Source organism: Citrobacter sp. Cs237 (assembly GCF_030332325.1).
GTDB classification, from domain to species: domain Bacteria; phylum Pseudomonadota; class Gammaproteobacteria; order Enterobacterales; family Enterobacteriaceae; genus Citrobacter_A; species Citrobacter_A sedlakii.
Genome location: NZ_JAOWIB010000102.1, coordinates 115,343 through 203,141, shown reverse-complemented (window position 1 = coordinate 203,141; position 87,799 = coordinate 115,343). Strand labels below are relative to the sequence as shown.

Below are 87,799 nucleotides of genomic sequence, written 5' to 3'. Positions count from 1 at the left end.
TGGTGGGTGATGACGGGATCGAACCGCCGACCCCCTCCTTGTAAGGGAGGTGCTCTCCCAGCTGAGCTAATCACCCCCGCTGTGTGGAGTCGCATTATAGGGAGAGTTGAAAATGAGTCAACGCATTTTCTAAAGAAATTGTTCGTTCGTCGTAAATTTAAGCAAAACGATCGCAAATCGATCCATCAGGTATGATTTCTATACGAAAATCGCAAAGCCCACGGTTCGGGCCGTAACAACATTGAGGAATCAGGTGGGAGTGATAGAATACCGAACGTCAATTTTTCCCGGATTTGCCGGCTGTCGGCATCTTTATCAACGTAAGGCCATTTCATGAAAATCAAAACTCGCTTCGCGCCAAGCCCGACAGGCTATCTGCACGTCGGTGGTGCGCGTACTGCTCTCTATTCCTGGCTTTTTGCACGTCACCACGGCGGTGAGTTTGTGCTGCGTATTGAAGACACCGATCTCGAACGTTCTACCCCGGAAGCTATCGAAGCCATTATGGATGGCATGAACTGGCTGAGCCTGGAATGGGATGAAGGCCCGTATTTCCAGACTAAACGTTTTGATCGTTATAACGCCGTGATTGATGAGATGCTGGAAGCGGGCACCGCCTATAAATGCTATTGCTCGAAAGAGCGTCTGGACGCGCTGCGTGAAGAGCAGATGGCAAAAGGCGAGAAGCCGCGTTATGACGGTCGTTGCCGCCACGGTCACGAGCACCATGCTGACGATGAGCCGTGCGTCGTGCGTTTCGCAAACCCGCAGGACGGCTCTGTCATTTTCGACGATCAGATCCGTGGACCAATCGAGTTCAGCAACCTTGAACTGGACGATCTGATTATCCGTCGTACCGACGGGTCTCCGACTTATAACTTCTGTGTCGTTGTGGACGACTGGGATATGGAAATCACGCATGTTATTCGTGGTGAAGACCATATCAATAACACGCCGCGACAGATCAACATTTTGAAAGCGCTGAACGCGCCGGTGCCGGTGTATGCGCACGTTTCCATGATCAACGGCGACGACGGAAAAAAACTGTCCAAGCGTCATGGCGCGGTAAGCGTCATGCAGTATCGTGACGACGGCTACTTGCCGGAAGCATTGCTGAACTATCTGGTACGTCTCGGTTGGTCCAGTGGCGATCAGGAAATCTTCACCCGTGAAGAGATGATCAAACTGTTCTCCCTGGGGGCGGTCAGCAAATCCGCCAGCGCGTTTAATACTGAGAAATTGCAGTGGCTGAACCACCACTATATCAATACGCTGGCACCGGAATATGTGGCTACGCACCTTCAGTGGCATATCGAACAAGAAAATATCGATACCCGTAACGGCCCGCAGCTGGCTGAACTGGTAAAACTGCTGGGCGAACGCTGCAAAACGCTGAAAGAGATGGCTCAAAGCTGCCGTTATTTCTATGAGGATTTCGCTGAGTTCGACGCCGATGCCGCGAAGAAACACCTGCGTCCGGTTGCGCGTCAGCCGCTGGAAGTGGTGCGTGACAAACTGGCGGCAATCAGCGACTGGACGGCTGAGAACGTGCATCATGCGATTCAGGCTACTGCCGATGAGCTGGACGTCGGGATGGGCAAAGTGGGGATGCCGTTGCGCGTCGCCGTCACCGGCGCGGGTCAGTCTCCAGGCTTAGACGTTACGGTACACGCGATCGGTAAAACCCGTAGCATCGAGCGTATCAATAAAGCGCTGGCGTTTATTGCTGAGCGTGAAGCACAACAGTAATCCGTTATGGAACCAGGCCGGAGAGGGCGGTTATGCCTCCCGGCCTGTTATCTGCTGACGTTGCGCTTATTGCGCTTCCGATTCCTCAATGCCCAGACGGGCGAGAAAACAACGAATACCTTCGCGCGAAAGAAATAACGCCAGCTTTTCCTGTTCCGTTTCTGACATATTCTCTACGGCATCAACGATCTGCCGAAAGGCATGACTGCGTGCGCCGGGATGGTAATCGGCCAGCGGTTCTTCGGCCTGATAAAATGCGTAATGATTGCGAAACGCAGGGATGTTCAGAATGAATTCCCGCACGCGGCTGTCGATGTGTACCAGTCTTGCCCGACCGCCTTTCACGCCAGGAAATTTTTCCGTTTCCCATTTTTGCTCACGGATCCAACGATTGACGGTTTGTCTGGCGACCCCGAGGCAGTCCGCCAGCTCTTCGGTGGTCATCTTGCTGCGTAATCTTTTCATAATTATTTGCTGTCGCGGATCCCTAAGCGTTGTAACAAACCGGTAATCCCTTCCCGAAGTAGCAAGGAAGTGATTTTTTTCTGTTCCGCAGGCGTCATTTCTTTCGCCAGCTTGATCAGCAAAGCTTCAAGCGACGCATCGCCAGGGGACGACAATGCGTCCGATAACCCCTCCGCCGAACGCTCTGCGCTGCGGATATATTCACGAACCTGTTCGTTTACGTGCACCAGACGCGCTTTACCGCCCTGAACGCCCGGTTTCGGCGATGTCACCCATCCCTCTTTACGCACCCATTTATTGATGGTCTGTCGGCTGTAACCGGTCAGATTGGCGAGTTCTTCCGGCGTCATCCGCTCCTTGAACATAACAATTCCCTGAATAGTCGTGTGGTTAATTAGTGGTTCATTTTATAGCACCATTTTAGTAGAAACCGTGACGCGTTTAACTACTGAATGCGAGTTGATACGCAATGTTCTTCATTTGTTTGCTTTTTCAGCGATTAGCGTCAGGGGCTTTAATTTGCCGTTGACACGTGCGAAGGGAATTCATATGATGCCGCCCGTCAACTCGACAAGCTTTACGTGACGGGGCTATAGCTCAGCTGGGAGAGCGCTTGCATGGCATGCAAGAGGTCAGCGGTTCGATCCCGCTTAGCTCCACCAAAAATTGCACCCAACAATTTTGGTACGTAAAGAGATCGTGGGGCTATAGCTCAGCTGGGAGAGCGCTTGCATGGCATGCAAGAGGTCAGCGGTTCGATCCCGCTTAGCTCCACCACATTCCGAACCCTCGCTGCGAAGCGGGGGTTTTTTTATCTCAGCAATTCTTCCTGTTTTGTAATACAGTTTCTGATGAGACAGAGCCTGTTTGACACAAGGTTGCCTCGTTTTCTGGTCGCCATAGGTTTGCTTCGCGGTGTGAATAAACTTATCATTTATGTGATTAATCGTGCGTTTCGTGAGAGCAGTCAATCCATGCCAGTTAAGCATAACCTGATAAATAATATAAGAATATTCGCGCTTGCGATAACGCTCTCCATTGCTGCCATTCAGTTTTCACGCCTTATTTCTCCTCTTGCTATCGTTGACGCCAGCTATATCTATCTCTCCTGGTTACCGCTGTGTGTGATGCTGGCCATTCTGCTTATTTTTGGCAGACGCGGCGTGGCGCCGATTGTGCTCGGCATGTTAATCACCAACGAATGGAATTTGCACCTGCCGTTTACCCAAAGCCTGGTGCTGCTCTTTTGCCAGATGCTGTCTGTTCTGGGCGTGTGCGCGCTGGTGCGTTGGCGGCTGGGCTCGCGCTGGCGACATGGTTTACCAAACCGGAATATCTGGCGTCGGGTAATATGGCTAGGTTTTGTCGCCCCGATAGGGATGAAGCTGAGTATGTATCTGGCGGGTTATTACCTCGACTTTCCGGTCGCTGTTTCCACCTTTTTTGGCACCGCAGTGGCGATATTTACCATTGTCGACATCCTGAGCCTGATCTCTGCCGCGCTGATTTTTACGATGCTTTTCTATTATCCGATGCGGATGATAGTGAACCCCCGTTATGCGCGAATCTTCTGGCGCAGAGACATCGCCCCGGCCCTTGAGAAAAAACAGCGCGCGTTCACGCTATGCTGGCTGGCAGTCCTGGCTGCGCTGCTGGCGATCATGTGCGCTCCCTTCGATAATGATTACATCGCGGGGTATATGGTGCCGGTCTTTTTCATTGTCTTTACCATCGGCGTCGGCAAACTCAGCTACCCGCTGTTGAACCTCAGTTGGGCGGTGTCGACGCTGTGCCTGCTGACCTATAACCGAAATTTCCTGCAGGGCGTCGGCTCGGAGTATTCGCTGGCGTTTATTCTTTCCGCGCTGATCTCGTTCAGTATCTGTTTGCTGTATATGACGCGCATTTATCAGCGCAGCAGTTGGCTCAATCGCCGCTGGCACCAGCAGGCGCTGACCGACCCGCTAACCCGCCTGCCGAATTTGCGCGCGCTGGAGCAATTTCTGCAAAACGAGGCGGGGCAGAGCGTGTGCTGCCTGCGGCTGGATAACCTGGAATTTTTGAGCCGGCACTATGGCATGCTGATGCGCGTACACTGTAAACGGACGGTATACCGCACCCTCGAACCTCTGCTGCTGGATAACGAAAAGATCTTCCAGTTACCTGGCAGCGAATTATTACTGGTGCTGAACGGCCCCGAAATGGACGCGCGTTTGCAGCATATGCTCGACCTGCTCAACAGCCGCAAAATTATCTGGAACAATACCGGGCTGGATATGGGGTACGGCGCTTCCTGGGGCGGCTGGGACGGAAAGGCGGAGACCTTACAGCCTTTGCTTGGGCAACTAAGCTGGCTGGCTGAGCAGTCCTGTGCGCATCACCGGGTGATGGCGCTAACCAACAGCCTTGAAGTCGCTACTGGACAGACGACCGAACGCGTACTGTTGCTCAATAAAATTCGTAAAGCGCTGGATGACGGCGATCTGCTGCTTTACGCGCAGCCGATCCGCGACTGTGAAGGCAAAGGCTATGATGAAATTCTGGCGCGGCTGAAAAGCGATGACGGGGTTATGACGCCGGATCAGTTTATTCCGCTGATCGCTCAGTTTAACCTCAGCGCACGCTTTGATCTGCTGGTGGTAGAAGCCTTGCTGACGTGGCTTTCAGCGCATCCTTCCAGTGAACCAGGACCACGCTTCTCGGTTAATTTAATGCCGCTAACGCTGCTGCAAAAAGAGACCGCCCCGCGGATCATTCGCCTGTTTAATCGCTACGGCATCGCGCCGCAAACCGTGATTATCGAGATTACCGAAGAACAAGCGTTCTCTAACTCGGAAGTCAGTATGCAAAATATTGAACAACTGCATAAGTTTGGCTTCAGAATCGCTATCGATGATTTCGGTACCGGATACGCCAACTATGAGCGCCTGAAGCGCCTGCAGGCTGACATCATTAAAATTGATGGCGTGTTTGTGAAGGACATCCTGAACGATTCGCTGGATGCCATGATTGTGAAGTCGATAACCGATCTGGCGAAAGCAAAATCCTTGAGCGTGGTCGCCGAATACGTTGAAACGCCAGCGCAGCGGGATCTGCTGTTAAGTATGGGCGTGAACTATTTGCAAGGCTATTTGATTGGGCGGCCTCTGCCGCTTGACGCGTCGCAGACGTAAAAAAGCCGGAGAAAGCGTCTCCGGCTTTTACATTACGCTGTTGCCTTACAGAACCAGCGCGGCGATAGACGCAGAGAGCACGCTCACCAGCGTAGAACCGTAGACCAGTTTCAGACCAAAGCGGGAAACAACGTTACCTTGTTCCTCGTTCAGACCTTTGATGGCGCCGGCAATAATCCCGATGGATGAGAAGTTAGCGAAGGACACCAGGAACACCGACAGGATCCCTTCCGCGCGCGGAGAGAGCGTAGAGGCGATTTTCTGCAGATCCATCATTGCGACGAATTCGTTGGAAACCAGTTTGGTCGCCATAATACTGCCCACCTGCAGCGCTTCGTTGGACGGCACCCCCATCACCCACGCAACCGGGTAGAAGATATAGCCCAGGATGCCCTGGAAGGAGATGCTGTAGCCGAACCAGCCGGTCACGGTAGCGAACAGGGCGTTCAGCGCGGCGATCAGGGCGATAAAGCCGATCAGCATGGCCGCAACGATAATCGCGACTTTAAAGCCAGCCAGGATGTACTCACCCAGCATTTCGAAGAAGCTCTGGCCTTCGTGCAGGTTAGACATCTGGATATTCTCTTCGCTGGCATCAACGCGGTACGGGTTGATCAGCGACAGAACGATAAAGGTACTGAACATGTTGAGCACCAGCGCAGCCACCACATACTTCGGCTCCAGCATGGTCATGTACGCGCCAACGATAGACATGGAAACGGTCGACATCGCCGTCGCCGCCATGGTGTACATGCGGTTGCGGGACATTTTGCCGAGAATATCTTTATAGGCGATAAAGTTCTCAGACTGGCCGAGGATCAGCGAACTTACCGCGTTGAAGGATTCCAGTTTACCCATGCCGTTGACTTTGGATAACAGGAAGCCGATCGCGCGGATGATCACCGGCAGCACGCGGATGTGCTGAAGAATACCAATCAAAGCAGAGATAAAGACGATTGGGCAGAGCACCTTCAGGAAGAAGAAAGCCAGACCCTGATCGTTCATGCTGCCAAAGACGAAGTTGGTTCCTTCATTGGCGAATCCGAGCAGTTTTTCGAACATTTCGGAAAAGCCTTTCACGAAGCCCAGCCCGACGTTGGAGTTCAGGAAGAACCACGCCAGTAAAACTTCGATAACAAGCAACTGAATAACATAACGAATGCGAATTTTTTTACGGTCACTGCTTACCAGCAATGCGAGGATCGCAACAACGGCTAGCGCCAGGACAAAATGAAGGACGCGGTCCATATTTGCTCCAAATATGAGGCAGGTTTAATTTCCGTGCACATTCTATGTAACAGATACAAAGAAAACGAGATCTAACACACACTATAATCAGGACCTGTGACGAGATTCAAAAATAGTGATCACGCATACACTTCTGTTATGGCTAGTACCGAAGTGAATAGTTACGTCCTTGTGCTAATCTTATAACGATTGTTAAACATGCCGCGGGCATTTTCCGTATCCGCAGACCTTATCGTTCCAGCCTATCTGAGAAATCATTATCACCTGTCGCCGTTGCATTTGATAACCATTCTCATTAGGCGTAGCATTAAACATAGCAAAGGCTATATTTCCGGGGCACAAGATGACAGACGATCGCGTTGAGCGTAGCAGTGGAAGGGCAGCGCGCAAGTTAAGGCTCGCATTAATGGGACCTGCGTTCATCGCAGCTATCGGATATATCGATCCGGGCAACTTTGCCACTAACATTCAGGCGGGCGCCAGCTTTGGCTATACGTTGCTGTGGGTGGTGGTTTGGGCAAACCTGATGGCAATGCTGATTCAGGTGTTGTCAGCGAAGCTGGGCATCGCGACCGGCAAGAATCTGGCCGAACAGATTCGCGACCATTATCCCCGTCCGGTGGTGTGGTTTTATTGGGTGCAAGCGGAAATTATTGCGATGGCGACCGATCTCGCGGAGTTCATCGGCGCGGCGATTGGCTTCAAACTGATCCTTGGCGTCTCGCTTCTGCAAGGGGCGGTGCTAACCGGTATTGCCACGTTTCTGATCCTGATGCTGCAGCGTCGGGGGCAAAAGCCGCTGGAAAAAGTGATCGGCGGCCTGCTGCTGTTTGTGGCAGTGGCGTATATTGTCGAACTGATTTTTTCCCGGCCAGGCCTTACGCAATTAAGTAAAGGGATGATCATTCCCAGCTTGCCGAACGGCGAGGCGGTTTTTCTGGCCGCCGGGGTGTTGGGCGCAACGATAATGCCGCACGTCATTTATCTACACTCGTCTCTTACCCAGCATTTACACGGTGGAACGCGCCAGCAGCGCTATGCTGCAACGAAATGGGATGTCGCGATTGCGATGACGATTGCCGGATTCGTCAACCTGGCGATGATGGCGACCGCGGCTGCGGCGTTTCACTTCAGTGGTCATACCGGGGTAGCCGACCTCGATCAGGCCTATCTGACCCTTGAACCTTTGCTCAGTCATGCGGCGGCAACGGTTTTCGGACTGAGTCTGGTCGCTGCAGGGCTGTCATCAACGGTTGTGGGGACGCTGGCCGGACAGGTGGTCATGCAGGGTTTTGTGCGTTTCCATATTCCTTTATGGGTTCGCCGTGTCATCACCATGATGCCGTCATTTATTGTCATTTTACTGGGGTTGGATCCGACGCGGATACTGGTGATGAGCCAGGTGCTGTTGAGTTTTGGTATCGCGCTGGCGCTGGTGCCGTTGCTGATCTTTACCAGTGATGGCGCGCTGATGGGTGAACTGGTGAATACCCGCAGAGTGAAATTAATAGGCTGGATGATTGTCGTGCTGGTTGTGGTGCTGAATATCTGGCTGCTGGTGGGAACGGCGCTGGGACGGTAAAGAATAAGCCGGGTGAACCACCCGGCTTAGTGAGGTATTGAACGGCTTAATCGTGGTGTCTGTGACCGTGGCCGCGTCCACGTCCGCGATGGTCGTCACGGTCGCGCCAGCCTTCACGGTATCCGCGCTCGTAAGCTTTGCGTTTATCCCAGCCGCGGTGTTTGCCGTTATCATGTCGCCACCAGCGGTCGCCACGCCATTCATAGTGACGATGCCAGTAATCACGGTCGCGCCAGTAGCCACCGTCCCAGTATCTGCCATAGTCGTCGCGATCGCCAATGTGTAATTTTATCGATGGCAACAGGGTGATTTCTCCCGCGTTTGCGGCCAGCGGTGCAAAAGCCAGCAAGGCTGCCGCGAGAATCAGTGACCTGAACATACTTTTTTCTCCTTCACGATCGAAGCCGTAATCGGCCTGTTAACGCAATTTTACGAGGTAGTAAAGTTGCGTTTTATCGCCTTAACTCTTAAATGATGAAGGAGAGCACGAAATGCTAAAGGCGTCGTTAATCTTCGCCCTTCAGTATGCTGTCGATCGCGGCGCACTCCTGCGGGGTGAACGCCCGGTTCGCCAGCATTCCAACGGCATCTTCGATCTGCGCGGGCTTACTGGCGCCAATCAGCACCGAAGTGACGTTATCGTTACGCAGCACCCACGCGAGCGCCATTTGCGACAGCTTTTGTCCACGCTTTTCCGCCAGCGCGTTCAACTGACGCACTTTTTCCAGCTTTGCCTCTGTCAACTGTTCCGGTCTGAGGAAACGGCTTCCGCTCGCCGCGCGGGAGTCGGCTGGAATACCATTAAGGTAACGATCGGTGAGTTGTCCGCCTGCGAGCGGTGAAAAGGCGATACTACCCACCCCTTTTTCCTGCAATAGCGCGAGTAATCCGTCTTCAACCCAGCGCTCAAAGAGGGAGTATTTAGGCTGATGAATCAGACACGGTGTGCCTAAATCATTGAGGATATCGATGGCTTCACGGGCGCGGTCGGCAGGGTAGTTCGATAGCCCTACGTACAGCGCTTTGCCCTGACGCACCACATGGTCCAGCGCTTTCATGGTTTCCAGCAGCGGCGTGTCGGGATCCGGACGATGGTGGTAGAAAATGTCCACGTACTCCAGCCCCATGCGTTTCAGGCTTTGATCGAGGCTGGCAATCAGGTATTTGCGGGAACCCCAGTCGCCATACGGGCCGTCCCACATGGTGTAGCCCGCTTTGGTGGAGACGATCAGCTCATCGCGCCAGGGAAGAAAATCTTCCTGCAGAATGCGGCCAAAGTTACGCTCAGCCGACCCCGGCGGAGGACCGTAGTTATTGGCAAGGTCGAAATGCGTGATGCCGAGGTCAAACGCCCGTTGTAGCAGCGCCCGACTGTTCTCCACCTGGGTGGTATCACCGAAGTTATGCCACAGTCCGAGCGATATGGCAGGTAGCTTCAGGCCGCTCTGACCGCAGCGGTGGAACGTCATATTCTTATAGCGATTTTCATCAGGCTGGTAAACCATTGTGTTTCCTCGCGGTGAGTTCAGCTTTACAGTGTATACGTTTACACTGCCTCTTTTTCAATCACATTCTGCGCCGCGCCGCCTGTAAAGGCTGCTTTCCACTCCCATCGCGGGTACTTTCTGGACAGGCCACACGGTTATTCAATACTCAACATGTGATGACCTTCAAAAGGAAAGCTGTCATGCAAAATCCCTATAGCGTTGCGGATTACCTGCTTGATCGACTGGCAGGCTGTGGGATTGAACATCTGTTTGGCGTACCGGGCGATTACAATTTGCAATTCCTTGATCATGTCATTGACCACCCGGCTGTCCGCTGGGTGGGGTGTGCGAATGAACTGAATGCCGCTTACGCCGCCGACGGTTATGCCCGCGTGGCGGGGGCTGGGGCGCTGCTCACTACCTTTGGCGTTGGGGAACTGAGCGCGATTAACGGTCTGGCAGGCAGCTATGCTGAATACGTGCCCGTATTGCACATCGTCGGCGCTCCCTGTAGCGGGGCGCAGCGCCGGGGAGAACTGATGCACCACACGCTGGGGGATGGGGATTTTCAGCACTTTTACCGTATGAGCCAGGCTATCTCTGCCGCCAGCGCGGTGCTGGATGAACACAACGCCTGCTATGAAATTGATCGCGTAATGCAAATTATGCTGACCTCTCGTCGTCCTGGCTACCTGATGTTACCCGCAGACGTGGCGAAGCGCCCGGCGTTCCCGCCGACCAGAGCGCTCTCTTTGACGTTGCCAGAATCGCAGGAGAGCGTGGTCACCGCGTTCCGCTATCAGGCTCGCAAGATGCTGATGAACAGCAGTCGTGTGGCGTTGCTGGCTGACTTTCTTGCCTGGCGATTCGATTTACAGCCAATCCTGCAACGCTGGATGGCCGAGACGCCCATGCCTCACGCGACCTTGCTCATGGGCAAAGGGCTGTTTGACGAACAGCAGCCGGGTTTTGTTGGCACCTACAGCGCAGGGGCCAGCAGCGAATATGTTCGTGAGATCATCGAAGGCGCGGATACCACCATTTGCGTGGGGACGCGTTTTGTCGACACGCTTACTGCCGGATTTACCCAACAGTTTGCGGCGCAGCGCACGATAGACATTCAGCCGCAGGGCGCCCGGGTCGGCGAGACCTGGTTCAGCGGTTTATCGATGGAACAGGCCGTGACCACCCTGCGAGAGCTGTGCCTGGAGCTGTCGTTTGCGCCGCTACCCGTGAAGCCCGCGGGCGAATCAGCGAGGGACGAAAAAGGACCGCTGACCCAGGAAAACTTCTGGCATACCGTGCAGCAGGCCCTCCAGCCAGGGGATATCCTTGTGGCGGATCAAGGAACGGCAGCCTTTGGCGCAGCCAGTCTGTCACTGCCGACCGGCGCGGAACTGCTGGTGCAACCGCTGTGGGGATCGATTGGTTATGCGCTCCCGGCGACCTTTGGCGCGCAGTTGGCGGCGCCCGGGCGGCGGGTGATACTGATAACCGGCGATGGCGCGGCACAACTGACGATTCAGGAAATAGGATCGATGTTGCGGGAAGCATTGTCGCCAGTCATTTTGCTGCTTAATAACGACGGATATACCGTTGAACGGGCGATCCACGGTGAAACACTGCGTTATAACGACATTGCGCCGTGGAACTGGACCCAGATACCCCGCGCTTTCAGCCTGAAGGAAGGCGCGGCGTGCTGGCAGGTCAGTCAGGCTATCCAACTGAAAGAGGTGCTGGCGCGCCTGTCGCAGCCACAGCGGCTGTCGTTGGTTGAAGTAATACTGCCAAAAGCCGACGTACCGGCGCTGCTGCGCGCGGTGACCCGGGCGCTGGAGTCACGCAACAGCGGATGATTATTTTTCCCGTCGGTGAGCAAGCATCATCGGCTTGCCGGCCAGCAGCAGCCAGGCCGGCAGCATAACGATGCACAACAGCGGCAGCAGATTGGCGTCGGGCACCACCACGGCGGCCATAAATAAACTGAGCCAGGCGTCGCGGGTAACAACCAGCACCATGCCGAGAATCGCGCAGGAGACGGTAATCGCCGCCGGTACCGCGTCGACATGCGCGTGCAGCATCAATCCTAATGCGACGCCGACAAAGACAGCCGGGAAGATTCGCCCGCCGCGAAATCCGCAGGCGGCCGCCACTACCAGCGCCGCGAGTTTGATCACCGCCAGCAGGAAAAAGTCCGTAGCGCTAAGGGTCTGACTGAACGCCATCTGTTGCATTTCATCCAGGCCTTTAAACAGCGACAGGGGACCGCCAATCACCCCCAGTACGCCGAGCATGAATCCGCCGACGCCAAGAATAAGCACCGGGTTTTTCAGCCGGTGTAGCAAAAAATGCAGACGCGGCAGGCACCATACCGCCACCATCCCTGCGGCTATGGCGATCGCCGCGACCACCGCGCCGCTGAAAATATCCACCAGCCGCATTTGCGTGTAATGGGCAATGGGCAGCGAAAAATGAGGATGGAAGAACAGACTGGTGGTCAAGGACCCTGCCGCTGCGGCCATCAGCGGGGCGAAAAGACGATCCCAGAGCGGAACATCGTCAGAACTGTTCAGCGTTTGCGAAAAGATCAGCGCGGCAGCGACAGGGGTGCCAAACAACGCGCCAATCGTGCCTGCGGAAGCCAGTATCGTCCAGTCGAGTGCGTTTACCCGCGGCATTAAACGACTGCCCAACGCTACCGCCAGCGCAATATTCACGGCCATGATGGGATGTTCCGGCCCGAGGCTAACCCCGCCTGCCAGCCCCAGCACCAGCGCCACAATCAGGCCTGGCAGCGCGCCAGGCGCGACCGGGGCGCTGATCAACGGCTCGGTCGCCGGATCGGGTCCGGCGTGACCCGGGCTGTAACGGATCACCAGTCCCACCAGTACGCCGGTCAGCGTCAGGATGAGCATTATCCAGGCTGGGGAATCCGGGACAAGTCCGAAACTGCCCGGCAGGCGCTGCCACAGGACAAGCTGCAATACTGAAGCAAATTTCATTACTACAATAAGGACTAAACTTGACGCTATCCCAAGAATTAACGCGGGAAGCGACAATAACAGCATGGTTCTGGCTCGCGGATGGAGCATGGTTTTTTCCTTAATGCCGAATCTCGCGCTCAGTTTGCCGCAGTTGCCTTTCAGCGACGCGGCAAATGGTGCTGAAACGATAAAGTTATTGTGTGACCGGGATCGATATTTTCAGGGGACTCGCCTTTCTGGCGTTGTTGTTATGCCCCTGTGAATTTACAGTGTGGCAAAGACTTATTTTGACTTTAGCGGAGCAGTAGAAGAATGACAAAGTATGCTTTAGTGGGCGATGTGGGCGGCACCAACGCGCGCCTTGCTCTGTGTAACGTCGACAGCGGTGAAATCTCGCAGGCCAAAACGTATTCCGGCCTCGATTATCCCAGCCTCGAAGCCGTTGTCCGGGTTTACCTCGACGAACATCAGGCGAGCGTGGAAGATGGGTGTATCGCGATCGCCTGTCCGATCACCGGCGACTGGGTCGCTATGACCAACCATACCTGGGCATTTTCTATTGCGGAAATGAAAAAGAACCTCGGCTTCAGCCATCTCGAAATCATCAATGATTTCACCGCGGTGTCGATGGCGATCCCGATGCTGAAGAAAGAGGATTTAATCCAGTTTGGCGGGGCGGAGCCGGTTGAAGGTAAGCCTATTGCGGTGTATGGCGCCGGAACCGGGCTGGGCGTGTCGCATCTGGTACACGTCGACAAGCGCTGGATCAGCCTGCCGGGTGAGGGGGGGCATGTGGATTTCGCCCCTAACAGTGAAGAAGAGGGGATCATCCTGGAAGTGCTGCGCGCCGAAATCGGTCACGTTTCCGCCGAACGCGTACTTTCCGGACCGGGTCTGGTGAATCTGTACCGGGCGATTGTCAAAGCAGATGGCCGTCTGCCGGAAAATCTACAGCCAAAAGACATCACCGGGCGGGCGCTGGCGGACAGCTGTATCGACAGCCGTCGCGCGCTGTCGCTTTTCTGCGTGATCATGGGGCGCTTTGGCGGCAACCTGGCGTTGAACCTTGGTACCTTTGGCGGCGTGTACATCGCTGGCGGCATCGTGCCGCGTTTCCTTGAATTTTTCAAAGCCTCCGGCTTCCGCGGCGCTTTTGAAGATAAAGGACGTTTTAAGGCTTATGTGCAGGATATTCCGGTTTATTTGATTATTCATGATAATCCCGGTCTGCTTGGCGCAGGCGCGCATCTGCGCCAGACGTTAGGGCAAATTCTTTAGTTGGATGCCGGACGGCCGCTTGCGCTGTCCGGCGCCGGATACTCCTTTTCTTTGTCAACATGACCTGAATGTTGTCGATTGGCTATATGAAGCTGACATGGGAAAACACGCTTCCTGACACAGATAGCCAGGACATTTTTCTCAACAAACTCTCTCTGGATAGCCGCGAGACCCATACGCATTATGGTCAGCGTATATTTGAAAAATCATCGAACTTGCCCGTGGCCGCCAAAAAAATTATTGATGGCTGGAAGGGCCTGAGGACAATGACCGCGCTAATCGGTTTTACGTCCGACAGGGTATGTTGCGCATTAGAGACACCGTTTTCGAAGGCCTTGTCGTAACCATATCTTCTCCCCCCTGACGCGCCTTAATTTAGTGCTGTGACAGCCCCATCATTTCAATGCGAACAAATATGATTTACCATATGTGTCTGGAAAGGCTTATGGAGCGAGAAATGCGGCAACCTGTTCAACTTTTCAAAATTCTCTCGGACGAAACCCGACTCGCCATTGTCATGCTACTTCGGGAATCCGGGGAGATGTGCGTTTGCGAAATCTGCGCGGCTATCGCCGTCTCACAGCCTAAGATCTCGCGGCATATAGCGATTCTGCGCGAGGCCGGGCTTGTCCTTGACCGTCGTGAAGGTAAATGGATCCACTATCGTCTGTCACCACATATGCCGGCGTGGGCGGCCGAGACGATCGCGATCTCCTGGCAGTGTCTGCGCGACGACGTGCGTGACGGGTTGGCGAAGTCTGCCCGCACCTCCTGTTAAATCAAATATCATATACGTATAAACATATGTTGGAGCCTGAAATGCTGTTGGCAGGGAGTCTTTTTTTACTTACGCTGGTACTGGTTATCTGGCAACCCAGAGGGCTCAGTATCGGCTGGAGCGCGACGATCGGGGCAGTTCTGGCGCTGGGCACGGGCGTCATTCATTTCGATGATATCCCCGTAGTCTGGAATATCGTCTGGAACGCGACCGCCGCTTTTATCGCCGTGATCATTATCAGTTTGTTACTCGATGAGTCCGGTTTCTTTGAATGGGCCGCGCTACACGTCGCCCGATGGGGGAAGGGACGTGGGCGCTTGCTGTTCACCTGGATAGTTTTGCTCGGCGCCAGCGTTGCCGCGCTGTTTGCCAACGACGGCGCCGCGCTGATCCTGACGCCGATCGTTATTGCGATGCTGCTTGCGCTGGGCTTCAGCAAAGGCGCCACGCTGGCCTTTGTCATGGCGGCGGGATTCATCGCGGATACCGCCAGTCTGCCGCTGATTGTTTCTAACCTGGTGAATATCGTTTCGGCCGATTTCTTCAGTCTGGGCTTTACGCAGTACGCCTCGGTTATGATCCCCGTGGATCTGGCCGCGATTGCCTCGACGCTGGTGATGTTGCACCTTTTCTTTCGCCGGGATATTCCGGCAACGTATGCGATCTCCCGACTCAATGCTCCCGCCAGTGCGATTAAAGATCCGGCGACCTTCAGAGCAGGCTGGGTGGTTCTTCTGTCCCTGCTTGTCGGTTTCTTTGTTCTGGAACCGTTGGGGATCCCCGTCAGTGCGATAGCGGCAGTGGGCGCGGCAGTGCTGTTTGCGGTGGCGAAAAGAGGCCGTGTGATTAATACTGGCAACGTCCTGCGCGGCGCTCCCTGGCAGATCGTGATTTTCTCGCTGGGCATGTATTTGGTGGTTTACGGACTGCGCAATGCGGGACTGACGCTCTATCTGTCTGGCGTGTTGAATCTGCTGGCGGACAAAGGGATCCTCGCCGCAACCTTTGGGACCGGCTTCCTGACGGCGTTTCTTTCGTCGGTCATGAATAATATGCCGACCGTGCTGATTGGCGCGCTGTCGATTGACGGGAGCGCCGCGAATGGCATCGTTAAAGAAGCGATGATCTATGCCAATGCGATCGGCTGCGATTTAGGGCCGAAAATCACGCCTATTGGCAGCCTGGCGACTCTGCTGTGGCTGCACGTGCTGGCTCAAAAGAATATGACCATCACCTGGGGCTATTACTTCCGCACGGGGATCGTCATGACCCTGCCTGTGCTGTTTGTGACGCTCGCCGCGCTGGCCTGGCGACTCTCTGTCACTTTTTAATGAGATACTGAAATGAGCAACATTACCCTTTATCACAACCCGGCCTGCGGCACTTCCCGGAACACGCTGGAGATGATCCGTAACAGCGGTCACGAACCGACAATTATTTATTATCTTGATACCCCGCCCACCCGCAATGAACTGAGTAAGCTCATTGCTGATATGGGGATAACAGCGCGTGAGTTATTGCGTCAGAACGTTGAACCGTATGCCCTGTTGGGCCTTGAAGAAGACCGCTTTACCGACGAGCAGTTGATCGATTTTATGCTTCAGTATCCGATCCTGATTAATCGACCGATCGTGGTCACGCCCCTTGGCACCCGCTTGTGCCGGCCTTCGGAACGTGTGCTGGATATTCTTCCTGACGGTCAGAAAGGCGCATTTACCAAAGAAGATGGAGAAAAGGTGATTGACGAGACAGGGAAACGGCTGAAGTAATCTGCCGCCGCGTGACGTTATTCAGGGGAACAAACAACCCGTTTTAAGCGGCAATGTCAGCGGCGTTCCTCGTGCTGATTATCGTCATCCCGAAAAATCGGTCTGCGCTACGTCAGCTTGCAGGTATAATCACAAAAACTCCCTAACAGATTCAGACGGCAAGATGACAAAACTTACCTTACAGGAGCAAATGCTCAAAGCGGGACTGGTCAGCAGTAAAACGATGGCTAAGGTCCAGAGAACGGCGAAGAAATCACGTGTTCAGGCGCGGGAAGCCAGAGAAGCGGTGGAAGAAAATAAAAAAGCCCAGCTTGAGCGTGACAAGCAACTCAGCGAGCAGCAGAAACAGGCCGTTCTGGCGAAGGAACTGAAAGCGCAGGTGAAGCAGCTCATCGAAATGAACAGGATCACCGTGGCCAAAGGTGATATTGGTTTTAACTTCACCGACAATAATCTGATCAAGAAAATCGACGTTGATAAGCTCACTCAGACGCAGCTGATCAATGGTCGTCTGGCCATTGCCCGTTTGGTCAACGACAGCAATGGCGAAAATGAATACGCGATTATTCCGGCGAGCGTTGCCGATAAGATTGCCCAGCGTGATGCGAGCTGTATTGTCCTGAACAGCGCGTTGAGTGCGGAAGAAGCTGAAGAAGACGATCCGTATGCTGATTTCAAAGTGCCTGATGATTTGATGTGGTGATGAACGGCTATTCATCCCGGCCTTTAGGCTTTACACTGCGCGCGTTAAAATAATCCGGTATGAACAACAGGCGGTAATGGCGATGAACGGAACAATCACAACGTGGTTTAAAGATAAAGGCTTCGGATTTATCAAAGATGAAAATGGCGATAATCGCTACTTTCATGTGATTAAGGTCGCCAATCCGGAGCTGATTAAGAAAGATGCTCAGGTCACCTTCGAACCCACCACCAACAACAAAGGGCTGTCGGCGTATGCGGTGAAGGTCATTCCGGACAGCAAATATATTTACATTGCGGGCGAGCGGCTTAAGCTTACCTCGATCAAATCGTTTGTGGTCTTCAGCGAAGAAGTGCCTGTCGATGCCCCCATCGATAAAGAAAATGCGGTGTTGTCGGTCGGTGTTCTGATGAGCAATATCCGTCCAAAATCTGCCGTGAAGCCGGGCGAGATGCGGACCGTGAAAAAGCTGGCGATCACCACCTTTCAGGGAACGACGTTGATCTTTTCCGAAGATGAGATTGACGTGGACGCCACGGTGAAGTTGCTCAAAATCTAACATTGCGGCGTGCAAACGGGCGCGATGCGCCCGGTTACCCCTTCACAGATGCATAAGCTGTCTGAACTCTTTCACCTTACTCCGGCTCACCGGCACCTCAAATTCCAGATCTTTTAGCCGCAATATATAGGTATTGTTGAACCAGGGTTCGATCTCGCGAATTTTGTTCAGGTTAACGCAGAACGAACGATGGCAGCGGAAGAAATGGGCAGGCGGCAGCTTATTGCAGAACTCCGTGAGGTTGACAGGCATAACGTATGAATCACGCCGCGTATAGACAAACGTCATTTTTTCATGCGCTTCGGCGTAATAAATATCGTTGATCGGCGTGACGATGATCCGCTCGTCTTTAACCAGATTGATGGTGTCATTTTCCCGTATAACCGCGCCCGCCGTTGCCGCGCCGGACTGCTGCAGGTGCCAGGCTGCTTCCAGTTTTTGCAGCATTCCAACAATGCGGGACTCCTGATACGGCTTGAGAATATAGTCAAATGCTTCCAGTTCAAACGCTTCCACCGCATGCTCTTTCCACGCAGTGATGAACACAATAAAGGGCTTATGCGCAAACTGACTGATATTCTGCGCCAGCAGCACGCCGTCGAGGGACGGGATGTTGATATCCAGAAAAATGGCGTCGACGCGGTTATGCTGTAAAAACTTCAACACGTCCAGCCCGTCGTCAAACGTGCCGACAATATCCATCTGGCTATGCTCTTTAATCAGCCAGCTCAGTTCCTGCTGGGCAAGGAATTCATCTTCAACAATGATAACCTTCACTGTATTCCTCCGGATTAAAGCAATAACGTGGCCGGTGAGGCGGCAGTCCGCTGATTAGGAACATAAAAGGCAATCTCGGTGCCCGGTTCCAGACGCCGTATATGCAGACCCTCCCCGTATAACAGCTTAACGCGATGATGGACGTTAAGCAGGCCGATTTTATTGCCAGGCATTTCATTGGATTCGACGCGCGCGATCACTTTCGGGTCGATGCCGTGACCGGTATCGCGCACCGCGATGCGCACCCGATTGCCGCATTCCGCCACGCTGATGGTCACCACGCCTTTCCCTTTACAGGGCTGAATACCGTGGACAATAGCGTTTTCCACCAGCGGCTGAATCAGCAGGCTGGGAATCGCGCAGTTAACCTCTTCGTCGATGTCATATATCACCGTTAACTTATCGCCAAAGCGGGCCTGCTCAATGGCGATATAATCTTTTATCTGATACAGCTCTTTCTTTATGTCGATCTGTTCGTCGTCTTTCAATTCGATGTTATAGCGCAGGTATCGCGACAGGTTAAAAATCAGCTGACGGGCGGTGTCCGGATTCAGTCGGATCGACGACGATATCGCGTTCAGCGCATTAAACAGGAAATGAGGATTAATTTTACTTTGAAGCGCGCGAAGCTCTGCCTTATTTGCCATTTCCCGCAGTTGTTCAGTGCGCGACACTTCCAGTTGGGTCGAAATGATCTGCGACAGTCCCACCGCCATCTCCTGCAGGGATGAAGTGATCTGGTGCGCATGGCAGTAGTAAATCTTCAGCGTACCGGTCACCACACCTTTTTCCCAAAGCGGAATCACCAGCATCGAATGAATTTCCGGCGTACGGTGCGCTTCATCATTGTTTTTAATAATGATTTTTCCGTAATTGATCGCCTGCCGGGTGGTGGGGCTAATCATGTCGTCGCGATCGCGGTAGTTTGTTTCACCGACGCCTACATAGGCCAGTACATGCTGAGTGTTGGTGATCGCCACGGCGTCGGCATGAATATCATGGCGAATGATTTCGCAGATCTGACGTAGCGATTCGCTGTTCACGTGGCGAAACAGGGGCAGGGTTTTGTTAGCGATGTCCAGCGCCAGTTTGGCCTGGCGTGCCGCGCTGGCCTCTTTTTCCCCTTCAACGCTTCGCACCAGCAGCACAATAAAGCCAATGCAGACGCTGCCGAGGATCATGGGAATGCCGATCTTGGAAACGATATCCAGCCCCAGAGCGGTCGTCGGCGCCCAGACGATCACCAGAATCATGGTCAGCGTTTCGCACAGCATGCCGCCTAATATCCCCACGCGCCAGTGCTGCGCTTTAGGGACCCGCTGGTTGATCCAGCCTGCGATGCAGCCTGCCAGTATGCTGGTGATAAAGCAGGGGACGGCGGTGACGCCGCCGATATCGATCAGATAGCGGTGGGTACCGGCAATCACGCCGGTGATGATGCCTACCCAGGGACCAAACAGAATCCCGCCGGACATCACGGCGATGATCCGCACGTTCACCAGCGAACCTTCTACCGGAACGCCTGACCAGGTGCTGAACAGGGCGAACAGCGAAAAAATCGCGGTGACGGCGAGTAGCTCTTTGGGCGTATGGGCCGACTTATGCAGCAGTTCGCGAAACAGTCGGATGCGGATAAGAAAGAACAAGCAGAAAAGCATCAGCGCTGCCCGATCAAACACCGCCAGCAGCATAGTAAATATTTCGTGCACGGAGGACTCTGGCCAAAAGGGGAAAACACTATGATAGGTAACCGTGGCGCCGATCACCAGCGTACTCATCAACCTTTCTAATGAGGAAAAACCCTGTTTTCAAAAGGGGATAGTTAATAAAGCGGTTTAATGACAGGGCCCTTGCAAAAACAGTGGGCAGATTGGTTATTAGTTTAAGGACAAAATGTTATTAAAAAGTAACCTTCGAAACCAGTAAAACTACGAAGTTTCCCCGTTTAAAATAGTACTTCCCCTTTTTGTGGGTGAAAAAATATTTTCCTTTCCCTCTCGACAGCGAGAAATTATTCAGGCTATTTTCTAAGCGTGCCACCATCGTGGCAGCGTCGCTCGGACGGTCCGGGCGCTAACGTTAATCTGAGGAAATTATGGCTGACTCTCGCCCTGAACGTCGCTTTACGCGTATCGATCGTCTCCCTCCCTATGTGTTTAACATCACAGCTGAACTGAAGATGGCTGCGCGTCGGCGCGGCGAAGACATTATCGATTTCAGTATGGGAAACCCGGACGGCGCGACGCCGCCTCACATTGTCGAAAAATTGTGCACCGTAGCCCAGCGCCCGGATACGCACGGTTATTCCACCTCTCGCGGTATACCGCGCCTGCGCCGGGCGATCTCCCGCTGGTATCAGGAACGGTATGCAGTCGATATCGATCCGGAATCTGAGGCTATTGTTACCATCGGTTCGAAAGAGGGGCTGGCGCACCTGATGCTGGCTACGCTCGATCATGGCGATACCGTGCTGGTACCCAACCCCAGTTATCCCATCCATATTTACGGCGCAGTGATAGCCGGTGCCCAGGTGCGATCGGTGCCGTTGGTGGAAGGCGTCGATTTCTTCAACGAGCTTGAGCGTGCGATCCGCGAAAGTTATCCGAAGCCGAAGATGATGATTCTCGGTTTTCCATCGAACCCAACCGCCCAGTGCGTGGAACTGGAATTTTTTGAGAGGGTCGTGGCGCTGGCGAAGCGCTATGACGTGCTGGTGGTTCACGATCTGGCCTATGCCGACATCGTGTATGACGGCTGGAAAGCGCCGTCGATCATGCAGGTGCCCGGTGCGCGCGACGTGGCGGTGGAGTTTTTCACCTTGTCGAAAAGCTACAACATGGCGGGCTGGCGCATTGGTTTTATGGTCGGCAACAAGACGCTGGTCAGCGCGCTGGCGAGAATTAAAAGTTACCATGATTACGGCACTTTTACGCCGCTGCAGGTCGCGGCGATTGCGGCGCTGGAAGGAGACCAGCAGTGCGTGCGAGACATTGCTGAGCAGTACAAGCGCCGCCGTGACGTTCTGGTGAAAGGGCTGCATGAAGCCGGGTGGATGGTTGATATGCCCAGGGCGTCTATGTATGTATGGGCAAAAATCCCGGAACAGTATGCGGCAATGGGGTCGCTGGAGTTCGCCAAAAAACTGCTGAATGACGCAAAGGTCTGCGTGTCGCCGGGCATCGGTTTCGGTGACTATGGCGATACGCACGTGCGCTTTGCGCTCATTGAGAACCGCGATCGTATTCGTCAGGCTATCAGAGGTATCAAAGCAATGTTCCGTGCGGACGGGCTGTTGCCTGCTGCGGCAAAGTCCGTTTCTGAATCCGCCAGCTAAACCACCGTTTTAGCGGTGTACCGGGCGGGTGAACATTTTGCCAGAAGGCGCTGCGTTTATCAGGCCTTTAGCCGTAAACTCATAGAGCAATGACATAACGCCGACAAAAGCAAACAGGAGCCTGGCGGCTCCTGTTTTTTTGCTGCATTGCTGTCTTTAGATCATCAGGGCAAACGTACCGGCCCAAACGATGACCATAAAAGAAATGCCCATAAAGAAATATTTCACGTTTCATCTCTCCGCGTCGTGACTGATACGCCTGAATGAATTTTCATCTCATTTGATTATAGAGAGCCGGTACCCGCAACACGGAAACTCGGAATGTTCCCGAACTGACCTCTGGCACCGCCTCAGAATCCTGTGCATCTTTGCTCCAGACGGCGCTAATGTACGCCTAAAAATGGAGTGAGACAAGTGGCATTTTCTTATTTACTTTTAGTAACTTACAAGTGTCGTGATTCGGCGACAGTTTAATTTCTGCCGGTAATAAATTGCACTTCAGCGACGCCAATATCAGGGCAGAAGAGACGCAATAAAACCGGAATAAAATCAAGGTTATTCTGGTTGCAGCAATAAAAAAGGCCTTGCGGCCTTTTTAAACGTAGAGGGATGCTTCACCTAACGGACGGGTTTTGAAGCGGCGGTGGATCCAGAGATACTGCTCCGGCGCGCGCATGATCTCTTTTTCGATGATTTTGTTCATGTAGGCTGCCGCCTGGCTTTCATCCGTCGGATAGCCTTCCATTTGTGGGGTGATATACAGACGATAACCGTGGTTGTCGGCCTTTCTCACCATCGTGACGGTGAGCATTGCCGCCCCCGACAGTCGTGACAGCACATAGGTACCATTCGTGGTAGCGACACTCTTCACGGCGAAGAAAGGTGCGAAGGAACTGCCTTTCGGGCCGTAATCCTGATCCGGCGCAAACCACACGGCTTCGCCTTTTTTCAGCGCGCCGACAATACCGCGAAGGTTGTTTCTGCCAATCATCGCTTTGTTGGAACGCATACGGCCCCGGGTTTGCACCCACTCCATCAGCGGATTGTTATGCGGACGGTAGGTCGCCATCATCGGCTGGCAAAGACCCATGACGCGTCCTCCCAGCTCCAGCGACATAAAGTGCACGCCCACAACCATAACGCCGCGGTTCTGCATCTGGGCGCGTTTCAGGTTATCCAGGCCTTCAACGTCAAACCATTTACGCACGCGACGGTCGGGCCAGAACCAGGCCATGCCGGTTTCCAGCAGCGCCATACCGAGCGAGCGGAAATTTTCAACGATCATCGTTTCCCGCTGTTCGGCGGTATAAGACGGAAAGCAAAGCTCAAGATTTTTACGCGCAATGGATTCGCGGCGTTTCAGAAACGGACGGGCGAGCGTACCGGTACGGGTACCAAGCGCGCGCAGGACAGGGTAAGGCAATTGCACCAGTAACCAGAGAACACCCAGACCAAACCAGGTGAGCCAGTAGCGCGGATGCAAAAACGCGCGGGAAAATTTGCATGTTGGGAACATAGAGACCTTCTGCCGATAATAAATGTTGTATCGCAGAAGATGTGGAGTCCAACGCGGTACACTCAATTCTTAGTCCATCATGTACGACAATGGTTCCCGTAAAGAGTGTAAAACTGCTTCAGGATAAAACCACGAGGGGCATGAATGCTGGACACATAATGTACCATCACCCGATCAACGTCAGCTACAAATAATTAATCAAGAAGCGTAAATATTTTTATGGTGAGGATAAAATAATTACGCTGTTTATAATTGGTTGTTTTTAAGGATGTTAAAAAAGAACAATACGGAATATTCGCATAACGTACGGTTGTTAAATAAAAGTTGCAATATTTGCCGAGGCTATCGCTTTGGCATAAGATGGAAAGTGTAAGGAGAGTAAGGGCTTACGCTACGGCTACACGCAAAAGGAGGCACGGCGATGATCTTTTTCTGGGCGTTTCTGGCGGTAAGTATACTGGGCGTTAGCGGCTATGTCGGCCAGGTTTTAGGCTGGGGTTCCGCCGTCTGCGCCTTCATCGGGATGGTTGTGCTCGCCGCTATCATTTACTATCTGACGATGTGGTTGACCGTTGGTGACGAAATGGTCACGGGATTGTTTCTTTTCCTTTCTCCCGCCTGCGGCCTGATGATTCGTTTTATGGTGGGCTACGGAAAACGTTAATTAATCTGAAGGTAATGTACTTTCATTTGTATGCAGCATTGTTATTTTTATTTCACTGGCATTCGCATTCATGCGCATAATAATCTGAGAGTGCGAATGCCATTTTCAGATTGATCGCGAAAATGGAACATAGCCGTGGCTATCTTTTTCAGAATCTGCTTTTTTAATGACAATTATCCTACTAATAATCTTTAGGCTAGTCGCAGGTTGGCTTAAATTAACCTTAAGCAGTACTCAGAAAATTCTTCATTATCGTCATCCACACATACCGGCGCGCCGTTTTCCGTCTTTTTTAGTCTCCCTTGATCCTCATTCTCCATTGATAAACACCCTGCCCAGATAGTGTTTGCATCAGAACCGTTGTGTGTGTATTTTTATGCAATAAATGTGCATAAAAACAATGAAGGAGCGTCAGATGTTCAGTAAGTGGATGAAAGCAGGCTGTTTGATGATCGCCCTGACGGGCGCAGCGATGGCAGCGCAAGAGACATACGTCGTGGGTGCTGGCGGAACGTATCGCCCGTTTGAGTTTGAAAACAGCCAGAAACAACTGGAAGGCTTTGATATCGACATCATTAAAGCCATCGCCAAAGCGGAAAATTTTGAGGTCAAACTGGTCAACACGCCGTGGGAAGGCATTTTCGCCACGCTAAATTCCGGGGATCGCGACATTATCATTTCAGGCATCACCATTACCGATAAGCGCAAGCAGATGGTCGATTTTTCCCATCCTTACTTCCCGGCCGAGCAGTCGATCGTTGTTCCTGCTGATTCCACTGTGACCTCTCTGGCATCGCTAAAAGAGGAAAAGGTCGGGGTGGTGAACTCCAGCACCGGCGACATCGTGGTATCCGGTGTACTGGGTAAAAACAGCACGGCGATTAAACGCTTTGATAACACCCCGTTGATGCTACAGGAGCTGTTTGAAGATGGCGTAAGCGCGGCGGTGGGCGATGTTGGCGTGGTGAAGTATTACATCAAGCAGCACCCGGAAAAACAGTTCAAGCTGGTACCCGATGCAAAATTCGAACGTCAGTATTTTGGCATTGCGGTTGCCAAAGGTAATACCGAACTGCAACAAAAAATCAATGCCGGGCTGAAGAAGATTATCGCTGACGGCACCTACGATAAAATTTACAAAACCTGGTTCGACAGCGAAGTGCCGACGCTTCCCGCTGAGTAACATTTTCTTTTTCTTTCTTTTTAGGCTGACACGCAGTGAGTGTCAGCCTTTTTGCAGGGGAATACCATGACGGGATTTCGTTGGGAAATCATCCAGGAGTATGCGCCGCTCTTTATGGAAGGCGCGTGGATGACAATTAAATGCACAATCATTTGCGTCTTTCTCGGCACGCTCTGGGGTCTGACGCTGGGCCTTGGCCGAATGGCGAAGGCCGAACATGGCTTCTGGAAGTATGCATTGCGCTATCTGGTGCAGTTTCCGGTGCGCTTTTACGTCAGCGCGTTTCGCGGCACGCCCCTGTTTGTACAGATCATGGTGGTCCATTTTGCGCTGGTTCCCCTGTTCATTAACCCGCGTGACGGGATACTGGTGACCAGCGGAATCATGAGCGCGGACGTTGCCCGCGAACTGCGGTCGGGCTATGGCGCGTTTTTATCCTGTATCGTCGCCATTACGCTGAACGCAGGCGCTTACGTTTCTGAAATCTTTCGTGCGGGGATCCAGTCGATTGACCCTGGACAAATGGAAGCCTCACGCGCGCTCGGAATGCCATGGTGGAAAACCATGCGCAAAGTGATTCTTCCACAGGCCTTTCGCCGTATTCTTCCGCCACTGGGCAATAACGCTATCGCGATTGTCAAAGACTCCTCTCTGGCGTCGGCCATCGGGCTTGCCGATCTGGCGTATGCGGCGCGTACGGTCTCGGGCGCCTACGCCACTTACTGGGAACCCTATCTGACCATTTCGCTGGTGTATTGGGTGCTCACCTTCCTGCTCGCGCAACTGGTTAATCGTCTGGAAAAGAGGTTCGGTAAAAGTGATCCACATTAAAAATTTACATAAACACTTTGGCGACAACCCTGTGCTGCGCGGCATTGATTGTGACATTCAGCCGCAAGAGGTGGTGTGCATCATTGGGCCTTCAGGGTCAGGCAAAAGTACATTTCTGCGCTGCATGAACGCGCTGGAATCGGTGACGGAAGGCGAAGTGGTAGTGAACGGCTTTGCGGTACACGATCGTAAAACCGATCTCAACAAAATGCGTGAAAGCGTCGGAATGGTGTTCCAGCGTTTTAACCTGTTTCCGCATATGACGGTGCTGGAAAACCTGATCATGGCGCCAGAAATGCTTCAGGGGCTGTCGCGTAAAGAGGCGATCGGCCGGGCTGAAATGTTGCTCGAAAAAGTCGGACTGAGTGATAAACGCGATGCCTGGCCGTCCCGTTTATCCGGTGGACAGCAGCAGCGCGTCGCGATTGCCCGCGCGCTGGCGATGAACCCGTCAATTATGCTTTTTGATGAGCCGACCTCGGCGCTGGACCCGGAACTGGTCGGTGATGTGCTGGAGGTCATGAAAAAACTGGCCGATGAAGGGATGACGATGGTCATCGTGACCCATGAAATGGGCTTCGCCCGGGAGGTCGCGGATCGGGTGATTTTCATCGACCACGGCGTTATTCAGGAAGAAGGCTCGCCGGAGACGCTCTTTACTTCGCCGGCTAATCCCCGCACCGCCGAATTTCTGAGTAAAGTGCTGTAAGGCCGGAAATCTGCGGAACGGCATCAACGCCTTCTGCGTCGTCGCACCACTCAACGTGCGGGCTGAGTCAGGGACAGTGATTTTCTGCCCATGCTGCGCCCGCACGATTTCCGTCATACCATGAATCGGCAAGCCGCTGAGAGAACTATTAGGGCATAAACAGGGAAGGGGGAAGTGAATGAGAAAGTCCCTGCAGACTTCGAATGTGAATGGCACGATTATGCGGGATACTTACACCATCATTAAGCTTTTCTATAGTGAGCACCATCGTTATGGTTGTTACTCTCTAAATTGGGGAGCCAGTAAAGGACTGGATCACTTTCAGGACATATGCATTGTGATGGGAGCTACGCACAGGCGTCTTCAAAATAGATCGAATCTACAGACACTTCCACCTTCGTCGCGTAATAAACTTTATGTAGCTTGCTCCCGGGCTCGGGGAAACATTTATTTCGTTTCTGAAGCGAATTTCAGGAATTACAAAAAATGAAAAAATCTATGGTAGGGAAGCAACAGAAATTGTTCTGCCAGAACTTATCTTACCAGTAGCTACCCAAAACCTCGTTTCAGGTCATTACGTCAGGCACTATTCTGTGTAAAATCAGAGCCAACCCAATTTCGTGGAGTGCCCTGTTATGGCTGGCGTGAACAAAACGCACCTGACTGAAACAGACATCATTACTAAATTCATCCTTCCTGCGGTTAAGGATGCGGGCTGGGATGTGATGTCGCAGATTCGGCAGGAAGTGAAACTTCGCGATGGCAAGATTGTAGTCCGTGGCAAACTGGCGTCACGTATCAAAGTTAAGTCTGCCGATATCGTGCTGTACCACAAACCTAACTTGCCATTAGCAGTTATCGAAGCCAAGGCTAACAAGCACGCCATCAGTAAAGGGATGCAGCAGGGACTGGACTACGCAAGCCTGCTCGATGTTCCCTTTGTATTTGCCTCCAACGGTGATGGATTCATCTTCCACGATAAAACCAATCCGCAGCAGCTCGAATCCGAAATTGCCCTCAGTGACTTCCCAACACCTGAACAACTCTGGCAAAAATACTGTGCCTGGAAAGGGTTCACTCAGGAGCAGTTACCCGTTATCAGTCAGGACTATTTTGACGACGGTAGCGGGAAAGCTCCTCGTTACTATCAGATGCAGGCGATTAACCGAACGGTGGATGCCGTATCGGCAGGTAAGAACCGTATTCTGCTGGTCATGGCCACGGGTACGGGCAAAACGTATACCGCGTTCCAGATAATCTGGAGGCTGTGGAAAGCTAAAAACAAAAAACGCATTCTATTCTTGGCGGACCGCAACATCCTGGTTGATCAAACTAAACGTAACGACTTTCAGCCGTTCGGTAATGCGATGACTAAAGTTACCGGGCGCACCATCGATCCGGCTTATGAGGTGCATCTGGCGCTGTACCAGGCCATTACCGGACCAGAAGAACACCAGAAAGCCTATAAACAGGTGGCGCCTGATTTCTTCGACCTGATTGTCATTGACGAATGCCACCGTGGCAGCGCTTCTGAAGATTCAGCCTGGCGAGAGATTCTGGAGTATTTCGGCAGCGCCACTCAGGTCGGTCTGACGGCAACGCCAAAAGAAACGGAAGACGTCTCCAATATCGATTACTTCGGTGAGCCGGTTTACACCTATTCGCTGAAAGAGGGTATTGAAGACGGTTTCCTCGCACCTTACAAAGTCGTGCGCGTTGATATCGACGTTGATGTCCAGGGCTGGCGGCCCGTCAAAGGTCAACTGGATAAATACGGCGAAGAGATTGAGGACCGTATTTACAACCTGAAAGATTTTGATCGCACGCTGGTGATTGATGAGCGCACCATGCTGGTGGCGCAGACCATCACCGATTACCTGAAACGTACCAACCCGATGGATAAAACCATCGTTTTCTGCAACGACATCGATCACGCCGATCGAATGCGCCATGCGCTGGTGGTGCTCAACCCCGAGCAGGTGTTGAAGAACGAAAAGTACGTGATGAAAATCACCGGCGACGATGATATCGGCAAGGCGCAACTGGATAACTTTATCAATCCTAAAAAAGCCTACCCGGTTATCGCGACAACATCAGAACTGATGACAACCGGCGTTGATGCGCAAACCTGCAAACTGGTGGTACTGGATCAAAACATTCAGTCGATGACTAAATTTAAACAGATCATTGGGCGCGGCACGCGCATCAACGAAAAACACGGCAAGCTGTGGTTCACCATTCTCGACTTCAAAAAAGCGACCGAGCTGTTTGCCGACCCACGCTTTGACGGTTTGCCGGAAAAAGTGCTTGTGGTCAAACCCGGTGATATTTCCGACAAAGATTCAGACTTCAATGAACAACTGGATGCGGAAAATAACGCGGATGAAAGCGATAATGATGCCAGTGAAGCGTGGGAAGACGTCGCTGACTATCAGGTCAATCGTGATAAGCAAGCGGGCAACGGCGAATTCCATGATGACGATGAAAACAAAGTCCGCAAGTTCTATGTGAATGGTGTGGATGTAAAAGTGCTGGCTAAGCGCGTTCAGTATTACGATTCTGACGGCAAACTGGTGACTGAATCTTTCCAGGATTACACCCGCAAAACGATGCTCAAAGATAGCGAATACGCCTCACTGGATAGCTTCGTGCGCAAATGGCAGGATGCGCCGCGCAAACAGGTCATCATCGAAGAGCTGGAGCAACTGGGGATTCTGTGGGATGTGCTGGCCGAAGAGGTGGGTAAAGATCTCGACCCGTTTGATTTGCTCTGCCATGTGGTGTACGGTCAGCCGCCGTTAACGCGTCAGGAGCGCGCGGCGAATGTGCGTAAGCGTAACTATTTTACGAAATACGCCGAACCGGCGCAGCAGGTACTTAATACCTTGCTGGACAAATACGCCGATGAAGGGGTTCAGGAAATTGAGGACGTTCAGGTACTCAAACTGAAGCCGTTCGATACGCTGGGTCGTCCGATAGAAATCATCAAAACCCGCTTTGGTGACAAAAAGGCGTATGAGCAAGCCGTTAATGAACTGGAAAATGAAATCTACCAGTTACCGCCACGCTCAGCCTGATAACTTATAAATACATTGCCACTGGCCGCGTCTGCGACCGGTGGCATCCTTTTTTAAGTATGGAAAGAAAACATGTCGATTAGCTCAGTCATTAAATCCCTTCAGGACATTATGCGTAAAGACGCCGGTGTGGACGGCGATGCCCAGCGTCTGGGGCAGCTTTCATGGCTGCTGTTTTTGAAGATTTTTGATACCCAGGAAGAAGAGCTGGAACTGGAGCAGGATGACTACCAGTTCCCGATCCCCCAGCGCTATTTATGGCGTAGCTGGGCAGCGAACAGCGAAGGCATCACCGGTGATGCGTTGCTGGAATTTGTGAACGACGACCTGTTCCCGACGTTGAAAAACCTCACCGCGCCGATCGATAAGAACCCGCGTGGCTTTGTGGTCAAACAAGCGTTCAGCGATGCCTACAACTACATGAAAAACGGTACGCTGCTGCGCCAGGTGATCAACAAGCTCAATGAAATCGACTTCAGCAGCAGCCAGGAACGTCATCTGTTTGGCGATATCTACGAACAGATCCTGCGCGACCTGCAAAGCGCCGGGAATGCGGGTGAGTTCTACACCCCGCGTGCTGTGACGCGTTTTATGGTCAACCGCATCGACCCGAAGCTGGGTGAGTCGATTATGGATCCGGCGTGCGGCACCGGTGGCTTCCTCGCTTGCGCCTTCGACCATGTGAAAGATAATTACGTCAAAACGACTGAAGATCATAAAACCCTACAACAGCAGATATATGGCGTAGAGAAGAAGCAACTTCCGCACCTGCTGTGTACGACCAATATGCTTTTACACGGCATCGAAGTGCCGGTGCAAATCCGTCACGACAACACGCTGAATAAACCGCTCTCTTCCTGGGATGAGCAGGTCGATGTAATTGTTACCAACCCACCGTTTGGCGGCACAGAAGAAGACGGCATTGAGAAAAACTTCCCAGCAGAGATGCAGACCCGTGAAACCGCTGATCTGTTCCTGCAACTGATTATCGAAGTGCTGGCCGACAAAGGCCGCGCGGCGGTGGTGTTACCGGACGGTACGTTGTTTGGTGAAGGTGTAAAAACCAAAATCAAAAAGCTGCTCACCGAGGAGTGCAACCTGCACACCATTGTGCGGTTACCGAACGGCGTGTTTAACCCGTACACCGGCATCAAAACCAACATTCTTTTCTTCACCAAAGGTCAGCCAACAAAGGATGTGTGGTTCTATGAGCATCCGTACCCGGACGGCGTGAAGAACTACAGCAAAACCAAACCGATGAAGTTTGAAGAGTTCCAGGCGGAAATCGACTGGTGGGGCTGTGAAGCTGACGGTTTTACCAGCCGCGAAGAGAACAACCAGGCGTGGAAAGTCAGCATCGACGACATCATTGCCCGCAACTTCAATCTTGATATCAAGAACCCATACCAAGGTGAAACCATCAGTCACGATCCGGGTGAGCTGCTGGCGCAGTACCAGACGCAGCAGGCGGAAATCGGCGAGCTGCGTAACCAGCTGCGCGATATCCTTGGTGCGGCTCTGGCGGGTAACAAGGGGGCGAACTGATGACCGTTGAAAAGCTGATCACCGACCATATTGATATTTGGTCCTCTGCGCTGCAAACCCGCTCCACCGCCGGGCGCGGTAGTAACGGTAAAATCGACCTTTATGGCATTAAGAAACTGCGCGAGCTGATTCTGGAACTGGCGGTACGCGGCAAACTGGTGCCGCAGGACCCGAATGATGAACCGGCGTCTGAGTTATTGAAACGTATTGCAGTCGAGAAAGCGGAGCTGGTGAAGCAGGGTAAAATTAAAAAGCAGAAGCCGCTACCGGAGATTAGTGAGGATGAGAAGCCGTTTGAATTGCCGGAGGGGTGGGAGTGGGTAAGACTGGGTAATGTTGGTGTGTGCTCAACTGGAAAAACACCAAGCACATCAGTCTCCAGTCATTTTAACGGAAATATTCCCTTTGTTGGTCCTGGGCAAATAACTCAATGTGGTGAGATTACTCAAGCAGATAAATTTCTTTCTGAAGATGGAATGTTGAATAGCACAGAGGCTAATAATGGGGATATTTTCACTGTTTGCATTGGTGGTTCTATTGGCAAATCAGCAGTAGTCAGTGAGCGAGTGGCATTTAATCAACAAATTAACTCTATAAAACCAGTGTTAGTGGATAGTAAATATATATATTTCTCTATTTCAACAACACTTTTTATTAGTTCAATGATCACAGCATCTACAGGTTCAGCAACGCCAATAATAAATAGAAGTAAATGGGAGAGCTTGTTAATACCGTGTGCGCCAGTCGCAGAACAACACAGTATCGTCGCCAGAGTTAATGAACTAATGGCTCTCTGTGACCAACTTGAACAACAATCTTTAATTAGTTTGGAGGCACACCAGCAACTGGTTGAAACCCTGCTGGCGACGCTGGTCGATAGCCAACATGCCGAAGATCTTACTGAAAACTGGGCTCGAATCAGCCAGCATTTCGACACGCTGTTTACCACCGAAGCGAGTATTGATGCGCTTAAACAAACTATTCTGCAACTGGCGGTGATGGGTAAACTGGTACAGCAGGATCCTGACGACGAACCTGCTTCTGAACTGCTTAAACGTATTGAGCAGGAAAAAGCGAAACTGGTAAAAGAAGGCAAAATTAAAAAACAAAAACCGTTGCCACCAATTAGTGAGGATGAAAAACCATTTGAGTTGCCGAAGGGATGGGAGTGGTGCCGTACCGAGGATATTGGCGATTTAAAACTCGGGCGACAGCGTTCACCCAAAGATCATCATGGACCACATATGACTCCTTATTTAAGAGTTGCAAATGTACATGATAATGAAATTCGCGTTGATGATGTTAAATTTATGAATTTCACGCCTGAAGAGAAAACTATTTTTTCTCTTCAGTACGGAGATATATTATTAAATGAAGGACAAAGTTTAGAGCTAGTTGGTAGACCTGCAATTTTTAAAAATGAAATAGCAGGAGCTTGTTTTCAAAATACGCTAATACGCTTTCGTGTAAACGAATTTATTAGTAATGAGTATGCCTTAGCCTATTTTAGACATTGCTTATATTCAGGAAGGTTCCAGAAAGCCGCAACACAAACGACAAATATAGCCCACCTGAGTGTATCCAGACTCGCACCTATCGAGTTCCCTCTTCCGTCATATAGTGAACAACTTAAAATAGTAATAAAAATTAAAGAGTTGGAAGTGTTGTGTGAAAAAATAAAAATAGGAGTCAAGTCTGCCCAGCAAACCCAGCTCCACCTGGCGGATGCGCTCACCGATGCAGCATTAAACTAAGGAACAGACGATGCCGGTTCATCATGCAATCTGGCGGATAGGGGAGAATCCCCAGCCGCTAACTATCAGCAAACTCGCCAGCGAGCAACTGCTGGAGAAGATGATTTTAAACGATCCCACTATCCTCTCTGATCAGTGGATGATCATCGGCCATCAGGAAAATACGCTCGATAAAGGGCGTATCGATCTGCTGGCGATTGCGCCGGATGCCTCGCTGATCCTGATTGAGCTAAAGCGCGACCGCACGCCGCGCGAAGTGGTTGCTCAGGCGTTGGACTACGCCTCATGGGTGGATGACTTAACCGCTGATCGTTTGTCACAAATTTACGGAAAATTTTCCGATGGTGGCAATTTGGGAGAAGCGTTTAAACAACGCTTCAATACCGAGCTGGAAGAGGATTCACTCAATCAGTCGCACCAAATCATCATTGTAGCGGCGGAACTGGACCCGTCCACTGAACGCATCGTGGACTATCTTAGTAAGAATGGTATTTCGATTAACGTCCTGTTCTTCAAAGTGTTCCAGCATGGTGATGAACAGTTCTTAAGCCGCGCCTGGCTTATCGATCCGAGCGAAACGCAAACCAATGCCGCACAGGCCACTGCTACAAGTGCCAATGCGAAGGAACCCTGGAACGGTGAGTTTTATGTCTCGTTTGGCGATTCAAACAGTCGCGTCTGGGAAGAGGCGCGCCGCTACGGGTTTATCAGCGCGGGTGGCGGGAGCTGGTACAGTCAAACGTTAAAACAGCTTCAGCCAGGCAACCGCGTCTGGGTAAAAATCCCGGCGACCGGTTACGTCGGTGTCGGGATTGTGCAGAGCGCCGTTGAGCCTGCCAGTAGCTTCACCATCAACACTGACGACGGTGAAAAGCGGGCGATGGATGTGCTTAAGTACAGCGATCTCTATCACCGGAATTCAGATGACCCCGACAAGTCCGAGTATTTTGTCCCCGTGAAGTGGCTGGAAACCCGCAGTGAGCGAGACGCGGTGAATGAGGTCGGATTCTTCGGAAATCAAAACACAGTGTGTAAGCCCACAACGCCAAAATGGCGTCACACTGTAGATAAATTAAAGCGCCATTTCGAAAAATGGAATGCGATATTGTAATCTCCAGGTGATGATTTTTCCCATACCGACAAGAAATTAATCTGTCATAACGTTTCTGAAAGTGAATAATTTATTTTTTAGGATACTTACATTTTTCCCCCTGCTGAGTAGTGGTCGTGTGCTTACGACTTGCTGGTCGAGAAAAGCGAACAAATAAATCGAAGTCGAACTTCGGTTTATGTCTAAGTACAGTCTGGATTTTCATATAATTTCGACTCTATGGATGCTAAAGCTAGGGTTGATTTCATCACAAGAATCTTAAATGCTTTAGTGGGGTGGTTTAGTTCCCCACCAAGCAAAAACTTAGCCAAGTAAACCGCAACACCTTTTGAATCGCTTTCCGCTCCCACAGGGGCAGAGTGCGTTTCGCGGTACCTTCGGAACGGGCTGGAGGGCTTCTTTTACAGCATCTTCGAGTATCAGAAGCTCACTTGCCAGAATTACATATCCAAGGTTATTAGGGATACTTCCAATTGATATCTGTTTCGTATCAGTAGGGACGTCGACAACAATGATTTCCCCACTGGTAGTATGTTGAGGGCCCGCATACAAAGTGCCAAGTAATGCAACCCTAGTACCTGCGCACAATGAACCATCTGGACTAACAAAACTCCCTATATTTGCCAAAAACACAGGTGATCCTGAAGAGCCAGGGAAGCAAGCTGCATCAATGAGAAATTCAGGTTTTCCATTCAACTTAAGCTTAGGATGAGTTGCGGTAATTCCCTTTCTGATGATCGGTAGATTATGAAGTTTATCCCATAGCCCGTTAGGGTAACCAATCATTACGATCTCTTCCATTGGGGGGAGTGATTCTAAAAGCTCGTTACTTGCTAACATCTGTTTACTGAGGGGAACGAAGTAGTAGGCCCGCCCATCTTTGCTTGCATTATTTAATATTGGCCCAATAGGAAAGGCTACCAAATCTATTGCAGTTGTCGGGTGGAGGATACAATGTTTATCCAATTCGTTAAGTACGACAGCTTCATGCGTGCCAAGTGCTGGAGTACCGTCTTCATTCTTTAATGTTAAATGAAAAACCCCTCGGATTGCGCCTTCGGTAACATGTTTGTTTGTTACCACGCAAGGAAAGGCTGTTCCCTCTGTCTCACAAAACATGAATATGTAACCAGTACCTGATGAGGTTCTATTTTGTGAATCTGTGCATTCAATGCGCACTGTGCTATGCACAAGTTGTGTAATGGGATGTATGAACTGAGACATTGATAGAGGCACCTATAAAGTTTATCTGAGTCACCCAGTATAAGTGGGGCAACTGTGCATTGAGCGAGATGTACAACCACTAAGCGAATACATATTGACCGATATTATTTGAATGCTTTCTTAACTTTATTGTCCCTTAAAAACAGCCATCTAGCAGTAAGGATGACTTCTTGATTTCTTCGTTAGAAACTTAGACTTCCACACGGCTAAATATCTTTTCACTGATAATTAAATTATATCAATATAGAAATATTAATTAAATGCGAGAAGTTTTTTCCTCAATGTGATGAGCATGTGTGCAGCGTTTCATGGGCCATTTTCATGAATGTTAGTTCACCACAGCTTCACCTTTCCCCAACTCACTAATATAATCCCCATACCACTGCATCATTTCCCGCCTTCCATCCAGATACTGTGCGTGGTTATACGTACCGCGAATACTGTTTTTATCCACATGAGCGAGCTGCGTTTCAATCCAAGCCGTGTTAAAGCCTTGCTCATGAAGAATGGTACTCATAGTGTGGCGAAAACCATGGCAGGTGGCCCTTTTATCATACCCGATTCTCTTCAAAACCATGTTAACACTAGCTTCACTCATTGGTTTATTAACATCATTTCGTCCAGAGAAAATAAACTGATAGCTTCCTGTGAGTTGTTTCAGTTGCTGAAAGGCTTGCAAGGATTGGCTAGATAGCGGGACGAGATGCGTTCGCTTCATCTTCATCCTGTTTTTAGGTATTTCCCAGAGACTGTTTTCGAAGTCAATTTCGCACCATTCAGCCATTCGTAACTCTACTGTTCTTAATCCAGTTAGCATCAACAAACGAGTCGTGAGCAGAGTTATTAAACTACCTGAATAATTTGATAATTTCTGTAAAAATTCAGGTAATTCAGGCACGGTCAGAAAGGGATAATGATGTTTTTCATATCCTTGCAATGCGCTGGCAAGATCTGCGGCTGGATTGTATTCAGCACGCCCCGTGACTATTGCGTATCGAAAGACTTCACTACAGCGTTGGCGAACTTTACTGGCTAACTCTGGCGCGCCACGTTTTTCTATACGCTGAAGAACGGATAAAAGCTCTAGCGGCTTGATTTCGTTAACAGGCCTGGAACCTAAATGAGGGAAAACATTATTTTTGAATCCACGATTAACATAATCAGCATAGTTTTTTGACCATCCAGAGATTTTCGCGTTGTACCACTCTGTAGCTATTGCCTCAAAGGTATTTGTGATTGATTGTTTTTTGGCGAGTAGTTCTGCTTTTTTTACTTCACCTGGATCTTGATCGTTAGCCCGAATTCTCCTTGCGTCATCGCGCCTGGTTCGTGCATCAGCCAGAGAAATATCTGGGTATGTACCAAATGATAATTTTTTCTCTTTACCAGCAAATCTGTATTTCATCCGCCAGTACTTTGAACCGTTAGGGTTGACCTGGAGATACAGTCCACCACCGTCAGCGAGTTTATAGGCTTTGTCTCTGGGCTTTGCAGTCTCGACCTGACGCGCATTTAAGGGCATTTGGGGGCCTCATTTTTCATTGAACAGGATAAGCCCCCACTAAGGCCCCCAAACGTTTATTGATTCACGTTGAGATGGGTAGATATCGGTTGACATCACACAGCCAGAGCAGAGGGTTTATCACTGATTATAAGGGGATTTTATTGAATTCGGTAGACGTCAGGAGAGTTGTATATGGTGTCCCCTGCAGGAATCGAACCTGCAACTAGCCCTTAGGAGGGGCTCGTTATATCCATTTAACTAAGGGGACGAAGCGGCACGAGTATAGCGGTTTTTGTTCGCCGGAGTAAGTACGGTGCCGCCTGACTGCTCAAACCATCGCCATTCAGGATTGTTTTTCCTGCTCTTTCTGCTGTTTTTTGAACCGCTCGGCGTGAAGGCGCGCTTCTTCTTTACGCTTGTTGCTCATGTCGTTACGGATCTGCGCGTGGCTCATCAGGGCGAAAATAAAGGTACCGCCGCAGATATTACCCGCCAGTGTCGGCAGGGCAAACGGCCACAAGAAGTCGCTCCAGTGCAGGGTGCCGTTAAAGACGAGGTAAAGGATCTCCACCGATCCCACGACGATATGGGTGGTATCGCCCAGGGCAATCAGCCACGTCATCAGGATGATGACCACAATTTTCGCCGCGCCGGCTGCCGGAAACATCCACACCATGGTCGCGATTAACCAACCGGAAATGATCGCGTTGGCAAACATTTCGGTCGGCGTGTTTTTCATCACGTCCATGCCGATTTTGACAAACGCGTCACGGGTTTCTTCATCAAAAATGGGCATATACTCAAACGCCCAGGCGGCAATGCCGGTACCGAGCACGTTACCCAGCAGCACCACGCCCCACAGACGCATCAGCAGGCCAAAATTGCCCGCCGTGGGATTTTGCATGACGGGCAGAACCGCCGTCACGGTGTTTTCCGTAAACAGCTGCTGGCGAGCCATAATGACAATGATAAAACCAAAGGTATAACCGAGATTCTCAAGTAAAAAACTGCCCGGCACGCCCTCAAGCTGCACGTGGAAGATGCCTTTTGCCAGCAGCGAGGCGCCCATCGACAGTCCGGCCGCGATAGCGGACCACAGCAGCGCCATCGCGTCACGCTCCAGCTCTTTCTCTCCATCCTGGCGGATATGTTCGTGAATGGCCATTGCCCGTGAGGGGAGTCGGTCCTCATCCACTTCTATCTTTTTCCCGCTCTGTTTTTCCTCGCTTTCTACTTCCAGTTCATCGCTATGCTTGTCGATCTTATCGTCTTCGAGATTATCCATAATTCGCCTCCTGGATGCGCGCCTGTCAGATAAAGCGTAGCGGCTTTTCGCTGGATACCTGGGGGAGAAACTCTGAAATCGCAAAAATGGTAACGTTTGTTTTTCTGCTTCCGGCTAGAATAGAAGCGCTACGCGAGTGCATAGCCAGGCTATGATCAATTCAACAGGCGCGGTGATATAGACATCGTTTGACGTGCTGTTACAATCGCTCACACCTTAACAGGCGGATACGTTAGCGTTCCGTCATGGATGGCAATCCGCGATAGCCATAATTAACAGGGAGACATTTATGAAGCTTCGCCTGTCGGCGCTTGCGCTGGGAACCACACTGCTGGTGGGGTGTGCGAGTTCCGGTACAGAACAGCAGGGGCGTTCAGATCCGTTAGAAGGGTTTAACCGCACCATGTACAATTTCAACTTTAACGTGTTGGATCCGTATGTCGTTCGACCGGTGGCTGTCGCCTGGCGTGATTATGTCCCACAGCCAGCCCGTAATGGTTTAAGCAACTTCACCGGCAACCTCGAAGAACCTGCGGTCATGGTGAACTATTTTCTGCAGGGCGATCCGTATCAGGGGATGGTGCATTTCACCCGTTTCTTCCTGAACACCCTTCTCGGCATGGGCGGCTTTATTGACGTCGCCGGTATGGCGAACCCGAAACTGCAGCGCGTTGAGCCGCATCGCTTCGGCAGCACCTTAGGACATTACGGCGTAGGCTATGGCCCCTACGTCCAGTTACCGTTCTATGGCAGTTGGACGCTGCGTGAGGATGGCGGCGATATGGCCGATACGCTATATCCAGTCCTTTCATGGCTGACCTGGCCGATGTCGATCGGTAAGTGGACCCTCGAAGGGATTGAAACGCGTGCTCAGTTGCTGGACTCCGACGGCCTGTTGCGTCAGTCTTCCGATCCGTACATTCTGGTGCGTGAGGCTTATTTCCAGCGTCACGACTTCATTGCCAACGGCGGGAAGCTCAAGCCGCAAGAAAACCCGAACGCGCAGGCGATCCAGGACGATTTAAAAGAGATCGACTCAGAATAAATGAATACCGGACCGCGAAGCGTCTGGCCGGGCCTGGCGTTCGCGCCGTTAGCGGGTACGATGATTTTTTGGATGCATAAAAAAGGGGACGCCAGAAGGCGCCCCCTTTTTTTCATCTGACCATGATCAGAATGCGTAGTTCAGGTTCATACCGTACAGCCAGGCTTTCCCTTCAGATTCGAAAGAGTACGGGCCTTCTTCAAACTTCACTTTCTGGCCGTGCATGTAAGACACGCCAACATCCACTGAGGCATCTTTATTGAAGGCATAGGTAGCGCCAGCGCTCAGCCAGAAGCGGTCCTGATCCGGAATAGAAATGGAACGACGGTTGGCCGGAACCGGGCTGTCATCAAAGGCGATACCGGTACGGAACGTCCAGGTATCGTCATAGTAATAGGTTGTACCCAGCGCGATGCGATAAGAGTCTTTAAAGCCCTCTTCTTTATAAAACAGCGTCTGACCGTTGCTGCCTTTCGCCTTCAGCTCTTCGAACTGACTCCAACTGGTATAAGCCATGCTGTAGTGAACCGCCCACTGTGGCGCGACGCGGTTGTAACCTGAAATTTCCCACATTTCCGGCAGGTTCAGGTTAAGTGAACCGTCGATCGTCCCGCCGTTAGTTCCAGCAGGCAGGCTGGCAAAGACCGGACGCAGTTGCGGCGGAATACGGTCAGTCGATGGCAGGCTGCTGCGGTAATCGCCGTCGAAGTCAACTTTGACTTCTGAACGGTAGGTAAAACCGTAACGGTTGTCTTTATCGACTTCATAAAGGATCCCGGCGTTCCAGCCGAAGCCCCATTCGTCGCCCTTCAGACGCGCAATCTGGGTATCCGCCGGGTATTGCGCCGCCAGTGCCGGAGGAATACGTCCGCCGGAGCCTGCCACGATTTGCTGCGGCAGGTCGCCGGCATAACGCTCGAGCTTAGCTTTGGCATAAACGGCGTTAAAACCGAGGCCGAAGCTGAAATGATTGTTCAGACGATAGGCGCCGCTCAGGTTCAGGTTGAGCGTTTCCAGATCGGTTTTTCCGCCCATGGAGCCCGCGGCGTAGTTGTTATTAAACTCCGTCGCCAGGCCGTAGTTAGAGGTGACAGATGCCCCCCAACCAAACTGATCGTTAATCGGGGCCACAAAGTGCAGGTTTGGCACCCACGCCGTCGGCGCAATGTTATCCTGGCTGGCATCGTTACCAATGCGCGAGCGACCGGAGATATCCACGTCCGGATCAACAAAGATTGCGCCGCCCGAGAAGGTTGGGCGGTCGAACATGGTGATCAGCGCCGGGTTACGGCTAACGTTACCCACGTCGTCCGCGATAGCCCCTTCACCTGAATAGGCCCGGCCAAGGCCAGAGGAAGAAAATTCGTTTAGCTGAAAGCCTGCAGACCAGGCCTGGGTAGATATAAGTGCCACTGCAACTGCGAGAGCAGACTTTGTAAACAGGGTTTTCTGGCTCATGACCATAACCTCAATGATTTATTTTTATACAAACTATGTTACATGCTGTAACAGGAGCGCGAAGTGTAGGGTCTGCGGTACGACATAGAAATCAGACCAGTGGCGTGAGTATAGGTCTGACCAGCTGATATGTTGCAAGTATGTTTATAAGTTTTTTCAATTGTGATCTCAGAAACGCGATCCAGCTGGCAATTTTGCCGGGGAGCGCACATAGCCGTTTGGGTTGAATTTGTTTTAGATCATTTTTAAGTGTGATTTCGGTCACTTCTCGCATTTCCCACCATTAACGACTGGAGAGGCGAAAGTCGGAGGCGTAAAATATCGCTATCGTTTATCTGGCACCCTGGGTGCGAATACAGAGGAAATCTACAATGAGTAAATGCAGTGCTGATGAAACCCCGGTTTGCTGCTGTATGGACGTTGGTACCATCATGGACAACTCCGATTGCACCGCGTCATACAGCCGTGTGTTCGCTAACCGCGCAGAAGCGGAAGAAACGCTGGCGGCGCTGACCGAAAAAGCGCGGAACGTGGAGTCCGAGCCTTGCCAAATTACTTCGACTTTCACTGAAGAATCTGACGGCGTGCGCCTGGACATCGATTTTGTCTTTGCCTGCGAAGCCGAAACCCTGATCTTCCAGCTCGGTCTGCGTTAATCCCTTCATTATTTATCTGCCCCGACAACCTTTTGTCGGGGCTTTTTCGTTTCATCCCGTCATTATTCACTGTGTCACAGCTCTCACTTTCATCCGCCCCTGCTTGGCTAAATGTAAATAATTGGTTAAGACTATGATCAGGTCAGACCACTTATTTTATTTTTACAGGGGAGTGTTATGAGTCAGGCTTTACCGCTGGTCACCCGGCAGGGCGATCGCATTGCCATTGTGAGCGGGTTACGTACCCCTTTTGCCCGCCAGGCTACCGCCTTTCATGGTATTCCCGCTGTCGATCTTGGCAAAATGGTGGTGGGCGAACTGATGGCCCGCAGTGAGATCCCCGTAGACGTCATAGAGCAACTGGTCTTTGGTCAGGTTGTCCAGATGCCGGAAGCGCCAAATATCGCCCGTGAAATTGTCCTCGGCACCGGTATGAGTGTGCATACCGACGCTTACAGCGTAAGCCGCGCCTGCGCGACCAGCTTTCAGGCGGTCGCTAACGTAGCGGAAAGCCTGATGGCGGGTACGATCCGCGCGGGGATAGCCGGTGGCGCGGATTCCTCGTCGGTATTGCCCATTGGCGTCAGTAAAAAACTGGCGCGAGTCCTCGTGGATGTGAATAAAGCCAGGACGATGGGGCAACGTCTGAAACTCTTTTCCCGCCTGCGCTTACGCGATCTGATGCCCGTGCCGCCCGCCGTCGCCGAATATTCGACTGGCCTGCGGATGGGAGATACGGCGGAACAGATGGCGAAAACCTACGGAATCACCCGTGAGCAGCAGGATGCGCTGGCCCACCGTTCACATCAGCGCGCGGCGCAGGCGTGGGCGGAAGGAAAGTTAGCCGATGAAGTGATGACCGCCTGGACGCCGCCGTTCAAGGCGCCGCTGTCTGAAGATAACAATATTCGCGGCAACTCGACGCTGGCGGATTACGCCAGACTGCGTCCGGCCTTTGACCGTAAACATGGCACGGTGACCGCTGCCAACAGTACGCCGCTGACAGACGGGGCGGCAGCGGTGATCCTGATGACCGAATCCCGCGCGAAAGAGCTGGGGCTGATTCCGCTCGGCTATTTACGCAGCTACGCCTTTACCGCTATCGATGTCTGGCAGGACATGCTGCTGGGACCGGCCTGGTCAACGCCGCTGGCGCTGGATCGGGCGGGCTTAAGCCTGAGCGATCTGACGCTGATTGATATGCACGAAGCCTTTGCCGCTCAGACGCTGGCGAATCTGCAACTGCTTGGCAGTGAGCGTTTTGCCCGCGAGGTGTTGGGACGCGCCCATGCCACCGGTGAGGTGGATGACAGCAAGTTCAACGTACTCGGTGGTTCGATTGCTTACGGGCACCCGTTTGCCGCCACCGGCGCCCGGATGATCACCCAGACTCTGCACGAATTGCGCCGTCGGGGAGGCGGCTTCGGTTTAGTCACTGCCTGTGCGGCAGGCGGTCTGGGCGCGGCGATGGTTCTGGAGGCAGAATAATGGAAATGACATCGGCTTTTACGCTTAATCTGCGTCCGGACAATGTGGCGGTTATCTCCATAGATGTACCCGGTGAAAAGATGAATACCCTGAAAGCGGAGTTTGCGAGTCAGGTACGCGCGATCCTGAAACAGCTTCGCGAAAACAGGGAACTGCGCGGCGTCGTTTTTATTTCCGCGAAAGCGGATAATTTTATTGCTGGCGCGGACATCAACATGATTGGCAACTGCGCAAGCGCGCAGGAAGCGGAGGCGCTGGCGCGTCAGGGACAACAACTGATGGCGGAAATCAACGGTCTTCCGGTGCCCGTCATCGCCGCTATTCACGGCGCCTGTCTGGGCGGCGGACTGGAACTGGCGCTGGCCTGTCATGAGCGAATCTGTACCGATGACAGCAAAACGGTATTGGGCCTGCCGGAAGTACAACTGGGGCTGCTGCCGGGTTCCGGCGGCACACAGCGTTTGCCGCGGCTGGTCGGAGTCAGTACGGCGCTGGAGATGATCCTCACCGGCAAACAACTGCGTGCGAAGCAGGCGTTAAAGATGGGGCTGGTGGACGATGTGGTTCCGTTGTCGATTCTGCTCGAGGCTGCGGTTGAACGGGCTAAACAGGATCGGTCAACGTCGCGAACGCTGCCGGTGCGCGAACGCGTTCTGGCGGGGCCGCTGGGGCGCGCACTGTTGTTCCGTATGGTCAGTAAAAAAACCGAACAGAAAACACACGGTAACTACCCGGCGACAGAACGTATTCTTCAGGTGATCGAAACTGGCCTGGCGCAGGGCAGCAGCAGCGGTTACGACGCGGAAGCCCGCGCTTTTGGCGAGCTGGCGATGACGCCGCAATCGCAGGCGTTACGCAATATCTTCTTTGCCAGTACCGAGGTGAAAAAAGATCCCGGTAGCGATGCCCCGCCGGGGCCGCTTAACAGCGTTGGCGTGCTGGGGGGCGGGCTGATGGGTGGGGGAATTGCCTACGTGACGGCCTGTAAAGGCGGCTTACCGGTTCGCATTAAAGACATTAATGTTCACGGCATCAATCATGCGCTGAAGTACAGTTGGCATCAGCTTGAAACGAAGGTACGTCGTCGCCATATCAAAGCCAGCGAACGGGACAAACAGCTGGCGTTGATTTCAGGCGCCACCGACTATCGCGGATTTTCCCATCGTGACCTGGTCATAGAAGCTGTCTTTGAAGATCTGGCGCTAAAACAGCAGATGGTGGCGGAAGTTGAGCAAAACTGCGCATCCCATACCATTTTCGCCTCTAACACCTCATCTTTACCGATTAGCGACATCGCCGCCCATGCCGCCAGGCCGGGGCAGGTGATTGGTCTGCATTTTTTCAGCCCGGTTGAAAAAATGCCCCTGGTCGAGGTCATTCCCCATGCCGCCACCTCTGAGCAGACCATCGCCACCACCGTTAAGCTGGCGAAGAAACAGGGTAAAACACCTATCGTGGTGCGCGACAAGGCCGGATTCTATGTAAACCGTATTCTCGCCCCCTATATCAACGAAGCCATACGCATGTTGACTGAGGGTGAGCGGGTCGACGCTATCGACAGCGCGTTGGTGAAATTTGGTTTTCCGGTGGGGCCTGTTCAACTGCTGGATGAAGTGGGAATCGATACCGGTACGAAAATTATCCCCGTTCTGGAAGCCGCTTATGGCGAGCGTTTTAGCGCCCCTGCAAATGTTGTTTCCTCAATTTTGAACGACGATCGCAAAGGCAGAAAAAATGGTCGCGGTTTCTATCTTTATGGTGCAAAAGGGCGTAAAAGCAAAAAACAGGTCGACCCTGCGATTTATACGCTTATTGGCGTTCAGGGGCAGAGCAGGCTTTCCGCCCGGCAAATGGCTGAACGGTGCGTGATGCTGATGCTCAATGAGGCCGCGCGTTGCTTCGATGAACAAGTGATCCGCAGCGCTCGCGACGGTGATATTGGCGCGGTATTCGGCATTGGATTTCCGCCGTTTCTCGGTGGTCCGTTCCGTTATATGGATTCTCTCGGCGCGGGTGAAGTGGTTGCGGTATTGCAACGCCTGGCTTCGCAGTACGGTCCACGATTTACGCCGTGCGATGCGTTATTGCAGATGGCGGAGCGGGGTGAAAGTTTCTGGAAAGCAGATGCAACTGGCCTGAATTTTAAAGGTCAAATGTAGGGTGAATCCGCAACGAATGGCCGTGAGTTGGTTAAATTGTAAACACAGATTGACTATACTTACAGCGTTGAGGTAAAAAACAGCGTTTCATTCGGTGAACGGATAAGGCACAATGCCGGCCACCGCATTTCGGCGACCGTTCAGACGGTTTCAGCAAGAATGCGGGTGATTCTGGTTAACAAAAGCGGTGCAATATGCAAGTTTTTATCATGCGTCACGGCGACGCGGCCCTCGACGCCGCCAGTGATTCGGTTCGTCCCTTAACCGTCTGTGGTTGTGACGAATCGCGCCTTATGGCGAACTGGCTGAAAGGTCAAAAAGTGGATATCGAACGTGTTCTGGTGAGCCCGTTCCTGCGAGCCGAGCAAACGTTGGACGAGGTAGGGGAGTGCATGAACCTGCCGGGTAACGTTGACGTTCTGCCGGAGTTGACGCCCTGCGGCGATGTCGGCCTCGTCAGCGCGTATCTTCAGGCGCTGGCCAATGAAGGCGTCTCCGGCGTTCTGGTGATCTCCCACCTGCCGTTAGTCGGCTACCTGGTGTCTGAATTGTGCCCGGGAGAAACGCCGCCTATGTTTACCACATCAGCGATCGCCAGCGTCACGCTGGACGAAAGCGGCAAAGGGGTGTTCAACTGGCAGATGAGCCCGTGCAACCTCAAAATGGCAAAAGCGATGTAAACATCCGCTGCCTGATGGCGCTTCGCGTATCCGGCCTACGGCGGCGATGACTGTCTCGTAGGCCAGATATAGCGCTTGCGCCTCCCACCGGCAACCTTACATCATGGCAGTTCGGGCGGTTGCCACTCTTCCACCTCTATCAGCACCAGCAACGCGGCGTCGCCGCCGTACTCTTTTGGGGCCTGATGAAAAGCCATCACGTGTGGGTGCTGCGCCAGCCACAGCGGCGTCTGTTGTTTCAGTACATGCTTACCGTGACCGTGCATGACGCAGGCGCAAAAAACGTGCTCCCGGCGACAGGCGGCAATCAGCGCGCCGAGTTCCTGCTTCGCCTGCAGCTGCGTCAGGCCGTGAAGATCGAGAAACAGTTCCGGTGAATAATCTCCGCGCCGCATTTTCTTCAGCTCGAAGTGGCTGACGTCGGAACGTACGTATTTTACCGGGCCTTCGGTATTCAACAGCGGCTGAAATTCGTCCGAAAAATAGTGGCTGGCGTCCGCCTGTTCCGACAAAAGCCGCTTAACGGGAACGTCGCTGATTTTTTTACGTTGCGGGCGATGGACAATCGTGTCCTGCTTAATCTGCCGGGTGCCGGTCATCAGTTGCCGGAACAGCGCCTGGTCCTCCTCGCTGAGCGATGTTTTCTTTTTCATTCTGCTGTCTCATTTTTCATTTTCCGTTAGTTTACCCGACTCACCGGCGATGCGAATGCGTAAAACGCAATTTTCGCGCCTGTCCCCTGTGTGAATGCTGATTTATCGCTGGCTTCGTGGCAAACTAGCCGCCGAAATTATTGCGTACATGCCCTGGAGGAACAGGTGGATAAAATTTTCGTTGATGAAGCAGTAAGTGATCTGCATACCATTCAGGACATGTTGCGTTGGGCGGTCAGCCGTTTTAGCGCGGCGAATATCTGGTACGGTCACGGCACCGACAACCCGTGGGATGAAGCCGTTCAACTGGTGCTGCCGTCACTTTATCTTCCACTGGATATTCCCGAAGACATGCGCACCGCGCGTCTGACGTCCAGCGAACGCCACCGCATTGTTGAGCGGGTGATCCGCCGGGTGAACGAGCGTATTCCGGTGGCCTATCTGACGAATAAAGCCTGGTTCTGCGGCCATGAATTTTACGTCGATGAACGCGTGCTGGTGCCGCGCTCGCCGATTGGCGAGCTGATCAACAACCGTTTTGAAGGGCTGATTCGCCAACAGCCGCAGCATATTCTCGACATGTGTACCGGCAGCGGTTGCATTGCTATTGCCTGCGCCTACGCGTTTCCGGAAGCGGAAGTCGACGCGGTGGATATCTCCGCCGACGCGCTGGCCGTCACTGAGCACAATATTGAAGAGCACGGCCTGCTGCACCATGTCACCCCCATTCGTTCGGACCTGTTCCGCGACCTGCCAAAAGTCCAGTACGATCTGATCGTGACTAACCCGCCGTATGTGGACGCGGAAGATATGTCCGATCTGCCGAATGAGTATCGTCACGAGCCTGAACTGGGGCTGGCGTCAGGGACAGATGGCCTGAAACTGACCCGCCGTATTCTGGGCAACGCGCCGGACTACCTGTCAGATAACGGTATTCTGATTTGTGAAGTCGGGAACAGCATGGTACATCTGATGGAACACTATCCTGATGTGCCGTTTACCTGGCTGGAATTCGACAACGGCGGCGATGGCGTCTTTATGCTGACCAAAGCCGAGTTACTGGCCGCCCGCGAGCATTTCAGCCTCTATAAAGACTAAATCACAACGACGACAACGGAATCGCAATGGCAGGAAATACAATTGGACAACTCTTTCGGGTAACCACCTTTGGCGAATCGCACGGGCTGGCGCTGGGCTGCATTGTTGACGGGGTGCCGCCGGGCATTCCTCTGACCGAAGCTGACCTGCAGCACGATCTCGACAGGCGGCGTCCTGGCACGTCTCGCTACACGACCCAGCGCCGTGAGCCGGATCAGGTGAAAATTTTGTCTGGCGTGTTTGAAGGCGTCACCACCGGCACCAGCATCGGTTTGCTGATCGAAAATACCGATCAGCGTTCGCAGGATTACAGCGCCATCAAGGACGTGTTTCGTCCGGGACACGCCGACTACACCTACGAGCAGAAATATGGCCTGCGCGATTACCGCGGCGGCGGGCGTTCGTCCGCGCGCGAGACCGCGATGCGCGTGGCGGCGGGCGCGATTGCCAAGAAATACCTTGCGGCAAAATACGGCATCCGCATCCAGGGCTGCCTGACCCAGATGGGCGATATTCCGCTGGCGATCAAAGACTGGGAGCAGGTGGAACGGAACCCTTTTTTCTGCCCGGATCCGGACAAAATCGACGCCCTTGACGAACTGATGCGGGCGCTGAAAAAAGAGGGTGATTCTATCGGCGCTAAGGTAACGGTGGTAGCCAGCGGCGTTCCCGCCGGTCTCGGCGAGCCGGTATTTGATCGTCTTGACGCCGATCTCGCCCATGCGCTGATGAGCATTAATGCCGTGAAAGGCGTTGAGATTGGCGACGGTTTTGACGTGGTGGCGCTGCGCGGAAGCCAAAACCGTGACGAAATAACGACGCAGGGCTTCCAGAGCAACCATGCGGGCGGCATTTTGGGTGGGATCAGCAGTGGGCAGCAAATTATTGCCCACATGGCGCTGAAGCCAACCTCCAGTATTACCGTTCCGGGTCGTACCATTAATCGCTTTGGCGAAGAAGTCGAGATGATCACCAAAGGCCGTCACGATCCGTGTGTCGGGATCCGCGCGGTGCCGATCGCTGAGGCGATGCTGGCGATCGTGCTCATGGATCACTTGCTGCGCCAGCGGGCGCAAAATGCGGATGTCACAACAGATATTCCACGCTGGTAAGAGATGAAAAAAACCGCGATTGCGCTGCTGGCACTGCTTGCCGGCAGCGTCAGCCAGGCGGCGACGCCGTGGCAGAAAATAACCCAGCCCATAGCGGGCAGCGCGCAGTCGATCGGCAGCTTTTCGAACGGCTGTATCGTTGGCGCCGATACGCTTCCGGTCCAGTCGGAACACTATCAGGTCATGCGTACCGACCAACGCCGTTATTTTGGTCACCCCGATCTGGTGCTGTTCATTCAGCGTCTGAGCACCCGGGTGAATAACCTGGGGTTGGGGACGGTGCTGATTGGCGATATGGGCATGCCGGCCGGCGGCCGGTTTAACGGCGGCCACGCCAGCCATCAGAGCGGTCTGGATGTGGACATTTTCCTGCAATTACCAAAGACACGCTGGACTCAGGCGCAGTTGCTGCGACCGCAGGCGCTGGATTTGGTGGCCCGCGACGGAAAGCACGTTGTGCCTTCACTGTGGAAGCCGGAAATCTTTAGCCTGATTAAGCTCGCGGCGGAAGATAATGACGTCACCCGCATTTTCGTGAATCCGGCGATCAAACAACAGCTTTGCCTGGACGCAGGAAACGATCGCGACTGGTTGCGTAAAGTGCGACCCTGGTTCCAGCATCGCGCGCATATGCATGTACGATTACGGTGCCCTGCTGACAGCCTGGAGTGCGAAGATCAACCTTTGCCTCCGCCAGGCGACGGTTGTGGCGCTGAACTGCAAAGCTGGTTTGAACCCCCAAAACCTGGAACAACAAAGCCTGAGAAGAAGACACCGCCACCGTTGCCGCCTTCCTGCCAGGCGCTACTGGATGAGCATGTACTCTAATGGATAATTTCGCCGACCTGTTTATGGTCTCCCCGCTGCTGTTGGTTGTGCTGTTTTTTGTTGCGATGCTGGCTGGTTTTATCGATTCACTGGCGGGGGGCGGCGGACTGCTGACCATCCCCGCGCTGATGGCGGCAGGCATGTCTCCCGCTCAGGCGCTGGCCACCAATAAATTGCAGGCCTGCGGCGGCTCAATTTCCGCCTCTATCTACTTTATTCGCCGTAAGGTGGTGGATCTTGCCGATCAGAAACTGAATATCGCGATGACCTTTATTGGCTCGATGAGCGGCGCGCTGCTGGTGCAGCACGTGCAGGCAGACGTGCTTCGTCAGATCCTCCCGGTGCTGGTGATCTGCATCGGTCTCTATTTTTTGCTGATGCCAAAGCTGGGTGAAGATGATCGCCAGCGTCGCCTGTACGGCTTGCCGTTTGCGCTGGTCGCGGGGGGGTGCGTCGGGTTTTACGACGGCTTCTTTGGCCCTGCCGCCGGGTCGTTTTACGCGCTGGCGTTTGTCACGCTTTGCGGCTACAACCTCGCCAAATCCACCGCCCACGCCAAAGTGCTGAACGCCACGTCGAACATCGGCGGCCTGCTGCTGTTTATGATTGGCGGAAAAGTGATCTGGGCAACCGGGTTCGTTATGTTGATTGGGCAGTTTCTCGGCGCGCGCATGGGCTCACGCCTGGTATTGAGCAAGGGACAAAAGCTGATTCGGCCTATGATCGTCATCGTCTCGGCGGTGATGAGCGCCAAACTACTTTATGATAACCATGGACAGGAGATTCTCCACTGGCTGGGGATGAATTAATGAACAGTACACACCACTATGAACAGTTAATTACCCTGTTCAACGACTGCTTTGCTGACGATTTTAATACCCGTCTGATTAAAGGCGATGACGAACCGATCTATCTTCCTGCTGATGCAGAGGTGCCGTATCACCGGATCGTCTTTGCTCACGGTTTTTACGCCAGCGCCCTGCATGAGATTTCGCACTGGTGTATTGCCGGGAAAGCGCGCCGTGAACAGGTTGATTTTGGTTACTGGTACTGCCCGGACGGACGGGACGCGGCGACCCAAAGCAAGTTTGAAGATGTGGAAGTGAAACCGCAAGCGTTTGACTGGTTGTTTTGCGTGGCGGCGGGGTATCCGTTCAACGTCAGTTGCGACAACCTGGAAGGCGACGTCGAACCGGACCGCGTGGTGTTTCAGCGTCGGGTTCATGCGCAGGTGATGGAGTATCTGGAAAAGGGCATTCCTGAACGGCCGGCTCGCTTTATCAAAGCGTTACAAGATTATTATCACACGCCCGACCTTAAGGCGGAACAGTTCCCGTGGCCGGAAGCGCTAAACTAAAGCCAGCGCCACGTTTACAATGAGGAAAGAAGATGATCGCGGAGTTTGAAGCACGCATTCTGGCATTAATCGACGACATGGTTGAACACGCCAGCGACGATGAGCTGTTTGCCAGTGGGTATTTGCGTGGCCACCTGACGTTAGCCGTGGCGGAGCTGGAAGGGCGTGATGACCATTCCGCGGACGCCGTTTACGCCAACGTCACCAGCAGTCTCGAGAAAGCGATCGGTGCGGGTGAACTGTCACCACGCGATCAGGCGTTAGTCAAAGAGATGTGGGATGCGTTGTTCCAGAAGGCGACCAGCCAATAATCGCGCCTTTGCCGGATGGCGTCGCCATCCGGCATCACCCCATTATTTCACCGTTTTCCCTTTCCGTAATTTCCTGACCCATAAACGATTCGGATTGAGCGCAGCCAGCGTACCCGCATCCAGCGGAAGGGGTTCATTGCTCATTTGCGACGCCAGGATTTCCGCACACAGAGGCGCGGTGCACAAGCCGCGTGATCCCAGCGCGCCGAGCATAAAGAGATCCTCATGTACGGGCGCGTTTGCCGCTGAAGAAGGATCCCTGGCCAGACTGGCGTACTGCGTTAGCGTGGCGGCGTAATCCGGTACATTGCCGACCATCGGTAAATGGTCGCGAGTAGCGCAGCGCACGCCGCAGCGCGCCTCTTTCCCGCTGATATCCACCTCTTGCGCCCATTTCGCCGTCGGGAAGCAGTCAATTAACCGCTGCCGGTTCTGCTGCTGATCGTCCTCACGATATTCCGTAGCGTCACTGCCGCGATGATAGCTGGCGCCAATACAATGGTGCTGGTTAGCCGGATTTACCGGGGTAAGATAACCGTCATAGCACAGCACCTGGCGAAGCGCGGAAAGGGCAGGCGTGGCGGGAATATGACTGACCTGACCGCCGACCGGGTAAACGGGTAACGGCTGTGTCTGTGTGAAGTGGTTAATCGCATGGCCGTTCGCCAGCACCACGACGTCATGTTCAGCCTGCGTGCCATCGGCAAAGCGCAGGGACCAGCCGTGCGCCGTCGCGCTTAGCGCGTCGACCGAATGACGGTAATGGCAACGTAGCCCCTGTTGTTCAGCCAGCGCCAGCACTGCGGCAGTCAATTGCGCCGGACACAGCCAGCCGCCCAGCGGATAGGAAATACCAGCACAGTCGATATCAACGCCGGTTAAGGCTTCCATGTGTCCACTTTTTACCGCCTGCGCCAGCGCGTCGGGGAGTTCCAGCGACAACAGTTGCGCGATCTTCTGCTGGCTTTTTTCGTCCCAGCCGGCCTGCGTGACGCCGCACCAGTCATGATCGAAAACAACCGGGAGAGCATCGTACTGACGGCGGGCAAAGGTAAAGGCGGCGGGGAAAAAGAGATTTATCGCCGCATCGTGCTTGCTGAGCAGGGGATAAAGCGCACCCTGACGGTTTCCCGATGCGCCCTGGGCAGGTTTTTCGTCCGCGCAATAGAGCGTGACCCGCCAGCCGCGACGCAGCAGCGCCAGGGACAGCAGGGCGCTGGCGATACCGCCGCCAACAATAGCCGTTTCACGCTTAAGGCTGCCCTGGCGGACAAACCACGGCGCTCTGGCGACAGGCGTAAGTCTTTGAAGCATCGCCCCGCGCAGCATTTCACGCTTGCGGCCAAAACCTTTGTATTTCTGCATGGTGAAACCGGCTTCCTGTAAACCCCGGCGCACAAATCCCGCGGAGGTAAAGGTTGCCAGCGTACCGCCGGGTCGCGCCAGTCGCGCCATAGCGTTAAACAGTCCCGGGGTCCACATGTCCGGGTTTTTGGCGGGCGCGAAGCCGTCGAGAAACCAGGCGTCCACTTTCTGATGCAGACTGTCATCCAGTTGGTCGGTAAGTTCGTTAATATCTCCAAACCACAGATCGAGCGTGACGCGTCCTTCATCCAGCAGCAGGCGATGACAGCCCGCCAGCGGCAACGGCCACTGGGCGTGGAGTTGCTTTGCAAGCGCCGCCAGCTCAGGCCAGCGCTGGTGCGCGGCGACCAGATCGTCGTGGTGCAGGGGAAATTTTTCAAAACTGATAAAATGTAATCTTTGTAGCGTAGCCTCAGGGTGCGTGGCGCGAAACGCGGCAAACGCCTGCCAGAGCGTCAGAAAGTTCAGGCCAGTGCCGAAGCCGCTCTCTGCGACCACAAAAAGCGGGTCGGAATGTTCCGGAAAACGCTCAGGGATCCGGTTGCCGCCGAGAAAGACGTAACGTGTCTCTTCAAGGCCATTATCATTAGAAAAGTACACATCGTCGAAATCTCGGGAAACAGGTGTACCCTCAGCGTTGAATTCGAGGTTGGCGGGTTGTATGGCATTTTGTTTCACGTAAGTTACTCGTCTGACGGGCAGTGCCACGATCTTAGCGATGTGTGCCAGGCGGCGCAAATTTCCGGACAAAATGGCTGATCGGACTTGTTCGGCGTACAAGTGTACGCTATTGTGCCAGTCGAAACTTACTATAGTGCGACTTACAGAGGTATTGAATGAAACGTGCAGTGATTACTGGCTTGGGCATCGTTTCCAGCATCGGTAATAACCAGCAGGAAGTCCTGGCATCTCTGCGTGAAGGACGTTCAGGGATCACCTTCTCCGAAGAGTTTAAAGATGCGGGAATGCGTAGCCACGTATGGGGTAACGTCAAGCTGGATACAACCGGTTTGATCGACCGTAAAGTGGTTCGTTTCATGAACGATGCCTCTATTTATGCCTTTCTTTCCATGCAGCAGGCTATCGCTGACGCGGGCCTGAGCGATGAGGTGTATCAGAACAACCCGCGCGTGGGTCTGATTGCCGGTTCCGGCGGCTCCTCCAAAGCGCAGGTATTCGGTGCGGACGCTATGCGTAGCCCGCGCGGCCTGAAAGCGGTGGGTCCGTACGTCGTCACCAAAGCGATGGGCTCTGCGGTTTCCGCTTGCCTCGCGACGCCGTTTAAAATTCACGGCGTAAACTATTCGATCAGCTCCGCCTGTGCGACCTCCGCGCACTGCATTGGGAATGCGGTAGAGCAGATCCAACTGGGCAAACAGGACATCGTGTTTGCCGGCGGCGGCGAAGAGCTGGGCTGGGAAATGGCCTGTGAGTTCGACGCGATGGGCGCGCTGTCCACTAAGTACAACGATCAACCCGCTAAGGCGTCCCGGACTTATGATGCGCACCGTGACGGTTTCGTTATCGCTGGCGGCGGCGGGATGGTTGTGGTTGAAGAACTGGAGCACGCGCTGGCCCGTGGCGCACGCATTTATGCGGAGATCGTCGGCTACGGCGCAACATCCGATGGCGCAGACATGGTCGCGCCGTCCGGTGAAGGCGCGGTTCGCTGCATGCAGATGGCGATGCACGGCGTGGACACCCCCATCGACTACCTGAACTCCCACGGCACCTCTACGCCGGTTGGTGATGTGAAAGAACTGGGCGCCATTCGTGAAGTGTTTGGCGATAACAGCCCGGCTATTTCTGCGACGAAAGCCATGACCGGCCACTCTCTGGGCGCCGCTGGCGTGCAGGAAGCGATTTATTCTCTGCTGATGCTGGAACACGGTTTTATCGCGCCGAGCATTAACATTGAAGAGATGGACGAGCAGGCTGCCGGACTGAACATCGTGACTGAAACCACCGAGCGCGAACTGACCACCGTCATGTCCAACAGCTTTGGTTTCGGCGGCACCAACGCCACGCTGGTTATGCGCAAGCTGAAAGCGTAAGTGACAGGCCGGATAAGGCGTATCGCCGCTATCCGGCAGAACCTGATGATTTCAAAGGGGAGCTTTCAGGCTCCCTTTTTTGTTCTGCTGCCTGGAGTCATACATGGCTGTCGTAGCTGAAAAAGAATCCACATCTTCTGCCAATTTCTCACTGTTCCGTATCGCCTTTGCGGTGTTCCTGACCTACATGACGGTTGGATTGCCGCTGCCCGTGATTCCACTTTTTGTCCACCATGAACTGGGTTATGGCAATACGATGGTGGGGATCGCCGTCGGGATCCAGTTTCTCGCCACCGTGTTAACGCGCGGCTATGCCGGACGGCTCGCCGATCAGTACGGCGCCAAGCGCTCGGCGTTGCAGGGCATGTTCGCCTGCGCGCTGGCGGGCGGGGCATGGCTGCTGGCGGCGCTGTTGCCCGTCTCTGCGCCGGTGAAATTTGCGCTGCTGATCGCAGGTCGCCTGATCCTCGGCTTTGGAGAAAGCCAGTTGCTTACCGGTACGCTGACCTGGGGGCTGGGTCTGGTGGGGCCAACGCGTTCCGGTAAAGTGATGTCCTGGAATGGGATGGCGATTTACGGCGCGCTGGCGGCAGGGGCGCCGCTGGGTTTACTCATCCACAGTCACTTTGGGTTTGCCACGCTGGCAGGAACCACCATGGCGCTGCCGCTGCTGGCATGGGCATTTAACGGCACGGTACGTAAAGTGCCCGCGCAGACGGGAGAACGACCTTCTCTGTGGAGCGTGGTCGGGCTTATCTGGAAACCCGGTCTCGGCCTTGCGTTGCAGGGGGTGGGTTTTGCGGTTATCGGCACCTTTATTTCGCTCTATTTCGCCAGCCACGGCTGGGCAATGGCGGGTTTTACCCTCACCGCGTTCGGCGGTGCGTTTGTCCTCATGCGCGTGCTGTTTGGCTGGATGCCGGATCGCTTTGGCGGTGTTAAAGTCGCTATCGCTTCTTTATTGGTCGAGACCGTGGGTCTGGTGCTGCTATGGCTGGCGCCAACCGCGTGGATTGCTCTGCTTGGCGCGGCGTTAACCGGGGCGGGCTGCTCGCTTATTTTCCCCGCGCTGGGCGTTGAGGTGGTCAAGCGTGTCCCGGCGCAGGTACGCGGGACGGCGCTGGGGGGATACGCCGCGTTTCAGGATATCTCCTACGCTATCACGGGCCCGCTGGCGGGCGTGTTGGCCACATCCTGTGGCTATCCGTCAGTGTTCCTTGCGGGGGCGATTTCCGCCGTGGTAGGGATTCTGGTGACGATCCTGTCGTTTCGCCGGGGTTAAACCACCAGCCAGAAAATCAGCAGCGCAACCATCAGGGCGAGAAACAGCAGTCCGGGACGGGCGGCGGCCGCTTTGAAGGTTTCGATCACCGGGGTAAACGGGCTGTAGATTGGCTGAATATGAAGCGGATCGCTGAGCGCTTTGTCGCGCTCAACGCGGCGCAGGAAGATCTGATTCAGCAGATCCTGAACCTGGGCGGTGGTCAACACTGTCTGCGGCTGGATCTGCCAGGTGTGCTGGGCATACTCTTTCAGCGATGCCTGTTCTGCCGGCTCCAGTGGTTGCTTCAACGCCGCCTGCAGCGATTGCAGGGTCGGGGCGTGTTGCAGACTGAGCGTTTGCCGCGCCTGAAGCCAGGTCGCCAGATGGGTAAAATGCTTCGCCGGGATCAGCTCGCCGCTTTTCACGCCCGACAGTTCCAGCATGGATTGCCAGATAAGCTTACCGGACTCTCCCGTCGCGGCGGCCAGTTTGGTGACCAACTGGTTCAGGGTGTTGTGTTCCGCAGGCAACAGCGGGCGATCGGTTGCCGGGCGCTGTTGTGGTTGCGGAATAGACAATTGTCCCTGCTGGAGCAGCGTCAGTACATTCTTTAGCTGATCCGGCGTGAGCTGGCTGAGCGCCGTTTGTCCATATTGCTGGCGAATAAAATCGCTCACCGCCTGACGGTTATTCCCCTGGCTCAATAATTCCGTTAGCTGCGACAGCACCTGTCGGTTGGCATGATTTTGCTGGGCGACGCTCAGTCTCTGGCTGAGATTGTGCTCTGCGGCGGGGAAATGGCGGGACAACAACGGTGTGTCGCTTTTCACGCCAAGATCGTGTTTCATTCCGGCCCACACTTCCGCACTTTGCTGTTGCGTCAGTGAAATCAGGCGGGTTATCAGTCGCTCCAGTACCGTCCGCTGTTGAGTAGAGAGCGGTTGTTCGCCCGCAGCGGAAGAAGCGGGTTGCCCTTCACCCGGAGGGCGCGCGGGAGTACCGGAAATGGGTTGCATCATCACGTATCCTTAAACCATCAATCTTAGCAAAGTATGCCTGGCGGCCAGATTATGGCACACTTGCCCGGTTAACACTCGTTCTCAAACAGGTACGAAAGACGTGAAAATTCTCGTTGATGAAAATATGCCTTATGCCCGCGAATTGTTTAGCCGACTGGGCGAGGTAAAAGCGGTTCCTGGCCGCCCAATCCCGGTTGCTGAACTGGACGATGCGGACGCTCTCATGGTGCGTTCGGTCACCAAAGTGAATGAAGCGCTGCTGGCGGGGAAACCGGTGAAATTTGTCGGCACGGCAACGGCGGGAACCGATCACGTGGATGACCGCTGGCTTGCGCAGGCCGGTATTGGTTTTTCGGCAGCGCCTGGCTGTAACGCGATTGCGGTCGTCGAGTACGTCTTTTCCGCGCTGCTGTTGCTGGCCGAACGCGACGGCTTTGCCCTGCGCGATCGTACCGTAGGTATTGTGGGGGTCGGTAACGTTGGCCGCCGTTTACAGGCGCGGCTGGAAGCGTTCGGCGTGCGTACGCTGCTGTGCGATCCGCCGCGGGCGGATCGGGGCGACGAAGGCGATTTCCGCTCGCTTGACGAGCTGGTGCGGGAGGCGGATATCCTGACCTTCCATACGCCGCTGTTTAAAGACGGTCCGTACAAGACTTTGCATCTGGCGGATGAGGCGCTGATCGCCCGTCTGAAGCCAGGGACGATCCTGATCAACGCCTGTCGTGGCGCGGTTGTGGATAACGCGGCGCTGCTGGCGCGCCTGAACGCGGGACAGCAGTTGAGCGTAGTGCTGGACGTGTGGGAAGGGGAGCCGGACCTGAACGTAGAACTGCTCAGTAAAGTGGATATCGGTACGCCGCATATTGCGGGCTATACGCTGGAAGGCAAAGCGCGCGGAACCACCCAGGTCTTTGAAGCGTTCAGCGCGTTTATCGGGCGCGCCCAACATGTCGCGCTTGACACGCTGCTGCCCGCCCCGGAATTTGGCCGTATCACGCTCCACGGCCCGTTAGATCAGCCAACGCTGAAAAGACTGGCGCATTTGGTGTATGATGTGCGCCGCGACGATGCGCCGCTGCGTCACGTCGCCGGGATACCGGGTGAATTCGATAAACTGCGCAAGACTTACCTTGAGCGCCGCGAATGGTCGTCACTGTATGTGATGTGCGACGACGCCAGCGCCGCCGCGCTATTGCATCAGCTCGGGTTTAACGCCGTTCATCATCCGGCTCGCTAACATTCTTTTTGTCGCTCCCTGCCTGCAGCGGGGAGCTTTGCTATTTCTGGAGTAAACCACCATGTCTGAAGGCTGGAATATTGCCGTTCTCGGCGCGACGGGCGCCGTTGGCGAAGCGTTGCTTGAAACTCTGGCAGAACGCCAGTTCCCGGTCGGTGAGATCTATGCGCTGGCGCGGCCAGAAAGCGCGGGTGAACATCTGCGTTTTGCCGGAAAAACGGTAACGGTGCAGGATGCGGCAGAGTTCGACTGGACGCAGGCGCAGCTGGCGTTTTTTGTCGCGGGCTTAGAGGCTACGGCGGCGTGGGTGGACGACGCCACCAACGCAGGATGCCTGGTGATTGACTCCAGCGGTCTGTTCGCCCTTGAGCCGGACGTGCCGCTGGTGGTGCCGGAAGTGAACCCGTTCGTGCTGGCGGACTACCGTAACCGTAACGTTATCGCCGTCCCGAACAGCCTGACCAGCCAACTGCTGGCGTCGCTGAAGCCGCTGATCGACCAGGGCGGTTTGTCCCGCATCAGTGTGACCAGCCTGCTTTCGGCCTCCGCACAGGGCAAAAAGGCGGTCGATGCTCTCGCCGGGCAGAGCGCGAAGCTGCTGAACGGGATCCCGATCGATGAGGACGATTTCTTTGGTCGCCAGTTGGCCTTCAACATGTTACCGCTGTTGCCGGACAGGGAAGGCAGCGTGCGCGAAGAGCGCTGTATCGTCGATGAAGTGCGCAAAATTATGCAGGATGACGGGCTGATGATCTCCGTAAGCTGTGTGCGGTCGCCGGTGTTTTACGGCCACGCGCAGATGGTCGCGTTTGAAGCTCTGCGTCCGCTGGCGGCAGAAGAGGCCCGTGACGCCTTCGCCCAGGGCGAGGATATCATGCTGTCCGACGAAACGGATTTCCCCACTCAGGTCGGCGATGCGTCTGGCAACGCGCAGCTTTCCGTAGGCTGTGTGCGTAACGACTACGGTATGCCGGAGCAAGTACAGTTCTGGTCGGTGGCCGATAACGTTCGCTTTGGCGGTGCCCTGATTGCGGTGAAAATTGCCGAGAAGCTGGTGCAGGAGTATCTCTACTGATGTCCGACCAGCTACAGCCGCCGGTGTATAAAATTGCGCTGGGCATTGAGTATGACGGCAGCAAATATTATGGCTGGCAGCGTCAGAACGAAGTGCGCAGCGTGCAGGAAAAGCTGGAAAAAGCACTCTCCCAGGTTGCCAATGAGCCGATTACCGTCTTCTGCGCCGGGCGTACCGATGCGGGCGTTCACGGCACCGGGCAGGTCGTCCATTTCGAAACGACCGCACAGCGAAAAGACGCGGCGTGGACGTTAGGCGTAAATGCGAATTTACCTGGTGACATTGCCGTGCGTTGGGTGAAAGCTGTACCGGACGATTTTCATGCCCGGTTTAGCGCCACGGCTCGTCGTTATCGTTACATCATCTACAATCATCGGCTGCGTCCGGCGGTTTTAGCCAAAGGCGTCACGCATTACTATGAGCCGCTGGATGCCGAGCGGATGCACCGCGCGGCGCAATGCCTGATTGGCGAGAACGATTTTACCTCGTTTCGCGCCGTTCAGTGCCAGTCGCGCACGCCGTGGCGTAACGTGATGCATATTAGCGTGTCGCGTTATGGCGCATATGTGGTGGTCGATATCAAAGCCAATGCCTTTGTACATCATATGGTCAGGAATATTGTCGGCAGCCTGATGGAAGTGGGCGCCAACAACCAGCCGGAGAGCTGGATAGCAGAGCTGTTAGCGGCAAAGGACAGAACGCTTGCAGCGGCAACGGCGAAAGCGGAAGGGCTGTATCTGGTCGCGGTGGATTATCCGGACCGGTTTGATCTTCCGAAACCGCCTATGGGCCCGCTGTTCCTGGCGGACTAATTCGCGTCGTAAAAGGCATAATTATGGACCTGATTTACTTTCTTATTGATTTCATCCTGCACATCGATGTGCATCTGGCAGAGCTGGTTGCCGAATATGGCATCTGGGTATACGCCATTTTGTTCCTGATTTTGTTTTGTGAAACGGGTCTGGTGGTCACGCCGTTCCTGCCGGGAGATTCCCTGCTGTTCGTTGCCGGGGCGCTGGCGTCGCTGCCCAATAACGATCTCAACGTCCATATGATGGTGGTATTAATGCTGATTGCCGCAATTGTTGGCGACGCGGTTAACTACACCATTGGCCGACTGTTCGGCGATAAGCTTTTCAGCAACCCGGACTCGAAAATTTTCCGCCGCAGTTACCTCGACAAAACCCACCAGTTTTACGAGAAGCATGGCGGCAAAACCATCATTCTCGCCCGCTTTGTGCCGATCGTCAGAACGTTCGCGCCGTTCGTGGCGGGAATGGGGCATATGTCTTATCGTCATTTTGCCGCTTACAACGTGATTGGCGCGCTGTTGTGGGTATTGCTGTTTACCTACGCGGGCTACTTCTTCGGCACTCTCCCGATGATCCAGGATAACCTGAAGCTGTTGATCGTCGGCATTATCGTGGTGTCCATATTGCCCGGCGTTTACGAAATTATTCGTCATAAACGTGCTGCGTCGCGTGTAACAAAATAGAAACTAACACAGCGGTTCGACCACTTTTTTATCCAAAGTTACGGGCTGTTATGTTTTAATGTGCAACATTCATGGTCTGTTGGGGGCAAAAATGGCATCATGCGCCCCTTATAACAAAGCTAACCAGGGTTCAGGCAGAAAGGTCACCAATGAGCTGGATTGAACGAATTAAAAGCAACATTACTCCAACCCGCAAGGCAAGCATTCCTGAAGGGGTGTGGACCAAATGTGATAGCTGCGGTCAGGTTTTATATCGCGCTGAGCTGGAACGTAATCTTGAGGTCTGTCCGAAGTGTGACCATCACATGCGCATGTCGGCGCGCAATCGCCTGCATAGCCTGTTAGATGAAGGTTCTCTTGTGGAGCTGGGTAGCGAACTTGAGCCGAAAGACGTGCTGAAGTTCCGTGACTCCAAGAAGTATAAAGATCGTCTGGCTTCCGCGCAGAAGGAAACCGGCGAAAAAGACGCGCTGGTGGTCATGAAAGGTACGCTTCACGGCATGCCGGTTGTCGCGGCGGCGTTTGAGTTTGCCTTTATGGGCGGTTCCATGGGATCTGTTGTCGGTGCGCGTTTCGTCCGCGCCGTTGAGCAGGCGCTGGAAGATAACTGCCCGCTGATCTGCTTCTCCGCGTCCGGCGGCGCGCGTATGCAGGAAGCGCTGATGTCGTTGATGCAGATGGCGAAAACATCCGCTGCGCTGGCGAAAATGCAGGAACGCGGTCTGCCGTACATTTCGGTGCTTACTGACCCGACAATGGGTGGCGTATCCGCAAGCTTCGCGATGCTGGGCGATCTTAATATCGCTGAACCGAAAGCGTTGATTGGCTTCGCCGGTCCGCGCGTGATCGAGCAAACCGTCCGTGAGAAACTGCCGCCGGGATTCCAGCGCAGTGAGTTTCTGATCGAAAAAGGCGCTATCGATATGATTGTCCGCCGTCCGGAAATGCGCCTGAAACTGGCCAGCATTCTGGCGAAGCTGATGAACTTACCCGCGCCGAATCCGGATGCTCCACGTGAAGGCGTGGTGGTACCTCCGGTACCGGATCAGGAACCCGAGGCCTGATAATTTACTCTATGGTTTTCGAGTTGCAGGTAGGCGGCAAGAGCGTTCATCCCGATGAGCTTGCACAGGCAAGTGATTCGGGTGAACGAGAGCAGCCAACAAGCCTGCAGCTTGAAAGACGACGAGTACAAAAGGGCAGGGCCAGCTGGCGCTGCCTTTTGCTTTTCTCAATGTAACCAATTTACGGGCATCATGGATAACAAACGCATTCCCCAAGCCGCGTCGCCCCTGGCCTCGTGGCTTTCTTATCTGGAAAATCTCCACGCCAAAACGATTGATATGGGTCTTGAGCGCGTAAGTCAGGTGGCAGCGAAACTGGACGTGTTAAAGCCCGCGCCATTTGTCTTTACCGTCGCCGGAACGAATGGCAAAGGCACAACCTGCCGCACGCTGGAGTCCGTATTGACGGCGGCAGGCTACAGCGTGGGCGTTTACAGTTCGCCGCATCTGGTCCGTTACACTGAGCGCGTGCGCATTGCGGGTAAAGAACTGCCGGAATCGGCCCATACCGCCTCTTTTGCGGAAATTGAAGCTGCGCGCGGTGAGATTTCCCTGACCTATTTTGAGTACGGTACGCTATCCGCGCTGTGGCTGTTTAAGCAGGCGAATCTTGATGTCGTTATTCTGGAGGTGGGGTTAGGCGGTCGGCTGGACGCCACCAATATGGTGGATGCTGACGTCGCGGTGATCACCAGTATCGCGCTTGACCACACCGACTGGCTGGGACCGGATCGCGAAAGCATTGGCCGGGAAAAAGCCGGGATCTTCCGCGCTGAAAAACCGGCGATTGTTGGCGAACCGGAAATGCCGTATACCATCGCCGACGTCGCGCAGGAAAAAGGGGCTTTGCTCCAGCGACGCGGCGTAGACTGGCATTATGCGGTGTCGGGCGACAGCTGGCGTTTTACCGACGCCAACGGTACGTTAACCGGTTTGCCGTTGCCGCAGGTGCCGCAGCCAAACGCGGCGACGGCGCTGGCGGCGCTACGCGCAAGCGGGCTTACGATCGGCGAGCAGGCGATCCGCGACGGTATTGCCGGGGCGATTCTACCCGGACGTTTTCAGATTGTGAGCGAGTCCCCACGGGTCATTCTCGATGTCGCGCATAATCCCCATGCGGCGGAATACCTGACCGGGCGACTGAAAGGGTTACCGAAACAAGGGCGCGTGCTGGCGGTTATCGGTATGCTACATGATAAGGATATTGCGGGAACGTTAGCCTGGTTGAAAAGCGTGGTCGACGACTGGTATTGTGCTCCGCTGGAAGGGCCGCGCGGCGCGACGGCGGAACAGCTGCTGGAACATCTGGGCCAGGGCACTGTCTATGACAGTGTCGCGCAGGCATGGCAGGCGGCGCTGGCGGAGGCGAAACCAGAAGATACCGTACTGGTATGTGGATCATTCCACACGGTGGCACATGTCATGGAAGTGATGGACGCGGGGAGAATCGGTGGCGAGTAAATTTCAGAATCGTTTAGTTGGCACAATTGTGCTGGTCGCACTGGGCGTGATTGTGCTTCCAGGCCTGCTCGACGGGCAAAAAAAGCATTATCAGGATGAGTTTGCCGCTATCCCGCTGGTGCCGAAACCGGGCGATCGCGATGAGCCTGATATGATGCCCGCTGCCACGCAGGCTTTGCCGACCCAGCCGCCGGAAGGCGCTGCGGAAGAAGTGCGCGCAGGCGATGCGGCGGCGCCGTCGCTGGACCCTTCGCGCTATGCGTCGACCAACAATCCGGCGATTGATCCGGCGCCAGCGCCGGTTGAAAAGCCAAAACCAAAACCGGTTGAAAAACCGAAGCCGCAGCCGAAACCACAGCCGGTGGTAGAGCCGACAGCGCCTGCGCCTAAGCCCGCGGCAGAAGAAAAACCGGCACCGACCGGGAAAGCCTATGTTGTTCAGTTAGGGGCGTTGAAAAACGCCGACAAGGTCAATGAGATTGTGGGTAAACTTCGCGGCGCGGGTTACCGGGTATATACTGTGCCGTCGACGCCAGTGCAGGGAAAAATCACCCGCATCCTGGTCGGGCCGGACGCGTCTCGCGACAAGCTGAAAAGCGCGCTTGGTGAACTGAAACAGCTCTCCGGGCTAAGCGGAGTGGTGATGGGATACAGTCCGAACTAAGCCCCCTATCGCCAGGCGCGACGCGGTTTTTCAGGCCGGATAAGGCGTTAACGACGCCATCCGGCAAGGCCAAAAACGGCCAAAAAGTATGATGGCGTTGAATATTTTTTCAGCGCCATTTTTATTTACGCGCGGGAAGGAAATCCCTACGCAAACGTTTTCTTTTTCTGTTAGAATGCGCCCCGAACAGGACGGCAGGGCGTTAAATCGTGGGACACTTATGGTCTGGATTGATTACGCCATTATCGCGGTGATTGGTTTTTCCTGTCTGGTTAGCCTGATCCGTGGCTTTGTACGTGAAGCGTTATCGTTGGTGACATGGGGTTGTGCTTTCTTTGTCGCCAGCCATTACTACACTTATCTGTCTGTCTGGTTTTCGGGCTTTGAAGACGAACTGGTTCGAAACGGGATTGCCATCGCGGTGCTGTTTATCGCGACGCTCATTGTCGGCGCGGTCGTCAACTTTGTTATCGGGCAACTGGTCGAAAAAACCGGGTTGTCCGGTACTGACCGGGTGCTGGGGATCTGTTTTGGGGCTCTGCGTGGTGTACTGATTGTTGCCGCTATTCTGTTCTTTCTCGATACCTTTACCGGTTTGTCGAAAAGTGAGGACTGGAGTCAGTCACGGCTTATCCCGGAGTTCAGTTTCATCATCAGATGGTTTTTTGACTATCTGCAAAGCTCGTCAAGTTTCTTGCCCAGAACCTGACTGGGTTCTGAGATGTGGTTAACGAGGAAAAAGACGTATGTGCGGTATTGTCGGTATCGCCGGTGTTATGCCGGTCAACCAGTCGATTTATGACGCCTTAACGGTGCTCCAGCATCGTGGCCAGGATGCCGCAGGCATCATCACCATTGATGCGAACAACTGCTTCCGCTTGCGTAAAGCGAACGGCCTGGTGAGCGACGTGTTCGAAGCGCGTCACATGCAGCGTATGCAGGGCAACATGGGTATCGGTCATGTGCGCTACCCAACGGCTGGCAGCTCCAGCGCCTCAGAGGCTCAGCCATTCTACGTCAACTCACCGTATGGCATCACGCTTGCCCACAATGGCAATCTGACCAACGCCCATGAGCTGCGTAAAAAGCTGTTCGAAGAAAAGCGTCGCCACATCAACACCACCTCCGATTCAGAGATCCTGCTGAATATCTTTGCCAGCGAGCTGGATAACTTTCGTCACTATCCGCTGGAAGCCGATAACATTTTTGCCGCTATCGCCGCGACAAACCGCCAGATTCGCGGGGCGTATGCCTGCGTGGCGATGATTATCGGCCACGGGATGATCGCCTTTCGCGATCCGAACGGGATCCGTCCGCTGGTGCTGGGCAAACGCGATATTGGCGATGGCCGTACCGAGTACATGGTGGCCTCAGAAAGCGTGGCGCTTGATACGCTGGGCTTCGAATTCCTCCGTGACGTCGCGCCCGGCGAGGCGGTGTACATCACGGAAAAAGGCCAGCTGTTTACCCGCCAGTGTGCGGAAAACCCGGTCAGCAACCCGTGTCTGTTTGAGTACGTCTACTTCGCGCGTCCGGACTCCTTCATTGACAAAATTTCCGTCTACAGCGCCCGCGTTAATATGGGGACCAGGCTGGGTGAAAAAATTGCCCGTGAGTGGGAAGACCTGGATATCGATGTGGTGATCCCGATCCCGGAAACGTCCTGCGATATCGCGCTGGAAATTGCCCGTATTCTGGGTAAGCCGTACCGCCAGGGGTTTGTGAAAAACCGCTACGTGGGACGTACCTTTATCATGCCGGGTCAGCAGCTGCGCCGTAAATCGGTGCGCCGCAAGCTGAACGCTAATCGCGCGGAGTTCCGGGATAAAAACGTTCTGCTGGTCGATGACTCTATCGTGCGCGGCACCACCTCTGAGCAGATCATTGAGATGGCGCGTGAAGCCGGGGCGAAAAAGGTCTATCTGGCGTCAGCCGCGCCGGAAATTCGTTTCCCGAACGTGTACGGCATTGACATGCCTACCGCTAACGAACTGATCGCCCACGGGCGTGAAGTGGATGAGATCCGCCAGATTATCGGCGCAGACGGCCTAATCTTCCAGGATCTGAACGATCTGATCGAAGCCGTACGCGCCGAGAACCCGGATATCCAACAGTTTGAATGCTCGGTATTTAACGGCGTGTACGTGACGAAAGACGTTGATCAACAGTATCTGGATTTTCTCGATTCCCTGCGCAATGACGACGCCAAAGCGGTGCAGCGGCAGAACGAAGTGGAAAATCTCGAAATGCATAACGAAGGGTAATCTCTTCCTCTCAGGGTGCGGTTTCCGCACCCTGCTTGCAACTCCCCCTGAAATCCTGCAAAGTCAGCCCAGAAGTCAGACAGGGCGATATATCATGAAACGACTCATCGTAGGAATTAGCGGCGCCAGCGGCGCCATTTACGGCGTGCGCATGTTGCAGGTTTTACGCGACGTGCCGGATGTTGAAACGCACCTGATTATGAGTCAGGCCGCCCGACAGACGTTGTCGCTGGAAACCGACTTATCGCTGCGCGACGTGCAGGCGCTTGCTGATGTCACCCACGACGCGCGTGACATTGCCGCCAGCGTCTCCTCTGGCTCTTTTCAGACCACGGGAATGGTCATCCTGCCATGCTCGATTAAAACGCTGTCCGGCATTGTGCACAGCTATACCGACGGTCTGCTCACCCGCGCCGCCGACGTGGTGCTGAAAGAGCGCCGTCCGCTGGTGCTCTGTGTGCGGGAAACACCGCTGCATCTGGGGCATCTTCGATTAATGACCCAGGCGGCGGAAATTGGCGCGGTGATTATGCCGCCGGTTCCGGCGTTTTATCATCGTCCGCAGTCGCTGGATGATGTGATAAATCAAACCGTTAACCGCGTTCTTGATCAGTTTGACATTGCGCTACCGCAGGATCTCTTTGCCCGCTGGCAGGGCGCATAGCGCTGCCTGCTTAGCGCGCCTTCTGGCAACCGTTGCCCTGTTATAGGGCAATTTTGTAACCGCGATCATATCCTCGACATTTAATTCGCTAAAAGCCACCGAAACGCTGCGGTTCATCCGCCAGACCTGCTATCTTCAACATCAGGACAATATTGCAACGTTTTATTAACATATTTAACGTCGAATATCCTCATCGACGCGAAAATGGCATAAGACCTGCATGAAAAAGCCTGCAAACACACAACACAACGCAAAACATAATAAAGTCATTCCACTTGAGGGTTATGTATGAAGAAGTCAGTTCTCGCTCTGTCATTACTGATAGGTCTTTCTGTTGGCGCATCCAGCTATGCCGCGTTACCGGAAACGGTTCGTATCGGTACGGACACCACCTACGCGCCATTCTCTTCGAAAGACGCCAAAGGCGATTTTGTCGGCTTTGATATCGATCTGGGCAATGAGATGTGCAAGCGTATGCAGGTCAAATGTACCTGGGTCGCCAGCGATTTCGACGCGCTGATCCCGTCGCTCAAGGCGAAGAAAATTGATGCCATCATCTCTTCGCTTTCCATCACCGATAAGCGTCAGCAGGAAATCGCCTTCTCTGACAAACTCTACGCGGCTGACTCACGACTGATTGCGGCGAAAGGTTCGCCGATCCAACCGACGCTGGATGCGCTGAAAGGCAAACACGTCGGCGTTCTGCAGGGGTCCACCCAGGAAGCGTATGCCAATGACAACTGGCGCAGTAAAGGTGTAGATGTGGTGGCGTACGCCAACCAGGATCTGATTTACTCCGATCTGACGGCGGGCCGCCTTGATGCTGCTCTGCAGGATGAAGTGGCCGCCAGCGAAGGATTCCTGAAACAACCTGCCGGTAAAGACTATGCGTTTGCCGGTCCTTCCGTGAAAGACAAGAAGTACTTTGGCGACGGGACGGGCGTCGGTTTACGTAAGGACGACGCAGAGTTGAAAGCGGCCTTTGACAAGGCGCTGGGCGATCTGCGTAAGGACGGTACTTACGACAAGATGGCGAAAAAGTACTTCGACTTTAACGTCTACGGCGACTGATCGCGCCAGTGAGGGGATCTGGCTGCACCGTTTGGGTAACCTTTCGCGGTGCAGTCAGGCAGAAATGCACCATAACAGTGCAGTGGTTGGATCGGCTGGCGGAAATATGCATACTTAAGCGCTTTTCATGCAAAATAAACCGGCTATTTGGGTAGAATGCTTTGCCTTGCCGACCCGATTAATGGCACGATAACCGCACCTGGTCCTGTAAAGATCCCCTATAAAGACAGTCTGTTGAGGATAGCTATGAAAAAACTGGTGTTATCTCTTTCCCTGGTGCTGGCCTTCTCCAGCGCTACCGCAGCTTTTGCCGCCATTCCGCAAAAAATTCGCATTGGTACCGATCCTACTTACGCCCCCTTTGAATCGAAAAACGCGCAGGGTGAACTGGTGGGTTTTGATATCGATCTGGCGAAAGAGCTGTGCAAACGTATCAATACACAATGCACCTTCGTTGAGAACCCGCTGGACGCGCTGATCCCGTCGTTAAAAGCGAAGAAAATCGATGCCATCATGTCTTCGCTTTCCATCACGGAAAAGCGCCAGCAGGAGATCGCTTTCACTGACAAACTGTATGCCGCTGATTCGCGTCTGGTGGTGGCCAAAGATTCCGATATTCAGCCGACCGTCGAGTCGCTGAAAGGCAAGCGCGTCGGCGTACTTCAGGGCACCACTCAGGAGACGTTTGGTAACGAGCATTGGGCGCCGAAGGGCATTGAGATTGTCTCTTACCAGGGGCAGGACAACATCTACTCTGACCTGACTGCGGGACGTATCGATGCGGCATTCCAGGACGAAGTCGCGGCAAGCGAAGGCTTTCTGAAGCAACCCGTTGGCAAAGATTACAAATTCGGCGGCCCGTCTGTGAAAGACGAGAAACTGTTCGGCGTCGGGACCGGTATGGGTCTGCGTAAAGAAGACAACGAACTGCGTGAAGCCCTTAATAAAGCGTTTGCCGATATGCGCGCTGACGGGACTTACGAAAAGCTGGCGAAAAAGTACTTTGATTTTGATGTTTATGGCGGTTAATTCCCGCCGGTGCAGATAAAGCCCGAAACGGCGTGATGATCCTTTTTTCAGCCTGATGGCGCAACGTTTATCCGGCCTGCAGACAGTTGTCTTAGGCCAGATAAGGTCAGTGCCGCCATCCGGCATACGAAGGACGTGACGTCAAAAGAGGCGCTTACTCACCACTCACGACAGGACAGGCAGCATGTTGTACGGCTTTTCAGGTGTTATTTTACAGGGCGCGATCGTCACGCTGGAACTGGCGCTCAGTTCCGTCGTGCTGGCGGTGCTGATCGGCCTCGTCGGGGCGGGGGCTAAACTCTCGCAAAACCGGGTGACGGGGCTTATTTTCGAAGGGTATACCACCCTGATTCGCGGTGTGCCGGATCTGGTGCTAATGCTGCTGATCTTCTACGGTCTGCAGATTGCGCTGAATACGGTCACCGACGCGCTGGGGGTCGGCCAAATCGATATTGATCCAATGGTTGCCGGTATTATTACTCTCGGCTTTATTTACGGCGCATATTTCACGGAAACCTTCCGCGGTGCGTTCATGGCGGTGCCGAGAGGTCATATCGAAGCGGCGACCGCCTTTGGTTTTACGTCATCGCAGACGTTTCGCCGCATTATGTTTCCGGCAATGATGCGCTATGCGCTGCCCGGCATTGGCAACAACTGGCAGGTTATCCTGAAAGCCACGGCGCTGGTTTCGCTGCTCGGTCTGGAAGATGTGGTAAAAGCTACGCAACTGGCCGGTAAGAGCACCTGGGAGCCCTTTTATTTCGCAGTGGTGTGCGGGCTGATTTATCTGGTGTTTACGACTGTGTCCAATGGTGTGCTGCTGTTCCTCGAGCGCCGTTACTCCGTGGGTGTAAAGAGGGCTGACCTGTGATCGACATTATTCAGGAGTACTGGAAATCCCTGCTCTGGACTGACGGCTATCGCTTTACCGGCGTGGCGATTACCCTGTGGCTGCTGATCTCATCAGTGGTGATGGGGGGCATCCTGGCGGTGATCCTTGCGATTGGCCGCGTGTCCAGCAATAAGTTTATCCAGTTCCCCATCTGGTTATTTACCTATATCTTTCGCGGGACGCCGCTGTATGTGCAACTCCTGGTGTTCTATTCGGGGATGTATACCCTGGAAATCGTCAAAGGCACCGATTTCCTCAACGCCTTCTTTCGTAGCGGCCTGAACTGTACCGTTCTGGCGTTAACCCTTAACACCTGCGCCTATACTACCGAGATTTTTGCCGGCGCCATTCGCTCGGTGCCGCATGGTGAAATCGAGGCCGCGCGGGCCTATGGCTTTTCTTCGTTTAAAATGTACCGCTGCATTATTTTGCCTTCGGCGCTGCGTATTGCGCTTCCGGCGTACAGCAACGAGGTTATTTTAATGCTGCATTCCACGGCCCTGGCTTTTACCGCGACGGTGCCGGATCTGCTTAAAATCGCTCGCGATATCAATTCAGCGACCTATCAGCCCTTTACCGCTTTCGGGCTTGCCGCCGTGCTGTATTTAATCATTTCGTATGTCCTGATCAGTCTGTTCCGTAGGGCGGAAAGGCGCTGGTTGCAGCATGTTTCCTCTAAATAATTCGAGTAACACGATGTCTGAGAATAAATTAAACGTTATCGATTTGCACAAACGCTACGGCGAACATGAAGTGCTGAAAGGGGTATCGCTGCAGGCCAACGCCGGGGATGTGATAAGTATTATCGGCTCATCGGGTTCGGGGAAAAGTACCTTTCTGCGCTGCATTAACTTTCTTGAGAAGCCGAGCGAAGGATCGATTGTGGTCAGCGGCCAAAATATCACGCTGGTACGCGACAAAGACGGTCAACTGAAGGTGGCGGATAAAACCCAGCTCCGCCTGTTGCGCACGCGTCTGACGATGGTGTTTCAGCACTTTAACCTGTGGAGCCACATGACGGTGCTGGAAAACGTCATGGAAGCGCCGGTTCAGGTACTGGGCCTGAGCAAGCAGGAAGCCCGCGAACGGGCGATCAAGTATCTGGCGAAAGTGGGCATTGATGAGCGTGCCCAGGGTAAATATCCGGTGCATCTTTCCGGCGGGCAGCAGCAGCGCGTGTCGATTGCCCGCGCGCTGGCGATGGAACCGGAGGTGCTGTTGTTTGATGAGCCGACCTCTGCGCTGGATCCTGAACTGGTGGGTGAAGTGTTGCGCATCATGCAGCAACTGGCGGAAGAGGGAAAAACCATGGTAGTGGTGACCCACGAAATGGGTTTTGCTCGCCATGTGTCAAGCCACGTGATTTTCCTGCATCAGGGGAAGATTGAAGAAGAAGGGGAGCCAGAGCAACTGTTTGGCAATCCGCAAAGCCCGCGATTGCAGCAGTTTCTTAAAGGTTCGTTGAAATAGTCACCAGTTTCGCCGGGCGGCAAATTACGTTTCTTACAGGTTGGATAAGCGCCGCGCCTTCAGGCGCTTTCCAGCCGGTAACCCCAGTCGTCATAGCGAATACCATTGATCGTGAATGCTTTTTCCAGCACCTGCGTGCGCGCGAATCCGAGCTTTTCCAGCAATCTTACGGACCCCCGGTTTTCTGCCAGCACCCAGGCGTTGATCGCCTGTAGCCCTGCATCGTGAAAGCCATACTCGCACACGGCGCGAACGGCTTCGCTGGCAAAGCCGCGCCCCTGCACATCAGGGAGCAGGCAATAGCCGATATCCGCTTCCTGGGGAAACTGATGGCTGATTTGCAGACCGACGTCCCCAAGCGGGGTTGCGTCATGATGCTGGCGAATAACGAACATATGTTTCGAAACCAGACGACGCGCGAACAGTAAACGGATATCGCGTTCCGGGCAGCGTTCGCCCATATACCGCATAATATCCGGGTTCTCTCGCAGGGCGAGAAAGAAAGGCCAGTCGGTCGCCTGAAAAGGGGAGAGCGTCAGTCGCGGGGTCGTCAGTAAAGCCATAAAATCGCCATTCCGGAAGTCATCCTGATTACCTTACCACCGGAACGGCGAGCGTGCACAGGCCGGAGGGTTAGCGAATCACATCTTCCAGCGCTTCTTCGAGGTCATACCAGCGAAAGGCGAAGCCTGCGGCTTCCAGACGTTTCGGCAGCGCGCGCTGGCCACCCAATACCAGCACCGAGGACTCGCCCATCAGCAGGCGAATCGCCGTCGCCGGGACGCGAACGAAAGCAGGGCGCTGTAGCGCATGTCCCAGCGCATGGGCGAACTGCTCGTTACGCACGGGATAGGGCGAAACCATATTGAAGGGGCCGCGCAGATCGTTGTCCAGCAGCCAAAGGATGCCGTTCACCATGTCATCAACGTGGATCCACGGTAAATACTGGCGGCCATTGCCAATCGGTCCTCCCAGCCCCAGCCGGAACGGCGGAACCATTTTACCGAGAATACCGCCTTTGGGCGCCAGCACGACGCCGGTACGCAGCAGGCAAACGCGGGTGCGATCGCTTTGGGCGGTACAGGCGATTTGTTCCCAGCGCGCGCACAGCTTATGCGTGAATTCATTATGCGGCGGCTCTTCCTCGGTCACCACCACTTCACCCAAATCACCGTAATAGCCGGTAGCGGAGCCGGAAATCAGTACCGAGGGCGGCGTCTCGCTGGCATTAATCAGATCCGCCAGTTTCTGCGTGATGCGCCAGCGACTCTGGCAAAGACGCTCCTTTTGTGCGCTCGACCAGCGCTTGTCGGCAATCGGCTCACCCGCAAGATTGATCACCGCGTCGACATCATCAAGCTGCTTTTTATCGTCCAGGGTGGTCCAGAGCGCCACCCGACTGTCGAGCCGATCCCGGGCTTTTTCGGGGCTGCGAGTGAGAACCGTCACCTGATGCCCGAGCGCCAACAGACGCGGGATAAGGTGTCCGCCGATAAGACCTGTTCCTCCGGTAACCAGTATGTTCATGCAGCCTCCCGTAAAGGCGACTAACGCCGCCAGCTTAAGGTCATAGATACCGAATCGGCATAACGTAACGCGTGAAGCTTATCGATTTCCACTTCAGCATAAGTGACCCAGTGGTGTTCGCGTGCGATGTCGAGCACATCCTGCGTTAATTTTTCCAGCAACGAAAAACGGTTGTTTTCGACGTGCTGAAGAATGCTTTTCGTGATGGTACGGTAATTCAACGCATCGTTAATATCTTCGCTGACCCGCGCTTTTTCTGCCGGATAATGAATCGCAACGTTGATCACAATATCCTGGCGGTTAGTGATCTCTTCTTCTTTGATACCGATAAAGGTGCGTAAGCGAAGGTTTTTTATACGAATAATAGCGTCAGGTTGAGACATTGCAGAGTTCTCCATATATGAACCTTCGCATCATACACGAGAACCGCCGCGCGTTATCCTTTCAACGTCTCAGGATTAAGCTGCGCCTGCATCAGCGCACGTTCGGTGGCCGGACGCGAGCGGATACGCTGGAACCAGTTGTTTACCGCCGGGTACATTTCCAGATCGATGCGTTGACGCTGATGGGCATTGACCCACGGCCAGCAGGCAATATCCGCGATGCTGTAATGCTCGCCGCCCAGCCACGGAGAAGCTTCCAGACGTTTATTGAGCACGTTATACAGCCGCTGAGTTTCCACCTGGTAACGCTCGATAGCATACGGGATGGCCTGCGGCGCGAAATGATTGAAATGATGATTTTGCCCCAGCATTGGCCCAAGCCCGCCAACCTGCCAGAACAGCCACTGCAGCGTAATATGACGCTCGCGCAGCTCGCCGCTCAGTAACATGCCGCTTTTTTCCGCCAGGTAAAGCAAAATTTCGCCAGACTCAAAAAGACTAAGCGGCGCGCCGCCGTCCGCAGGGGCGCGATCGACAATCGCGGGAATTTTATTATTGGGCGATATCGCCAGGAAATCGGGACGAAACTGGTTGCCCTTACTGATATCGACTTTGATCAGTCGGTAGTCCATTTCGGCTTCTTCAAGAAAGAGTGTAATCTTGTGTCCATTGGGCGTAGGGGCGTAATAGAGATCGATCATTTCAGCTCCAGCAAGCGTTTTATCTACGAGACAACCACAAGTATAGAAAGCCTGGCGTGTTGTGTGAGATTTCATCAGGTGACAGCGAACGAAAGACGCTTTATGTTGAAAGAAAAAAACCATCAACATCGAGGAAGCTATGAGTAAACCTGTGATTACCCTCTGGTCAGACGCCAATTTTTTCTCCCCTTACGTGCTGTCTGCTTACGTCGCGCTCCAGGAAAAGGGGCTTCCTTTTACCCTGAAAACGGTGGATTTGGATCGCGGTGAACATCTCGCGCCAGGCTGGCAGGGTTACGCCCAGACGCGCCGGGTACCGCTGCTGGAGATTGACGGGTTCGAACTTAGCGAGTCGTCAGCTATTGCGGAGTATCTGGAAGATCGCTTTGCGCCGCCGACATGGGAGCGCATCTATCCCCTCGATCTTGAGAAACGCGCCCGGGCGCGGCAGATTCAGGCGTGGCTCCGGAGCGACCTGATGCCTGTCCGCGAGGAGCGCCCGACGGATGTGGTGTTCGGCGGCGTCAAGAAAGGGCCATTAAGCGACGCCGGGAAAGCCAGCGTGGAAAAGCTGTTTGCCACGGCGAGCCATCTGCTGGCTGACGGGACGCCGAACCTGTTCGGCGAATGGTGTCTGGCGGACACCGATCTGGCGCTGATGATCAACCGTCTGGCGCTCAACGGTGACGACGTGCCGACGCCGCTGGCGGAATATGCCGCGTTTCAATGGCAGCGCGCTTCTGTCCAGCGATATATTGCGCTTTCCGCTAAGCGTACGGGCTGAAAAAGGGTCTACAATCCAGTATCATAGTGCGGTTTTTTTATGATGCGGAGGACGTGATGAAACTGATGTTTGCATCCGATATTCACGGTTCCTTACCGGCCACTGAGCGCGTGCTGGCGCTGTTTGCTCGCAGCGGCGCGCAATGGTTGGTGATACTGGGTGATATACTGAATCATGGGCCGCGTAACGCCTTACCTGAAGGCTACGCGCCTGCTGAGGTCGCCGGGCGGTTGAACGAATATGCGTCGCGGATTATCGCCGTGCGCGGCAACTGCGACAGCGAAGTGGATCAGATGTTGCTCCACTTTCCGCTCACCGCGCCGTGGCAGCAGGCGTTACTGGAAAACCAGCGGCTCTTTTTGACCCACGGTCATCTTTTTGGAGCGGAAAATCTGCCAGCGCTGCAGTCCAACGATGTGCTGGTGTACGGACATACTCATCTGCCGGTGGCAGAAAAGCGGGGCGATATATACCATTTCAATCCTGGCTCCGTGAGCATACCGAAGGGCGGCCATCCGGCGAGCTACGGAATGCTGGACGATAATGTATTGAGCGTAATCGCACTCAATGATCAAAGTATCATTGCGCAGGTGGCGATTAATTCGTAATTTACCCCCACATATGTAAATGCGCCGCAGAGTGCTAAGAAAAAGAAGGTTTCCTGATGGTGGAACAGCGTCGTTTGGCAAGTACGGAATGGGTGGATATTGTGAATGAAGACAACGAAGTCATCGCACAATCCAGCCGGGAACAGATGCGAGCGCAGTGCCTGCGTCATCGTGCAACCTATATCGTGGTACACGATGGGATGGGCAAAATTCTGGTGCAGCGTCGTACCGAGACAAAGGACTTTTTGCCTGGCATGTTAGACGCCACGGCCGGTGGCGTCGTTCAGGCAGACGAACAACTGTTAGACTCTGCCCGCCGCGAAGCGGAGGAGGAACTGGGTATTGCGGGCGTTCCGTTCGCTGAACACGGTCAGTTCTACTTTGAAGATGAGCATTGCCGCGTCTGGGGCGCGCTGTTTAGCTGCGTATCGCATGGCCCCTTCGCCTTGCAGGAGGAAGAGGTCAGCGAAGTATGCTGGCTGACGCCGGAGGAAATTACCGCCCGCTGTGACGAATTCACCCCGGACTCGCTAAAAGCGCTGGCGCTGTGGATGACCCGCAACGCCAAAAACGAGTCTGCAAAAGGTGAGCGGCAACAAGAAGAACAGCAAGAAAAACAGGAAGAGGCGGAATAACGCCTCAGCAACTGTCCCGCAGACATAAACTGGAGGCGATTGGCTGTTGATCGCGCCAGTTTCCATCCTGAATTCTTTCCAGTAAGGCCCGTCCGGCCTCAAGACCGATTTTGCGGTGCGGAACCGCCATCGTGGTCAGCGGCGGTTGACAGACCCGGCTGACGTCGCTGTCGCCAAACCCCACAACCGCCAGGTCGTCAGGGACTTTAATCCGTCGGCGCTGGCATTCATACAGGACGCCGCAGGCCAGTTCATCCGACACGCAGACCAGCGCATCCAGTTCCGGCCACGCCAGGATAAACTCCGGCAGTTGCGAAGCCCCGGTGGAAAAATTGGGCGGCAGGGCGGCGTTAATCACCCGGTTGGGCGACATATGATGGCGCAGCATCGCTTTATACCAGCCCTGCAAATGCTGTTGAAAGATCCACTGTTCCTGATTCGCACACAGCAGGCCAATGTTCTGGTAGCCACGTTGAATCAGCATCTCCGTCAGCTCAAACATGGCGGCCACGTTATCAATCCCGATATTCATATCAATGGGATCGGTACGGATCGCGCCAATCTCCATGACCGGAATCGACGCGTTCTTTAGCCAGTGTCGGACGGTGTCGCTGTGCTCGACGCTGAGCAATATCGCCGCGGCGATATTGGAAGCCAGCAGCGTTTCCAGCAGTTTTTCTTCCTGCTCAAGACGGTGACGGGATTCCGCCAGCATGATCTGGTATCCGGCGGGTTGCAGAATATGCTGCAATCCGGCAAACATTTCTGAACATCCTGCTTCGGCAAGATTTGGCACCACCATCGCAATGGTACGTGACGATGCTGACGCCAGCGCGCTGGCGGCGAGATTCGGCATATATCCCAGCTCGTGGACAGCCGCGTCGATTTTCTCCCGCAGTTTATCGGAAACCTGCTCCGGCGTGCGCAAGGCACGCGAGACGGTCATGGTGCCGACACCCGCAAGCTGTGCGACATCGGCGATGGTCACTTTACCGGTACTACGCCGTTTTCGGGTTAGAGACATACAAATTCCTGCGCAATTACAACCAGTTGAGACGCTTTTTTATGATCGTTCTTTGCGTCACGTTTAGCGCAGTATACGCCTTAATTGTCCTTGTTTGCTCTGATTTCACACAGCAATCTGTTTTTGATAGCGCTATCACATATCTGAACGATAGCGTTTGATAGCGCTATCTTTGTGATTGCGATCGCAGATAAGGTGGTTGGGGTTGAATAAAGTTTGCTCATGTTAAGTCAAGAGAGAGGGACGATCGTGCTTGAAACCTGGTTAACGGATAACACGATTCAACTGCGCGAGCAGGTGAGCGACTGGCGGGAAGCGCTTGGGATTTGCGCCGGGCCGCTGCTGCAGGCGGGCGTCATTACGCCTGATTATGTTAGCGCTATCATCGCACAACATCAGAAGCTGGGGCCGTATTATGTGCTGGCGCCCGGGCTGGCGATGCCGCATGCCCGCCCGGAGGAAGGCGCAAAGGCTATCGGCTTATCGTTGCTGAAGCTGACGGACGGCGTGTCGTTTGGCGCAGGAGAAAATGATCCGGTTGATATTATTATTTTATTAGCCGCAGCGGATAAACACAGCCATATCGAAATGATTTCGGCCCTGGCTGAATTATTTTCAAACGATGACGATCTGGCGAAATTACATCAGGCAGCCACCCTGGAGGAGATTAAAAAAATAATTTCACGTTATTAATTTTACGCATGCCTCTGTATTGATGAAACATTACGCCTGCGCGTGATGCGAACAAACTCTACTTAAAAAAGGTAATAACAATGAAAATTATGGCTATTTGTGGCTCCGGCCTGGGCAGTAGTTTTATGGTCGAAATGAATATTAAAAAGGTACTCAAAAAACTCAATATTGACGCTGAGGTGGAACATTCCGATCTCTCCTCGGCGACGCCGGGCGCCGCCGATCTCTTTGTGATGGCGAAAGATATTGCCGCCAGCGCCAGCGTGCCCGAGGCGCAACTGGTGGTAATCAATAACATTATCGATATCAATGAACTCGAAACACAGCTACGGGCATGGTTCGATAAACAATAATTCTGTCTGCACTCAATCCTTCGCGCTGTCTCACCACAGCATGACCGCAAATATGCATCGAGGTGGCTATGTTTATCCTTGAAACGCTGAATTTTGTTGTTGATATTCTTAAAGTGCCTTCCGTACTGGTGGGCTTAATTGCGCTTATTGGCCTGGTGGCGCAAAAGAAAGCCTTTTCGGATGTCGTAAAGGGAACCATTAAAACAATTCTGGGGTTTATTGTTCTTGGCGGCGGGGCTACCGTTCTGGTCGGCTCATTAAATCCGTTAGGCGGTATGTTTGAACACGCTTTTACTATCCAGGGGATTATTCCGAATAATGAAGCGATTGTCTCGATTGCGCTGGAAAAATACGGTGCCGCTACCGCACTGATTATGGCGTTCGGAATGGTGGCGAATATTATTGTCGCGCGCTTTACGCGGCTGAAATACATATTTTTAACCGGGCACCACACCTTTTACATGGCCTGTATGATCGGCGTGATCCTGACCGTCGCCGGTTTTGAGGGGGCGGGGCTGGTCTTTACCGGCTCGCTGATCCTCGGGTTGGTGATGGCCTTCTTCCCGGCGTTGGCGCAACGCTACATGAAACGCATCACGGGTAGCGACGACATTGCCTTTGGTCACTTCGGTACCCTGGGGTATGTGCTGTCAGGCTGGATCGGCAGCGTGTGCGGTAAAGGCTCCCGTTCGACCGAAGAAATGAATCTGCCGAAGAATTTAAGCTTCCTGCGCGACAGTTCGATCTCCATTTCGCTGACCATGATGATCATCTATCTGATCATGGCGGTTAGCGCCGGTCGGGAGTATGTGGAAAGCACCTTCAGCGGCGGGCAGAACTATCTGGTCTACGCCATCATCATGGCGATTACTTTTGCCGCCGGGGTGTTCATTATCCTGCAAGGGGTTCGCCTCATCCTTGCGGAAATTGTTCCGGCGTTCACCGGCTTCTCTGAAAAACTGGTGCCCAACGCGCGTCCGGCGCTGGATTGCCCGGTGGTGTATCCCTATGCCCCCAACGCTGTGCTGATCGGCTTTCTGTTTAGCTTCCTCGGTGGGCTGGTGGGGCTGTTTCTGCTCGGGCAAATGAAGCTGGTGCTGATATTGCCAGGCGTCGTGCCGCACTTCTTCACGGGAGCGACGGCGGGGGTGTTCGGTAATGCCACCGGCGGCCGTCGTGGCGCTATGCTCGGCGCGTTCGCCAACGGTCTGTTGATTACCTTCCTCCCGGTACTGCTCTTGCCGGTACTCGGCGCCATCGGCTTTGCCAACACCACCTTCTCGGATGCCGACTTTGGCGCGATTGGCATTGTGCTCGGTAACCTGGCCCGCTACCTGTCGCCTCTGGCGATAACCGGGCTGGTGGTCGGATTGTTTGTTGTACTGGTCCTCTGGAATCTGTTCGCAAAGAACAAGACGGCGACAGGTCACTCAGCGGAAAATAACGGAGCCAAACCATGAATGTAAAAGAAGTGACGCAGTTGGCGCGGGATATTCGCGTAGCTACTCTGAAATCACTCACCCATCTGGGCTTCGGCCACTATGGCGGCAGTATGTCGGTGGTGGAAACCCTCGCGGTACTGTACGGCGCGGTAATGAAAATCGATCCGGCCGATCCAGACTGGCCGGAACGCGATAACTTTGTTCTCTCGAAAGGGCACGCGGGACCGGCGCTTTACAGCACGCTGGCGATCAAAGGCTATTTCCCGATCGACGAGTTGAACACGCTGAATCAGAACGGCACCCGGCTGCCCAGTCATCCGGATCGGCTGAAAACCCGTGGCGTGGACGCGACCACGGGATCGCTGGGGCAGGGGATCTCCATCGCCGCCGGAATGGCGCTCTCGCATAAGTTGGCGCAGCGTCCGAACCGGGTCTTCTGTATTGTCGGCGACGGTGAGCTGAACGAAGGACAGTGCTGGGAAGCGTTTCAGTTTATTGCTCATCATTGCCTCAACAACCTGACGGTGTTTGTTGACTGGAATAAGCAGCAACTGGACGGCGAGTTAGATGAAATTATTCGCCCGTTCAGCCTTGATGCAAAATTCCGCGCGTTTGGCTTCGATACCATCACGGTGAAGGGCGATGATATACCGGCGCTACTGGCTGCCGTCCAGCCAGTTCCCGAGGCGCAGGCCCGCCCACGGGTAATCATTCTTGACAGCATTAAAGGGCAAGGGGTGCCATGCCTTGAACAGTTGAGCAATTCTCATCACCTGCGCCTGACAGAGGACATGACGCAAACCCTGAATAACGCCATTCGCCAACTGGAGGTCACGCATGATTAATCTCGCGCCCGCAGGACAAAAAGATCGCGTGGAGATGCGCAAGGTATACGCCGGATTCGTGGCCCGGCAGATAAAAGACGGCAGCCCGATCATCGCGCTGGAAGCAGACCTGATGAGTTCAATGGCGATGGATGGCGTAGCCCGTGATTACCCGCAGCATGTGATTAACTGCGGCATTATGGAAGCTAACGTGATTGGCACCGCCGCGGGATTGGCGTTAACCGGGCGCAAGCCGTTCGTGCATACCTTCACCGCGTTTGCCAGCCGCCGCTGTTTCGATCAACTGTTTATGTCGCTGGACTACCAGCGAAATAACGTCAAGGTGATCGCCTCGGATGCGGGCGTCACCGCCTGTCATAACGGCGGTACGCACATGTCGTTTGAAGATATGGGGATCGTGCGTGGACTGGCGCACGCCATTGTGCTGGAGGTGACGGATGCGGTGATGTTTGAGGATATCCTGCGTCAGCTCATCGACCTTGAGGGATTCTACTGGGTCCGCACCATTCGTAAACAGGCGCCGAGTATCTACGCGTCCGGCTCGACGTTTACCATCGGTAAAGGCAACGTGCTGCGGGAAGGTAATGATATCACCCTGATTGCTAACGGAATCATGGTGGCCGAAGCGCTGGAGGCGGCGCGGCAGCTGGAGAGAAACGGGGTCAGCGCCGCGGTGATCGACATGTTCACCCTGAAACCTATCGATCGGATGCTGGTGAAAAACTACGCCGAGAAAACGGGACGCATCGTGACCTGCGAGAACCACAGTATTCACAACGGACTGGGGTCGGCGGTGGCGGAAGTGCTGGTGGAAACCTGTCCGGTGCCCATGCGTCGGGTCGGCGTAAAAGAACGTTACGGCCAGGTTGGCACGCAGGATTTTTTGCAGGAGGAATACGGGCTGACTGCCGCCGCGATTGTCGAAGCCGCAAAATCACTGCTGTGATGGCGTGAGGTTGATGCCGGATGACGACAGCGCCATCCGGCATGTTTCGTTACTGATAGCCCATGATCTGCGCGCCAACCACCAGCACGCTGGAGAAGGCAAACAGCAGACCAGCCAGGGCCAGCGCGGGCTTAATCCAACTGCGGAAATCGACCCGGCAAACGCCAAGCGTCGCCATTAACGATGCTGAGGTAGGGTAAATAATATTGCTGAACCCGTCGCCTAACTGAAACGCCAGCACGGCCACCTGGCGATTAACGCCGACCAGATCGCTGAGCGGGGCCATCAGCGGCATGGTCAGCGCCGCCTGGCCTGAACCCGAGGTGACGAAGAAGTTGAACAGCGTCTGGAACAGCAGCATAAACCAGGCGGCGACCGCGGTGTGCAGCTCGCCAATGCCGCCAGCGATGGCGTTGAGGAGAGTATTTAACACGCTCGGCGTGCTGGCGTCGCCGTTACCCAGCAACAGCATAATGCCTTTGGCGAAGCCGACCAGCAGCGCGGGGGCAATCATGATTTTCGCCCCTTCGGTGAAGGCGTTCGCCATATCGTTTAGCGTCATGCCGTTGAGACGAAACACCACGCCGATCAGGCCGATAACGATGCCCATCGTGAAGAACTGACTGGCGATTTCAGGAATAAACCAGGCGTGGACGATAACGCCCCATATCACCCAGCCGATAGCGGCGGTTAGGATCGCTAATACCAGCCAGTCTCCCGCGCCCAGCTTGCGCTGTGTAATCTGCTGCTGCTGTTCGCGGAAAAAACGGTCAGACTGCCAGCAGGCAGAGCGCTCCGGCGATTTACGGATCCGTGACGCGTAAAGCAGCGTGAAGGCCATCGCCAGCAGTGTCGCCAGCAGCCAGATGATAATGCGCAGCCCCGAGCCGGAAAGTACGGGAACACCGGCAATCCCCTGCGCAATGACCACGCTGAACGGGTTCATCCATGACGTGGCGAAGCCGACCTGGGTTGCGACATAGGTCACCAGTACCGTGGTAATACTGTCATACCCTAAGCAAACCATCAGCGGGGCGATGATAATAGCGAAGGCGACCGCCTCTTCTCCCATACCGAACACTGCGCCACCGAGGGAAAAGAGCATAAACAGCACCGGTATGAACAGGATTTCATTGCCTTTGGTCCGGTTAATTAGCGCGAGGATACCGTTATCGATGGTGCCTGTGCGCATGACGATGCCAAAAGCGCCGCCAATCACCAGCATAAACATGATAATACCAATGGCGGAACCGTATTTATCGCCTGCCGTGAGCCCTTCAAAGGGAAAGTTCATGAGTCCCGCTCCGGCGTCGCCGGTCGAGAAGAACTGCACCCGGTTATACTGCGCTTCACCTGACGCGTCGGTCACGATGCGAAACGACGCAGGATCGACAACCTGGCGGCTTTTCTCAACGCCTTCCACCTGATAGTGAATTTTCTGCGTGTCAAATTGCCCGGCTGGGATCAGCCAAGTCAGGAGGCTGGTAAAAATCGCCACGAAAAAAATGATCACCAGCGTATCGGGCATAGCGAATTTTCTGCGTTGCGTGGGGTGAGAGGATGAAACCGAGGACATAGCATACCTTCCATGTAGCGTTTTAATGGAATAAGTATGCATTTTGATGAATATAAATGCAATTTGTAAGCGCGTTTTTTATGCCGGTTTCAGAATTTGCTACCGCACAGTGGGGGATTTTTAGGCAAAAAAAATCCGGATGCTTGCACATCCGGACGGTATTAACCCCCTTACTCGCTTAAGTGGCGAGAGGGGGAAAACGATTAGCCCTGCTGGGAAGACTGAATCGCGGTCAGTGCGATAGTGTAGACGATATCGTCTACCAGCGCGCCACGAGACAGGTCGTTCACCGGCTTGCGCATACCCTGCAGCATCGGCCCGATGGAGATCAGGTCGGCTGAACGCTGTACCGCTTTGTAGGTGGTGTTACCCGTGTTCAGATCCGGGAAGATAAACACGGTAGCGCGACCGGCAACCGGGGAGTTCGGCGCTTTGGATTTCGCCACGTCAGCCATTACCGCCGCGTCGTACTGCAGCGGACCGTCGATCATCAGGTCAGGACGTTTTTCCTGCGCAATGCGGGTCGCTTCACGGACTTTCTCTACGTCGCTACCTGCACCAGAGGTACCGGTAGAGTAGGAGAGCATCGCCACGCGCGGTTCGATACCGAAAGCAATTGCCGATTCAGCGGACTGAATGGCGATCTCAGCCAGTTGCTCAGCGGTCGGATCCGGGTTGATCGCGCAGTCGCCGTAAACATATACCTGTTCCGGCAGCAGCATAAAGAACACGGAAGAAACCAGGGAGCTACCCGGTGCGGTTTTGATCAGCTGCAGAGGCGGACGGATAGTGTTCGCGGTGGTGTGAACCGCACCGGACACCAGACCGTCAACTTCATCCTGCTCCAGCATCAGCGTACCGAGCACCACGTTGTCTTCCAGCTGTTCGCGGGCAACGGTTTCGGTCATGCCTTTGCTCTTACGCAGTTCGACCAGACGAGCGACATAGCTTTCGCGAACCACTTCCGGGTCAACGATTTCAATGCCGGCACCCAGCTCAACGCCCTGAGAAGCGGCAACGCGGTTGATTTCATCCGGGTTACCTAACAGTACGCAGGTTGCGATACCGCGTTCAGCGCAGATCGCCGCCGCTTTCACGGTACGCGGCTCGTCGCCTTCCGGCAGGACCACACGCTTACCGGCTTTACGCGCCAGTTCGGTCAGCTGATAGCGGAACGCCGGCGGAGACAGACGGCGGCTACGCTCGGAGGTCGCGGTCAGAGAGTCAATCCAGTCAGCGTTGATGTAGTTAGCCACGTACTCCTGAACTTTCTCGATGCGCTCGTGATCGTCAACCGGCACTTCCAGGTTGAAGCTCTGCAGGCTCAGGGAGGTCTGCCAGGTGTTGGTGTTCACCATGAATACCGGCAGGCCGGTCGCAAATGCGCGCTCGCACAGTTTAGAAATGCGCGCGTCCATTTCGTAGCCGCCGGTCAGCAGCAGGGCGCCGATTTCCACGCCGTTCATCGCGGCCAGGCAGGCGGCAACCAGCACGTCAGGACGGTCTGCGGATGTGACCAGCAGAGAACCGGCGCGGAAGTGCTCCAGCATGTGCGGAATGCTGCGCGCGCAGAAGGTCACAGATTTCACGCGACGGGTGTTGATATCGCCTTCGTTGACGATTGTCGCGTTCAGGTGACGCGCCATATCGATCGCACGGGTGGCGATCAGATCAAAGCTCCACGGCACCGCGCCCAGAACCGGCAGCGGGCTGCTTGCGCTCAGTTGCGCCGGATCCACTTTGATCACCTGCGCTTTTGACGAGTCGTCAAAAATCTCGGACAGGTCCGGACGGGTACGGCCCTGTTCATCCACCGGCGCGTTCAGTTTATTAACGATAACGCCCGTGATGTTGGTGTTTTTAGCGCCGCCGAAGCTGCTGCGCGTCAGTTCGATACGCTCGTTCAGCTGTTCCGGGGTGTCGGTACCCTGAGACATGACGAAAACGATTTCCGCGTTCAGCGTTTTTGCGATTTCGTAGTTCAGAGACTGCGCGAACTGGTGTTTACGGGTCGGAACCAGACCTTCAACCAGCACGACTTCCGCGTCTTTGGTGTTCGCGTGGTAGTTCGCGATGATCTCTTCCATCAGCACATCTTTCTGATTGCTGGACAGCAGAGATTCAACGTGGCTCATCTTCAACGGTTCAGCCGCTGGCAGATTGGAGTTCGCGCGAACGATAGTGGTGGTCTGGTCTGGCGCATCGCCGCCAGCACGCGGCTGAGCGATGGGCTTAAAGACGCTCAGACGAACGCCTTTGCGTTCCATAGCACGGATGACGCCGAGGCTGACGCTGGTCAGGCCGACGCTGGTTCCGGTAGGGATCAGCATAATAATTCGGGACACGATTTATCCTCTTTCGTTACCGCCGACATCGGCGGGTGACAAAACAGCACCGCCAGCATGGTGGCTGGCGGTGTGGTATCAGGCAGTCAGACGGCTCGCGTCTTGCGCGATAACCAGTTCTTCGTTGGTTGGGATCACCACTGCAGGACGGGTGCCTTCTTTGTTGATGAAGCCAGATTTACCGAAGCGTGCGGCCAGGTTACGTTCGTGATCGACTTCAAAGCCCAGCACGCCCAGTTTGCCCAGAGACAGTTCGCGAACCATCGCGGCGTTTTCACCAATGCCCCCGGTGAACACGACAGCGTCCAGACGACCTTCCATCAGCGCAGTGTAGGAGCCGATGTATTTCGCCAGGCGGTGGCAGTAAACGTCCATCGCGCGCTTGGCGTCTTCTTTGGTCGCGTAGTTGTCTTCGACATAACGGCAATCGCTGGTCACTTCGGTCAGACCCAGCAGGCCGGACTCTTTGGTCAGCATCTTGTTGATCTGGTCAACGCTCATGCCCAGGGTGTCGTGCAGGTGGAAGATAATCGCCGGATCGATATCGCCGGAACGGGTACCCATCACCAGACCTTCCAGCGGAGTCAGACCCATAGAGGTATCAACGCACTTGCCGTTACGGATAGCGGAAACGGAACCGCCGTTGCCCAGGTGGCAGGTGATGATGTTCAGTTCTTCAACCGGCTTGTTCAGCATTTTTGCCGCTTCCTGAGTCACGAAGAAGTGGCTGGTGCCGTGTGCGCCATAACGACGAACGCCGTGTTCTTTGTACAGGCTGTACGGCAGGGCATACAGGTAAGATTCTTCCGGCATCGTTTGGTGGAACGCGGTGTCAAACACGGCGACGTTCTTGTCTTTCAGCTGCGGGAAGGATTTCAGTGCTTCGGCGATACCGATCAGGTGGGCCGGGTTATGCAGCGGTGCAAAAGAGGCGGAATCTTTGATACCCTGAATCACGGAGTCATCAATAACGACGGAGCTGGTGTACTTCTCGCCGCCGTGTACGATACGGTGACCGATTGCAGTCAACTGCGCAGACAGTTCTGGTTTTTGTGCCAGAATAGTATTAACGATAAAGTTCAGCGCTTCACTGTGAGCGGCGCCTGCGCCTAAAGCCGCTTCTTGTTTACTGCCGTCCATTTTCCATTTGATACGGGCTTCTGGAAGATGGAAACATTCGGCTAAACCAGAAAGGTATTCTTCACCATTAACTGCATCGATGATTGCAAATTTCAGTGAGGAGCTACCGCAGTTCAGAACCAGTACTAACTTACTCGACATGGAAGTACCTATTATTGATACGTGGCTAAAAAAACGTCAGGGAGCCATAGAGCGTAGCGCAGTGTGACGCTGACATTTATGATTAACATCATGCGCAGTTGTCTTTTTTGGCATGATGGAAGAAATACCTATGAGTCTATGCCATTTTGCGTATTTTTCAGCCAATGGCATACTATATGTCAATTTGACGACTCAATACTTTTGGACTACAGGCCAATGACAGGCCGCTACAGGATACCTGATAGTGGGTAGCAATGACAAAATGTTTTGAACGTTGTCCCTCATAGTTGTTGTTTTGCACAATTTTTTGAATTTTTATATGTGAAGTTGAGGTAAGCCATGTCGACGCCGGATCACCGCTCCGTAAATTTTTTCAGCCTTTTTCGCCGGGGGCAGCACTACTCGAAGACGTGGCCGATGGAAAAGCGCCTTGCGCCCGTCTTTGTGGAGAATCGCGTTATTCGGATGACCCGCTACGCCATCCGCTTTATGCCGCCGATTGCCGTTTTTACCCTGTGCTGGCAAATCGCCCTCGGCGGTCAATTGGGACCGGCCGTCGCCACCGCGCTGTTCGCGCTCAGTTTACCCATGCAGGGGCTGTGGTGGCTGGGTAAACGTTCCGTTACGCCGCTACCGCCTACAATTTTGAACTGGTTTTACGAAGTCAGGGGCAAATTACAGGAAGCCGGACAGGCGCTGGCCCCGGTTGAAGGCAAGCCGGACTACCAGGCGCTGGCTGACACGCTTAAGCGCGCCTTCAAACAACTGGATAAAACTTTCCTTGATGATTTGTAATTGACCCCGGATTACGCATATAAAAGAAGGCATATTGATGCCTTCTTTTTTTTCACTTTTTTCACCGCAGTAGAGTGATACAGGAGTCCCAAATGGAAATGACCAACGCTCAACGTCTTATTTTGTCTAACCAGTACAAAATGATGACCATGCTCGACCCGACCAACGCCGAGCGTTATCGTCGCCTGCAAACCATTATTGAACGCGGCTATGGCCTGCAAATGCGCGAACTGGATCGCGAGTTTGGCGAGCTTAAAGAAGAGACCTGCCGCACGGTGATCGACATCATGGAGATGTACCACGCGCTGCATGTTTCCTGGGCTAACCTGAAAGATGCGCAAAGCATCGACGAACGTCGCGTGACCTTCCTCGGCTTCGACGCCGCCACAGAGGCGCGTTACCTCGGCTATGTTCGTTTTATGGTCAATGTCGAAGGACGCTATACCCATTTTGACGCCGGCACGCACGGCTTCAACGCGCAAACCCCCATGTGGGAGAAGTACCAGCGCATGCTGAGCGCATGGCACGCCTGCCCGCGTCAATACCACCTGAGCGCCAACGAAATTAACCAAATTATCAACGCCTGAGGAGGTACACGTGCAGTGTAAAGGCTTTCTGTTTGATCTGGATGGAACGCTG

85 protein-coding genes and 4 tRNA genes (1 of these 89 only partly in view) are annotated in these 87,799 nt (G+C 54.0%); 62 read left to right on the top strand and 27 right to left on the bottom strand.

Annotation, left to right across the window (positions count from 1 at the left end):
• Positions 1-76: transfer RNA gene (locus OGY07_RS10520), tRNA-Val, on the bottom strand.
• A gap of 257 nt (positions 77-333) precedes the next feature.
• Here OGY07_RS10520 and gltX point away from each other — a divergent pair.
• On the top strand, positions 334-1,749 hold the full coding sequence (gene gltX, locus OGY07_RS10515) for a glutamate--tRNA ligase (protein WP_181822798.1): 1,416 nt from the start codon (positions 334-336) through the stop codon (positions 1,747-1,749).
• Between the two features lie 66 nt (positions 1,750-1,815).
• On the opposite strand, the gene OGY07_RS10510 is transcribed toward gltX, so the two are convergent.
• Positions 1,816-2,214 carry a MerR family transcriptional regulator gene (locus OGY07_RS10510; protein ID WP_060570074.1) on the bottom strand — a complete coding sequence of 133 codons (399 nt, stop codon included), beginning with the start codon at positions 2,212-2,214 and terminating at the stop codon, positions 1,816-1,818.
• Positions 2,215-2,216: 2 nt separating this feature from the next.
• Positions 2,217-2,579, bottom strand: a complete 363-nt coding sequence (locus OGY07_RS10505) for a YfeC-like transcriptional regulator (protein ID WP_060570075.1) — start codon at positions 2,577-2,579, stop codon at positions 2,217-2,219.
• 221 nt (positions 2,580-2,800) lie between these two features.
• On the opposite strand from OGY07_RS10505, the gene OGY07_RS10500 reads away from it, so the two are divergent.
• From OGY07_RS10500 to OGY07_RS10490, 3 genes are all read left to right on the top strand, one after another.
• Positions 2,801-2,876 (top strand) — tRNA-Ala (locus tag OGY07_RS10500).
• Between the two features lie 39 nt (positions 2,877-2,915).
• Positions 2,916-2,991: transfer RNA gene (locus OGY07_RS10495), tRNA-Ala, on the top strand.
• Between the two features lie 197 nt (positions 2,992-3,188).
• Positions 3,189-5,387, top strand: coding sequence for a bifunctional diguanylate cyclase/phosphodiesterase (locus OGY07_RS10490; protein WP_060570076.1), 2,199 nt, complete (start codon positions 3,189-3,191; stop codon positions 5,385-5,387).
• A gap of 45 nt (positions 5,388-5,432) precedes the next feature.
• On the opposite strand, the gene nupC is transcribed toward OGY07_RS10490, so the two are convergent.
• Positions 5,433-6,635: a nucleoside permease NupC gene (gene nupC, locus OGY07_RS10485; RefSeq protein WP_042290810.1), complete on the bottom strand. Its 1,203-nt coding sequence runs from the start codon at positions 6,633-6,635 to the stop codon at positions 5,433-5,435.
• 198 nt (positions 6,636-6,833) lie between these two features.
• Here nupC and OGY07_RS23470 point away from each other — a divergent pair, with 198 nt between their 5' ends.
• The gene (locus tag OGY07_RS23470; protein WP_420244010.1) at positions 6,834-6,998 is read left to right on the top strand and encodes a hypothetical protein; all 165 of its coding nucleotides are present in this window, start codon (positions 6,834-6,836) and stop codon (positions 6,996-6,998) included.
• On the top strand, positions 6,979-8,217 hold the full coding sequence (locus tag OGY07_RS10480) for an Nramp family divalent metal transporter (RefSeq protein ID WP_060570077.1): 1,239 nt from the start codon (positions 6,979-6,981) through the stop codon (positions 8,215-8,217). The genes OGY07_RS23470 and OGY07_RS10480 overlap by 20 nt, the downstream gene beginning before the upstream one ends.
• A gap of 46 nt (positions 8,218-8,263) precedes the next feature.
• Here the strand turns inward: OGY07_RS10480 and ypeC are convergent, their stop codons facing one another.
• Positions 8,264-8,596 (bottom strand): DUF2502 domain-containing protein YpeC, encoded by a 333-nt coding sequence (gene ypeC, locus OGY07_RS10475; protein ID WP_042290806.1) that lies wholly within the window; start codon positions 8,594-8,596, stop codon positions 8,264-8,266.
• Between the two features lie 127 nt (positions 8,597-8,723).
• Positions 8,724-9,722, bottom strand: a complete 999-nt coding sequence (mgrA, locus tag OGY07_RS10470; RefSeq protein WP_286600386.1) for an L-glyceraldehyde 3-phosphate reductase — start codon at positions 9,720-9,722, stop codon at positions 8,724-8,726.
• Between the two features lie 182 nt (positions 9,723-9,904).
• On the opposite strand from mgrA, the gene OGY07_RS10465 reads away from it, so the two are divergent.
• Positions 9,905-11,560, top strand: a complete 1,656-nt coding sequence (locus OGY07_RS10465; RefSeq protein WP_286600383.1) for an alpha-keto acid decarboxylase family protein — start codon at positions 9,905-9,907, stop codon at positions 11,558-11,560.
• Here OGY07_RS10465 and OGY07_RS10460 read toward each other — a convergent pair whose 3' ends face one another.
• Complete coding sequence (locus OGY07_RS10460; RefSeq protein ID WP_286600381.1) at positions 11,561-12,796, bottom strand: ion channel protein; 1,236 nt, start codon at positions 12,794-12,796, stop codon at positions 11,561-11,563.
• Positions 12,797-13,000: 204 nt separating this feature from the next.
• Between OGY07_RS10460 and glk the strand changes: the two genes are divergently transcribed.
• From glk to OGY07_RS10425, 7 genes are all read left to right on the top strand, one after another.
• Complete coding sequence (glk, locus tag OGY07_RS10455; RefSeq protein ID WP_181822804.1) at positions 13,001-13,966, top strand: glucokinase; 966 nt, start codon at positions 13,001-13,003, stop codon at positions 13,964-13,966.
• A 68-nt stretch (positions 13,967-14,034) separates the two neighbouring features.
• Entirely contained in the window at positions 14,035-14,310 is a 276-nt protein-coding gene (locus OGY07_RS10450; RefSeq protein ID WP_286600379.1) for a hypothetical protein, read from the top strand.
• Between the two features lie 113 nt (positions 14,311-14,423).
• The gene (locus tag OGY07_RS10445; RefSeq protein ID WP_286600377.1) at positions 14,424-14,744 is read left to right on the top strand and encodes a metalloregulator ArsR/SmtB family transcription factor; all 321 of its coding nucleotides are present in this window, start codon (positions 14,424-14,426) and stop codon (positions 14,742-14,744) included.
• Between the two features lie 41 nt (positions 14,745-14,785).
• Complete coding sequence (locus OGY07_RS10440; RefSeq protein ID WP_286600395.1) at positions 14,786-16,075, top strand: arsenic transporter; 1,290 nt, start codon at positions 14,786-14,788, stop codon at positions 16,073-16,075.
• Positions 16,076-16,087: 12 nt separating this feature from the next.
• Positions 16,088-16,513 (top strand): glutaredoxin-dependent arsenate reductase, encoded by a 426-nt coding sequence (gene arsC, locus OGY07_RS10435; protein ID WP_181822806.1) that lies wholly within the window; start codon positions 16,088-16,090, stop codon positions 16,511-16,513.
• 163 nt (positions 16,514-16,676) lie between these two features.
• Positions 16,677-17,216, top strand: coding sequence for a DUF2058 domain-containing protein (locus OGY07_RS10430; protein WP_286600374.1), 540 nt, complete (start codon positions 16,677-16,679; stop codon positions 17,214-17,216).
• Between the two features lie 76 nt (positions 17,217-17,292).
• Entirely contained in the window at positions 17,293-17,775 is a 483-nt protein-coding gene (locus OGY07_RS10425) for a cold-shock protein (protein WP_042290793.1), read from the top strand.
• 42 nt (positions 17,776-17,817) lie between these two features.
• On the opposite strand, the gene OGY07_RS10420 is transcribed toward OGY07_RS10425, so the two are convergent.
• Both OGY07_RS10420 and ypdA read right to left on the bottom strand, forming a co-directional pair.
• On the bottom strand, positions 17,818-18,552 hold the full coding sequence (locus OGY07_RS10420; RefSeq protein WP_042290791.1) for a LytR/AlgR family response regulator transcription factor: 735 nt from the start codon (positions 18,550-18,552) through the stop codon (positions 17,818-17,820).
• Positions 18,553-18,566: 14 nt separating this feature from the next.
• Positions 18,567-20,261 carry a two-component system sensor histidine kinase YpdA gene (gene ypdA / locus OGY07_RS10415; protein ID WP_120714890.1) on the bottom strand — a complete coding sequence of 565 codons (1,695 nt, stop codon included), beginning with the start codon at positions 20,259-20,261 and terminating at the stop codon, positions 18,567-18,569.
• 386 nt (positions 20,262-20,647) lie between these two features.
• Between ypdA and alaC the strand changes: the two genes are divergently transcribed.
• The gene (gene alaC, locus OGY07_RS10410) at positions 20,648-21,886 is read left to right on the top strand and encodes an alanine transaminase (RefSeq protein ID WP_042290790.1); all 1,239 of its coding nucleotides are present in this window, start codon (positions 20,648-20,650) and stop codon (positions 21,884-21,886) included.
• A gap of 156 nt (positions 21,887-22,042) precedes the next feature.
• Here alaC and ypdK read toward each other — a convergent pair whose 3' ends face one another.
• Positions 22,043-22,114 (bottom strand): membrane protein YpdK, encoded by a 72-nt coding sequence (gene ypdK / locus OGY07_RS10405; protein WP_010723117.1) that lies wholly within the window; start codon positions 22,112-22,114, stop codon positions 22,043-22,045.
• Positions 22,115-22,481: 367 nt separating this feature from the next.
• Positions 22,482-23,402 (bottom strand): kdo(2)-lipid IV(A) palmitoleoyltransferase, encoded by a 921-nt coding sequence (lpxP, locus tag OGY07_RS10400; RefSeq protein ID WP_181822809.1) that lies wholly within the window; start codon positions 23,400-23,402, stop codon positions 22,482-22,484.
• A gap of 421 nt (positions 23,403-23,823) precedes the next feature.
• Between lpxP and OGY07_RS10395 the strand changes: the two genes are divergently transcribed.
• The 8 genes from OGY07_RS10395 to OGY07_RS10355 all read left to right on the top strand — a co-directional run bounded on the left by OGY07_RS10395 (position 23,824) and on the right by OGY07_RS10355 (position 34,276).
• Positions 23,824-24,066 carry a YfdY family protein gene (locus OGY07_RS10395; protein WP_060570087.1) on the top strand — a complete coding sequence of 81 codons (243 nt, stop codon included), beginning with the start codon at positions 23,824-23,826 and terminating at the stop codon, positions 24,064-24,066.
• Positions 24,067-24,481: 415 nt separating this feature from the next.
• Entirely contained in the window at positions 24,482-25,249 is a 768-nt protein-coding gene (locus tag OGY07_RS10390; protein WP_042290786.1) for a basic amino acid ABC transporter substrate-binding protein, read from the top strand.
• A gap of 66 nt (positions 25,250-25,315) precedes the next feature.
• Complete coding sequence (locus tag OGY07_RS10385; protein ID WP_042290784.1) at positions 25,316-26,080, top strand: amino acid ABC transporter permease; 765 nt, start codon at positions 25,316-25,318, stop codon at positions 26,078-26,080.
• On the top strand, positions 26,067-26,789 hold the full coding sequence (locus OGY07_RS10380) for an amino acid ABC transporter ATP-binding protein (RefSeq protein ID WP_200034686.1): 723 nt from the start codon (positions 26,067-26,069) through the stop codon (positions 26,787-26,789). The genes OGY07_RS10385 and OGY07_RS10380 overlap by 14 nt, the downstream gene beginning before the upstream one ends.
• Positions 26,790-27,424: 635 nt before the next feature.
• Positions 27,425-29,866, top strand: a complete 2,442-nt coding sequence (hsdR, locus tag OGY07_RS10370) for an EcoAI/FtnUII family type I restriction enzme subunit R (protein WP_286600360.1) — start codon at positions 27,425-27,427, stop codon at positions 29,864-29,866.
• A 72-nt stretch (positions 29,867-29,938) separates the two neighbouring features.
• Positions 29,939-31,411, top strand: coding sequence for an N-6 DNA methylase (locus tag OGY07_RS10365; RefSeq protein WP_286600357.1), 1,473 nt, complete (start codon positions 29,939-29,941; stop codon positions 31,409-31,411).
• Positions 31,411-33,165 carry a restriction endonuclease subunit S gene (locus OGY07_RS10360; RefSeq protein ID WP_286600355.1) on the top strand — a complete coding sequence of 585 codons (1,755 nt, stop codon included), beginning with the start codon at positions 31,411-31,413 and terminating at the stop codon, positions 33,163-33,165. The genes OGY07_RS10365 and OGY07_RS10360 overlap by 1 nt, the downstream gene beginning before the upstream one ends.
• A 10-nt stretch (positions 33,166-33,175) precedes the next feature.
• Positions 33,176-34,276 carry a DUF8606 domain-containing protein gene (locus OGY07_RS10355; RefSeq protein WP_286600353.1) on the top strand — a complete coding sequence of 367 codons (1,101 nt, stop codon included), beginning with the start codon at positions 33,176-33,178 and terminating at the stop codon, positions 34,274-34,276.
• 303 nt (positions 34,277-34,579) lie between these two features.
• On the opposite strand, the gene OGY07_RS10350 is transcribed toward OGY07_RS10355, so the two are convergent.
• The 4 genes from OGY07_RS10350 to OGY07_RS10335 form a co-directional block, all read right to left on the bottom strand.
• Entirely contained in the window at positions 34,580-35,500 is a 921-nt protein-coding gene (locus OGY07_RS10350) for an SEC-C metal-binding domain-containing protein (RefSeq protein ID WP_286600350.1), read from the bottom strand.
• Positions 35,501-35,828: 328 nt separating this feature from the next.
• Entirely contained in the window at positions 35,829-37,022 is a 1,194-nt protein-coding gene (locus tag OGY07_RS10345; RefSeq protein WP_286600348.1) for a tyrosine-type recombinase/integrase, read from the bottom strand.
• Positions 37,023-37,197: 175 nt separating this feature from the next.
• A tRNA-Arg gene (locus tag OGY07_RS10340) sits at positions 37,198-37,272 on the bottom strand.
• Between the two features lie 75 nt (positions 37,273-37,347).
• A complete protein-coding gene (locus OGY07_RS10335; protein ID WP_042290775.1) occupies positions 37,348-38,289 on the bottom strand; it encodes a formate/nitrite transporter family protein in 942 nt (313 codons plus the stop codon).
• Between the two features lie 289 nt (positions 38,290-38,578).
• Here OGY07_RS10335 and mlaA point away from each other — a divergent pair, with 289 nt between their 5' ends.
• Entirely contained in the window at positions 38,579-39,334 is a 756-nt protein-coding gene (mlaA, locus tag OGY07_RS10330; RefSeq protein ID WP_042290774.1) for a phospholipid-binding lipoprotein MlaA, read from the top strand.
• 126 nt (positions 39,335-39,460) lie between these two features.
• Here mlaA and fadL read toward each other — a convergent pair whose 3' ends face one another.
• On the bottom strand, positions 39,461-40,798 hold the full coding sequence (fadL, locus tag OGY07_RS10325) for a long-chain fatty acid transporter FadL (protein ID WP_082636823.1): 1,338 nt from the start codon (positions 40,796-40,798) through the stop codon (positions 39,461-39,463).
• 365 nt (positions 40,799-41,163) lie between these two features.
• Between fadL and OGY07_RS10320 the strand changes: the two genes are divergently transcribed.
• The 4 genes from OGY07_RS10320 (at position 41,164) to sixA (ending at position 45,775) form a co-directional block, all read left to right on the top strand.
• The gene (locus OGY07_RS10320) at positions 41,164-41,448 is read left to right on the top strand and encodes a YfcZ/YiiS family protein (RefSeq protein ID WP_042290770.1); all 285 of its coding nucleotides are present in this window, start codon (positions 41,164-41,166) and stop codon (positions 41,446-41,448) included.
• Between the two features lie 177 nt (positions 41,449-41,625).
• Complete coding sequence (fadI, locus tag OGY07_RS10315) at positions 41,626-42,936, top strand: acetyl-CoA C-acyltransferase FadI (RefSeq protein ID WP_286600345.1); 1,311 nt, start codon at positions 41,626-41,628, stop codon at positions 42,934-42,936.
• Entirely contained in the window at positions 42,936-45,095 is a 2,160-nt protein-coding gene (gene fadJ / locus OGY07_RS10310) for a fatty acid oxidation complex subunit alpha FadJ (RefSeq protein ID WP_286600343.1), read from the top strand. The genes fadI and fadJ overlap by 1 nt, the downstream gene beginning before the upstream one ends.
• Before the next feature lie 194 nt (positions 45,096-45,289).
• Complete coding sequence (sixA, locus tag OGY07_RS10305) at positions 45,290-45,775, top strand: phosphohistidine phosphatase SixA (RefSeq protein WP_042290767.1); 486 nt, start codon at positions 45,290-45,292, stop codon at positions 45,773-45,775.
• 101 nt (positions 45,776-45,876) lie between these two features.
• Here the strand turns inward: sixA and smrB are convergent, their stop codons facing one another.
• The gene (gene smrB / locus OGY07_RS10300; RefSeq protein WP_042290766.1) at positions 45,877-46,428 is read right to left on the bottom strand and encodes an endonuclease SmrB; all 552 of its coding nucleotides are present in this window, start codon (positions 46,426-46,428) and stop codon (positions 45,877-45,879) included.
• A gap of 165 nt (positions 46,429-46,593) precedes the next feature.
• On the opposite strand from smrB, the gene prmB reads away from it, so the two are divergent.
• Genes prmB through OGY07_RS10270 form a run of 6 tightly spaced genes read left to right on the top strand, consistent with a single transcriptional unit; the run spans position 46,594 to position 51,134 of the window.
• Positions 46,594-47,526 carry a 50S ribosomal protein L3 N(5)-glutamine methyltransferase gene (gene prmB, locus OGY07_RS10295; RefSeq protein ID WP_042290764.1) on the top strand — a complete coding sequence of 311 codons (933 nt, stop codon included), beginning with the start codon at positions 46,594-46,596 and terminating at the stop codon, positions 47,524-47,526.
• 26 nt (positions 47,527-47,552) lie between these two features.
• Positions 47,553-48,638, top strand: coding sequence for a chorismate synthase (aroC, locus tag OGY07_RS10290; RefSeq protein ID WP_286600340.1), 1,086 nt, complete (start codon positions 47,553-47,555; stop codon positions 48,636-48,638).
• Positions 48,639-48,641: 3 nt separating this feature from the next.
• Positions 48,642-49,466, top strand: coding sequence for a penicillin-insensitive murein endopeptidase (mepA, locus tag OGY07_RS10285; RefSeq protein ID WP_042290760.1), 825 nt, complete (start codon positions 48,642-48,644; stop codon positions 49,464-49,466).
• The gene (locus tag OGY07_RS10280) at positions 49,466-50,275 is read left to right on the top strand and encodes a sulfite exporter TauE/SafE family protein (RefSeq protein WP_042290758.1); all 810 of its coding nucleotides are present in this window, start codon (positions 49,466-49,468) and stop codon (positions 50,273-50,275) included. The genes mepA and OGY07_RS10280 overlap by 1 nt, the downstream gene beginning before the upstream one ends.
• On the top strand, positions 50,275-50,823 hold the full coding sequence (locus OGY07_RS10275) for an elongation factor P hydroxylase (RefSeq protein WP_042290756.1): 549 nt from the start codon (positions 50,275-50,277) through the stop codon (positions 50,821-50,823). Before OGY07_RS10280 ends, OGY07_RS10275 begins: the two co-directional genes overlap by 1 nt.
• A 32-nt stretch (positions 50,824-50,855) precedes the next feature.
• Positions 50,856-51,134: a YfcL family protein gene (locus OGY07_RS10270; RefSeq protein ID WP_042290754.1), complete on the top strand. Its 279-nt coding sequence runs from the start codon at positions 50,856-50,858 to the stop codon at positions 51,132-51,134.
• A gap of 42 nt (positions 51,135-51,176) precedes the next feature.
• Here the strand turns inward: OGY07_RS10270 and mnmC are convergent, their stop codons facing one another.
• Positions 51,177-53,177 (bottom strand): bifunctional tRNA (5-methylaminomethyl-2-thiouridine)(34)-methyltransferase MnmC2/FAD-dependent 5-carboxymethylaminomethyl-2-thiouridine(34) oxidoreductase MnmC1, encoded by a 2,001-nt coding sequence (gene mnmC, locus OGY07_RS10265; protein WP_269535295.1) that lies wholly within the window; start codon positions 53,175-53,177, stop codon positions 51,177-51,179.
• Positions 53,178-53,335: 158 nt separating this feature from the next.
• On the opposite strand from mnmC, the gene fabB reads away from it, so the two are divergent.
• A complete protein-coding gene (gene fabB / locus OGY07_RS10260; RefSeq protein ID WP_060570095.1) occupies positions 53,336-54,553 on the top strand; it encodes a beta-ketoacyl-ACP synthase I in 1,218 nt (405 codons plus the stop codon).
• Between the two features lie 103 nt (positions 54,554-54,656).
• Positions 54,657-55,835 carry an MFS transporter gene (locus OGY07_RS10255; protein ID WP_286600333.1) on the top strand — a complete coding sequence of 393 codons (1,179 nt, stop codon included), beginning with the start codon at positions 54,657-54,659 and terminating at the stop codon, positions 55,833-55,835.
• On the opposite strand, the gene flk is transcribed toward OGY07_RS10255, so the two are convergent.
• Positions 55,832-56,833 carry a flagella biosynthesis regulator Flk gene (gene flk / locus OGY07_RS10250; RefSeq protein ID WP_042290948.1) on the bottom strand — a complete coding sequence of 334 codons (1,002 nt, stop codon included), beginning with the start codon at positions 56,831-56,833 and terminating at the stop codon, positions 55,832-55,834. The genes OGY07_RS10255 and flk overlap by 4 nt on opposite strands.
• 103 nt (positions 56,834-56,936) lie before the next feature.
• On the opposite strand from flk, the gene pdxB reads away from it, so the two are divergent.
• The 15 genes from pdxB (at position 56,937) to hisP (ending at position 71,222) form a co-directional block, all read left to right on the top strand.
• Positions 56,937-58,073 (top strand): 4-phosphoerythronate dehydrogenase PdxB, encoded by a 1,137-nt coding sequence (gene pdxB, locus OGY07_RS10245; protein ID WP_286600331.1) that lies wholly within the window; start codon positions 56,937-56,939, stop codon positions 58,071-58,073.
• Between the two features lie 61 nt (positions 58,074-58,134).
• Positions 58,135-59,148 (top strand): aspartate-semialdehyde dehydrogenase, encoded by a 1,014-nt coding sequence (locus OGY07_RS10240; protein ID WP_286600329.1) that lies wholly within the window; start codon positions 58,135-58,137, stop codon positions 59,146-59,148.
• Complete coding sequence (gene truA, locus OGY07_RS10235) at positions 59,148-59,960, top strand: tRNA pseudouridine(38-40) synthase TruA (protein WP_042290744.1); 813 nt, start codon at positions 59,148-59,150, stop codon at positions 59,958-59,960. The genes OGY07_RS10240 and truA overlap by 1 nt, the downstream gene beginning before the upstream one ends.
• Positions 59,961-59,983: 23 nt before the next feature.
• On the top strand, positions 59,984-60,643 hold the full coding sequence (locus OGY07_RS10230) for a DedA family protein (RefSeq protein WP_042290742.1): 660 nt from the start codon (positions 59,984-59,986) through the stop codon (positions 60,641-60,643).
• Between the two features lie 149 nt (positions 60,644-60,792).
• On the top strand, positions 60,793-61,707 hold the full coding sequence (gene accD / locus OGY07_RS10225; RefSeq protein ID WP_042290740.1) for an acetyl-CoA carboxylase, carboxyltransferase subunit beta: 915 nt from the start codon (positions 60,793-60,795) through the stop codon (positions 61,705-61,707).
• Between the two features lie 192 nt (positions 61,708-61,899).
• A complete protein-coding gene (gene folC / locus OGY07_RS10220) occupies positions 61,900-63,168 on the top strand; it encodes a bifunctional tetrahydrofolate synthase/dihydrofolate synthase (RefSeq protein ID WP_199956633.1) in 1,269 nt (422 codons plus the stop codon).
• Positions 63,158-63,832: a cell division protein DedD gene (dedD, locus tag OGY07_RS10215; protein ID WP_181822818.1), complete on the top strand. Its 675-nt coding sequence runs from the start codon at positions 63,158-63,160 to the stop codon at positions 63,830-63,832. The genes folC and dedD overlap by 11 nt, the downstream gene beginning before the upstream one ends.
• Before the next feature lie 220 nt (positions 63,833-64,052).
• Entirely contained in the window at positions 64,053-64,541 is a 489-nt protein-coding gene (cvpA, locus tag OGY07_RS10210) for a colicin V production protein (RefSeq protein ID WP_042290946.1), read from the top strand.
• A 37-nt stretch (positions 64,542-64,578) separates the two neighbouring features.
• Entirely contained in the window at positions 64,579-66,096 is a 1,518-nt protein-coding gene (gene purF, locus OGY07_RS10205; protein ID WP_042290735.1) for an amidophosphoribosyltransferase, read from the top strand.
• Between the two features lie 94 nt (positions 66,097-66,190).
• Complete coding sequence (ubiX, locus tag OGY07_RS10200) at positions 66,191-66,760, top strand: flavin prenyltransferase UbiX (RefSeq protein WP_286600321.1); 570 nt, start codon at positions 66,191-66,193, stop codon at positions 66,758-66,760.
• 288 nt (positions 66,761-67,048) lie between these two features.
• The gene (gene argT / locus OGY07_RS10195) at positions 67,049-67,831 is read left to right on the top strand and encodes a lysine/arginine/ornithine ABC transporter substrate-binding protein ArgT (RefSeq protein ID WP_042290732.1); all 783 of its coding nucleotides are present in this window, start codon (positions 67,049-67,051) and stop codon (positions 67,829-67,831) included.
• A 246-nt stretch (positions 67,832-68,077) separates the two neighbouring features.
• On the top strand, positions 68,078-68,860 hold the full coding sequence (gene hisJ / locus OGY07_RS10190; protein ID WP_042290731.1) for a histidine ABC transporter substrate-binding protein HisJ: 783 nt from the start codon (positions 68,078-68,080) through the stop codon (positions 68,858-68,860).
• A 184-nt stretch (positions 68,861-69,044) separates the two neighbouring features.
• Complete coding sequence (locus OGY07_RS10185; RefSeq protein WP_060570100.1) at positions 69,045-69,731, top strand: histidine ABC transporter permease HisQ; 687 nt, start codon at positions 69,045-69,047, stop codon at positions 69,729-69,731.
• Positions 69,728-70,435, top strand: a complete 708-nt coding sequence (gene hisM, locus OGY07_RS10180; RefSeq protein WP_042290728.1) for a histidine ABC transporter permease HisM — start codon at positions 69,728-69,730, stop codon at positions 70,433-70,435. Before OGY07_RS10185 ends, hisM begins: the two co-directional genes overlap by 4 nt.
• 13 nt (positions 70,436-70,448) lie before the next feature.
• Positions 70,449-71,222, top strand: coding sequence for a histidine ABC transporter ATP-binding protein HisP (gene hisP, locus OGY07_RS10175; protein ID WP_042290727.1), 774 nt, complete (start codon positions 70,449-70,451; stop codon positions 71,220-71,222).
• A gap of 59 nt (positions 71,223-71,281) precedes the next feature.
• Here the strand turns inward: hisP and OGY07_RS10170 are convergent, their stop codons facing one another.
• The 4 genes from OGY07_RS10170 to yfcG all read right to left on the bottom strand — a co-directional run bounded on the left by OGY07_RS10170 (position 71,282) and on the right by yfcG (position 73,833).
• Positions 71,282-71,785: a GNAT family N-acetyltransferase gene (locus OGY07_RS10170; protein ID WP_042290725.1), complete on the bottom strand. Its 504-nt coding sequence runs from the start codon at positions 71,783-71,785 to the stop codon at positions 71,282-71,284.
• 70 nt (positions 71,786-71,855) lie between these two features.
• Positions 71,856-72,749 (bottom strand): TIGR01777 family oxidoreductase, encoded by an 894-nt coding sequence (locus tag OGY07_RS10165; protein ID WP_181822822.1) that lies wholly within the window; start codon positions 72,747-72,749, stop codon positions 71,856-71,858.
• Positions 72,750-72,769: 20 nt separating this feature from the next.
• On the bottom strand, positions 72,770-73,132 hold the full coding sequence (folX, locus tag OGY07_RS10160) for a dihydroneopterin triphosphate 2'-epimerase (protein ID WP_042290722.1): 363 nt from the start codon (positions 73,130-73,132) through the stop codon (positions 72,770-72,772).
• Between the two features lie 53 nt (positions 73,133-73,185).
• Positions 73,186-73,833: a GSH-dependent disulfide bond oxidoreductase gene (gene yfcG / locus OGY07_RS10155; RefSeq protein WP_181822823.1), complete on the bottom strand. Its 648-nt coding sequence runs from the start codon at positions 73,831-73,833 to the stop codon at positions 73,186-73,188.
• Positions 73,834-73,972: 139 nt separating this feature from the next.
• On the opposite strand from yfcG, the gene yfcF reads away from it, so the two are divergent.
• From yfcF to yfcD, 3 genes are read left to right on the top strand one after another with little or no spacing between them, the layout of a single operon-like run.
• A complete protein-coding gene (gene yfcF / locus OGY07_RS10150) occupies positions 73,973-74,617 on the top strand; it encodes a glutathione transferase (protein WP_042290718.1) in 645 nt (214 codons plus the stop codon).
• A gap of 56 nt (positions 74,618-74,673) precedes the next feature.
• Entirely contained in the window at positions 74,674-75,225 is a 552-nt protein-coding gene (gene yfcE / locus OGY07_RS10145) for a phosphodiesterase (protein ID WP_042290716.1), read from the top strand.
• Between the two features lie 56 nt (positions 75,226-75,281).
• Positions 75,282-75,860, top strand: coding sequence for an NUDIX hydrolase YfcD (yfcD, locus tag OGY07_RS10140; protein ID WP_042290714.1), 579 nt, complete (start codon positions 75,282-75,284; stop codon positions 75,858-75,860).
• A gap of 4 nt (positions 75,861-75,864) precedes the next feature.
• Here the strand turns inward: yfcD and OGY07_RS10135 are convergent, their stop codons facing one another.
• Complete coding sequence (locus OGY07_RS10135; RefSeq protein ID WP_286600311.1) at positions 75,865-76,884, bottom strand: LacI family DNA-binding transcriptional regulator; 1,020 nt, start codon at positions 76,882-76,884, stop codon at positions 75,865-75,867.
• 249 nt (positions 76,885-77,133) lie between these two features.
• On the opposite strand from OGY07_RS10135, the gene OGY07_RS10130 reads away from it, so the two are divergent.
• From OGY07_RS10130 to OGY07_RS10110, 5 genes are all read left to right on the top strand, one after another.
• Positions 77,134-77,577, top strand: coding sequence for a PTS sugar transporter subunit IIA (locus OGY07_RS10130; protein ID WP_286600307.1), 444 nt, complete (start codon positions 77,134-77,136; stop codon positions 77,575-77,577).
• An 80-nt stretch (positions 77,578-77,657) separates the two neighbouring features.
• Complete coding sequence (locus OGY07_RS10125; protein WP_042290710.1) at positions 77,658-77,930, top strand: PTS sugar transporter subunit IIB; 273 nt, start codon at positions 77,658-77,660, stop codon at positions 77,928-77,930.
• Positions 77,931-77,998: 68 nt separating this feature from the next.
• Positions 77,999-79,390 (top strand): PTS ascorbate transporter subunit IIC, encoded by a 1,392-nt coding sequence (locus OGY07_RS10120; RefSeq protein WP_042290708.1) that lies wholly within the window; start codon positions 77,999-78,001, stop codon positions 79,388-79,390.
• Complete coding sequence (locus tag OGY07_RS10115; protein WP_286600304.1) at positions 79,387-80,217, top strand: transketolase; 831 nt, start codon at positions 79,387-79,389, stop codon at positions 80,215-80,217. The genes OGY07_RS10120 and OGY07_RS10115 overlap by 4 nt, the downstream gene beginning before the upstream one ends.
• On the top strand, positions 80,210-81,163 hold the full coding sequence (locus OGY07_RS10110; protein WP_181822827.1) for a transketolase family protein: 954 nt from the start codon (positions 80,210-80,212) through the stop codon (positions 81,161-81,163). Before OGY07_RS10115 ends, OGY07_RS10110 begins: the two co-directional genes overlap by 8 nt.
• Positions 81,164-81,212: 49 nt before the next feature.
• Here the strand turns inward: OGY07_RS10110 and yfcC are convergent, their stop codons facing one another.
• The 3 genes from yfcC to ackA form a co-directional block, all read right to left on the bottom strand.
• Positions 81,213-82,739, bottom strand: coding sequence for a putative basic amino acid antiporter YfcC (gene yfcC / locus OGY07_RS10105; RefSeq protein ID WP_060570106.1), 1,527 nt, complete (start codon positions 82,737-82,739; stop codon positions 81,213-81,215).
• Between the two features lie 203 nt (positions 82,740-82,942).
• Positions 82,943-85,084, bottom strand: coding sequence for a phosphate acetyltransferase (pta, locus tag OGY07_RS10100; RefSeq protein ID WP_286600301.1), 2,142 nt, complete (start codon positions 85,082-85,084; stop codon positions 82,943-82,945).
• Between the two features lie 78 nt (positions 85,085-85,162).
• On the bottom strand, positions 85,163-86,365 hold the full coding sequence (gene ackA, locus OGY07_RS10095) for an acetate kinase (RefSeq protein WP_042290701.1): 1,203 nt from the start codon (positions 86,363-86,365) through the stop codon (positions 85,163-85,165).
• Between the two features lie 339 nt (positions 86,366-86,704).
• On the opposite strand from ackA, the gene yfbV reads away from it, so the two are divergent.
• From yfbV to OGY07_RS10080, 3 genes are all read left to right on the top strand, one after another.
• Positions 86,705-87,160, top strand: coding sequence for a terminus macrodomain insulation protein YfbV (gene yfbV / locus OGY07_RS10090; protein ID WP_042290699.1), 456 nt, complete (start codon positions 86,705-86,707; stop codon positions 87,158-87,160).
• A 92-nt stretch (positions 87,161-87,252) separates the two neighbouring features.
• Positions 87,253-87,747: a YfbU family protein gene (locus tag OGY07_RS10085; protein WP_042290698.1), complete on the top strand. Its 495-nt coding sequence runs from the start codon at positions 87,253-87,255 to the stop codon at positions 87,745-87,747.
• Between the two features lie 10 nt (positions 87,748-87,757).
• On the top strand, positions 87,758-87,799 hold the 5' portion of the coding sequence (locus tag OGY07_RS10080) for a sugar phosphatase (RefSeq protein ID WP_060570108.1). The gene runs 618 nt beyond the window's last position; the window shows 42 of its 660 coding nt (coding positions 1-42); its start codon is at positions 87,758-87,760; its stop codon lies beyond the right edge, outside the window.

Coding starts and splice junctions, on each gene's coding strand:
- gltX (WP_181822798.1), top strand. CDS start 334: ATGAAAATCAAAACTCGCTTCGCGCCAAGCCCGACAGGCTATCTGCAC.
- OGY07_RS10510 (WP_060570074.1), bottom strand. CDS start 2,214: ATGAAAAGATTACGCAGCAAGATGACCACCGAAGAGCTGGCGGACTGC.
- OGY07_RS10505 (WP_060570075.1), bottom strand. CDS start 2,579: ATGTTCAAGGAGCGGATGACGCCGGAAGAACTCGCCAATCTGACCGGT.
- OGY07_RS10490 (WP_060570076.1), top strand. CDS start 3,189: ATGCCAGTTAAGCATAACCTGATAAATAATATAAGAATATTCGCGCTT.
- nupC (WP_042290810.1), bottom strand. CDS start 6,635: ATGGACCGCGTCCTTCATTTTGTCCTGGCGCTAGCCGTTGTTGCGATC.
- OGY07_RS23470 (WP_420244010.1), top strand. CDS start 6,834: ATGCCGCGGGCATTTTCCGTATCCGCAGACCTTATCGTTCCAGCCTAT.
- OGY07_RS10480 (WP_060570077.1), top strand. CDS start 6,979: ATGACAGACGATCGCGTTGAGCGTAGCAGTGGAAGGGCAGCGCGCAAG.
- ypeC (WP_042290806.1), bottom strand. CDS start 8,596: ATGTTCAGGTCACTGATTCTCGCGGCAGCCTTGCTGGCTTTTGCACCG.
- mgrA (WP_286600386.1), bottom strand. CDS start 9,722: ATGGTTTACCAGCCTGATGAAAATCGCTATAAGAATATGACGTTCCAC.
- OGY07_RS10465 (WP_286600383.1), top strand. CDS start 9,905: ATGCAAAATCCCTATAGCGTTGCGGATTACCTGCTTGATCGACTGGCA.
- OGY07_RS10460 (WP_286600381.1), bottom strand. CDS start 12,796: ATGCTCCATCCGCGAGCCAGAACCATGCTGTTATTGTCGCTTCCCGCG.
- glk (WP_181822804.1), top strand. CDS start 13,001: ATGACAAAGTATGCTTTAGTGGGCGATGTGGGCGGCACCAACGCGCGC.
- OGY07_RS10450 (WP_286600379.1), top strand. CDS start 14,035: ATGTTGTCGATTGGCTATATGAAGCTGACATGGGAAAACACGCTTCCT.
- OGY07_RS10445 (WP_286600377.1), top strand. CDS start 14,424: ATGCGGCAACCTGTTCAACTTTTCAAAATTCTCTCGGACGAAACCCGA.
- OGY07_RS10440 (WP_286600395.1), top strand. CDS start 14,786: ATGCTGTTGGCAGGGAGTCTTTTTTTACTTACGCTGGTACTGGTTATC.
- arsC (WP_181822806.1), top strand. CDS start 16,088: ATGAGCAACATTACCCTTTATCACAACCCGGCCTGCGGCACTTCCCGG.
- OGY07_RS10430 (WP_286600374.1), top strand. CDS start 16,677: ATGACAAAACTTACCTTACAGGAGCAAATGCTCAAAGCGGGACTGGTC.
- OGY07_RS10425 (WP_042290793.1), top strand. CDS start 17,293: ATGGCGATGAACGGAACAATCACAACGTGGTTTAAAGATAAAGGCTTC.
- alaC (WP_042290790.1), top strand. CDS start 20,648: ATGGCTGACTCTCGCCCTGAACGTCGCTTTACGCGTATCGATCGTCTC.
- lpxP (WP_181822809.1), bottom strand. CDS start 23,402: ATGTTCCCAACATGCAAATTTTCCCGCGCGTTTTTGCATCCGCGCTAC.
- OGY07_RS10395 (WP_060570087.1), top strand. CDS start 23,824: ATGATCTTTTTCTGGGCGTTTCTGGCGGTAAGTATACTGGGCGTTAGC.
- OGY07_RS10390 (WP_042290786.1), top strand. CDS start 24,482: ATGTTCAGTAAGTGGATGAAAGCAGGCTGTTTGATGATCGCCCTGACG.
- OGY07_RS10385 (WP_042290784.1), top strand. CDS start 25,316: ATGACGGGATTTCGTTGGGAAATCATCCAGGAGTATGCGCCGCTCTTT.
- hsdR (WP_286600360.1), top strand. CDS start 27,425: ATGGCTGGCGTGAACAAAACGCACCTGACTGAAACAGACATCATTACT.
- OGY07_RS10365 (WP_286600357.1), top strand. CDS start 29,939: ATGTCGATTAGCTCAGTCATTAAATCCCTTCAGGACATTATGCGTAAA.
- OGY07_RS10360 (WP_286600355.1), top strand. CDS start 31,411: ATGACCGTTGAAAAGCTGATCACCGACCATATTGATATTTGGTCCTCT.
- OGY07_RS10355 (WP_286600353.1), top strand. CDS start 33,176: ATGCCGGTTCATCATGCAATCTGGCGGATAGGGGAGAATCCCCAGCCG.
- OGY07_RS10350 (WP_286600350.1), bottom strand. CDS start 35,500: ATGTCTCAGTTCATACATCCCATTACACAACTTGTGCATAGCACAGTG.
- OGY07_RS10345 (WP_286600348.1), bottom strand. CDS start 37,022: ATGCCCTTAAATGCGCGTCAGGTCGAGACTGCAAAGCCCAGAGACAAA.
- OGY07_RS10335 (WP_042290775.1), bottom strand. CDS start 38,289: ATGGATAATCTCGAAGACGATAAGATCGACAAGCATAGCGATGAACTG.
- mlaA (WP_042290774.1), top strand. CDS start 38,579: ATGAAGCTTCGCCTGTCGGCGCTTGCGCTGGGAACCACACTGCTGGTG.
- fadL (WP_082636823.1), bottom strand. CDS start 40,798: ATGGTCATGAGCCAGAAAACCCTGTTTACAAAGTCTGCTCTCGCAGTT.
- OGY07_RS10320 (WP_042290770.1), top strand. CDS start 41,164: ATGAGTAAATGCAGTGCTGATGAAACCCCGGTTTGCTGCTGTATGGAC.
- fadI (WP_286600345.1), top strand. CDS start 41,626: ATGAGTCAGGCTTTACCGCTGGTCACCCGGCAGGGCGATCGCATTGCC.
- fadJ (WP_286600343.1), top strand. CDS start 42,936: ATGGAAATGACATCGGCTTTTACGCTTAATCTGCGTCCGGACAATGTG.
- sixA (WP_042290767.1), top strand. CDS start 45,290: ATGCAAGTTTTTATCATGCGTCACGGCGACGCGGCCCTCGACGCCGCC.
- smrB (WP_042290766.1), bottom strand. CDS start 46,428: ATGAAAAAGAAAACATCGCTCAGCGAGGAGGACCAGGCGCTGTTCCGG.
- aroC (WP_286600340.1), top strand. CDS start 47,553: ATGGCAGGAAATACAATTGGACAACTCTTTCGGGTAACCACCTTTGGC.
- mepA (WP_042290760.1), top strand. CDS start 48,642: ATGAAAAAAACCGCGATTGCGCTGCTGGCACTGCTTGCCGGCAGCGTC.
- OGY07_RS10280 (WP_042290758.1), top strand. CDS start 49,466: ATGGATAATTTCGCCGACCTGTTTATGGTCTCCCCGCTGCTGTTGGTT.
- OGY07_RS10275 (WP_042290756.1), top strand. CDS start 50,275: ATGAACAGTACACACCACTATGAACAGTTAATTACCCTGTTCAACGAC.
- OGY07_RS10270 (WP_042290754.1), top strand. CDS start 50,856: ATGATCGCGGAGTTTGAAGCACGCATTCTGGCATTAATCGACGACATG.
- fabB (WP_060570095.1), top strand. CDS start 53,336: ATGAAACGTGCAGTGATTACTGGCTTGGGCATCGTTTCCAGCATCGGT.
- OGY07_RS10255 (WP_286600333.1), top strand. CDS start 54,657: ATGGCTGTCGTAGCTGAAAAAGAATCCACATCTTCTGCCAATTTCTCA.
- flk (WP_042290948.1), bottom strand. CDS start 56,833: ATGCAACCCATTTCCGGTACTCCCGCGCGCCCTCCGGGTGAAGGGCAA.
- OGY07_RS10240 (WP_286600329.1), top strand. CDS start 58,135: ATGTCTGAAGGCTGGAATATTGCCGTTCTCGGCGCGACGGGCGCCGTT.
- truA (WP_042290744.1), top strand. CDS start 59,148: ATGTCCGACCAGCTACAGCCGCCGGTGTATAAAATTGCGCTGGGCATT.
- OGY07_RS10230 (WP_042290742.1), top strand. CDS start 59,984: ATGGACCTGATTTACTTTCTTATTGATTTCATCCTGCACATCGATGTG.
- accD (WP_042290740.1), top strand. CDS start 60,793: ATGAGCTGGATTGAACGAATTAAAAGCAACATTACTCCAACCCGCAAG.
- folC (WP_199956633.1), top strand. CDS start 61,900: ATGGATAACAAACGCATTCCCCAAGCCGCGTCGCCCCTGGCCTCGTGG.
- cvpA (WP_042290946.1), top strand. CDS start 64,053: ATGGTCTGGATTGATTACGCCATTATCGCGGTGATTGGTTTTTCCTGT.
- purF (WP_042290735.1), top strand. CDS start 64,579: ATGTGCGGTATTGTCGGTATCGCCGGTGTTATGCCGGTCAACCAGTCG.
- ubiX (WP_286600321.1), top strand. CDS start 66,191: ATGAAACGACTCATCGTAGGAATTAGCGGCGCCAGCGGCGCCATTTAC.
- argT (WP_042290732.1), top strand. CDS start 67,049: ATGAAGAAGTCAGTTCTCGCTCTGTCATTACTGATAGGTCTTTCTGTT.
- hisJ (WP_042290731.1), top strand. CDS start 68,078: ATGAAAAAACTGGTGTTATCTCTTTCCCTGGTGCTGGCCTTCTCCAGC.
- OGY07_RS10185 (WP_060570100.1), top strand. CDS start 69,045: ATGTTGTACGGCTTTTCAGGTGTTATTTTACAGGGCGCGATCGTCACG.
- hisP (WP_042290727.1), top strand. CDS start 70,449: ATGTCTGAGAATAAATTAAACGTTATCGATTTGCACAAACGCTACGGC.
- OGY07_RS10170 (WP_042290725.1), bottom strand. CDS start 71,785: ATGGCTTTACTGACGACCCCGCGACTGACGCTCTCCCCTTTTCAGGCG.
- OGY07_RS10165 (WP_181822822.1), bottom strand. CDS start 72,749: ATGAACATACTGGTTACCGGAGGAACAGGTCTTATCGGCGGACACCTT.
- folX (WP_042290722.1), bottom strand. CDS start 73,132: ATGTCTCAACCTGACGCTATTATTCGTATAAAAAACCTTCGCTTACGC.
- yfcG (WP_181822823.1), bottom strand. CDS start 73,833: ATGATCGATCTCTATTACGCCCCTACGCCCAATGGACACAAGATTACA.
- yfcF (WP_042290718.1), top strand. CDS start 73,973: ATGAGTAAACCTGTGATTACCCTCTGGTCAGACGCCAATTTTTTCTCC.
- yfcE (WP_042290716.1), top strand. CDS start 74,674: ATGAAACTGATGTTTGCATCCGATATTCACGGTTCCTTACCGGCCACT.
- yfcD (WP_042290714.1), top strand. CDS start 75,282: ATGGTGGAACAGCGTCGTTTGGCAAGTACGGAATGGGTGGATATTGTG.
- OGY07_RS10135 (WP_286600311.1), bottom strand. CDS start 76,884: ATGTCTCTAACCCGAAAACGGCGTAGTACCGGTAAAGTGACCATCGCC.
- OGY07_RS10125 (WP_042290710.1), top strand. CDS start 77,658: ATGAAAATTATGGCTATTTGTGGCTCCGGCCTGGGCAGTAGTTTTATG.
- OGY07_RS10120 (WP_042290708.1), top strand. CDS start 77,999: ATGTTTATCCTTGAAACGCTGAATTTTGTTGTTGATATTCTTAAAGTG.
- OGY07_RS10115 (WP_286600304.1), top strand. CDS start 79,387: ATGAATGTAAAAGAAGTGACGCAGTTGGCGCGGGATATTCGCGTAGCT.
- OGY07_RS10110 (WP_181822827.1), top strand. CDS start 80,210: ATGATTAATCTCGCGCCCGCAGGACAAAAAGATCGCGTGGAGATGCGC.
- yfcC (WP_060570106.1), bottom strand. CDS start 82,739: ATGTCCTCGGTTTCATCCTCTCACCCCACGCAACGCAGAAAATTCGCT.
- ackA (WP_042290701.1), bottom strand. CDS start 86,365: ATGTCGAGTAAGTTAGTACTGGTTCTGAACTGCGGTAGCTCCTCACTG.
- yfbV (WP_042290699.1), top strand. CDS start 86,705: ATGTCGACGCCGGATCACCGCTCCGTAAATTTTTTCAGCCTTTTTCGC.
- OGY07_RS10085 (WP_042290698.1), top strand. CDS start 87,253: ATGGAAATGACCAACGCTCAACGTCTTATTTTGTCTAACCAGTACAAA.